The organism is Nesterenkonia sp. CL21 (assembly GCF_031705515.1).
In the GTDB taxonomy this organism is placed as follows: domain Bacteria; phylum Actinomycetota; class Actinomycetes; order Actinomycetales; family Micrococcaceae; genus Nesterenkonia; species Nesterenkonia aethiopica.
Genome location: NZ_JAUTWR010000007.1, coordinates 57,672 through 170,538 on the forward strand (window position 1 = coordinate 57,672; position 112,867 = coordinate 170,538).

The following is a 112,867-nucleotide window of genomic DNA, read 5'->3' on the forward strand; positions in this document are numbered from 1 at the left end:
AGGCAAGCCCTGAAGCGCTTGAGCATCACCGCCTCGGGTATCACCAGAAACCCCCTCCGTGACCGAAGGTGACGAACCCCGACTCCCCAGTAACCACAGGGGTCGACGCCCTGTCGAGACGGCATCTCACCGCAACCCCCGGCGCCTCACCCGGAATCGATGGACTGAAACGCGACAGCTGCCACGCCGCCATGACATCTGAGGCGACTGCGGGAAGACGCAGACCCTCTCGGCGCTCAGATGCCCGAATCGACGGGGTGGCCCACGTCGCTATTTTTATGAAAAGAGTGCTTCATAATGAGGTTCATTGCGCCGAGGAAAACATCGGAGGCCGACGAACACCCGTGGAGACCGGAGGGCCGCCGTCGCCGGCCTCCGGACGGCGCTCAGGCCCGCCGCAGGGCGCCGACCGCCTTCATCGCGTCTACCGTCGGCTCGACGTCGTGGACACGCACGGCCCAGACGCCGGCCTGGGCCGCCAGGGCGTTCAGGGCCAGCGTGGCGGCGTCCCGCCCCTGAGCCTCGCGCGGGGCGCCGGAGCGGGCCAGCAGTTCACCCAGGAAGCCCTTCCGGGAGACGCCCAGCAGAACCGGATGCCCCAGGGCCACGATGCGGTCCAGGTGGCGCAGCAGCTCCCAGCTCTGGGCGGCGGTCTTCGCGAAGCCGATGCCCGGATCCAGAATGATCCTCTCCGCCGGGACCCCGGCGTCGAGGTAGCGGTCGCGGATCTGCTGCAGCTCGGCGACCACCTCGGCGACCACGTCGTCGTACTGCGCGCGGGACTGCATGGTCTGCGCATCGCCCCGGTTGTGCGTGATGATGACCCGCACGCCGCCGTCGGCGACGACCTGCGGCATCTCCGCGGCGGTCACCATCCCCGAGACGTCGTTGATGATCAGGTGCTCCGGCCCGGGGGCCGCCGCGATCGCCGCCGCAGCGGTGGAGGGGTGGCGGGTGTCCACCGAGACCACCGCGCCACCGGTGAACAGCGCCTCCAGCACCGGGAGGATGCGGCGCTGCTCCTCCTCCGGCTCAACGGGGTCGGCGCCGGGTCGGGTGGACTCTCCGCCGACGTCGACGATGTCCGCGCCCGCATAGTGCTGCGAGAGTCCCGCGTGGACGGCGGACTCGTGGTCGACCACCGTCTCCGGCGGGGCCACGAACCGGCCGCCGTCGGAGAACGAGTCCGGGGTGACGTTCAGGATGCCCATCACCAGGGTCCTGTCGGTGGGCAGGTCTGCCACCGTCTTCTTCGCCGCCGCGCGGCGGACCACGCTCACGGGTCCGGTGTTCGGGCCTGTGCCCGGGGCTGCGCCCATGGTGTCCATCAGGGTCCTCCTTGGGTGGTGTGCCGCCGGGCCGCCCTGGTCAGGGCTCGCCGTCCGCGTCCGCACCCCATCGTCGGGGGCGGCGCGGGCGATGCTCAGCGGTGCAGGATGAGGCTCATGGCCTCCGATCGGGTCGCGGCGTCACGGAGCTGTCCGCGCACCGCTGAGGTGATGGTCTTCGCGCCGGGCTTCGAGACCCCGCGCATGGACATGCACAGGTGCTCGCATTCGACGACGACGATCGCGCCCAGCGGCTCCAGGTGCGCCATGAGCGCCTCGACCACCTCCGTGGTGAGGTTCTCTTGCACCTGGGGGCGCTTGGCGAAGATGTCCACCAGGCGCGCCAGCTTGCTCAGTCCGGTGACTTTTCCGTCGGCCGACGGGATGTAGCCGATGTGCGCGTGGCCGAAGAACGGCACCAGGTGGTGCTCGCACATGGAGTAGAACGGGATGTCGCGGACGAGGACGAGCTCCTCATGGCCGATGTCGAAGGTGGTGCCCAGCAGCTCGGCAGGGTCCTCATGCAGGCCCCGGAAGGCCTCCTGATAGGCCCGCGCCACCCTCCCCGGGGTGTCCTTCAGGCCGTCCCGCTCCGGATCCTCGCCGACGGCGACCAGGATCTCCCGCACGGCGGCCTCGATGCGCGGCAGGTCCACCGGAGCGTCCTGCGGCAGATCAGGGCTGCCAGGGGTGGTGATCGTGCTGCTCATCGGACGTCCTCCCCGGCCTCAGAGGTCTCGTCGGCCGTCTCGCGAGCCGTCTCACCGGCGGCCTCGCCGGGCTCGGTGCCGATGAACTCCCCGTCAGCAGGATCGGGCGAATCCGCGACGGTCTCGGAGGTGATGATGATGGGCCGTTCCGGGGAGGACTCCCAGACCTGCCGATGCGGTCGCTTCTTCACGTCATGGAAGATCGCCGCGACCTCGTGGGCATTGAGGGTCTCCACGCGGAGCAGCTCCTCGGCCAGTCGGTCCAGCACGTGCCGGTTCTCCGTGAGCGCCCAGTAGGCCTCGTCGTGCGCCTCCTCGATGATGGCGCGGACCTCGGCGTCGACGATCGCCGCCAGCTCCTCGGAGTACTCCTTGCCGGTGGCCATCTCCCGGCCCAGGAACGGACTGGTGTCCCCGGACCCGAGCTTCACGGACCCCACCCTGGCGCTCATGCCGTAGTCGGTGACCATCTTCCGTGCCGTGTCGGTGGCCTTCTGGATGTCGTTGGCCGCCCCCGTGGAGGGGTCGTGGAACACGATCTCCTCGGCGACCCTCCCACCCATGGCATAGGAGATCTGGTCCAGCAGCTCGTTGCGGGTGGTGGAGTACTTGTCATCCTCCGGGACCACCATGGTGTAGCCCAGGGCGCGGCCGCGCGGCAGGATGGTGATCTTGGTGACCGGGGCCGAGTAGTTCAGGGCGGCGGCGACCAGGGCGTGGCCGCCCTCGTGGTAGGCGGTGACCCGGCGCTCGTGGTCCTTCATCAGCCGGGTGCGCTTCTGCGGGCCGGCCATCACGCGGTCGATGGCCTCGTCCACGGCGCGGTCGTCGATGAGGTCAGCGTTGGACCGGGCGGTCAGCAGGGCCGCCTCGTTGAGCACGTTCGCGAGATCCGCACCCGTGTACCCCGGGGTCTTGCGAGCGATGGACTCCAGGTCCAGGTCCTCCACCATGGGCTTGCCCTTGGCGTGGACCTCGAGGATGGACCGGCGACCGGCGAAGTCGGGGGCCTCCACGGGGATCTGCCGGTCGAAGCGCCCCGGGCGCAGCAGGGCGGGGTCCAGGACGTCCGGACGGTTGGTGGCGGCGATGACGATGATGTTCGCATTCGCCTCGAAGCCGTCCATCTCCACCAGCAGCTGGTTCAGGGTCTGCTCGCGCTCGTCATTGCCGCCGCCCACGCCGGCGCCGCGCTGGCGGCCGACGGCGTCGATCTCATCCACGAAGATGATCGCCGGAGAGTTCTCCTTGGCCTGCTTGAACAGGTCACGCACCCGGGAGGCGCCGACGCCGACGAACATCTCCACGAAGTCGGAGCCGGAGATCGAGTAGAAGGCGCCGCCGGCCTCACCGGCCACGGCTTTGGCCAGCAGCGTCTTTCCGGTGCCGGGCGGACCGTAGAGCAGAACGCCCTTGGGGATCTTCGCGCCCAGGCGCTGGAACTTCTCCGGCTCGGAGAGGAACTCCTTGATCTCGTGGAGCTCCTCCACAGCTTCCTCAGCTCCGGCGACGTCGCGGAAGGTCACCTGCGGCATGTCCTTGTCGAACATCTTGGCCTTGGACTTGCCGAACTGCATGACCCGCGAGTTGCCGCCGGACATGCGGGTGATCAACCAGATGAACAGCAGGGCGATCAGCAGGAAGGGGATCATGAAGCTCAGCAGCGAAAGCAGCCAGTTCGACTGCTCCGGCTCGTCCGTGTAGCCCTCCAGGTCCGCCTCGGCGATCGCATCGACGACGGTCTCAGCCCGCGCCTGCGAGAAGTGGAAGTGGACGACGTCGCCGAGCTCCTCCCCGTCCTGCTCATAGGGCTCGGTCAGATGCAGGTCCACGCGGTGGTCGCCGTCGTCGATCCTGGCCTCCGAGACCTGGCCGTCGGCGATGAGCTCCATGCCCACATTGGTGTCCACGCGGGCGCCGGTCTGGCCCGAGGAGAACAGCATGGGCACCACGATGAGCAGCGCCGCCACCGCCAGGAGGATCCAGAACAGCGGACCGGTGAAGATCTTCTTCAAGTTCATGCAGCTCCGTCAGACACAAGGGGGTACACCTAGCGCACCAGGGTACTGCCAGTGCCTGACAACGGCACCTGGGACGTCGTCACGTTCGCGACAGGTGGAATGAGGCTCCCGACGTCGACCTTTTGTTGCACATGGTTCGCATTAGACTCAACAGGACGTCCCCACCCCGAGGTGAGCCCCATGATGATCGTCCCCGAACTGGTCCAGCTGACACGAGAGCACCCCCGCCGGTTCCGCCGGCTCACCGGTGCACTGGTGGGCGTCTCGCTGACCCACCTCCTCCAGGCGCTGGCCGTGGCCGGCACCCTGGCTGCCGTCGTCGATCAGCGACCAGGGGCCGGGGCCGCCTGCCTGGGCGTGCTGGCCGCGGCCGCGGCCGGCAGGCTCCTGCTGCGCCAGCACCAGCAGCACCTGGCCTCCGCGCTGGGCACCGCGGTGCGCCAGCAGATGCGGGCGCGGGTGCTGCGCCGGATACTCGTGCCCGAACGGCTGCATGATGTGCGCGGCCGTGCCGGCTCGGCACGGCTGACCGTGGTGGACGCCGTGGACGGCGTGGACGCCTATCTCACCCGCTACCTTCCCCATGTGGCGCAGGTGGCGCTGCTGTGCCCGCTGCTGGTGCTGGCCATGGCGGTGCTCTCCCCCGCTGTCGCCGTCGTGCTGGGGGCGTTCGTGGCGACCGCCGTCGTGGCGCCCCGGGCCTTCAACCGGTGGATGGCACGCCGGTCACAGGAGCGCTGGGAGTCCTACGACGACCTCAGCGCCGACATCCAGGAGGCGCTGCAGGGCATGCGCACCCTGCAGCTGCTCGGCGCCGTGCCGGGTCGCCGCCGGGTGCTGCGGGCCCGCTCCGCGCGGCTGCATCGGGAGACGGTGCGCACCATGCGAGCCTCCCTGTGGGAGACCGGGATCCTGGACCTGATGATCCAGGCCGGCACGGCGACGGCGGCCGCCCTGGCGATCCTCACCGCCGCGGGCGCCGAGCCGCAGGGGCTTCTGGCGACGCCCCTGGGCGCCGTCGCCGAGGACCCGTTCCGGACCTTCGCGATGCTGATGCTGGCCTCGGAGACGTTCCGCCCCATCCGCGACGTGTCCCAGCAGTGGCACGCCGGGTTCCTGGGGCTCTCCGCGGTGGGCGCCTTGGGCGAACACGGTGCCTTCGACTCCTCGGGAGACGAAGACGGTGAGGCGATGCGGACCGATGCCCCGGCAGCAGACCCGTCCGCTGCGCACTCGGCGCCACGTCGACCGGCACCGGCACCGGCACCGGCACCGGGGGCACTGCACCTGAAGGACGTCCACCATCAGTACCCGCAGACGGTGGCGCCGGTGCTGCAGGGGGTCGACATCGCCGTCGAGCCGGGGCGGATCACGGTGCTCTCCGGGGCCTCGGGAGCCGGCAAGTCCACCGTCTTCGACATCATCCTGGGGCTGCTGACGCCCACGGCCGGGACGGTGACGCTGGCCGGGCGCCGTCCGCTGCCGGAGGAGATCGCGGTGGTCTCCCAGTCGCCGTCGCTGTTCTCGGGCACGCTGCGGGAGAATCTGCGCCTGGCGGCGCCCGGGGACAGCGACAGGGACAGCGACAGGGACAGCGACAGGGACGAGCAGACGCTCCTGGACGCCTGCGACGACGCCGGACTCGCCGAGCTGCTCGGCTCGCTGCCCGAGGGCCTGGACACCCCGATCGCGGAGGGCGGGGCTTCCCTGTCCCGAGGGCAGGCTCAGCGGGTGGCCATCGCCCGGGCCTACCTCGCCGACCGGCCGGTGATCCTGATGGATGAGCCGACCAGTGCACTCGACGAGGACACCGCGGGGACCGTGCTGGCCCGCCTGCGGGCACGCGCTGCGGGGCGGATCGTGCTGATCATCAGCCACCGCGAGGACGTCATGCGGGCGGCTGATGATCACTGGAGCCTGGAGAACGGGCGAGTGCACCCCGGCGGGGCCGCGGCCCCGCCCGTCGTCGCGGCTGCCCGCGCGGCCGTCGCCGGTCCAGCCACGGCCCCACAGGAGGAGGACGCATGAGCGCCACCGCCGACGCCGCACGGACACACGAGGACCACACCCCCGGGGACCACGCCGGAGAGCCCGGCGCCCCTGCCAGACCCCTGCTGGTGCTGCTGCGCCTGCTGCGGCCGATGGTCCTGCCGATGCTCTGGACCGGCCTGGTCTCCTGGGCGGGCTGGCTGGCGCTCATGGCGATCACCGTGATGGGGGCCTGGGGTGTGGGGCATGCCGTGGTGCTCGGGGAGCTGCCGCCGTCGGGGTTCTGGTGGGGACTGGGCGCGGCGGTGGTGGTCCGAGTGCTGCTGACCTGGCACGAGATGGATGTGTCCCATGCCCTGGCCTACCGGGTCCTGGACCTGCTGCGGATGCACCTGTTCGACTCCTATGCCGCCCGTGTGGTGGAGGGCCGACAGGCCCATTCCGGGGACGCCGCCTCCACGGCGCTGACCGACCTGGAGAAGCTGGAGTTCTTCTACGCCCACACCATCGCCCAGATGGCCTCGGCCGTGCTGACCTTCGGGGCAGGTGCTGCGGCGCTGTGGCTGCTGGACGCCGCCATGGGCGCGGCGGTGCTGGCGCTCGGGGCGGTGCTGATGGCCAGCAGCCTGTTCCTGCGACGCCGTATGACCCGGGCTGGCCAGGCGCAGCAGGAGGAGACGAATCGACTCTCGCGGTTCCTCACCGATGTCCTCGGCAACGCCCGGGACGTGCTGAGCTTCTCGCTGGCCGGGAGGATCGTCGAGGAGTCCGCGCGACGCACCGCACGGATCAGCCGCCAGGAGCGCCGCGCGGCGCTGCTGGAGAGCCTCGCCTCCGGCGTCCGGGACCTGCTCACGGTCACCGCGCTGCTGCTGGTGCTCCTGCTGGGGCTGCGCCGCGCGGCCGTGCCGGAGTCAGCGGTCGCCCCGGAGATGGTGGCCGCGGCGGTCACCCTGGCGATGATGAGCCTGGCCCCGCTGATCGGTGCCGCCGACACGCTGGGCAAGCTGCATCCGCTGCAGGCCTCCGCCGCGCGGGTGGCCGCGCAGCTCGACGACGCCGGGCCGGCTGGTCCCGACACGACCGCCTCCAGCACGACGCCGCGGGGGCACGACCACGACGACGCCGCACTGCATACCCCTGGTCCCACCCTCGCTGCTCCGGCCCCCTGGGGCGTGCGGGTCAGCGGGCTGAGACACCGCCACCCCGGCCGTGGGGAGCTGCGCTACCCCGAGATCACCGTCCGACCCGGTGAGCATGTGGCCATCACCGGGCCCTCCGGCGTCGGGAAGACCACGCTGATCAATCTGGTGGCGGGGCTGTGGCGCCCCAGTGCAGGCGAGGCGGTGCTGTTCGGCGCCGACGACCCCGAGTCGGGCCGGAGCCCTGAGAAGATTCCCGAGGAGGAGCTCCGCGCACGGGTGGCGGTGGTGGACCAGGAGTCGAGGCTCTTCCGCGGCACCGTGGCGCAGAACCTGCGTCTGGGGGCGCCGGAGGGGGCACTGACGAAAGCCGACCTCCACCACGCCTTGGCCGCCGTCGAAGCCGATGAGTGGATCAGCCTGGACGATGAGCTCGGCGAGACCGGACTGCGACTCTCCGGCGGCCAGCGCGCCAGGCTCTGCCTGGCCCGCGCCCTGGCCCGGCGCCCCGCGCTGCTCATCCTCGACGAGGTCACCGCCAGCCTCGATGCCGAGTCGGAGGCCGACATCACCGCCCTGATCCGCTCCCTGGACTGCACCGTGCTGACGGTCTCGCATCGAGCCAGCACGGTGGCGAGCTCGGATCGGATCATCGCTTTGTGAGCGCCGTCGATCGGGGACCCGGCACGCCCCGGCGCACTCAGCCCCCGTACAGCCCCTCGGCCACCCGCTCGACGGCGTCGATGTTCTGCAGCGAGCCGGGGAACAGGTGGTGGTTCGGCACCGGGATCAGCCGATCCTCCTGGACCGCCTGGACCTCCGGGTGGTTCTGCGCGAAATACTCCCGGGTGGCCTCTTCATGTGCCGCGTCCTCCACGCCGAAGGTGATCGCGTCCGGGTCCCGGGAAGCCAGCTCCTCCGCGCTGATCTGGGCGAAGACGAAGGAGTCGAACTGGTCCTCATCTGGGGAGAAGACGTTCTCCCCGCCGGCCTGGGCGATGATGTCGTACTCCACACCGCCGCCCACCACGGAGAGCGTGTCTCCTTCGACGTAGACCTGCGCCACGGTCAGCGGCTCGGCGCCCTCACTCAGCTCGGCGGCGTCCTCCAGGCGCTCCCGGCCGTCCTCGATGAGTTCCTCCGCAGCCTCCTCGGCGGCGAAGATCTCTCCCAGGTTCTCGATGTCGGTGAACAGGTCCTCCACTGTGCCCTCCGAGCGGCGCTCGAAGCAGCCGCCGGTGGCGATGTAGGACGCCGCCCCGGCCTCGTCGAGCTGCTCGATGCTGGCGAAGCCCTGATCCGCACTGAACTCATAGCTGGTGGGGGCGTAGACGAAGTCCGGCTCCACCTGCAGCAGCACCTCCCGCGACGGCGGCAGGTCATCGCTGAGCTCCTCCGCCGCCCCCAGCTGCGCGCTGACGTCCTCGGGCAGCTCCGAGGAGGAGGTCTGCGCCACACCGACCACCTGGTCCCCCAGCCCCAGCCGCACCAGCAGCTCGGTCTGTGCCGGACTCATCCCGACCGCCCGCTGCGGCGCGGCCTCGAACTCCAGCTCCTGCCCGCAGTTCTCCAGGGCGACGTCGACGGCGGCCGTGCCTCCGTCGTCAGCGCCGGCGGCATCGTCGGAGGCGTCCTGCACCCCGGTCCCGCAGGCGGTCAGCAGCAGGCTCGCGCCCGCGATCGCGGCGAGGCTGAGGCGCCGGGGGCGGGCGGTCGTCGTCATCTGCATGGATGTCCTTTCGATCAGGGGTGGTCGGGCCGTGCTGCGAGGTCGCATCACGGCCGTGTCAGGGCTCAGGCCTCGAGGCGCTCGAAGGCCAGGCGCGTCTGTTCCCGGCCGGGGAGGCGCATGGTGGTGGCGTGCACCCCGAAGGCGGTGCGCACCTGCGCCGCGGTCAGCACCTGCTCCACCGGCCCGTGATCCACCAGCCGTCCGGAGGAGAGCACGGCGGCGTGGTCGCAGTAGGCCAGCGCCAGGTTGAGGTCATGCACGGCGACGATCGCCGTCCGTCCCAGCTCCCGGACGATGTGCAGCAGCTCCATCTGGAAGGCGATGTCGAGGTGATTGGTGGGTTCGTCCAGCAGCAGCGTTCCGGCTCCCTGGGCAAGCGCCCGGGCCAGCAGCACCCGCTGCTTCTCCCCGCCGGAGAGCTCCGCGAAGCCGCGGTCCGCCAGGTGCCCCGCGCGGGCGGTCTCCAGGCTGCGCACGACGACGTCCAGGTCGGCATCAGTGTCCGGGCTGAAGCCGGAATGGTGCACGGAGCGCGCCATCAGGACGATGTCCAGCACGGACTGGCCCATCCCGGCGCTGTCCACCACGGTCTGGGCCTCCTGCGCCATGACGGCGACCCGCCGGGCCACCTGCCGCCGCGGCAGCTGCCACAGGTCCTCGCCGTCGAGGCTCACGGCGCCGGCGTCGGGGCGGATGAGCCGGTAGGCGGTCTTCAGCAGGGTGGACTTCCCCGAGCCGTTGGGGCCCACCAGGGCGGTGACCTGGCCCGCCGGCGCGGTGAAGCCGACGTCGTCGACCAGCCTGCGACCGGCGCGCTCCACGGTGACGCCGTCGAAGCGGAGCCCCTCCCCCGGACCATGCTGCCGGGGGTTCACGCGTCCACCACCTGACGGCGGCGCAGCAGGCCGGCCAGACCCCCACGAGTGCGGCCGGGGCGCAGCAGCCACAGGAAGAACGGGGCCCCGACGGCGGCGGTGAAGATCCCGATGGGCACCTCCGTGGGTGCGGCGGCGGTGCGGGCCGCCAGATCCGCGGCCGCCAGGAACAGAGCGCCTCCGAGGACTGCGACCGGCAGCATCAACCGGTGGTCCGAGCCCACCAGCAGCCGGGCGGTGTGCGGGATGATCAGCCCGACGAAGCCGATGCCGCCGCAGACCGCCACCACCGAGGCGGTGAGCAGGGCGGCCAACGCCAGGGAACCGAGTCGCAGGGCATGGACGTTGACGCCCAGAGCTGTGGCGGTCTCATCCCCGGCCATCAGCGCGTTCAGACCCCGGGCGTTGAGCGCGGCGAAGACCAGCACTCCCACCAGCACGATCGTCGGCAGCACCAGCTGGCCGAAGGAGGCCGCCGAGAGGCTGCCCAGCAGGAAGAACATCACGGAGAAGACCTGGTGGGCGTCGCCGGTCAGGGTCAGGAAGCTGGTGACCGCGCTGAGCAGCGAGCCCAGCGCCACCCCGGCGAGGATGAGCCGGGTGGGGACCACCACGCCGTCCTGCCGGGCGCAGAGGAACACGGCGCCGGTGGCCGCCAGAGCACCCACGAAGGCGGCCAGGGAGATCGACAGCCCGCCCAGAGCCGCCGAGCCGAAGGAGATGACGGCGACCGCACCTAGGCCCGCCCCGGAGGAGACTCCGAGCAGGTAGGGCTCGGCCAGCGGATTGCGCACCACCGCCTGCATGAGGGCACCTGCCAGCGCGAGGCCGGCGCCGCCGATCAGGGCCAGCAGGACTCGGGGGAGCCGGAAGTGCCAGACCGCCTGATCCTCCAAGCCGGTGTAGGTGCCGTCACTCATCCACGGCATGCCGGGGATCAGATGCCCGAGGATCAGGCGCCCGGCATCACTCATGCTCAGGCTGATGGGCCCGGTGGAGACCGAGAGCAGCACGATGGCGACGATGCCGCCCAGCAGCAGGGCCACGATCAGGCGCTGGAAGCGCAGCACCCAGCGGCGAGTGGCGGCCACCCGCCGGCCGGTGCTGCTGAGTGCGTGGTTCTCCACGTACTCCCCCGTGGCGGCCGCCGGGGCGACGGCGGAGGCGGCCTCGACGGAGGGAACCTCGGCGGAGGGGGCGGGGCCGGCGTCGGCGGAGGGCGCGGGGCCCCGGCGCAGATCGGCGGAGAGCATGGGAGGGCGCTGGGTCACTCCGCCATAGTACGCTGTTGCGAATTATTCTCAACACTGCCGAGCCGGGCGCGGGCATCGAGCGAGACGCAGAACCTCAGTTCAGGAACGGGATGAGCACCGAGACCGTCAGCAGCACCAGGGCCCCGCCGATCCGCGAGCTCACCTGCAGGAAGGGCATGAGCTCGAGCCGGTTGGCCGCGGAGACGACGGCGACGTCCCCGGTGCCTCCCATGTCCGTCATGCCCATGCCGATCGCCACCGAGGTCTCGGCGAAGTACATCTTCACCAGCCAGCCGAGCGTGCCCGCTACGAGGATCGCGACGACGACGGCGAGCGCCACCAGCACCGGATAGCGCCAGTCGGAGAGCAGCGCGCCCAGCTCGTCGAACTCGAAGTAGGTGATGGAGATGCCCACCAGCAGCGCCGGGGTCAGCGTGGAGGAGACGAAGGCGAACCACGTGGAGACCGCATCCTCGAACGCCTCAGGCACCAGGCCGAAGATCTTGATCAGCGCCGCCAGCAGGATCGTCCAGGCATAGGCATGGATGCCCGGGACGAACTCGGCCACCAATGTGCCCAGCAGGAAAAGCGTGCAGGCCATGGTCAGGCCCACCAGGAGCACCGGGAAGGCCCCCATAGTCGCCTTCGGCTTGGTCGTGAACTGGTCCGTCCGGCCCTGCACGCGGACGATCTGCCCGTTGCCGTTGAAGCCGAGGAAGAACTGCTGGCCCTTATAGGTGATGCCGTTGAAGATGCCGGCGCAGAGGATGGTCAGCACGTTGGCGATGATCACCGCTGGGATCAGCTGTGCCACGTAGGAGCCGGCGTCGCCGCCCATCTGGTCCGCATAGATCCCGGACATCGGGACCACTCCGGCACCGACGCCTCCGCCGATGATCGGCGCGGCGATGAACAGCACGGACTCCCGCAGGCCGAAGCCCAGGGCCGTGCCGACCAGCCCGATCACGGTGAACACCGCGATGATCGTACCCAGCAGCGGCACCGCGATGCGCGCACCGGCCTTGAGCAGCAGCGCCCGCGGCATCCCCAGGATCGAGCCGGCGATGAGGCTGGCGATGTAGAGATCGATGAACCCGATCTGACCGCCGTCGGTGAAGACCTCCATGGTCTCGGCGAAGGAGGTCGGGAACAGGCCCAGATGCAGCAGCACCGCCGGGGTCAGGATGCACAGCACCGTGGGCAGTCCGTAGTTGCGCAGCACCGGCACGCGGCCGCCGATCCAGTTCAGCAGCGCCCCGATGAGGATGACCACCGCGAAGCCGCCGAGCATCGTCGGCGGCAGCGCCCCCAGAGCGGCACAGGCGGCCACGACAGCGAAGAGCACGGCGAACCACCCGATGGGCAGCCCCATGATGCGAGTCCAGCTCTCCGGACGGGCGAACTCGGCGGCAAGCCGGTCCGCGGCGGTGCTCGCGGCCGCACCGGCGGTCCCACTCGCGGCGGTCTCGGCCGACTCGCGGCGCTGGTCGTCGGCACCTCCGACCTGAGCTTCATCGGAGGTCGGCGGTGTCGACTGCGGCGTCGACGGCCGTGTCGACTGCGGCGTCTGGTCCATGGATGTCTCCCCATCGTCATGCGCGCTCCCGCAGCCCGGCCCCACGGATGGATGGGCGTGCTCGCGCGCTCCTGTCATGCATCTCACACACTGTGACGGCCATGACACTAGTCTGCACTTTATAAAATATCAACACAGTGCGCGGAATCACCCTCAGAACGGGCATCCGGAGGCTCGATGCGCATCCAGGAGTCACTTTCCCCTGCACCTCACGGGGCTGACGCGCGTCACCTGGAGGGAGATGTGCCGGGAAGTGACTCCTCGATGAGAGGACGTCACGTGAGGAGGAACAGGAGGGACCCACGGGAGAGCGCCACGGGAAGGAGCCCATGACACGGGCCGCCCCCGACCCCGGCGCTCAGTCCGCGTCGAGGTTCTTCAGGGCGGCCGCGCGGCCGTGATCGATGTGCAGGCGCATCGTCTCCGCGGCGTCGTCGAGCCGTCCCTCCGCCATCGCCTCCACGATGCGGTGATGCTCCTGGGAGGACTGGCTCACCCGGGACTGGGAGCCGTAGAGCCCCAACGAGGGGTAGGGCATGCCGGCCCAGAGCTGATCGATGAACCCCAGCAGCAGGGAGTCTCCGCTGAGCCGGTAGATGGCCAGGTGCAGATCCTCGTTGTTCTCCACCACCTCCAGCGGGGTGGTGGCCTCGTCGCAGGCGAGGACGAGCTCCCGCAGCCGGTCGATGTCGGCAGGCGTCGCCCGCTCTCCCGCCAGACGGACGGCCATCGGCTCCAAGACGCCGCGCAGCCGGTACACCTGCTCGATGCGTGCCGGCGTCAGTTCGGCGATGGAGGTCCCTCGGTGGGGGTCGTGGACCACGAACCCCTCGGACTCGAGCCGGCTCAGCGCTTCCCGCACCGGCGTCAGGCTCATCCCCAGATGCTCGGAGAGCCGCTTGAGGGTGACCCGCTCCCCAGGCTCCAGGTCACCGACCCGGATGCTCTTGCGCAACGAGGCATAGGCCGCGGCCGCCTTGCTGACCGGTTGCACCGAGCCTGATCCGACTCCCAGGCCGGACCCGGAGCCGGGCGACCGCGTCTCCGACGACGCCACAGCTCACCTCACCCGTTCGACAGCAGAATGCGCATCACGCCGCAGCCGGCAGCCTCCCGGAGGGACCCGTGGTGCGGCGTGATCCGCCTGCCAGTCTACGGGCTCGCAGCCCCCGGCTCAGCGCGTCACTGATAGACGTGCGGGGCCAGGATGCCCACGCAGTCCAGGTTGCGATACTTCTCTGCGAAGTCCAGGCCGTAGCCGACGACGAACTTGTTGGGAATGTCCATGCCCACGTACTTGACGTCGATGTCCACCTTCACGGCCTCCGGCTTGCGCAGCAGGGTGCAGATCTCCACCGAGGCCGGCCCGCGGGACTCCAGGTTGGACTTCAGCCAGGACAGGGTGAGTCCGGAGTCGATGATGTCCTCGGCGATGAGCACATGACGTCCCATCAGGTCGGCATCGAGGTCCTTGAGGATGCGGACGACACCGGAGGACTTGGTGCCGGACCCGTAGGAGGACACCGCCATCCAGTCCATGGTGACGTGGCTGGTCAGGGCGCGCGACAGGTCGGCCATGACCATGCACGCCCCCTTCAGCACACCCACGAGCAAGATGTCCTTGCCCTCGTAGTCCCGATCGATCTGCGCGGCGAGCTCCTTGACGCGCGCGTCGATCTCTTCCTTGGTGTAGAGGACCTCGGTCAGGTCTGCAGTGACGTCCTGGGCGTCCATGAGTGCTGATGCGCTCCTCAGTCTGGGCAGGTGCCGGGCGATGCGCCCGGACGGCAGTAGGCTTCTCCGGCGCAGTGCCGGGCCCTCAGGACTCCGGCGCGGCGGCACCCCGAGGAACGAGGACCAGTTTTCCATAGTCGGGCGAATCGTGCGTGCCCCGGTGGGCCGCGACGTGCCCCTCCAGTTGGATGGGCCCCGCCGACCCCTGCCGGGCCAGCAGCAACTCCACCGCCCTCAGCCTCTCGAAGGACGGCGCCGCCCCGCCGGCGGCCACCACGGCCAGCGCGATCACTCGCCGCCGCAGCGCCGCAGGGGCTTCCGCCAGCCGGTCCAGCGGCAGGCGCAGCCGGCCCACGTCGTCGGGGTCCTCCATCAGCTGGGAGAAGAGATCCTGGGCCTGGGCGTCCAGCAGGTCGGCGTCCTCGGCCGCGATCTGCGCCGTGCGTGCCAGAGCCTGGCGCACCCCGGGCGTCAGCCGTTCCTCCAGCAGCGGGAGGATCTCGGTGCGCACCCGGGAGCGCAGGAGCTGGGGGTCGCTGTTCGCGGGGTCCTGCCACGGGGTCAGCGAGGCCCACCGGCAGATCGCCTCGGTGTCCTCCCGACCGAGCCCCAGCAGGGGACGCCGAAAGGGGCCGCGCACCGCGGGCATGCCCGCCAACGATCGGGTGCCCGAGCCGCGGGCCAGCCCCAGCAGCACCTGCTCGGCCTGATCGTCGCGGGTGTGCGCCAGCAACACCCGTGACGCGCCGGTCTGGGCCATCGCCCGGGAGAAGGCCTCGTAGCGGGCCCGCCGGGCGGCGGCCTCCGGGCCCTGCGGAGAGTCCGGGTCGACGTCGACGGTCAGGCTCAGCACGGGCTCCAGGCCCAGCCCGCGCAGCTGGTCCACTGCGGCGGCGGTGACCGCCGCGCTGTCCGGGTGCAGCCGGTGGTCCACGACGACGGCGCCCACGGTCGCGTCCCCGCGACGGTGGGGGTGCGCCGCGGCCACCGCGAGCGCCAACGAGTCGGCCCCGCCGGAGCAGGCGACCAGGTTCGGCCGGTCGGGGTCCAGCATCTCTGCGACGGCGCGGCGGGCCGCACCGACCACCGGGGGCAGCGCGGCCATCTCAGCCCTCGGAGTCGGCGTCGAATCCCATGCGGGTGATCCAACGGTCGGGGTCGTGCAGCTCCTCCTCCGTGGGCAGGTGCTCGGCGCTGGTCCAGATCTGATTGAACCGGGCCATGCCGACAGCCTCCACCACGTGGCCGACGAAGCGCTGCCCGTCGGTGTACTGGCGGGCCTTCACCTCCAGCTGCAGCAGCCGACGCACCCAGCGCTCCAGGACGCTGCGGTGCTTGCCGCGCTCCTGGAACCGCCGACGGATGGTCTTCACCGAGGGCACGATGGAGGAGTCGACGGCGTCCATGACGTGGTTGGCGTGGCCTTCGAGCAGGCTCATCACGGCGGTGATCTGCGAGTACGCCTCGCGGGCCTCCTCGCTGCCGATGAGTTCGATGAGTCGGTTGCGCTGCGGTCCGGGGCCCTCGTCGTCGGAGTCCCCGTCAGCACCCGCACCGTCGTGTCCCGCACCGTCATCCTGCGTCCCGGCCGCGGCACGGCCGCGCTGCAGCTCCTCCTTCAGGTGGCGCAGCGCCTCGGCCAGCCGCTCGCCCATCGAGTCCGCCGCCCCCAGGGTGGAGCTGGAGAGCGTCCCGATCAGCCCGAGCAGATGCTCCGGCAGCCAGGGCGCGGCGGCGAACTGCACCCGGTGGGTCTGCTCGTGCAGGCACACCCACAGGCGGAAGTCCTCGGGCTCCAGGTTCAGCTCCTGCCGGATCATCACCACATTGGGGGCCACCAGCATGAGCCGGCCGCCGTCGGGGGCGAAGGGGTCGAACTGGCCCAGCACATTGGCGGAGAGGAAGCCCAGCACTGCCCCCAGCTCAGAGCCGGCCACACCGGAGCCGAGGACCTGGCTGGTGCTGCCGGGACGCAGCATCTCCGGCTTCGCCGCCACCGCCTCCTCCAGAGCGGGCGTGAGCAGTCGCCGGAACGAGGCGGCGTTGGCCTTGGCCCAGGTGGCGCGGTCCACGATGAACGTGTCCGAGTTGCCCGCTTCGGAGCCGGCGCCCAGGCCGGCCGCCGCCTCCAGCTCGGTGATCCGGTGGACGTGCTCCACGCTCTCCCATGCCGCTCGGCGCAGCGCGGCCACCTCGGCTGCCGCCTCACGGGCGCCCAGCCGCGGCCCAGGGGGCACCAGCCGTGCGGCGGACCGTTCGGCGACGTCCCAGGCGATGAGCAGGTCGGCGGGAGAGGACTCAGCGGCAGTGTGCTCCATGGATCCATCACACCACAGGTGGCTGGGCGTCGGCGGTGCCGCAGCTGCTCCCCCGCGCACGACGACGGCGCGCCGCCTGGGGCAGGCGACGCGCCGTCGTCGTGTGGACCGCCTCGGGAGGGCGGCGGATCAGCTCGGCTGAGCCCGGGGTCAGTGCGCCGGGGTCACTTGCCGTAGCGCTCGATGGACCGCTGCAGCTCGGCCTCGGCGGCCTCGCGGCCCTCCCAGCCCTCGATCTTGACCCACTTGCCGGGCTCGAGGTCCTTGTAGCGGGTGAAGAAGTGCTCGATCTCCTCCTTGAGGAACTCGCCGAGGTCCTCCAGCTCCTGGATGTGGTCGAAGCGCTTGTCGTCGGGGACGCAGACCAGCTTGGCGTCGCCGCCGCCGTCGTCGGTCATGTTCAGCACCCCGATCGGGCGGGCCTCCACGACCACGCCGGGGATCAGGTCGACGCCGGGGATGTAGACCAGGGCGTCCAGCGGGTCGCCGTCCTCACCGAGGGTGTCGTCGAAGTAGCCGTAGTGGGTCGGGTACTGCATCGGAGTGAACAGCACGCGGTCGAGGCGGAGACGGTGGGTCTCGTGGTCGATCTCGTACTTCACCCGGGAGCCGGCGGGGATCTCGATGGTCACATCGCGGGTCAGCGACACAGGGGGCCTCCTTGGGAAAGACGTGGATTGCTCGAAGCCAGCGTACACAGATCACCGGGGCGGGGTGCGCGCACGACGACGCCGGCACCTGCAGCCCTCGCGCCGCCCGGCCGAAACGCACCCTCTCACCAGGATGGGGTCAGGAACTGATGATCAGGGAGACGGCGAGCACCACAGCCAGGATCACGCCGCCGAGCAGGATCGTCTTCGGGTCGGCGAACATGGGGCGTCCGCCACTGCCTCCCACGTCCGGCAGGCGGCGGTCTCGGTTTCGGTCGTCCATCACACGAGACTCCGCTTTCCCCTCGACGTCGCTCAGGTCTCCTATGACCCTATCCCGTGAGACGCTCGGCTCACTCGGCGTGGACGGTCTCGAAGCTCTCTCCGCCGTCGGTGCTGTGCAGCACGGACCCCTCGACGGCCACCCACAGCTCATCCGCGTCCACGCCATAGACCGCCTCCGGGTAGCCCTCCGGCAGCTCCGCGGACCCTGGAACCTCGTCCCAGGTGGCGCCGTCGTCGTCGCTGCGGTGCAGCCCCGCGGCCGGGTCCAGGGCATAGAGGGTGCCGTCGGCGGCCCAGTCGGCGATCAGCAGCAGCGGAGCATCCTCCAGGGCCGTGACGCTCTGCCCGCCGTCGGTGCTGAGCATCGGCCCATCCGGGGTCGTGGCCAGCAGGGTGTCCGGGTCGCGGGGGTCCACGGCGACGCCGGCCATCGCGGGAACGTCCGGGGACTCCCAAGTCTCGCCGCCGTCGTCGCTGACCATCAGCTGGCCGCCGCTGGTGGAGTCCACCCCGTAGACGCGCTCCCCCACGGCGTCGAGCCCATGGAAGTCCGCCTCCCCGCCGAGGGAGACCTCCTCCCAGGTGGCGCCGCCGTCGGTGGATTCGATGAGCCCCAGGTTCGACGGCGCGTCCTGCCCCTGGCCCGGATGGCCGGAGGCCAGCAGCCGATCTTCGTCCACCACGGTGAAGCCCATGAAGTCCTGGACCTCGGAGACCCGCTCCGGGGCGCCGTCACCCATCCGGAAGAGCCCATAGTGGGTGGCGATCAGCAGCGCACCGTCTGACGGGTCGACCCCCAGGCCGTGGATGTGCTCCATCCGGGCCTCTGACGCCTCGTCGGCATCGGCGTCGTGCCCGGCCATGTCGCCGCCGGGGGCGCCGCCCTCGGGAGCGTCGTCTTCGGGAGCGTCATCGCCGCCACCCAGCACCGAGATCAGCACGACGGCGAGGATCAGAGCGATCAGGATCCCCGCTCCAGCCCATCGCAGGGCGCGGGCGGAAGATCGTGCGGGCTGAGGCTGCGCGGGCATGGGTCCTCATTCGATGGGGTGCGACGACAACGGCATGGAATTTCTACGCAGTGTAGTAGATGTGATGCGCGCTACGCTGGAGTGGTGACGCCCCCGGACCTGCCGACACTGCTGAGCACGCGACTGCGACTGCGCGCCGTGACGGAGGACGACGCCGCATTCGTCCAGGACCTGTACGCCCGCCCGGAGGTGACCGAGTTCATCGGCACCACCGACTGGGTGGAGACCACCCGGGAGCAGGCCCTGGCCCGCATCCACCGGTACCGGGCCGCAGCCGGACGAGCGGCAGGGATCTGGCTGGTCGAGACGGTGGAAGGCCGACGGCCGCTCGGGTTCGCCCTGCTCAAGCCCATCCCCTGGTCCGTCCGCCTGGCCGACACTCGCGCCCAGGCAGGCCTCGCCCAGGACACCGAGATCGGCTGGCACCTGCACCCCGACGCCTGGGGCCACGGCTACGCCACCGAGGCGGCGCGCGCCCTGCTGGCCCACGCCCGGCGCCGCGGGCTCACGGAGGTGGTCGCGGTGACCCATCCGCGGAATGTGGCCTCGCAGCGGGTCGCCGCACGGATCGGGATGGTCCACCAGGGCACCACCGACCGCTACTACGACACCACCTGCGAGCTGTTCACCCTCACGCTCTGAGCCCTCACGCTCTGAGTCCTCACGCGCGGCGCCGTATGTGCCGCCGAATGGGTCCCAGATATCCACAACTCGGCTCGATCGACTCGAGTTTCCACAACGTCCGACCAACTCGGCCAGGGCGGAGAGCCCGGAGCCCCGTCCGGAGCCCCGCCTGAAGCCTCGGCCGCATCACCCACTAGGTATCACGAGCCCGGCATCACGAGTCAGGCATCACCAGCTCCGCGCCCAGCTGCCGAGCCAGCGTCTTCCCAGCGCCGCGGACCCGCGGCAGCAGGACCCGACGCGGCACGCCGGACTCCGGGAACGCCCCGTTGATGCGCAGCTCAGCGCCCACCCGCTGGATGTCCACCCGGCCGATCATCCTCCCGCCGGAGAGCACGCCCATCACATAGTGCCCGTACACCCGCTTCGCCCGCGGGACATAGGCCTCGAAGAGGTAGTCGAAGCCGAACACCCGGCGCGCCCGGCCACGGTCACGCAGCAGCGGGTCGAAGGGGCCGATGAGCCGCGCCTCCCGCGGTACGCCCCACTGCTGACGGGCCCCGCCCACGCCGTCACCGACGTCGACGGCGGTATGCGCGGCATGCGCGGCCGGTCCAGGCAGCACGCCCTGGGCCGTGGGGTCGGGCAGCTCACCGTCGAGAAGCTCCGGCAGGCAGTACGCCTCGTGCCGGGCATCCCACCCCTCGACCTCCAGGGGTACGAGCCCAGCGAGCGCGATGCCGGCCGCAGCGTCCTCGGCGGTGAGGTGGTAGTGGTGGGCGAAGTCCGCCCGGGTCATCACCGCCAGGTTGGCTGCGGCACGGCGGGCCAGGGCGGCACGCAGCTCGTCATCGGGCAGCTCCGCGGCCTCCCGCACCTGGGCGGGCAGCGCCCGCTCGGGGAGGTCGAACAGCCGGGTGGTGCCGTCCCTGGCGGTGATCACCAGCTCCCCGGTGCGGACCATCAGCTCGGCGACGACCTTGACCTGCGTCCAGTTCCAACCGGTGGTCCGCTCACCGTCGCCCACCTGCGACTCGATGGCGCCGATCTGCACGCCGCGCCCCGCCTCGGAGACGACCTGGCGGATCTGCTCCACCATCGCGACCGGCATCTCCCGACGATGCCCGGCGGCCTGACGCTCTCTCCGCAGCCGCAGCAACGGCCAGTCCTCGATCGGAAAGACGCAGGCCACCTTGGTGAAGGACTCGAAGGCAGCCACACGTCCCTGTGGCCACAGGGAGCCGTCGACGTCGTCGGCCCGGTGCGTGCGGGGCAGTCGGGTCAGGCAGGTGAGCCGCTGGGCGGTGGAGACCCGCATCAGTGGGTCGAGTTGGATCAGGCCGATGTCCCGCAGCACGTCGGCGGCATCGGTGGCGAAGCCGCTGTCCCGCAGGCCGGCGTCGGCGCCGTCGGCAGGAGGGATCCGCTGCGCGGCCACGACGGCGCGACGCACCCAGTCCTGGGTGACGCTCACCGGGCGGCCCGACGTCGTGGGCCCCCTCGAGGGCCGCAGAGAGGGGGACGTCCGGACGGAAGAGCCAGTGGAAGTCTGCACATCCTCATCCTGCCGCATCCCTCTGCCACGGATCGTCTCCCGGTGAGAGATCGTCCCCAGATCGGGCGACGATCTCTCACTGAGAGACGATCGCCGGGGTGGTCCGGGTAGTCGGGGCGGTCCGGGTAGTCGGGGCGGTCCGGGGCGCCGCGCGTCTCGGCCGGACGTCAGCCGTCGAAGAACGCCCGCAGCCGGTCCGACCCCTGGACCTGGACCTCCCAGTCCGGGCGCACCAGATCGGCGGCCGGCAGCCGGTAGTCGTCATGCCACTGCGCCTGCTCCGCGTGGGCGTCCGGCACGCGGCTGCGTCCCACCACCTGGTAGCCGAGCCCGAGCGACACCCGCCGCGAGCGCTCGTTCCACTCATAGGCCCCGGAGGCCGCGTACTCGGCCCCGAAGTGGTCGAACGCCCAGAGCAGCATGCCGGCGCGCATCTCCCGGCCGTAGCCGTTCCCCTGCGCATCGGCGCGCAGCCAGCTGCCGGACGTGACGGTCCGCAGCACCGGCCAGTGCTCAGCGCCGCAGTCCTGCATGCCGATCAGCCGCTCCCCGTCACGCACGACGCCGGCGGCACCGTCAGCGGCAGGGGCGCCGTCAGCGCCGTCGTCAGCGGCGGCCTCGGGCTTGAGGAACACGCCCAGCATCAGCAGCCAGGACGTCGGCCCGATCTTCTCCCGACTGGACCACAGCCAGGGCAGCGACGCACGCACCAGCTCCTCGGGCGACTTCTCGTTCCAGGCATGCGCGAAGGGATTCCGTTCGGTCCGCGTCACACCGGAGGTCGCGGCGGCCACGTAGTCCGGGAAGTCGGTCTCCCGGATCACGCGCAGGGCGAGCCGCGGGGTGTCGATGCGGAGCCCGAACGGGGGCCAGATCTCCTCCAGGGACTGGGCGGAGTCATCGGAGCGGATGCTGAAGCGAGACATCCCCCCATCCTGCCTCACCGCTCAGCCTCACCGTCCAGCATCACCGCTCAGAGAGCCGGAACCTCAGCCGATAGGGGTCCAGCAGGGACGGCATCTCCTTCTCCCGCCCCAGGCTGTGCGAGAGCAGGTCCACTTCGCGGCTCTCCAGCACCCGGGCCAGCAGGCTGGAGGTCACCAGCAGCACCAGCTGCCGCCCCGGACAGATGCCCGTCCCCAGGCTGAACGGCATCAGCGGCCAGGCCTCCCCGTCGGCGTCCCGCTGCGGGTCTCCCTGCGCGTCCCGACGCAGCCCCTCCTCCCAGACCTCCGGGGCGAAGCGGTGGGCGAAGTCCAGATTCCGCTCGTCACGGTGGAAGTAGGGCGCGAAGATCAGCACCGAGACGCCGGCGGGCATGATCCCGTGCTCGAACTCCACCTCCATGGTGGTCTCGCGCAGGATCAGCGGGGTGGTGGGCCACAGGCGCAGAGCCTCCAGCACCGTGGCGCGGAGCAGCTCCAGTCGGGCCACTCCCCCGCCGGATTCGTCCTCGGCCTGCAGGCGCGCGCTGCGCAGCCGCGCCGGATGCGAGGCCAGCAGCGCCAGCGCCCGGAACGTGGCCATGCCGGCGGGGTCGAAGGCGAAGAGCCACTGCGGCACCTGGTGCTCCGGTCGGCCGCCGTCGGCATCCAGGGCCCCGTCCGCGTCCTGCTCCTGGGCCTGCGCCATGACGGCGGCCAGGCTGCCGGGCTCGGCACGGTCCAACGCGTCGCGGATCCGGTCCAGGAAGTCTTCCCGAGCCTCGTCGTCCACCGGACGCAGGAAGGCGAGGTTCCCGCGCTCACGCAGCTCGTCCAGCAGCGTGGTCAGCTCCTCGTCGTCGCGGGCGAAGTCACCGAGCACCAGCCGCCGCACGATCCGGAACCACGCGCTGCTGAACCGCTCCCAGTCGAGGGCGCCGCCGTCGTCGTCGGCCTCGGCGAGCATCTGGTCGGCCTCTTGGTGGACCACAGGAAGGAAGGACTCCGCCATCCGATGCACCGGATGCTCCGGTTCGAGGACCGCTTCGTTGAGCCGACGCCGCACCGCCCGGTCCCCGCCGTGGGAGATCAGTGAGACCCCCGGCTGGAAGTGCTGCAAGGCATGGCGCTTGAGGGTCTCCGCGGCGGCGAACGGCTCCGGGGTGCGGTCCAGGATCCGGTGCACATGCTCCGGGTCCAGCACCAGCGCCAGCGGCCGGCCGGGCAGCGGCACCAGCAGAGGTCCTCGGCCGTACTTCTCCGCCAGCGCCTGCACCCGGCGCACCGCACGGCCCTCCAGGTCGAGCCGTTCGACGGCGGCCACGACGCCGGGCCGTCGCGTGATCGGCCCCTTCGCCGCCATGGGGGTGAGCACCTCGGCGAGGATCTGCAGCGTCTCGGCCGGCGTCGCGCGCGGCAGCGGGTTCTGCACCGAGCTGGGGGTCGGCGGGGTCCCGATGGTTCGAGGCCCCGGGGTATGAGCCTCGGACGACCGCTTCTCGGGGACAAGGGGATGCTGGGTCATGTCAGGCACCTCTCACAGGGGTGTCTCGGGGTCGGTCTCCGGCATGCGGCGCCGCGCTCCAGGCGTTCGGCGCCTCCTCGCCCCAGCGGGGCCGGGGCGGCGTCCCTCCTCCTCAGCCAGGGTAGATCGAGTCAGCGCCTCAGGACAGGCCCTGCGGCCTGAGGTCACCGTGACGGGGGTCTCACGCGAGTAGCATGTCAGGCATCACTGGCATCGTGTCCCGGGGGCTCAGTGTGGAGCCTGCCCGAGAGAGAGTAGGGAGATCATGGACGGGCCCAATGCACTCATCCTGGCCGTCATCGGTGTGACGATGATGCTGGCCGGGTACTTCCTGTACTCCAGGTTCCTGGCCAAGAAGGTCTACAAGCTCAATGCGGAGTTCAAGACGCCGTCGCATGAGTTCCGCGACGGCGTGGACTTCCTCCCCACCAACAGGTATGTCCTGTGGGGCCACCACTTCACCTCCGTGGCCGGTGCGGCACCCATCGTGGGTCCGGCGGTCGCGGTGATCTGGGGCTGGCTGCCCGCCTTCCTGTGGGTGACCATCGGCACCGTGTTCATCGCCGGCATGCACGACTTCGGCGCCCTGTGGGCCTCGGCCCGCAACAAGGGCCGCTCCATGGGGGCGCTGTCCGGCACCTACATCGGCAACCGGGGGCGCAACCTGTTCCTGGTGGTCATCTTCCTGCTGCTGCTGATGGTCATCGCCGCGTTCGCCGTGGTGATCTCCGGCCTGCTGGTCTCCCAGCCCACGGCAGTGATCCCCACCTGGGGCGCGCTCATCGTCGCCCTGCTGGTGGGGCAGGCGATCTACCGGCTGCGCTGGAACCTCGTGGCGATCAGCTCGGTGGGTGTCGTCGCGCTCTACGGGCTGATCCTCGTCGGGGACCGCTACCCGGTGGAGCTGCCCGAACAGTTCATGGGCCTGGCCCCGGAGGGCCAGTGGATCGTGCTGCTGTTCGTCTACGCGGCCATCGCCTCGCTGCTGCCCGTGTGGGTGCTGCTGCAGCCGCGGGACTTCATCAACGGCATCCAGCTGTTCATCGGCCTGGGCATCATCTACGGCGCCGTGCTGCTGGCCACCCCCACGGTGGTCGCCCCGGCCTACAACCAGCATGTCCCTGAGGGGACGCCGGGCATCGTGCCGCTGCTGTTCGTCACCATCGCCTGCGGGGCGATCTCCGGGTTCCATGGGATCGTCTCCTCCGGCACCAGCGCCAAGCAGCTGGACCGCGAGACCGACGCCCGGTTCGTGGGCTACTTCGGCGCGGTCGGCGAGGGTCTGCTGGCCCTGGGGGCGATCATCGCCACCACGGCGGGCTTCCAGACCATCGCTCAGTGGGAGGAGGTCTACGAGTCCTTCGGCGCCGGCGGCGTTCCCGCCTTCGTGGAGGGTGGGGCCTCCATCATCAACTCCGGACTGGGCCTGCCGGCCGGTCTGTCCGCCACCATCCTGGCCACGATGACGGTGCTCTTCGCCGCCACCACCTTGGACACCGGGGTGCGCCTGAAGCGATTCGTGGTGCAGGAGATCGGGCAGATCGCCGGAGTGCGGATCGGCACGGGCCCGGCGACGGCGATCGTCATCGTCATCTGCGCGGCGCTGACGTTCTCCCAGGGCGCGGACGGCGCGGGCGGCCTGACCATCTGGCCGCTGTTCGGCACCACCAACCAGCTGCTCGCCGGCCTGACGCTGACCATCCTGACCGTGATCCTGATCCGGAAGGGCCGCCCGTTCCTGCCGGTGCTGGTCCCGGCGGTCTTCGTGCTGGCCATGACGATCTACGCGGCGCTGGTGCAGCTGTTCGACCTCTTCGCCGACGGCGAGTGGCTGCTGTTCACCCTGGACGTGGTGATCATCGTGGCGGCCCTGTGGGTGCTGGTCGAGGCCGTCATCGCCATGGGGCAGGCACGCCGCGGGGAGAGGGAGCCGGAGGACGACGTCGCTCTCACCCCCGAGCAGCGGCTGCCGCTGGACCGGTGACGCTCCTGGCGGGGCTGCGGGCCCGGCTGCGCGGGGTCGAAGCGGGGCTGCGGGAGTTCTACGTGGCCCCGTACCGGCGCACGTTCGCGCGCGCCCAGCGCGACGAGGAGGACCTGTTCATGATGCTGGTCCTCTCCGAGGCGCTGGGCGTGCCCAACCCTGCCTCCGGCACCACGTTGGAGCTGCTGCCGGAGATGCTGGACCGGATGCACCAGTGGCATCTGCGGATGGGGATGGACCGCTCCCCGTTCGAGGAGCAGCTGGCCTGCTGCTGATCGGACCGCGGCTCGCCCTGCACCCCTGACCGCACAGCCCTGACCGCACAGCCCTGACCACTGGAAGGACGCCTCGGATGCTGCTCGACCTCGCCCGGGATCGCCGCGTGCTGTTCATCGGCGGCAAGGGCGGGGTCGGGAAGACGGCGGTGGCCTCCGCGACGGCGCTGCACAGGGCCCAGCACAGCGCCCCGCAGGGTGCAGCGCGACAGGGCACCCAGCAGGGCGCCCGTGTCCTGGTGGTCTCCACGGACCCGGCGCATAATCTCGGGCACCTGTGGGAGCGGGAGGTCGGCGATGAGGTCGTCACGCTCTGGGAGGACCGCGGCGCCCCTCCGGGAGTCCGTCCGGCTCGCCTGGACGGCGTGGAGATCGACCCGGAGGCCACCACGGCCGCGCATCTGGCCGACGTGGGAGAGACGCTGCGGAGCATGATGCCGGCGCATCTGCACGGAGAGGTGGACAAGCATCTGCGGCTCGCCGCCCGCTCTCCGGGCACCCATGAGGCCGCCATCCTGGAGCGGATCGCGGCCCTGCTGCAGGATCACGGCGAGGACCACGACCTCATCGTCTTCGACACCGCGCCCTCCGGCCACACCGCCCGGCTGATGGCTCTGCCGGAGATCATGACCGCCTGGACCGAGGGGCTGCTGGATCGGCGCACCAGGGCTGAGCGGTTCGGCGCCGCGGTGCGCGCCCTGGACGGCGACGACGCCCCGGACGGGTCCTCACCTGCGGCGCGCGACCGCCGGATCCGTCAGGTGCTCACCCGCCGTCGGAACCGCTTCGAGGCGATGCGGCAGGTCCTGTCCGACGCCTCCCGGTGCAGCTTCGTGATCGTGCTGACCGCCGAGCGGCTGCCGGTGCTGGAGTCCGTGGAGCTGCACGCCCAGCTGACCGAGACCGGGGTCGACGTCGGGGGCTTCGTGGTGAATCGGCTCGCGCCCCGTGACGCCGGCGACTTCCTGGCCGCACGTCGGGACCAGGAGCAGCGGCACCTCGACGAGCTGGGACGTCGGGTGCCCGGCGCCGTCGTCGACACCCTGCCGCTGCTGCGCGGCGACCTGGTCGGCGTCGCGGCCCTGGAGCGCCTCGGCGAGCACCTGCGCTGACGCCCCACGGCACCCCCGTTCCACCTCGCCCGCCCCACCACATCGGCTCCGGTGCCGTGGGCGGAATACGGGCACTCACGCGAGGTTCAGCGACAAGATCTCCGAGCTCGACGCAGCAGGGAGGATCAGTCCTCCAGGATGCTGGTGAGCACGTCCACCAGGCCGTCCTCGTCCACATGGCCGGTGACCTCGTCGGCGACGGCCTTGACCTCCTCGGGGGCCTGGCCCATCGCCACCCCGCGGGCTGCCCAGGCGAGCATCTCGATGTCATTGCGGCCGTCCCCGCAGGCCACCGTGGCCTCCAGAGGTGCGTCGAGCTTGCCGCGCAGCCATTCCAGCGAAGAGGCCTTGGTGACGCCGGCGGCGGCGATGTCCAACCAGGCGGACCAGCCCACCGAATAGGTCACACCCTGCAGCCCGATCCCCTCCACCGCGGCGGCGAACTCGTCGGCGGTGGAGTCGTCGGAGTTGACCACCAGGCGCACCGCCTCGGCCCGGCGCATCTGCCGCAGGCTGGTGCCCTGGGCCTGCAGGCCGAAGGACATGTCCTGGAACCGCTCGGTGGACAGGAACGTGCCCTCCGAGGTCTCGATGGCGTACTTCGCATTGGGCAGCCGCTCCTGCAGAGCGTCCAGGGCGGGTGCGGGGTCGAAGATCCGGCGGTCGATGACCTCGTAGCCCTCGGACTGTTCCAGATCGATCCTGACCGTCACGCCCCCGTTGCTGCACACCGCATAGCCGTGCGTGACGCCGAGCATCTCGACGATCGGCAGCGTGGCCGGCAGCGACCTCCCGGTGGACACCACCACGGTGTGGCCGTCGGCGACGACGGCGCGTCCCGCCTGCCGAACGGCCTCGGACATGTGACCATCATGATTGACCAATGTGCCGTCGACGTCGAGGCAGACCATCGCCCGGCCCTGCTGGTGGACGAACGTCCCACCCAGGCCCGCCGCGGGGATGGAGAAGTCGGTGGTGTCATCGGTTCGGATGCTTGAGTTCATATCGCTGCCTGTAATGTCTCGAGTGTGGTCCGTCTCCTGGTGTGGCATGGTTCAGCTCACAGGGGAATGGTCCATTATGCCGGATCGTGCCAGGACAGGCAGAATGACGGGTGAACGGAAGAGGGACGTCGCACGACGTTCCGCCGCGGATGGCCGGGCCAGCACCGGCTGGGGACCACGGGAGGACACATGGACGAGTCGCTGAGCAGCGTGACGATCACCGGCGGCGGGTACGCCGCGGAGATCGGCCTGCGGGGTGGGCAGCTGCTGAGCCTGCGCCACGAGCAGGACGAGATAGTGGTGCCGGCAGCGCAGGCTGAGGGCTCCTTCGCCGGAGCGGTGCTGGCTCCGTGGCCGAACCGGGTCTCGGGTGCCACCTACGTCCATGACGAGACCCTCTACGAGCTGCCCGTCACCGAGGAGGAGACCGGCGCGGCGCTGCACGGCCTCCTGCTGGACGCCCCCTGCGAGGTGGTCAAGCAGGAGGAGTCCGGCGTCGAGCTGCGCACCGTCCTGGAGGCCAGCGAAGGCTACCCGTTCACGCTGGAGTTCGTGCTGTTCTACCGTGTGTCCTCCGACGTCGGCCTCGCCGCCACCCTGATGGCCCGCCAGCCGGTGGCCCCGGGTGGGGACGACGACGCCGACTCCTTCGAGGCCGCGAACGCCGCGCCCGCGCTCTACGGAGCCGGCTTCCACCCCTATCTGCGGGCAGGATCCGCCCCGCTGGACGAGTGCCGGCTGAAGCTGCCCGCCCACACGGTGGTCTCCCTGGACCCCGCGGGCAAGGTCGCCTCCCGGGAGACCGTCTCAGGTGACCTGGACCTCACCGGCGGACCGCTGCTGGTGGGCCGCTCCATCGACCACGCCTACACGGGCTTCCCGGAGGAGGGATGGACCGCGGAGCTGGTGCACGGGCCCACGGGCTTCGTGGTCCGGATGATCGCTGACACCCCCTGGGCGCAGATCTACACCGGGGAGCGGATGGACCGGGCCGGCGTCGCCGTGGAGCCCATGACCTGCCCGCCGGATGCGTTCAACTCCGGCGAGGACGTCGTGTATCTGGCGCCGGGCCAGTGGCACCGGGTGGGCTACAGCATCGAGGTCATGCACCGCGACTGAGCCGCCGGACCCCGACGACGGAGCCCCTGCCGCTCGGCGCACCAGTCCACTCCAGGGCGCGGCTGGCCCTCAGGTGGCCTGGGGCACCCAGCGGAGCGGCTCGTCCACCACGGCGCGCAGCGCACGCAGCGCCCCGCCGGTGGTGGCCGGTGAGAGGCGGATGGAGGTCTCCCGCACCCGGAACCGGCTCCATCGGGCGGCGAGCACGCGCTGGCGCAGCTCCTGCTCGATGCGCGGCCGCAGCAGGTCAGCCAGCGGCCCGAACTCTCCGCCGAGGACGATGTCGTCCACGTCCAGCAGGTTCACGGCCCCGGAGAGCGCGACGCCGAGCGCCCAGCCGGCACGGTCGATGGCCTGGCGGGCCCGTTCGCCGGGCTCGTCCTCCCATTCGGTGAGCGCCACGAGCGTCTCGGCGTCGGCATCAGGCTCCAGGCCCGCCGCCTCCAGCAGCGCGCGCTTGCCGGCGAACACCTCCAGACAGCCGGAGGATCCGCAGCCGCACTGCGGGCCGCCGGGCTCGACGGCGACGTGGCCGATCTCCCCGGCCCAGCCGCGGGGGCCGGCGTCGACGATCCCGTCGATGACCACGGCGGCGCCGATGCCCATCTGAGCGGAGACGTAGAAGAAGGTCTGCTCCTCCTGCTCGCGGGCGCTGAACTCCTGAGCCACGGCCAGCGCGGCGAGCTTGGCCTCGTTGGCGATCACGAAGAAGTCTCCGAACTCGGCGAGCCGGGGGCTGCCCTCAGGCAGCTGGGACAGCCGCTCCGGGCCGCCCAGGGACCGGCACATCAGGCGGGGGACGTCGACGTCGCGCCACCCGAGGTTCGGCGCCAGCATCAGGTGGTCCTCCTCGGCAGTCACCAGGCCGGGCAGCGCCATGACGGTGCCCACCACACGGGCACCGGCCTCGGCGGCCCGCCGGGCCACACGCAGCGCCATCTCGCCGATCTGCGGGATGACCTCCTGAGGGTCGGAGGCGGAGAAGTCGCCTTCGATGAGCTCCTCCGCCAACGCGGTGCCGGTGAGGTCCAGGACGCGGGCGGCCATGAAGTCCACGTTGATCTCCACGCCCAGGCCGGCGAGGGTGCCGCGCGCCGGGTGCAGCGGGACGGCGGGGCGCCCGCGGGTGCCCCCGACGATCGGCGAGCCCTCGCGCACGATGCCCGCGGCGAGCAGGTCGTCCACCAGGCGGGAGACCGTGGAGCGGGTCATGCCGGTGCGGATGGACAGGTCGGCGCGCGACGGCGGCTCCGCGGCGGAGAAGATCTCCTCGGTGATGAGCAGCAGGTTGGACTCGCGCAGGGTCTCCTGGCGAGCTCCGGGGCGCTGCGCACGGTGATGAGGGGGTCTCTCGCGACGGCCGGAGCCGGCGTCGAGATCCTCCTGAGGAGCGCCGTTGCCGGTGAGGCCGCGGCTGATGCCGCGCCGTCCCAGGCGGGCGACAGGGCCAGGGCCGAAGCCGCCCAGGCGGCCGGTGGGGCCCGCGCCCGAGACGTGGCCAGGCCCTGGGGGCGGGGTGGGGCTGCGTGTCGGATCCGTCACGGACTTGATCTTAGCCTCCATAGGATTTATGTTTTATCTAGATACAAAATGAGTGCCGGGTCACAAGTCTGCACCCACCCTACGTGCTCACCCACTCCCTTTCCCTCAGGAGGACCTCATGACCACCCCTCAGGACCACAAATTCTCCTTCGGCCTCTGGACCGTGGGCTGGACCGCCCAGGACCAGTTCGGCTCCGCCTCCCGCCCGGCCTTCGAGCCGTGGGAGTACCTGCCGAAGCTCAAGGAGGCCGGCGCCTCCGGCGTCACCTTCCATGACGACGACGTCGCCCCCTTCGGCACCGACGAGGCCGAGCGGGAGAAGTGGTTCACCCGCTTCAAGGACGTCGCCGACGAGGTGGGCCTGAAGGTCGAGATGGTCACCACCAACACCTTCGGCCACCCGGTGTTCAAGGACGGCGGCCTGACCTCCAACGACCGCTCCATCCGCCGCTTCGGCCTGCGCAAGCTGCTGCGCAACGTGGACCGGGCCGCCGAGTTCGGCGCCGAGACCTTCGTCATGTGGGGCGGCCGCGAGGGCTCCGAGTATGACAACGCCAAGGACCTCCACGCCGCGCACGCGCGCTACGCCGAGGGCATCGACACCATCGCCGGCTACATCAAGGAGAAGGGCTACGACCTGCGCATCGCGCTGGAGCCCAAGCCCAACGAGCCCCGCGGCGACATCTTCCTTCCCACCATCGGCCACGCCCTGGGCCTGATCGCCCAGCTGGACAACGGAGACATCGTCGGCCTGAACCCGGAGACCGGCCACGAGCAGATGGCCGGGCTGAACTTCACCCACGGCATCGCCCAGGCGCTGTGGGCCGGCAAGCTGTTCCACATCGACCTCAACGGCCAGCGCTCCATCAAGTACGACCAGGACCTGGTCTTCGGCCACGGCGACCTCATCAGCGCCTTCTTCACCGTGGACCTGCTGGTCAACGGCTTCCCCAACGGCGGGCCGCGCTACGACGGCTGGCTGCACTTCGACTACAAGCCTTCCCGCACCGACTACGTGGACGGCATCTGGGACTCCGCGAAGGCCAACGTCGAGATGGTCACCCTGCTCGCCGAGAAGGCGAAGGCCTACCGCGAGGACCCGGAGGTCCAGGAGGCCTTCCGGACCGCCGGCGTCTTCGAGCTGGGCGAGTCCACCCTGGCCGAGGGCGAGACCGTGGCCGACCTGCTGGCCGACCGGTCCACCTATGAGGACTTCGACCCGGAGGCCGCCGCGCAGCGGAACTTCGGCTTCGTGAAGCTCAACCAGCTGGCGCTGCGTCACCTCATCGGCTGACGCACCGCCCGCGTCACCCGCCTCCCGGCGGCGAGCATGAGTCCGGAGGATCCGCCCGGCGTCGCGCAGCAGCCCGACGCCAGGTGGGTCCTCCGGACTCATCTGTCCGGTGACCTGACTCACCAGCCTCATTACACTGGCCCCGACGCCATTCCGCCCCCATCACCTGACGAAGGAGACCCCGGTGCCCACTCTCGTGGCCGGAATCGATTCCTCGACCCAGTCCTGCAAGGTCATCATCCGCGACGCCGAGACCGGCGCCGAAGTCCGCAGCGGCTCCGCCAAGCACCCGGAGGGCACCGAAGTGGCCCCCTCCGCCTGGTGGGAGGCGCTGCTGGAGGCGCTCGAGCAGGCCGGCGGGCTCGCCGACGTCGCCGCCGCCGCGGTGGGCGGCCAGCAGCACGGCCTGGTGGCCCTCGACGCCGACGGGCAGGTCATCCGAGACGCGCTGCTGTGGAACGACACCCGCAGCGCCGATGCCGCAGCGACCCTGATCGAGGAGCTCGGCGGAGGGACCGACGGCGCCGCCGCCTGGACGGCGGCCACCGGCTCGGTGCCTGTGGCGTCGCTGACGGTGACCAAGCTGCGCTGGCTGGCCGACGCGGAGCCCGAGAACGCCCGGCGCGTGGCCGCCGTCGCCCTCCCCCACGACTGGCTGACCTGGCGGCTCTCCGGCTCCTCCGACATCCGCGACCTGACCACCGACCGCTCCGACGCCTCCGGCACCGGGTACTACGACCCGGCGGCCGGCCAGTACCGCTATGACCTGCTGGCCCGCGCCCTGCGGATCTCCGAGGATCAGGCCCGCAGCATCGTGCTGCCGCGGGTGGTGACGGCGAATGAGCAGGCCGCCACGGGCGACGCCTCCCGGGGATGGGGCCACCTGGTGCTCGGCCCGGGCGCCGGGGACAACGCCGCCGCCGCCCTGGGACTGGGCATGCGGCCCGGGGACGTGGCGATCAGCATCGGCACCTCCGGGGTGGTCTCCGCGATCTCGCCGGGGCCCATCCAGGACCCCACCGGGATGGTCACCGGCTTCGCCGACGCCACCGGCCAGTTCCTGCCCTTGGCGGTCACCCTCAACGGCTCCCGCGTGCTGGACGGCGCGGCCCGGATGCTGGGCGTGGACCACGCCGGGCTGGCCGAGCTGGCGCTGGCCGCGGAGCCGGGCGCGAACGGGCTGACCCTGATCCCGTACCTGGAGGGTGAGCGGACCCCGAACCTGCCCCGGGCCACCGGCTCGTTCATCGGGCTGTCCCTGGCCTCGATGAACCCGCAGGACGTGGCCCGCGCCGCCGTGGAGGGCCTGCTGTGCGGGCTGGCGGACGGACTGGAGGCCATGACGGCCCTGGGCGTCCCGGTGGAGTCGGTGAAGCTGATCGGCGGGGCTGCCCGTTCGGCGGCCGTGCAGCAGATCGCTCCGGCGGTGCTGGGCCGGCAGGTGCAGGTGCCCGAGCCCGGCGAGTATGTGGCCGACGGCGCGGCCCGCCAGGCCGCCTGGGTGCTCTCCGGGGCCCAGGAGCCGCCGTCGTGGACCACCTCGGCGGTCCACACCTTCACCGCGGAGCCGACCCCCCAGGTGCGCGAGGCCTACGCCTCGCGGCAGGGGCTCATCGCCCAGCGGGACTGAAGCCCGCCCCCGGAGGGCCGGCAAGGCTCAGGACCCGCAAGGCTCAGGAACCGGCGCGCTCCAGGTGGGAACGGATGAACCACTGGAACAGCTCCAGCTCCTTGACCTGGCCGATGAGCATGTCCTCGGTGATGGGGTCGACCTGCCCGGCCTTGGCGAGGACGTCACGGTGGTCCTCGATGACGCCGGTGTAGACGGTGTCCAGCTCCGCCAGGTGGGCCATGGAGTCGGCTTTGCCGAGCGGGTAGTCCTCCCAGTGGCGGCGGGCCACGAGCTCACCGGTGCGGCCGCTGGGACTGCCGCCCAGGGTCGCGATGCGCTCGGCGGTCTCGTCCACGAAGCCACGGACGACGTCGACCTGGGGGTCGAGCATCTCGTGGACGGCGATGAAGTGCGGCCCGGTCACGTTCCAGTGGACATGCTTGAGGGCCAGCTGCAGATCGTTCAGAGCGTGGAGCCGGACCTGGAGCAGGCCGGCGATCTCATGTCCGTTCTCGCGGGCCAGACCCGGCACGGTGTAGTCGGAGTACTGGTCTTCTGCCATCGGGAACTCCTTTCGCGGCGGGCACGGGTGCCCGCAGTCGACTGCTCGTGCCCGCATCCTAAGCCCGACGCGGGGCCACGGTCATCCGATGGGGTTCCGCAGACGCTATGACGCGAGGCGGCCCGGTCAGCTCACGCGGGCCGGGGTTGTCAGCACCCGTCCCTCGCCGACCTCGCGGATCTCACCGGTCAGCCGCACGGAGGCCTCCAGGGGCAGATCCCCGGCGGAGGGTCCGGACCACAGGTCGATGCGTCCCGGCTCCACGATCCGGCGCAGCTGCACACCGGTGAAGGAGAACCTGTCGGCATGGAGGGTGAAGGTCACCTCGCGGGTCTCCCCGGGCTGCAGGGCGGCCCGCGCATAGCCGACCAGCTGCCGGACCGGGCGGGCCACCTGGGCCACCGGGTCGCCCACGTAGAGCTGCACGACCTCATCCACCGGACGCTCCCCGGTGTTGGCGACGGTGACGGTGGCCTCCACCGTGCCGTCGACGGCGATCTCCTCCGCGGACAGGCGCAGGTCCCGGTACTCCACAGTGGAGTAGCTCAGCCCGTGGCCGAAGGGATACAGCGGTGTCGGGTCCAGGTTGGACACCCCCTGGCTGTTCTGGCCCAGCGGGGCGGCGATGTAGCCCGCCGGCTGGCCGCCCGGATGCGTGGGCACGCCGATCGGCAGGCGCCCGGTGGGCTCCACTGCGCCGGTGAGCAGCCCGGCCAGGGCGGGGGCGCCCTCCTCACCGGGGAAGAAGGCCTGCACGATCGCCGAGCACCGCTGGGCCAGGCCGCCCAGCGCGTAGGGGCGTCCGGAGACCACCACCAGCACCACAGGAGTCCCGGAGGCCTCAGCGGCGTCCAGCACGGCCTCCACCAGCTCGTGCTGGGCGCCGGGCAGCCGCAGGTCCTCCACATCGCAGCCCTCACCCGAGGTGCCCGCGCCGAACATGCCGGCGATGTCGCCCACCGTCACCACGGCCAGGTCGGACTCCGCCGCGGCCCGTGCGGCCGCGGCGATGCCGGAGGTGTCATGCTCCACGATCGGGGCGCCGGCGGCATAGGTGATCTCGGCGCCGTCGTAGGCCTCGCGCAGCGCGGCGAGGATGGTGGGCATCGGCACGCCGATCCCCTGGTGCGGGAAGGTCCCGGCGGGGTACTTGGCCAGCACATGGTTGGGGAACGAGTAGCAGCCCATCATGGTGCGCGGCTCGTCCGCGGAAGGCCCGACGACGGCGATCCGCCTGCCGGCCAGGGACTGCGGCTGAGCCGGCAGGACGCCGTCGTTGGCCAGCAGCACCAGCGAACGCTCGGCGACCTTCCGCGCCAGGGCACGGTTGGCCGGGGAGTCCAGGTCGATGCTCTCGTCCACGGCAGGCTCATAGGCCTCACCCTCGGCGGCGTCGAGCAGGCCGAGCTCGATCTTCTGGCGCAGCACCCGGCGCACGGAGCGGTCGAGGACGGCCTCGTCGAGCTTCCCGTCGCGCACCTGCTGGGCCAGAGTGCGGTAGCCGCCGGTGTGCGGCAGCTCCACGTCGAGCCCGGCGCTCACGGCCAGGCGCGCCGCCTCCGCCTGGTCTTCGGCCACACGGTGCATCTTCTCGAGGAAGGCCACGGACCAGTAGTCGGCGACCACGGTGCCCTCGAAGCCCCACCGATCGCGCAGCACCTCGGTGAGCAGCCGCGTGGAGGCGGCGGGGGCCTCTCCGTCGATGTCGGCGTAGGAGTTCATCACCGAACCGACCTGCCCCTCACGGACCGCCATCTCGAAGGGCACCAGGATCAGGTCCTCCAGCTCACGAGGGCCCAGATGCACCGGGGCGTGGTTCCGCGCCGCCCGGGAGGCGGCGTAACCGGCGAAGTGCTTCAGCGTGGCGATGATCCCTGCCCGCTGCAGCCCCTTCACATAGGCGGTGCCCAGGGTCCCGATCACATACGGGTCCTCACCGATGGTCTCCTCCACCCGGCCCCATCGGGCGTCCCGGACGACGTCGAGCACCGGCGAGAGCCCCTGGTGGACGCCGACGGCGGCCATGTCCCGCCCGATGGCGGCGGCCATCTCCTCGATGAGCTCGGGGTCGAAGGTCGCGCCCCAGGCCAGAGAGGTCGGGTAGACGGTCGCCTGGTAGGCGGTGAAACCGGTGAGGCATTCCTCATGGGCGATCGCGGGGATGCCGAAACGGTTGGCGGCCACCACGGCGGCCTGCCGTTCGCGCAGGTCCTTCGCCCCCTCGGGGACGGTCAGCGCCACGGTGCCGTAGGTGCGGGTCAGGTGGCCCTCGCCGTCGACGATCTCCTGCGCGAAGGGCAGCTTCCCGGCGGACATGGCGTCCTCCATGGGGGCGACCTCCCCCTGGGCCTCCTCGTCCTCGCGCATCTCCCAGTGGGAGCCCAGCTGAGAGACCTTCTCCTCCAGGGTCATCTGCGCCAGCAGCGCCTCGACCCGCTCCGCGACCGGCAGCGAGGGGTCGTTCCACGGGCCGGTGATCCGGTCCACGGCAGGGGCGTTCTGGGTGGTCACGTCGCTCATGGGAGCTCCTTCGGGAAGATCGTCGGGGTCGAGGGCGCGGGAGGTCAGATCACTTGCCGAAGCCGGCGGTCAGGCCGGCGACGATGTACCGGCGACCCAGGATGTAGGCCACCAGCAGCGGCACCGCCGAGAGCACGACGGCGGCCAGAGTGGCGGGCACGTCGATGGCGAACTGGCCCTGGTACTCCCACAGGGACAGCGGCAGCACGCGCACGTCACGGGACTGGGTGAGGATCAGCGGGAACAGGAACCCGTTCCACACCTGCAGCGCCTGGTAGATGCCCACGGTCATCAGCGCGGGGATCGACATCGGCACCACCAGGTTCCACAGGATCTTCCACTCCCCGGCGCCGTCCATCCGCATGGACTCGAACAGCTCCGCCGGGATGTCCCGGACGAAGTTGACGATGATCAGCACGCTCAGCGGGATCGCGAAGGCGATCTGCGGCAGGATCAGCGCCCACAGGGTGTCATACAGACCCAGCTGCCGGATCAGGTAGTACACCGGGATGATCGTGGCCTGCACCGGGATCGCGATGCCCAGCAGGATCACGCTGAACAGCCGCTGCCCGCCGGCGCTGACCGAGCGCACGATGTAGTAGGAGGCCATCAGCGAGACGGCCAGCACCACGGCGACGGTGGCCAGGGTGACGATCACCGAGTTGAGGAAGAAGTGGAAGAAGTCATTCTCGATGACCCGGACGAAGTTGCCCAGTGTCGGCTCCGTCGACGGCACCAGCGGGTTCGACTGTGCCAGGTCAGAACGGTCACGGAATGCCGTGATGACGATGAAGTAGATCGGCAGGATGATCACGGCCAGCCAGAGCCAGCCGGAGATCCCCGCCAGCACGTTGGGACGCTCGGTGGGCTTGCGCGCCTTCCGGCGGTTCGGCGTCGGGCGCCCCGCGGGGGTGACGACCTTCTCGGCGGCGCGTTCGGGGGTCTTCACGGTCTCGATGCTCATCCCATACCTGCCTTGTCACTCTCCATACGGCTGGATCCGGAGATCTTGTTCAGCGCCAGGGAGAGGGTCAGTCCGACGGCGACCAGGATCACAGCGATCACCGAGGCGCCGCCCATGTCGAAGTTGCGGAAGCCGGTGATGTACATGTCCAGCGGCAGGATCCTGGTGGCGCTGCCGGGGCCGCCCTGGGTCAGCACGAACACCAGGTCGAAGTAGGTCAGCGAGCCCACCAGCATCAGCGTGGAGGAGGTGATCGCGGTATAGCGCAGCTGGGGCAGCGTGATGGAGAAGAACTGCCGCACCCGCCCGGCGCCGTCGATGGTGGCCGCCTCGTACAGGGAGGCGGGGATCTGACGGACGCCGGCCTGGTAGAGCAGCGAGTGGAAGGGGACGAAGCACCATCCCACCACGAAGATCACCACGTAGAGGGCGATGTCCGGGTTCCCGAGCCATTGAGCCGGCAGCCAGTCGAAGGGCAGGGCCGTACTGATCCCGTAGTTCGGGCTGAACAGCGCCTGGAACGTCAGGCCGACCGCCACCGAGGAGAACAGCAGCGGCAGGAAGAACAGCACCGACAGGAAGGCTCGGTACTTCTGCGCGCCGGCCATGAAGACACCCAGCAGCAGCGCCACCGGTGCCTGGAAGATGAACGAGACGGTCACGAAGACGAAGGTCAGCCACAGAGCGTTGTGCGTGTGGTCGCGCTCCAGGATCCGGAACCAGTTGTCCAGTCCGACGAAGCTGGGAGAACCGAGGCCGTCCCAGCTCATGAAGGACAGGACCACCACGCCGGCCAGCGGGATGAGGGCGAAGACGCCGAAGAACAGGACCGCGGGCAGCGCCATGAGGAACGAAGGTCCCTTCTGGCGCCGCCCGGTGGTCCCGCCACGGCGGACGGGGGAAGCGGTCTGAGTCATGATGCTGGTGGGCTCAGTCCTGGTAGGCGTTCATGTTCTCGGCGAACTCTTCCGGAGTGATGGTCCCCAGGAGGATGTTCTCCAGGTTCTCCATCAGCGGCTGGGCCACTTCAGGCGCCACCGCCTGGTCCCAGGAGAGCTGGAAGTGGTTCGCCCCGGCGACGATCTCGTCGGCGAACTGCAGGAAGTCGGCGTCCTCGGTCTCGGCGATGACGTCGTCGATGTCGTTCAGCGGGGGCAGACCGCCGCCTTCGACCATGGTCTGGACGGTGTCCTCGTTGTAGAGGTGCTCGGTGATGTAGTCCAGGGCGACCTGCTGCTCCTCCTCGGAGGCGTCGGCGGAGACCGACCAGAAGTTGGCCGGGTTGCCCACGATGTTGCTGGGGTCCCCAGCGCCGTCCTCCAGGACGGGGAACTCGGCGAAGCCGAAGTTCCCGGACTCCGCGAAATCGGGGAAGTCCGAGTGCACGGTCGCATAGACCCACGAGCCCTGCAGCAGCATGGCGGCCTCGCCGTCGGCGAGCAGGCGCGCGTCCTCGTTCTGGCCGGCGTCGACTCCGGTGAAGGTGTCGGCGTCGAAGCCGCCCTCAGTGGCCAGCTCCTGGATGGTCTCCAGCGCGAACAGGATGGACTCGTCGCTCCAGGCCTCCGCCTCGCCGTCGACCACGGCCTGGAAGACCTCCTCGCCGCCGTGGCGGTCGGTGAGGTACTGCAGCCACATCAGCGCCGGCCAGACGGAGCCGCCGGCCAGCGAGAACGGGGTGACGTCGTGCTCGTTGAAGACCTCGATGGCCTCCTCGACCTCGGACCAGGTCTGCGGGACCTCGAGTCCGACCTCGTCGAAGAGCTCCTGGTTGTAGTACATGACCACCGGCTGGACGTCGTTCATCGGCACCGCATACTGGGCGCCGTCGACCTCGCCGTTCTGCCAGACGGACTCGTGCACGCGGGACTCGAGCTCGCCGACCTGCTCGGTGAGGTCCACCACGCGGTCCTGGGCGACGTACTCGTTCAGCGCGCCCCCGGTCCAGGACATGATCAGCGTGGGTGCCTCGCCGGAGCCGACCACGGTGCGGATGCGTTCCTTGTAGGCGTCGTTCTCGAACTCCTCCACGGAGATCTGTTCGCCGTCCTCGGCCTGCTCGTTCCAGCGGTCGAAGTCCTCGGCGATCGTGGGCCAGCCGCCGCCGGTGAGGATCCAGGCGTCGGCGCCGTCTCCGCCGCTCCCTCCGCCGCAGGCGGAGAGAGCGAGCAGAGAGGTGGCCGCGACGCCTGCGGTGGCGATGCGGAGCGGTGTTCTGCGGCTCATGAGGGGTCCTTTCCCTTCGGTGCGAGGTGGTGGACGCCGGCGCCTCCGAGCACACCGACGACGGTGCGGTCGGCGGAGTGCTCGGCGCGGCGGCGGGAGCGTCGTCGCCGGTGCCGCGACGGATGCCCCGGGGGTGCCACCGGAGTGTGATCCATATTTCGTCTTTCCGCAAGACTAAATACCGCGCACGAGGGTGTCAAGCGCCACAGGTCACAGGCGGACACGGGGGGCGGCGTCGAGGGTGATGTGCACAGCGACAGGGATGGTCACGCTCTCACAGAGTGCACGGGAGGCTCGGGCGCCCGCACAGCACGGAAGATCGTCTCTCCATGAGAGATCGCCCCTCAATACAGGGACGATCTCTCACCGGGAGACGATTTCTTGCTCAGGCGCACGCCCTCAGGCTCTCCCACCGCGGCAGCCACACACCTACCCCGCGGCGATACTCCTCGAACTCCGCCCCGAACCGGGCTGCGAGATCCTCCTCCTCGAGCGGTCGGACCAGGGTGTTCCAGATCAGCGAGCCGGCCACCACATAGTGGACCACCAGCCAGGAGCCGACCAGCAGGCTCGCCCCGAGGAGCACGACGGCGCCCACGGCGGCCACGATGCCGGCGACGGCGGCCGGCAGCTCGATCCCCACACCCCACCGGCGCTCGCACCACAGGATGACCCCGGGCAGCACCACCAGGAACACCAGCCAGAAGACGGCCAGCTGAGCGAGCGTCTGCCCCACCAGTCGGCCACGACTTGAAGCCCGGGCGGCCCGGAAACGGAAAGGCCCGCGCAGCAGCATCTCAGCGGGAAGCCGACCGAGGTGCAGCACCACCCCGGCTCCCAGCGAGCCGCCGGCGGCCGCGAGCATGATCAGCGCACCCCAGCCCGCCTGACCGGTGATCGAGGCATACCCGACCATCGCGGCGGTCACCAGCACCGTCCAGGGGACAGCCACCCAGATCAGCGGCCGCAGTCCGGCGGCCACCAGCGCTGAGGCGATCACGAACAGCGGCACGTCCAGGATCCCGACGATCACGGGGTCCAGTCCACCGAGCGTGGACCCACGCACCCCCGGGACCGTGAAGACACCCGCCCACCAGAGCGCTCCGCCGAGGGCCTGGAGCGCGAAGTACAGCCGCCCTCACCGCTCGGCGACGACGTCGTCGGCGAGGATCCGGGGCAACGCTGGCGGCATGGGCTCAGCCTACCGAGCCGTCCCACCAGGACTCACCGCACAGCACCTGCCACCCGCGACGCACCCGACCCGCGCGGGCGTCGGCCAGGATGCCGTCGACGTCGCGGGGTAGGCGCCGTCCGCTGGCGCGGTGACCGCCCGGAGTGGTCCAGGCGACCCAGCGACGGCGGCCCCCTCCGCCGCTGACATGCACCGCTCCACCGACCACCGTGAGGATCTCCTGGTCGACGGCCGCCAGCAGATCTGCGGAGCCGGAGTCGCAGGCGTCGCAGCCGCAGTCCGGCTCCCAGCCCAGAAGCACCGGTTCGGAGCCTCCGCGGGCGTCACCCATCCCGACGGCGACGACGCCCCCCGCCACGCCCTCCAGGGCGCCGGTGACCAGGACCAGCGGCTGGGCGTCCGAGCGCCGGGGCACGATGAGATGCACCTGCGGCTGCTCCGGCCGGAAGGTCCAGGACGTCGGCACTGCGGTCAGCACTGCCGTCGGAACGGTGGCCGGCGCTGTGGCCGGCACGGCGTCGCCGAGACCCAGCCGCTCCAGCGCACGCTCCCAGGCCCGGGCCCGTGCGCCCACGATCCTGTACCTCTTTGGCTCGCTGACCCGGGAATACGCGTCCTCGGGCGGCGCCCAATCTCCGCCGGGCAGGAGGCGCTGCGGATACGGGTCTTCCCAGGAGATCTCACTCAGCGGGTCGGCTCGGTATTCCGCCTCGACGGCGGCCCGGACGTCGTCGCGGGTGAGGCCGGGGCCGCTCACGCGGCGAACCGCCGATTCCGCACCTGGCGGTTGTGGCGCCTAGAGATCAGCAGGACGGGGCAGAGCATGACGATGAACAGCGCCGGAATCATCAGCGAATCCGTGGCGGAGGCGAGGCTGCTGACGCCCAGGACCAGCAGAGCGGCGCCCAGCGCGGTCAGCACCGCCACCCATGGCGGCGTGGTGGAGGGATAGCCGAACCACGGCAGACGCTCGTCAGGGTTGGCACGCGCCAGGCGCAGGATCTGGTGGATCACGAGGGTGCCGCCGCACAGCACGGCCAGGAGTCCGAACATCATGCTCCACAGCTGACCAGGGACGATCTCGCCGCGCAACCCCTGGCACACACCAAAGATCGTCTCTCCGTGAGAGATCGCCCCTCAATACAGCGACGATCTCTCACGGAGAGACGATCTTCGGCCAAGGGCGAGCGCTGTCACCCGCGCCAGGCGGCATCGCGGACGGTGACCCGCTGGTGGTACAGCCCGGTGGTGGCCGTGATGTAGAGGTCGAGCACGTCCGGGCCGCCGAAGCACAGGTTCGACACCACCTCCGGGACCGGCAGGTGCCCCAGATGCTCGCCGGACGGCGAGTACAGGTGCACCCCGTCCCCGGCGGAGCTCCAGATGCGCCCGTCCACGTCCACCCGGATGCCGTCCGGCACGCCGTCGGCGATCTCGAACACCGTCCAGCCCTCCCCGCAGCGCACCGCCCGACCGGTCCGGGCGGCCTCTCCATCACGGATCACCGGGTAGGCGCGCACATGGTGCGGGTTCCCCTCTCCCGGCTTCCGGGCGGCGAGGGTGTCGCTGACGTAGAGCATCGACTCGTCGGGGGAGAACGCCAACCCGTTGGGGTCTCCCATCTCCGTGACCATCGGCTGGGCCTCCCCGGTGTGCGGGTCCACGCGGAACACGTAGCAGCCGCCGTACTCCATCTCCCCAGGGTGGCCCTCCTCCGGGTTGACGATGCCGTACGGCGGATCGGTGAACCAGACCGCCCCGTCGGAGGCCACAACGATGTCGTTGGGCGAGTTGAACCGCCCGCCGGCCCAGCGCTCCACCACCGGAGTGACCACTGGACCCTGCTGCCCCGAGGCCTCCACCTCCACCCGGCGGAGCCCGTGGGAGCACTGCACCACCGCGCCGTCGGGGCGCAGGGTCCGCCCGTTGGTGAACTCGACCTCGTCACGATGCACGGAGGCCTTCCCCGTGGCGGGGTCGTACTGCAGGATGCGGTTCCCGGGGATGTCAGACCAGCGCACGACGCCGGCGTCCGGCACCCAGCAGGGCCCCTCCGTCCACGTGGCGCCGTCGGCGACCTTGCGCAGCGTGGATCCGGGCTCGAGCAGTTCATCCAGCGTCATGGAGCTCATCCGTCCAGCCTGCCACGATGGGCCCGCCCATGGGAGGCCCCGATCTCCAGCAGCTCCAGGTACCCGTCCAACCCCCAGGCCGAGCGGCCGACGAACAGTCCGTCCACCCCGGGGATCCCCAGCAGCTCAGCCGCATTGTCCTGGTTCACCGAGCCGCCGTAGAGCACCGCCTCCACCTGGGCGCCATAGGCACGGTCCAGGGCGGCGAAGGGTGCGGAGAGCTCCTGCACCGTGGCGGGCCTGCCGTGCTCGCCGATGGCCCAGATGGGCTCATAGGCCACCAGCACCCGCGCCAGCTGGGCGGAGTCCAGTCCGGCGAGCGCCCCGCGCACCTGGGCGAGGATGAACTCCTCGGCGTCACCGGCGTCCCGGACCGCAGCGGGCTCGCCGACGCACAGCAGGGGCCGCAGCCCGTGGCGCAGCGCGGCGCGGACCTTCAGCGCGGTGGTCTCCACCGTCTCGCCGAAGTGCTCGCGCCGCTCGGAGTGTCCGATCTCGATCAGCCGGGCCCCGGCGTCGGCGGCCTGCGGCACGGAGATCTCCCCGGTCCAGGCGCCGGCGTCCTCCCAGTGGGCATTCTGGGCACCCAGCAGCACCTGGGCCTGGACGTGCTGCAGCTGCCGGTCCACCTCGGCCAGCGCGGTGTGCGGCGGGATGACGAATGCCTGCACAGCGTCGGTCAGCTCCGGGCGGGCCTGGAGAGTCTCGGCGAGTCCGGCCGTGTAGTGGCGCGCCTCGGCGAGGGTCTTGGTCATCTTCCAGCTGGTGCCGATCCAGCACGACGACGTCGCGGCCAGTCCCATCAGCGGGCCTCGAACCAGGAGGCGACGTCGGCGGCGAGCATGCCGAAGGAGACCGCCCCGGGGTCAGGGGTGCCGCGGGACTTCTCGCCCAGCACCCGGGAGCGGCCGAGCCGGGCGGTGAGCTCTGCGGTGGCCTCCGCGGCCTGCTGGGCGGTGCGAGCGGCCTGCCGTGCGGCGGCGGCCAGATCCCCGTCGGCGTGGAACGTCGCGGCCAGGCTCCGGGCGTAGGGCGCGGCGGCGTCCATCATGGTCTTGTCCCCGGGCTGGGCCCCGCCGAGCCGAGCGACGGCGTCCACGGCGGCGCCCAGCGCGGCGGCGATGTCGGCGTCAGTGGGTGCCGCATCGTCGCTCAGCGCGCCGCCGGCGGCTGTCAGGGCGGCGCCCCACAGGGCTCCGGAGGTGCCGCCGGCGGATTCGGCCCAGGCGGAGCCGGCCCGCACCAGCAGTGTGCGCACCCCGGAGCCGCCGTCGAGGGCTTCCTGGGCGGCGGCCACCGCACCCCGGGTGCCCAGGCGCATGCCCTGACCGTGGTCGCCGTCTCCGGCGATCGCGTCGATGCGACCCAGCTCCTCCTCGTGCGCCGCGCAGGTGGCCTCGAAGCGCTCCACCAGCCGCAGCACCTGGGCGGCGCAGGCCCGGGAGGCCTCGGCGGCCTCCGGGATCGCCTCGGCGCCGGGAGCGTAGATCTCATCGCGGGCGGGGGCCTGAGCACTGGGTCCGACGACGGCGCCGCCGCGCCGGAGCGCGGGTGTGTCCACCGGGGCGAGCCAGTGGCGCTCCAGCTCCTCGTCGAGGACCACGAGGGTCAGCGAGAGACCAGCCATGTCGAGGCTGGTGACGAACTCACCGACCTCGGGACGCACCACGGTGAGCCCGGCGTCGGCAAGACGTTCCGCCACCCGCCGGTGGACCACGAAGAGCTCCTCGTACTTGACCGTGCCCAGCCCGTTGAGCAGCATCGCCACCCGGCCGGAGTGTCCGGCGGGAGCGACCGCGGCCTGCACGGCGGGGAGCTCGGCGAGCAGGCCGTCCACCAGCAGGTCCGCGACCTCGTCGGCGGTGCCGAGGGCACGGTCCTCCACTCCCGGTTCGCCGTGGATGCCCAGGCCGACCCCCATGGTGCCGGGTTCCACGTGGAACAGGGGCTCCTGGGCCCCGGGCAGGGTGCAGCCGTCGAAGGCCACGCCCAGGGAGATCGTCGCGCTGTCGGCCCGGCGGGCGATCCGCTCGGCCTCGTCCAGGTCGGCGCCCGCCTCGATGGCCGCACCGGTGATCTTGAAGACCGGCAGGTCCCCGGCGATGCCGCGCCGGGTGCGCCGCTGCTCGGCGGGCCCGGAGGCGACGTCGTCGGTGACGGCCACGATACGGGTGTCGATGCCCTCGGCGCGCAGCTTCTCGGCGGCCGCCCCGAAGTGGAGCACATCGCCGGCGTAGTTGCCGAAGCCGAGGATGACCCCTCCCCCGTTGTCGGCGTTGCGGGCCACCGCATGCACCTGGGAGGCCGAGGGGGAGGCGAAGATGTTGCCGCAGGGGGCGCCGTGGCCCATCCCTGGGCCGACCCAGCCGGCGAAGGCCGGGTAGTGGCCGGAGCCGCCCCCGATCACCAGGGCGGGCTGCCCGGGCGGGGTCTGCCGCGCCCGGACCACCCCTCCGTGGACGGCGGTCACGTGCTCAGGGTGGGCGGCGACGAAGCCGGCCACCGCCTCGGCGGCGAAGTCGGAGGCGTCGTTGATCAGGTAGGTCATCAGGTGTCCTCGGTTCTGTTCTCTCAGACGACCAGCGCGTAGGCCGCCCAGCTCAGCAGGAAGGCCATGACGCCGATCGCGGTGCCGATGACGCTCCAGGTCTTCAGCGTGGTCATGGTGTCGAAGCCGCAGAAGCGGCCCACCAGCCAGAAGCCGGAGTCGTTGAAGTGGGAGCAGGTGATGGAGCCCGCCACGATGGCCACCACCACGGTGGCCAGCGCGAAGCCGTCCAGGCCGAGCCCGGCCACAGCGGGGGCCATGATGGAGCCGGCCGTGGTGGCCGCGACGGTGGCCGAGCCCTGGGCGACGCGGATGACCACCGCCACCAGGAACCCGGCGAGGATGACCGGCAGCCCCATGGCGTCGAGGCCGTCGGCGATGGACTCCCCGATGCCGGTGGCGGTCAGCACGGCGCCGAAGGCACCGCCGGCTCCGGTGATCAGGATGATCGAGCAGACCGGGGCCAGGGCGTTGTCGGTGAGGTCGGAGAGGGCCGAGCCCACCGTGGCGCCGCGGGCCCGGCGGGGGCGGATGTACAGCAGGTACATGGCTACCAGAGAGGAGATCAGCAGCGCCACCGGGGTGGGGCCGATCAGCTGGGACAGCGCGTAGACGGGACTCTCGGTGGGCAGCGTGCCGTCGGCCTCCAGCGTGGAGGACAGCGTGTTGAAGAAGATCAGCACCAGCGGAAGCACCAGGCAGCCGATCACCGTGCCGAAAGCCGGCAGCTCGTCCTCCTCCTTGACTTCGGGTTCACCGAACAGCGTCGGCACCGGGTAGCCGGGGTATCGCCTGGCCAGCACGAGGCCGAGTCGGTAGCCGGCCAGGTACCAGGTGGGCAGACCCACCAGCAGGGCCACCAGCAGCACGGTGCCGACGTCGGCGCCCATCACGGTGGCCGCCGCCGTCGGGCCCGGATGCGGCGGGGTGAGCGCATGCATCATCAGGAACGCCCCGATGGAGGGCAGCACGTAGAGCATGAAGCTGCCGCCCAGTCGGCGGGCCACCGTGTAGATGATCGGCAGCATCACGATGAACCCGGCGTCCAGGAAGATCGGGAAGGCGTAGAACAGGGAGGCCACGGCGAGCGCCAGCGGCGCCTTGCGCTCGCCGAAGGTGCGCAGCATGCGGTCCGCCAGCACCTGGGCGCCGCCGGAGGCCTCCACGAGGCGGCCCAGCACCGCGCCGAAGCCGATGAGCAGCGCCACGTTGCCCACGGTGGTCGAGAATCCGCTCACGACGACGTCGAGGACGTCGCCGATGCCGATCCCGGCGACCAGTGCGGTGAGCAGGGAGACGATGATCAGGGCGAAGAAGGCGTGGAGCTTGACCTTGACAATGAGCACCAGCAGGGCCGCGATGGCGGCGACCGCGATGAGCATGAGCGCCCAGGTGGGGTGCTCCACGGCGAGGGTGATGCCGTCCATGGGACTCAGTCCGTCCCCTCGGGGCGGGTGCCCGTCGGCGCCGGGCCGAGCTCGCGCAGCAGGTCACCCATCCGGGCGTAGGCCTTGTTGCGGTAGGCGATGAGCTCGGCGGCGGTCTGCTCGTCGAAGTCGCCGGTCCAGCCCTTGCCGTTCTTCACCCCGTGACGGCCGGACTCCACCTGGTCGAGCAGCATCTGCGGGGTGGCCATACGCTCTCCGAAGGCCTCTTCGACGATGCGGAAGCACTTGGCGTAGACGTCCAGGCCGGCCTGGTCGGCGATGGCGAAGGGCCCGAAGAAGCCCAGCCGGAAGCCGAAGGTGGTGCGGACGATGATGTCCACCGCCTCCGGGGTGGCCACGCCCTCCTCCACGACGGTGACGGCCTCTTTGAGCAGAGCGTACTGGAGGCGGTTGAGCACCATGCCGGGCACGTCGGCGACCTCAGCGCCCTCCTTGCCGATCCGCGGCAGCAGCTCTTTGACCGCCTCGACGGCCCAGGCCTCGGTGGCCTCTCCGGAGACGAGTTCGACGCCCGGGATGAAGGGGGCGGGGTTGGAGAAGTGGACCGTGAGGAACCGCCCGGGGTTGGTCACATGCGGGGCGAGCACGTGGACGGGAATGGTGGAGGTGTTGGTCCCGATGATGGCGTCCTCACGGGCGTGCTCGGAGATGCGCCCGAGGACCTCCTGCTTGACCTCGGGGGACTCGAAGACGGCCTCCTCGATGAGATCGGCCCGGGCGACGGCGGCCTCGAAGCTGGTGCCGGCGCTCAGGTGGGTGCGGATGGTCTCCGTGGAGCCGGCCGGGTAGAGGCCCTGGTCTTCGAACTGCTGGGCCTCGGCGAGCAGGCGCTCCAGGCCGCGGGCGGTGGTCTCGGAGTCGACGTCGACGATCTGGACGTCCAGGCCGGCCAGGGCCATGGACTGGGCGATGCCGCCGCCCATGTAGCCGGCGCCGACGACGGTGACGGTGCTGATGGTGGTCATGCGGGTGTTCTCCTTGGGTCAGGGACGGGATCAGCCGGTGGGCAGCGCGGAGCGGAGCACCTGGCGAATGTAGTCACGGTTCTCGGCGCAGACGCCGATGGAGTCGGAGCCGTAGTGCTCGCAGCAGAACGGCCCGGTGAAGCCGAGCTCCAGGGCCCGGCGGATGATGCGCCGGTAGTTGATGTAGCCGTGCTTCAGCGGCAGCGGCGCGGTGGCATAGGCCCCGGTGGCGGGGTCGAAGTCCCTCGAGTAGTTCTTGATGTGCCAGAAGTTGGTGTGCGGCAGGACCTTCTCGAACATCGCGTCGGGGTCCTCCACGGGGCGGTGGAGCCGCACCAGGTTGCCGAGGTCGGGGTTGAGCCCGACGGCCGGGTGGTCGACGTCGCGGAGGAAGGCCACGGCCTCATCCGGAGTGCCGACGAACGTGTCCTCGTACATCTCCAGACTCAGTTCGACGCCGTTGGCCTGCGCGTGGTCGCCAAGCTCGCGGATGCGCTCGATCGCCAGGGGCCGCAGGGCAGGGTCGTCCACGTGGCCGTCGGCCAGCCAGAACCACAGGGCGTCGGCCTGAGCGGGGGTGAAGGCCTGCATGAATCCGGTGTTGACGATGGTGGCGCCGAACTCCGGAGCCAGGTCGAGGAGCCGGTGGGCGTCGGCGAGGTTCCGTTCCCCGTGCTGGACGTCCACCACGGAGTTCCGCGTCATGGAGATCGAGGGGATCTGCAGGCCGTGGTCGGCCAGGACCGCTTTGAACTCGGCGATCCGGGCGTCGCTGAGCCGGTGCAGCGGCAGCCAGGCGTCGGTGGGGTCGATGTGGGTGAAGCCGAGGTCGCGCATCTGGGCCAGGCAGTCGGCCCAGGCGGAGGCGGGCTCGTCCCACCAGGGGCGCCCGCTGGGGCCGGTGGGGCCGAAGGCGAGCATGTTGCCGGCGATGGGCCAGGTCTCCGCCGCGTGCGGGACAGGTCTCGGGGTCTGGACGGGCATGGGCGGGTCCTCTCTGCCGGGGCATCGGACGACCATCCCCGGAATGTGACGCAGGTCCTGTGGCTCGGACCACATGCTCGCATATCCTATAGGAAATAGGAAGATGCAGGACCGTGTCGCCGTCGACCCGCTAGGATCACCAGACGATGAACCGCTCGCTCAGCCCTCGCTCCGGCCGCCGCTCCGACCTCCGCGCCGGCGACTCCGATGCCACCGACCCCGGCGCCCGGGTGGCCCGGCGCGCGTTGCGCGATGAGGTCTACTCCGCCCTGTTCGACCGCATCCTGGACGGCTCGGCGCCTGCGGGCAGCTCGATGAGCATCGACGCCCTGGCCCGGGAGCTGGACGTCTCCCCCACTCCGGTGCGGGAGGCTCTGGTGCAGCTGGAGCACACCGGGCTGGTGACCCGGGTGGCGCTGAAGGGATACCGGGTGGCGCCCCAACTGAGCGGCCAGCAGCTGCGCGAACTGTTCGAGATGCGCATGATCGTGGAGATGGCCGCCGTGGAGCGCGCCGCCGAGCAGGCCGCCGCCCTGACCCCCGTGCTGCGTGCCGCCCACGAGCGGCACGTCCGCGCCGCCCAACGGGTGCGCGCCCTGCGGACCCAGGAGGACCACGCCGAGAGCCACACGGCAGGCGACGCCGCCCCGCAGGACTTCGAGGACCTGCGGGAGTACTTCGAGGCTGACCGTGACTTCCACCGGGTCATCCTCGAGGCGGCCGGGAACCGCTATCTGCTGCAGACCAGTGAGTCACTCAGCGCCCATGTGCAGCGCCTCCGCCAGACGGTGGACCACGGGGAGCTGGATCTGGACGAAGCCCTGGCCGAGCATGAAGCGGTGCTGGAGGCCTTCGAGTCCGGAGACCCGGAGCTGATGCGTCGTACGCTGCGCACGCACCTGCAGGCCGTGGCCTCCCGCGTGCGCAGCGACGACTGATCACTGACTCCGGCCCTCACTCCGGCTGAGTGGCATTCATGTTCTCGGCGAACTCCTCCGGGGTGATCTGCCCCAGGAAGACGCTCTCCAGGTTCTCCAGCAGCGGCTGCTCCTGGCTCGGGTCCACCGCCTGGTCCCAGGACAGCTGGAAGCTCGGGGCGTCCCGCACCATGTCATAGGCGAAGCCCAGGAACTCCTCGTCCTCCGTGTCGGCGATCTTCTCCTCGAGCCCTTCCAGCGGCGGGATGTTGCCCGTCTCCAGCATGGCGTCCACGGACTCGTCGTTGAACAGGTGCTCGCTGAGGTAGTCGATCCCCGCCTGCTGGTCCTCCTCGGAGGCGTCCGCGGACACGGACCAGAAGTTCGCCGGGTTGCCCACGATGTTGGCCGGGTCCCCCGCCCCGCCCGGGATCTCCGGGAAAGTGGTGAACGCCAGGTCCCCGGAGGCGGCGAAGTCGGGGACGTCCTCGAGCATGCGCGAGTACACCCAGGATCCCTGCAGCACCATGGCGGCCCGCCCGTCGGCGAGCATCTGGGCATCCTCGTTCTGGTCGGCCACCACGGAGGAGAAGTTCGGGTCGAAGGCCTCGGCGTCGAGCAGCTCCTGGACCCGCTCGAGCGCCTCGATGATCGCCGGATGAGACCAGGCGTCGGGCTCGCCGGCGACGACGGCATCGAAGGCCTCCGGACCGCCGATCCTGTCGGTCAGGTACGAGGCCCACATCAGCATCGGCCATCGGGAGCCGCCCGCGAGTGCGAAGGGGACGATGTCGGCGTCGTTGAAGGCCTCCACGGCCTCGAGCATCTCGTCCCAGTCGGTGGGGACGTCGACGCCGACCTCGTCGAAGACGGCCTGGTTGACGTACATGACCACCGGCTGGACGTTGTTCATCGGCACCGCGTAGGTGCTGCCGTCCACCTCCCCGTTGGCGACCACGGAGTCGATGAGCCGCTCGCGCAGGTCTTCGGTGGACTCGGTGAGGTCGACGACGTAATCGTGCTCCACATACTCCAGCAGCGTGCCGCCGGTCCAGCCGACGATCAGCGTGGGCGCCTCGCCCGAGCCGACGGCGGTGCGGATGCGCTCCTTGTAGACGTCGTTGGCGAAGGAGTCCACGGTGATCGCCTGATCCGGATTCTCCTCGTTCCAGGCCTCGAAGTCCTCCTCGACGACGGGCCAGACCCCTCCGTTGAGCACCCAGGCATTGGCCTCCCCTCCCCCGCCGCCCCCGCCGCAGGCCGTGAGGCCGAGCAGCAGAGTCGTCGTCGTGGCGCCGATGGTGGTGATCCGTGATGCCTGCATGGCGATGCCTTCCCTGGGTGATGTGACTCACAGGGATTATGGCCTCTTCGAGAGACAAAAGAAAGGGCCCCGTCTGGACGGCCCTGCGACGCGCCGATGATCAGTCCAGCAGCGCCCGCTCCCTGACGACGTCGACCGCCCGCGAAACGGCACCGCGCAGGACCACGTCACCGCCGGCAGTGGAGGCCACGAGCTCCGGGCAGCGGAAGACGACCGAGGCCTCCAAGATCTCCCGGGTGCGACTGAGCAGCGGTTCGGCCGAAGCGGCGAAGGGGCCGGCCAGCACAACGCGATCCAGGTCCAACAGGCCGGTGAGCAGCGTGACCACGGGCGCCAGGCGTCGCGCCAGACGGTCCACGATCTCCAGGGCGACGGGATCGCCCTGCGTCGCCGCCTCGAGCAACGCCTCCGCGCCCCAGTCCTCCGGCGGAAGCTCCGCCAGCTCGCCGGCCAGCAGGCCGGCGTCGGCCATCCGCTGGATCTCCCATCGCGTGCGGCGCCCCAGGCCGTGCGGCGCATCGACGCCGGAGACCATGTCCAGCACGCGCAGCTCGCCCACGCGGCCGCGCGTGCCGCGCAGCAGCGCGCCGTCGACCACGATGCCGGCGCCGAACCGCTCGGCCGCCAGCAGCACGGCGAAGGAGCGCGCCCCCACCCCCGCCCCGTCGGCGGCCTCGTAGAGCGCTCCGAGGTTGGCGTCGTTGTCCAGTCGGACCATCCAGCCCCGGTCCTGGAACATGTCGGCGTAGCCGGGGTTAGCGATGCTCCAGTAGTGGGCGTCGTCGTCGGGCGGGGGCGAGGCGCCCTGCAGGTCCACCGGTGCGGGCACACCGATGACGACGGCGGCCACGCGCTCCCCGGCCACACCCGCCGCCGCGAGCGCGGCATCGACGAGCGCCTCGAGCTCCTCCCTCCGCAGACCAGGATCCCGGAGGGCGCGCACCTCCCGGCGGACGCGCGCCAATTCCTCTCCGTGCAGATCCGCGACGACGGCGGTGAAGACGTCCTCATCGGCGTCGCAGCCGACCACATAGGCGGCCTCCGGGCAGAAGGCATGCCGCAGCGCCGGCCGCCCCTTCACATACCGGCCCGCAGCACGGGCGTCGGCCACCTTCCGCAACCATCCGGCCTCGACCAGGTCACGGCACAACGAAAGCACGGTGGCGCGCGTCAGTCCCGTGCCCTCCATGAGCTCGGTGGCCGTCATCGGCTCGCCCGACCAGGCGTACTCGAGCAGACGTCGGCCGTTGAGCACGCGCTGGGACACACCGTTCACGGCCAGTCCGCCCGTCTGCCTCGATTCCTGATCATCCACGCCGCCATCATAGACAGCCTTAAATATAGATGCTAAATTTACGCACCACAGGATGTGGCGGAGATCACCAGGGCTTCTCCCGCATGGATTCCCTGCTCGCACCACAGGTTCGATTCGCACCTCAGGAGGACAAGCATGGGCGCACCCCCACCGTCGGTGTCCCGGCGGAGTCTCATCGCCGGAGCGGCAGGCCTCGCCGCACTCTCCCTGGCCGGCTGCGGCGGCGGCCGCAGCGACGCCACGGAGCTCCGCTTCTACCAGACCAAGCGTGAGGTCATCCCCTACATCCGCGACCTCCTCGGCGACTTCCGCGAGGAGTTCCCCGGGGTCCGCCCCATCCATGACACCGCCGAAGGCACGCTCAACGGCATGTTCGTCCGCAACTCGCCGCCGGACATCGCGCTGCAGCTCTACAACTTCGAGATGGCCCGCTTCGTGGAGCGCGGCGAGCTCAGCGACCTCTCCGACCTGCCCGAGACCCAGGCCATCGCCGCACCGGTGATGGAGCAGGTCCAGCTCTATCCGCAGTACGAGGACCACGTCTCCGTGCTGCCGTATTCGATGATGGCCGCCTCGGTCATCTACAACCGCGAGATCTTCGCCGAGCACGGCGTCGAGGTCCCCACCACCTACAGCGAGTTCATCGCCGCCTGCGAGACCTTCCAGGACGCCGGCGTCACTCCCGTCTACGGCACTTACGCCGACGCCTGGACCGTGAAGCAGGGCCTGGTGGACTACGCGGTGGGCGGGATGGTCGACGTCATCGACTTCTTCCAGCAGCTCCGCGCCCAGGGCCCCGACGTCACGCCCGACTCCCCGGTCTCCTTCAGCCAGGTGCTGCACGAGCCGCTGGAGAAGATGCTGGAGATCTCCGAGTACACCCAGCATGATGCGCTGAGCCGCAACTACGGCGACGGCAACAACGCCTTCGCCAACGGCGAGGCGGCCATGTACTTCCAGGGGCCCTGGGCGCTCATCGAGATCGGACAGATCAACCCGGACCTGGAGGTCGGCACCTTCCCGCTGCCCATGACCGAGGACCCGGCGGACAACAAGGTCCGAGTCAACCTGGACCTCGCCCTGTGGATCCCCGAGGGAGCCCGGCACCCCCAGGAGGCCCGCCAGCTGCTGCAGTATCTGGCCCGCCCGGAGATCCAGGACGCCTACAACGAACACGCCCTGGGGTTCGGAGTCCGCGAGGACGCCCCGGACGTCACCGACGAACGCATCGCCGAGATGCAGCCCTACGTGGACAGCGGCGCCATCTACCAAGGCGTCTCCCAGGGCATCCCGCTGACCATCCCCTTCGAGAGCTACTGCCAGGACCTCGTCTTCGGAGCCGACCTCGAGCAGATGCTGCGCACGCTCGACGCCGACTGGGCACGCCTGGCCCAGCGCACCTGACCGGCCGCTCGACCAAGGAGCATCATGTCTCACAGCACCGCTGACACTCGGACACCCGCAGACACCCCCGCCCCGGCCTCGGGATCCTCCGGCACCCGCCGAGCGCCCCAGCCCTCCACGTCGGGGCCCCGGCGGGGCCCGGACCTCACCCATTGGCTGTTCCTTCTGCCCACGCTCATCGCCTTCACCCTGGCCATCGCCCTGCCGGCGGTGATGGGCATCTTCTTCAGCTTCACGAACTCGGTGGGCTACGGCGACTGGGACTTCGTGGGTCTGGCCAACTACCGGCTCATGCTGACCGACCCGGCCATCCTGTGGTCCTTCGGCTTCACGCTGGGCTTCGCCGCGGTGACCGTGGTGGTCACCAACATCATCGCTTTCCTCCTGGCGGTGGGGCTGACGTCCCAGATCCGCGCCCGCATCACCATGCGGACCATCTTCGTCATTCCCATGGTCGTCTCGCCGATCATCATCGCCTTCGTCTTCCAGTTCCTGTTCGCCCGCTCCCTGCCGGCGGCCGCCCAGACTGTCGGGTTCGGTCCGCTGGAGTCGAGCATCCTGGCCGACGCGGACCTGGCCTGGATCTCGATCGTGATCGTCACCGCCTGGCAGGCCATCCCCGGCACCATGCTGATCTACATCGCCGGACTCGTGGCCATCCCCGACGACGTCTACGAGGCCTCCGCCCTCGACGGCGCCAGCCCGTGGAAGCAGCTGCTGAAGATCACCGTCCCGCTGATGAGCGGGTACATCCTCATCAACGTCATCCTCACCTTCAAGAACTTCCTCAACGCCTACGACATCATCGTGGGCCTCACCGACGGAGGACCCGGCACCGCCACCCGCTCGGTCGCGATGACCATCTTCTCCGGGTTCACCGACGGCGACTACGCCTACCAGATGGCCACCGCCACCATCTTTTTCCTCATCACCCTCGCCATCGCCCTCATCCAGCTGCGCCTGATGCGCCGAAAGGAGAAGTGATCATGTCCACCCAGGAGATCACCTCGAGCAAGGCGTCACGCACCAGGCGCCGGTACAACCTCCCGCTGACCGTCGTGCTCGCACTGTGCACGCTGACGGTGCTGATTCCGCTGTTCGTGACGGTGTCCATGGCGTTCAAATCCGGGGCCCAGGCCGTCCAGGGTGAGGCGTTCACCCTGCCGAACCCGCTGAGCATCGAAGGCTTCATCGAGGCTTGGCGGCTGACGGACTTCCCGGTCAGCTTCGGCATCTCGGTTTTCGTCTCCGCGATCGCCGTGGCCGGTGCGGTGCTGATCAGCAGCATGGCCGCCTACGCGATCCACGCCAACTGGGAGCGACGGTTCTTCAAGTTCGCGTTCTTCTACATCCTGGCCGCCATGTTCCTACCCTTCCCGGTGCTCGCCCTCTCGCAGATCAAGCTCACCGGGATGGTGGGACTGGACACCCCGCTGGGTGTGGGCATCCTGCACATCATGTTCCATCTGGGATTCAACGTGCTGCTGCTGACCACCTTCCTGCGCAACATGCCCCATGAGCTGGAGGAGGCGGCCAGGATCGACGGCGCGAGCACCTGGCAGACGTTCTGGCGGGTCATCTTCCCCGTGCTGGCCCCGATGAGCGCCACGGTGGGCATCTTCGCCTTCCTGTTCTCCTGGAACGACTTCATGATGCCCTCGATGATCATCTCCGACCCCTCCCTGCAGACGCTGCCCGTGGTGAACCAGCTCTTCCAGAGCCAGTTCAGCAGCAACTACCACGTCTCCTTCGCCTCCTACCTGATGGCGCTGGCCCCCTCGATCCTGGTCTTCGTCTTCACCCAGCGCTGGGTGCTCTCCGGAGTCACCCAGGGCGCGGTGAAGTCCTGAGGACCCCCGCAGTCCGTATCGTGACCATCTGACACCCACATCTGACACCCACACCTGACACCCGCTGAGAAAGGAACCCGCCCTGTGACTTCCACCCCGCAGACCGACGTCGTCGGTTCGCCGCAGCGCCCTGCCGCCGAGGACCCCACCTGGTGGCGGCAGGCCGCTGTGTATCAGATCTACCCGCGCAGCTTCGCCGATGCCAACGGCGACGGCATCGGCGATCTGCAGGGCATCATCTCCCGCGTCCCCTACCTCTCAGGGCTGGGGATCGACGCGGTCTGGCTGAGCCCGTTCTACCCCTCCGCCCTGGCCGACGGCGGGTACGACGTCGCCGACTATCGCGACGTCGACCCCCGGATCGGCACGCTCGAGGAGTTCGACCAGATGGTGGCCGCCCTGCACGCCGAGGGCATCAAGGTGGTGGTGGACATCGTCCCCAACCACTCCTCGGACGATCACGTGTGGTTCCGCCAGGCACTGGCCGCCGGGCCGGGCAGCCCGGAGCGGGAGCGCTACATCTTCCGCGACGGCGCCGGAGACGACGGCTCGGAGCCGCCCACCGACTGGACCAGCATCTTCGGCGGCCCCGCCTGGACCCGAGTCACCGAGCCGGACGGCACGCCGGGCCAGTGGTACCTGCACCTCTTCGCCCCGGAGCAGCCCGACTTCAACTGGGCCAACCCCGAAGTCCGTGCTGACTTCCTGAAGACTCTGCGCTTCTGGTCCGACCGCGGCGTCGACGGCTTCCGCATCGACGTCGCCCACGCGCTGACCAAGGACCTCACCGACCCGCTGCCCTCAGAGGCGGAGCTGGACGCGATCCCGCGCGGCGAGGGCCAGCACCCGATCTGGGACCGCGACGAGGTCCACGAGATCTACGCGGAGTGGCGCAAGGTCTTCGACTCCTACGACCCGCCGCGCACCGCCGTGGCCGAGGCCTGGGTGGAGCGCCACCGGCGCCCGCGCTACGCCAGCGCCGAGGGCCTGGGGCAGGCCTTCGAGTTCGACCTGCTCACCCAGGAGTTCGACGCCGCCGCGTTCAAGGAGGTCGTCGTCGACAGCCTCACCCTCGCCGCGGAGTCCGGCTCCTCCTCCACCTGGGTGCTCTCCAATCACGACGTGGTCCGGCACGCCACCCGCTACGGGCTGCCCCCGCTGGCCGACCAGGTCGGCAGCACGGAGCAGGACCAGAAGCAGGGCGCCGCCTGGGTGCTCGCCGGCGGGCCGGAGGATCAGCTGGACCGGGAGCAGGGTGAGCGGCGTGCGCGTGCCGCGACGCTCTTCGAGCTCGCCCTGCCCGGGTCGGCCTACCTGTACCAGGGTGAGGAGCTGGGCCTGCACGAAGTCGGCGACATCGCCGACGACGCCCGGCAGGACCCGACGTTCTTCCGGAACCCGGGCGTGGACAAGGGCCGTGACGGCTGCCGCGTCCCGCTGCCGTGGGCCCGTACGGGCTCCTCCTTCGGCTTCGGCCCCGGCCCGGCCCACCTGCCGCAGCCGCAGTGGTTCGCCGAGTACTCCGTGGAGGCCCAGGACGGTCAGCAGGACTCTACTCTGGAGCTCTACCGGTCCGCGCTGCGGCTGCGCCGCCAGCTGCAGACCGCGGAGACTCTCGAGTGGGTCGACACCGGGCGCGACGACGTCCTCGCCTTCCGCCGTCCGGGCGGCTGGGTGACCGTCACGAACTTCGGCACCGCCGAGACTCCGCTGCCGGCAGGCGAGGTGCTGCTGGCCAGCGCCCCGCTACGGGACGGCCAGCTGCCCGGCGAGGCCACCGCCTGGATCCGCCAGTAGCTCCCTTCTACGCAGTGACACAGCGCTGACGCAGCAGACGGCGGCGGACCCTGACCGGGTCCGCCGCCGTCTGCTGTGCTGCGATGTGCTGCGGTGCGGGGCGCTCCACTGTGCGGGGCGCTCCGCCCGGTCAGCGGACCGGCTCGAGCACCTCCAGGCCGCCCAGGTAGGGACGCAGCGCCTCGGGCACGCGCACCGAGCCGTCGGCCTGCTGGTGGTTCTCCAGGATGGCGACCAGCCACCGAGTGGTGGCCAGCGTGCCGTTCAGGGTGGCCACCGGGCGGGTGGGCCCCTTGGAGCCGTCCGGGGTGACGGTGCGCTCCCGGATGTTCAGCCGCCGTGCCTGGAAGGTGGTGCAGTCCGAGGTGGAGGTCAGCTCGCGGTAGGTGCCCTGGGTGGGGACCCAGGCCTCGCAGTCGAACTTCCGGGCCGCGGAGAGGCCGAGGTCCCCGGCGGCGATGTCCACCACCCGGTAGGGCAGCTCGAGCGCGGAGAGCATCTCCTCCTCCCAGCCGAGCATGCGGCGGTGCTCGGCCGCCGCGTCCTCCTGGGAGCAGTAGATGAACATCTCCAGCTTGTTGAACTGGTGCACGCGCAGGATCCCGCGGGTGTCCTTGCCGTGCGAGCCGGCCTCCCGGCGGTAGCAGGAGGACCATCCGGCGTAGCGGATCGGGCCGCCGGTGAGGTCCATGATCTCGTCGGCGTGGTACCCGGCGATCGCCACCTCAGAGGTGCCCACCAGGTAGAGGTCGTCCCGCTCGAGCCGGTAGATCTCCTCGTCGTGCTCGACGTCGAAACCGGTGCCCTGCATGGTCTCCGGACGCACCAGGGTGGGGGTGATCATCGGAGTGAAGCCTGCGCCGAGCGCCTTGTCCAGGCCCATCTGCATGATGGCCAGCTCCAGGCGGGCTCCGAAGCCTTTGAGGAAGTAGAACCGCGCACCGGAGACCTTCGCCCCGCGCTCCATGTCGACGGCATCCAGCCCTTCTGCCAGGGCCAGGTGGTCCTTCGGCTCGAAGCCCTCGCCGGCGAAGTCCCGCGGCGTGCCTTCCTCGCGCAGGACCACGAAGTCCTCTTCCCCGCCGGCGGGGACGCCGTCGTGGATGAGGTTCGGAACCCGGCGCTGCAGGTCGCGCAGCTGATCCTCGGCCTCCCCGGAGGCCGCCTCAGCGGCCTTCACCTGGGCGGCCAGGTCCTTCACCTCGGCGAGCAGCCGCTGCTTCTCCTCGCCCTGGGCCTGAGCCACCTTCTTGCCGAAGGCCTTCTGCTCCGCGCGCAGGGACTCGAACCGGGAGATCGCCTCGTTCCGGGCCTGCTGCGCGGAGATCAGCTGATCCACTACGGACTCGTCGGCCTGCCGCGCGCGCTGGCTGGCCCTGTAGGCGTCGGGGTTCTCGATGAGGTCCTTGATGTCGATCACGGGCCCCAGCCTATCGGGTCACGCCGGTTTCAGGCGCTCCCCAGGTCAGCCTGGATAGACTGGCCCGGTGAGCCTGGAGCTGCTGACCACCCTGCTGATCGTCTCCGCCGTCGTGCACGTCATCGCGCTGGCGGTGATCGTCCGCGCCCTGGTCACCACCCGGCGCCTGCAGGGGGAGATCGCGGAGATCGGTCGCCTCCGTGATCAGCAGGAGGCCGCACCGACCGCCCCGGCCCGTGCCGGCCGCCAGGTGGCCCTGGTGGTCAACCCCACCAAGGCAGAAGCCGACGAGGTCGTCCGGCTGGTGCACTCGGCATGCTCCCGGGCCGGAATGCCCGCCCCGCTGCTGCTGGCCACCACCGCGGAGGACCCCGGCCAGCGGATGGCCGCCGAGGCCCTGGAGAAGGGCGCCGACATCGTCGTCGCCGCCGGCGGCGACGGCACCGTCCGGGCGGTGGCCAAGGAGCTGACCGGCACCGACGCCGCTCTGGGCATCATACCCATGGGCACCGGGAACCTCTTCGCCCGCAACATCGGGCTCCCCCACCATGACCTGTCCGCCTGCGTGGACGAGGCCCTGCACGGGCTCGCCCACCGTGTGGACACCCTCGACCTGGCCCTGCATCGCGAGGACGGCTCCACGGAGAAGGAGAACTCGCTGGTGATCGCCGGCGGCGGGCTCGACGCCGAAGTCATGAGCGACACCCGCGAGGCGCTGAAGGCCCGGGCGGGGTGGCTCGCCTACGGCGAGGCCGGCATGCGACACGTGATGGGGCGCCGTCGTGCCATCACCGTGGCCGTGGACGACGCCGAGCCGGAGACCCACCGGGTCCGTTCGGTGCTGCTGGCCAACTGCGGGATGCTCCAGGCCGGGATGGTGCTGGTCCCCTCGGCCCGCTTCGACGACGGCATGCTCGACGCGGTGCTGTTCACCCCGCGGCACGCCTGGGACTGGGCGAAGATCATCGCCAAGACCGTCACCCGGTTCTCCGCCGAGATCCCGGTCATGACCGTGCGTCAGGCCCGGGTGAGCACCTTGACCATGGCCGAGCCGCTGCCCTTCCAGATCGACGGCGACGCCGTCGGGGAGGTGGTCGCGGTCGAGGCCAGGGTGCGGCCGGCGTCGTTGACCGTCAACGGGGTGGCGGCGGTGCCGTGGCTGGAGTCCGGACGTTTCACCGTGGACCCCGCCGAGGACTGGGAGCCCACGCACGAGACGCGCGACTGATCACCGCGAGCGACTGATCACCGGCGGCGCAGCGCCTCGATCCAGGTGCGCGCCGCGGAGAAGGCGGCTTCGCTGACGTCGGCGGTCACCTGCTGGGGACGCTGATCCGCCCGGGGGTAGGAGCCCAGGAAGCGGATCTTCGGCGAGATCCGGTGGACCCCGGCGAGCGCGTCAGCCACCCGGGCCTCGTCGATGTGACCCTCCAGGTCGATGGAGAAGAAGTACTTCCCCAGGCCGTCTCCGGTGGGGCGGGACTCGATGCGGCACAGGTTCACCCCGCGGGTGGAGAAATGCTCCAGCAGCTCCATCAGCGCGCCGGCGCGGTCCTCCGGCAGCGGGATCATGATCGTGGTCTTGTCGGCCCCGGTGGCCTCCGGCACAGGTCCGGGCTTGGAGACCAGCACGAAGCGGGTGACCGCCCCGGCGACGTCCTCCACACCGTGGGCGACGACGTGCAGCCCGAGCTGCTCCGCCACCAAGGGAGCACAGATGGCCGCGTCGGCGGCGTGGTCCTCCTGGAGCAGGGCCCGCGCCCCCGCCGCGGTGGAGGAGGCCGGGATGAACTCGGCATGCGGCACGGACACCTCGGCCCAGCGGCGCACCTGCGCCCACGCGTGGGTGTGGGTGGTCAACGAGCGGATGCGGCTCAGTGTGGTGGGCTCGCGGGAGGCGACCACGAAGGTGATGGGCACCAGCGCCTCGGCGACGATGTGCAGCTGGTGCGCCACCGAGACGGCGTCGAGGGTGGCGGTCACCCCGCCCTCGACCGAGTTCTCGATCGGCACCATGGCGGCGTCGACGGTGCCGTCCTCCACCATGGTCAGCGCGGAGAGCACCGAGGCGGCGGGGACCCGTTCGGCCTCGTGCGCTCCGGGCATCTGCAGCAGGGCGGCCTCGGTGAAGGTCCCGGCGGGCCCCAGGTAGGAGTAGCGGGCGAAGGGCAGGTTCTCAGGCGGCTGGCTCACAGGACCCGGGGCTCCTCTCCGCCGTCGGTCTCCAAGGGCCGGCCGGCCTCCACCCAGCCGTCCATGCCGTCGGCCACGAAGACCGCCGAATACCCCTGGGCGGTGAGCCACTGGGTGATCTGCACCGACCGCCCCCCGGTGCGGCAGATGACGTGGTAGTCCTCATCCGGGTCCAGCTCCGCGTCAAAACGCGCCGGGATCTGGTCCACGGGGATGTGCAGCGCGCCCGGCGCATGGCCGGCGGCGAACTCGTAGTCCTCACGGACGTCCAGCAGGTGGGCGCCCGCGGGCACATCAGCGGCGCGCACGGTCTCGAAGTCCGACATGACTGCCTCCCTGGTGACGGGGACGGGGTCCCGGCATGTGACGATCTGCTCCGCGACGAGACTACCGGCTCCGCCTGTGCGGGCGTGGGCGCGACGCCGTCGGCCCAGCATCCGAGACGGGTGCCGCCCCTGCCGTTTCGGGGCCCGTGGTGCATAGGGTGGCGTCATGAGCCATCGCCCCGATCCGCCCGCCCCTGATCAGGCCCACACCACGGACACCTCCATGACGGACTTCCGCGCCGCGACGGCCGCCCACTGGCGGGCGGCGTTCCTGGCCGGAGACGTGACGGCGGTGGAGCTGGCGACCACCGCACTCACCGCTGCGGCGGCCGGCTCCCGGCTGGGCGCGTTCCTCCACGTGGACGCTGAGGCGGCGCTGGCCCGCGCCGCGGAGATCGATGCGGTGCGCGGCCTCGTGCTGGGCACCGGTCGGGACAGGACGGCGCGGCTGAGCGAGCTCTCCGCCCATCATCCGTTGCTGGGGCTGCCCACGGCCTTCAAGGATCTGGTGGACGTCGCCGGGATGCCCACCACGATGGGCACCACGGCGCTGCCTCCCCGGGTGCCGGGCCGGGACGACCCGCTGGCCCGCCGGGTCCACTTCGCCGGCGCGGTCTCCGTGGGCAAGACCCAGGTGCCGGAGTTCGGCCTGCCCTGCTATTCGGAGAACGCCCTGGCCGCCCCGTCTCGGAACCCGCTGGACCCAGCCCGGATCTCGGGCGGCTCCACCGGCGGTGGGGCCGCCGCAGTGGCGGCCGGAATGCTGCCGCTGGCCCCGGGCAGCGACGGCGGCGGTTCGGTGAGGATCCCTGCGGCGGCCTGCGGGCTGGTGGGGCTGAAGCCGGGGCGGGGTCGCCTCCCCGATGACGCCGCCTCCACCCGGGTGGAGGACCTGGTGGTCTCCGGACCGATCGCCGAGACCGCCGAGGACGCGGCGCTGCTCTTCGACGTCATGGCCGGGCACCGCTTCGAGGTTCCGGACCGGCCGCGCGGTCGGCGGGCCCGACGGCGCGAGGCAGAGGCCGGCGTCGTGCTGGCGCAGGGGCCGGCGATGCGCGCAGTGCGACAGGCCCTGGACTCGGGGCTGAGCCCCCTGCGGGTGGGCGTCACCACGGAGTCGCCGTTCAGCCCGGACCTGGACATCGTGCTCGACGAGGATGCGGTGCGAGCCCTGGAGGTGGGGCTCGGACGACTCGAGGCTCTCGGGCACGCACTGCAGGGTCGTTCGCGAGGGGGTCAGGCCGGCGGCCTCACGGGCGACCTCCGGGACCGCCTCTGGCCTGCCGACTATCACCGACATTTCCAGGCGCTGTGGACCTCCCGCCTGGGGCAGGCCGGGTTCACCGGAGACCAGCTGGAGCAGCTCGCTCCGCTGACCCGGCATTTCGTGGAGCTCTCCGCCGAGCGTCCGGAGGAGGAGACGGCGCAGGCCAGGGCCGCGCTGCAGCAGGCCTCCGACCACGCGGAGGATGTTCTGGGCAACTGGGATGTGCTGGTCACCCCGATGCTCGCCTTCCGGGCACCACCGGTGGGCTGGTTCGCCTCCCTCGACCCCGCCGAGGACTACATTCAGCAGTGCCGGTTCACCCCGTACTCCTCCGTGGTGAACGTGCTGGGCCTGCCCGCGGTCACCGTGCCGGTGCACACCGATGCGGACGGAATGAGCTGGTCGGTGCAGATCATCGGCCGGCACGGGCAGGAGGAGCGGCTGCTCGCCCTGGCGGCGACGATGCAGGCCGGCTGAGCGCTGCGCGGTCTGGAGCATGGCCGGTCTGGAGCATGGCCGGTCAGGAACGTGACGACGCCGGGCCGCCCGGTGGGGCGACCCGGCGTGCCGGATGGTGAGGCATCACAGATGCGGTCAGAACTGGCGGGGGAACGTGAGCACGCGCAGGGCGGCCTGCTCACGGCGCTCCTCGGCCTCCTGGCGCACCATGCGACGACGGTGGACCTCCTGCGGACTCAGCCGCGGGACGCGGCGCACCTGCTCACGCTGGGTGCGCGTCGCCCACTCCACCATGGCGGAACCCACGGAGTGGGCGGCCCGGCGCAGAAGAGACTGATGGAAAGAACTGCTGTGCACGACAGACACTGATGAACTCCAGAGAAGAAAAAGGGCATGAGTAGGCCCAGAAAAAGATGTGTGAGAAGAAAAACTGATCCGGACAGGCGGAATTCAGCTCAAAGTGAGTGAAGACGGCCTGGGCGATGAGGCGTGGAAGTCTCCGCGCACTGCTGCGGAAGAGGACCAAGGACCACGGGGATCAGACGAGCGCAGTCCGTGGAAGCACGGACTTCGCGGGACCGACCGACCGCAGAGGATCTGCGGGAGCCTCAGGCTGGCCGTCCCCGCACACGGGGCCGAACGCGGACGCCGGGGCGCCACGATTCGTGCCGGTGCTGCGGGAAGGCGGCGAGCGTCAGCTCTGCCGTCGCGCGAGAATCACGCGGTGCATCCCTGATAGATGCCGCCGAGGACTCCGCGGGGGTAGGCGATCGCTCGATCGGTCCCGACATCACGCCCGGTCATGCCGGTCGCGCCGGTGCTGTGAGCCAGCTTCTGTGTGATCTTCATGGTGATCGCCCCCTCCTCTCGTCGGACCCTGCGGCACAGGAATGATGCGCTCAACAATAACAGCCCATTCGGCGGTTGTGAACATCTTCGCCGATATTTCCTGGAAATTCTTCGGAAGATTCTTGTGGGTCGCGCGGAAACCTTCCGGACATGACGACGCCGGGACCGCATCTGCGATCCCGGCGCCGCTCAGAGTTCGAGGTTCACACCCCGAAGGACGGACTCACTTCTTGAAGTTGTCGGTGAAGCCCTTGGCGGCATCCTTGAGGTCGCCCGCCGTGTCCTTGACGTTCTCGGCGGTCTCCTTGACCTTGCCCTGGAGGTCCTGGGCCTTGCCTTCGCCTTCGGTGCGCTTGTCACCGGTGGCCTTGCCCGCCGCCTCCTTGGCCTGGCCTGACACCTGGTCCTTCGCGGCGTCGAACTTGTCTCCGAGTCCCATAGTGAACTCCTCTCCGTCGGTGACATGTGGACACGCGTCACGTTACCGGTCAGAAGTTTCGGCGTCATCAGGTGCCGGCAGATTCACAGGAAACGCGCAGACAGCTCCCGACGGCGGCGGAGCCGTGACGCACACGTTCCGGGCACAGGGCGGCCGCGACCCCTCGCCGCCCGGGTCGAGGCGTCAGTACACTCGTCGCACCGCCGCAGACCTCAGGAGCGCCATGAGCCTTCCCGCCGCCCCCGCCGCGCGCCACCGCCGCGTCGCCGAGGACTTCACACGAGTGAGTGCTGCCGTCACGGACTGGGACGCGCCCACTCCTGTGCCCGAGTGGCGAGCGCGGGACGTCCCGCGCCACCTGGTGGAGTGGTCCAGTGAGTTCCTTCGGTCCGTGGACGTCATCCTGACCGCCGGCCCCTCCCCGCTCCATGATCCGCACGGCGCCTGGCGCCACCACCGGGAGCAGATCCAGAGCCTGGTGGACGCCGAGGACGCCGACCGGGATGTCACCCACCCGCAGCTGGGCACGCTGCCGCTGCAGGACATGGTGGATCGCTTCTACACCGCCGACGTCTTCATGCACACCTGGGATCTCGCCGTCGCCACAGGCCAGGACCCGGCCCTGGACGAGGAGCACGCCGAGGCCCTGCTGCAGGGGATGCGCCCGATGGAAGAGGCGATGCGCTCCTCGGGACAGTTCGGCCCGCCGGTCCCCGTCGACGACGACGCCCCCGCCTCCGCGCAGCTCATGGGGTTCATCGGACGTGACCCCCACTGGAGGCCCTGACGACGTCCCGCGGCGCCCCCACCAGATTCTCGATCCTCACCGATCTTCGCGGGGTTCGAGAATCTCGGAGGGGCAGCACGCGACGGGGGCGCCGGGGGCGCCGGAGCATCATCAGGGCTGGAGCGACGTCGGTCGGCCCATGACGATGCGGGGCCACCTGCCCAGCCCGTGCTCCGCTTCTGCGCGCACCCGCGCGACCAGCTCGGCACCCCAGCGCTCGGGGCTCAGCTCCCGGAATCCGAGCCGCCGATAGTAGGGAGCGTTCCAGGGCACATGGACAAACGTGGTCAGCGTCAGGGCGTCCAACCCTTGCTCTGCGGCCCAGGCCGACGCACGGTCCAGCAGCGCGGCCCCGATCCGGCGCCCGGACCATGCCGGGTCCACGGAGACCTGCTCCACGTGGCCGGCGTCGTCGAGCCGTTCGGCCAGCAGATACCCGACGACGATTCCCTCGCAGACATGCACCCAGGCGGCGCCGGTCGCGACGACGGCGGCGAACTCCTCCGCGGTGACGGCCTCGTCGTCGGCGATGTCCTCCATCGGAGTGCCCACGAAGAGCAGCCCGGCACGATGCTCGATCTGCACCACGGCCGCGTGGTCACCGAGCGTGGCCTCTCTGATGCTGCTGTCCATCTCTCCTCCTCAGCGCCTCTTCCACAGGAGCCTCCGCTGTGCCATGCTCGCCCCATGATCACAGAGCACGCCATCCTTCCGGTCTCCCCCGGCCGCGAGTCCGAGTTCGAGGCGGCGTTCGCCCAGGCGCGACCGCTGATCAGCTCGATGCCGGGCTTCCTGGGCCTGGAGCTGCTGCGCTCCCAGGAGACGCCGGAGGAGTATCTGCTGCTCGTGAGGTGGGAGACGGTGGAGCACCACACCGAGGGGTTCCGCGACTCCCCCGAGTATCAGCGCTGGAAGGCGCTGCTGCACCACTTCTATGACCCGTTCCCCCGCGTCGAGCACTTCACCGAGGTGAGATCATGACCGAGCCCCTGCACGTCGTCGCGCTGCTGTTCCCCCACGTCACCCAGCTGGACTTCACCGGCCCGGCTCAGGTCTTCGCGAAGATGCCCGGGGCCGAGCTGCACGTCGCCGCCGATTCCCTGGACCCGGTGCCCACCGATGCCGGGTTCAGCATTCTGCCCACCACCACGCTGGAGGCGGCCCCGCAGGCCGATGTGCTGTTCGTCCCGGGCGGCCGCGGCACCTTCGAACTGCTGGAGGACGAGCCGACGCTGGCGTTCCTCCGCCGCCAGGCCGCCGAGGCCCAATGGGTGACCAGCGTGTGCACCGGCTCATTCCTGCTGGGCGCGGCCGGGCTGCTGCGCGGGCGGCGGGCCACCAGCCACTGGGGCTCCCTGCATCTGCTGGAGCGTCTGGGGGCGATCCCCACCGCGGAGCGGGTGGTCCGCGACGGCCCGGTGATCACGGCTGCAGGCGTCTCGGCCGGCATCGACTTCGCCCTGCGGCTGACCGCGGAGATCCACGGCGACGACGTCGCCAAGCGCCTGCAGCTGCTGCTGGAGTATGACCCCGAGCCGCCGTTCGACGCCGGCGCGCCGTCCCGTCCCGACGCCGATGACGAGCTCGCCCAGGCGCAGATCTCCGCCACCACGGAGCTGCGCGGAGACGTCGTCGAGCGGGCCGCGGCACGGCTGACGGGGGACTGAAGCCCGGAGTTCAGACGAGCGGGATCAGGCGCCTGGTCGCGGGGCTACCTCGTCGGGAACGGGCTCGTCCCGCGCCTCAGGCGGCAGTGCCGTACCGCGCATCCGGGCGACGGCGCTCATCCCATGGTGGATGGCCAGGGCGGCGAAGCTGCCCAGGGCGATGCCTTCGAAGACGATCTGGCCGAACTCCATGGTGAAGTTGGCGATGGCGATGACCAGCGGCACCCCGGCCACGGCCAGGTTGATGGGGTCGGCGAAGTCCACGCGGTTCTGCACCCAGATGCGGACACCGAGGATGCCGATCATCCCGTAGAGAACGGTGCCCGCACCGCCGAGCACCCCGGCGGGGACGGTGGCGATCACGGCCCCGACCTTGGGCAGCAGCCCCAGCGCGATGGCGAAGAGCCCGGCCACCCAGTAGGCGGCGGTCGAGTAGACGCGCGAGGAAGCCATGACGCCGATGTTCTCCGCGTAGGTGGTGGTGCCGGATCCTCCGCCGGAGCCGGCGAGCATGGTGGCCACCCCGTCGGCCATCAGGGCCCGGCCGGTGACCGGGTCCAGGTCACGGCGGGTCATCAGCGCCACGGACTTCACGTGGCCGACGTTCTCGGCCACCAGCACCAGGACCACCGGCAGGAACAGCCCGATGGTGCCCACATGGAAGCTCGGTGCGGTGAAGTCCGGCAGACCGAACCAGGCGGCGTCGCCGACGCCGGAGAAGTCGACCTCCCCGCGCAGCACCGCCACCAGGTAGCCGACGAGCACGCCCACGAGGATGGCCAGCCGGCCCAGCAGCCCACGGAACAGCACCCCGGCGAGCAGCATCGCCACGATCGTCACCGTGGCGGTCACGGGCTCGACGTTGACGTTGTTCCAGGCCGCAGGGGCCAGGTTCAGTCCGATGAGCGCGACAATCGCACCAGTGACCACCGGCGGCATGAGCAGCTGGATCCACCGGGTGCCGGCCACATGGACGATGAGGCCGACCAGGAACAGTCCGGCCCCGGCCATCACGATGCCGCCGAGCGCCCCGGACATTCCGTACTGGCCCATGGAGGCGCCCACCGGGGCCAGGAACGCGAAAGAAGACCCCAGGTAGGAGGGCACGCGTCCAGCGGTGATGATGAGGAAGAGGATGGTGCCCAGCCCGGAGAACAGCAGCGTGGTCGAGGGCGGGAAGCCGGTGATCAGCGGCACCAGGAAGGTGGCGCCGAACATGGCCACCACGTGCTGCATGCCGATGCCGGTGGTGCGGCCCCAGCTGAGCCGCTCGTCGGGGGCGACGACGTCGCCGGGGCGGACGGTGCGCCCGTCGCCGTGCAGGGTCCAGCCGAGGCCAGGGATGAGAGTCTTGGTCACAGACATGCACCTTACCGGGACGGGATGACCCGGAGATCACGGAGGCCGACCCGCCATGCAGCTCGAGATCGCCGTCCAAGACGTGGCAGGAATCCAGGTGGCCCACGACCACGGCGCTGACCGGGCCGAACTGTGCCAGGCGCTGGTCACCGGAGGGCTGACTCCGACGTCGGGCATGATCCGCCAGGCGGTCGAGCTGGGACTGCCGGCCCGCCCGTTGATCCGTCCGCGCGGCGGCGGATACCTCTACTCCTCTGCCGAGGTCGCCGTGATGCGCCAGGATGTGCGGGCGCTGCGGGAAGCTGGTGCGGCAGGAGTGATCGTCGGCGCGCTGGACGATCACGGGCTGGACCATCCCGCCCTGCGCCGGTTGGTCGAGGCGGCCGACGGGCTGCCGGTGGTGGTCCACCGGTGTGTGGATGTGCTGCTCGCCGCCGGGCTCACCACGCCGCCGCAGCTCGTCGAGGAGCTGCTGGACCTCGGCGTCAGCGGGGTGCTCACCTCCGGAGGAGCCGCGACGGCGCCCGAAGGGACCAGCGTCATCGGTCAGCTGGCGGAGGCCGGTGCGGGCCGGCTGGAGATCATCGCCGGCGGCGGGGTCCGCGCCGCGCATGTGGCGGGCCTGGCGGAGGCCGGCGCCGACGTCGTCCATCTCTCGGCCGGCTCCCCGGTCACCCACGGATCCCCGGGGCCGGGAGGAGGGGAAGGATCGTATGTCACCACCGACGCCGCGCTGGTGCAGGCGGCACGGTCCGCCGTCGACGCCGCCTGACAGTTCGATCCGGCATATCGTGCCTCTCCTCACATCCCCTTGACACGGTTTGCCGAAATTCAGATCACAGCACAATCACAGTATTTGATGAGATCTGCGATTCTTGCGTCGTCGTGGCGGATCCCACTCACCGCAAGGATGCCGCGCCACGGGGAAAGCCCGCAGGAAAAGCCAGCAGGGGGTGTTTTCACCCCGATTTCACCGGGGTCAGGGTTGATCTGTCTGTGTGGCTCACTACTGTGGAACCGATGTCGAACTCCGCAGACACCCCTGCCCAGAACGGGGAACGTGTCGAGATCCGCACCCTCGAGGTGACCGACGGCGCCGCCCTGTGGCGGCTGGCCGCCGGCACCGGCGTGCTGGATGTCAACACCCCGTACGCCTACCTCCTGTGGGCCCGCGACTTCGCCGACACCTCCGTGATCGCGCTCGTCGACGGCCAGCCCGCAGGATTCATCTCCGGCTATCACCGGCCGGGGGACCCCGAGACCCTGTTCATCTGGCAGGTCGCGGTGGACTCCGCCTTCCGCGGACGCCGCCTGGCCTCCCGGATGCTCGCCGACGTCGTGGCACGCTCCGGCGCCTCCCGACTGGAGACCACGATCACCGCGGACAACGCCGCATCGATCGCGCTGTTCACCGGGCTCGCCCGCGACCAGGGTGCCGAGATCACCCGATCCGACCTCTTCACGGAGGAGCTGTTCCCGCCGTCCTCCGAGACCGGCGAGGAGCACGCGGCCGAGGACCTCTACACGGTCTCACCGCTGAACACCTCTGACAGCTGAGCCCGGCGCCGTCGACGCGCCGACCCCCGACGTCCACCTGACCCCGAGCGGCGGAGAGACCTCCGCCGCGCCATCAAGGAGACCAGCACCATGGCCACCGACATCTTCGAAACTCGTGAATCCCAGGTCCGCAGCTACTGCAAGAACTGGCCCGCCGTGTTCGAGAAGTCCTCGGGCGCGTACCAGTTCACCGAGGACGGCTCCCGCTATCTGGACTTCTTCTCCGGCGCCGGCGCCCTGAACTACGGGCACAACCACCCGGAGCTGCGGGACCTGGTGGTGGACTACGTCGCCAACGACGGCGTCACCCACTCCCTGGACATGAAGACCCCGGCCAAGCGCCGCTTCCTGGAGACCTTCGAACGGATCATCCTGGAGCCGCGGAACCTCGACTACAAGGTCATGTTCCCCGGCCCCACGGGCACCAACACGGTGGAGGCCGCGCTGAAGCTGGCCCGCAAGGTGACCGGCCGCCAGCACATCCTGTCCTTCACCAACGCGTTCCACGGCATGACGCTGGGTTCGCTGTCGGTGACCGGCAACTCGATGAAGCGCCGCGGCGCCGGCATCCCGCTGACCAACTCCTCGAAGATCCCCTATGACGACTATTTCGACGGCGACATCCCGGACTTCATCTGGCTGGAGAAGGTCCTCGAGGACTCCGGCTCCGGCGTGGACAAGCCCGCCGCCGTCATCGTGGAGACCGTGCAGGGCGAGGGCGGCCTGAACGCCGCCCGCATGGAGTGGCTCAAGGGCCTCTCCGACCTGCTGCGCCGTCACAAGATCCTGCTGATCATCGACGACGTCCAGGCCGGCTGCGGCCGCACCGGCACCTTCTTCTCCTTCGAGAAGGCCGGCATCACCCCGGACATCGTCTGCGTGTCCAAGTCCATCTCCGGCTACGGCCTGCCGATGGCGCTGACCCTGTTCCGCCCGGAGCTCGACGTCTGGGAGGGCGGAGAGCACAACGGCACCTTCCGCGGGAACAACCTCGCCTTCGTCACCGCCGCCCGCGCCCTGGAGCTGTTCTGGGCCGACGATTCCTTCGAGAAGGAGCTGGCCGGCAAGATCGACGAGCTGCGCGAGGGTCTGGAGCAGATCGCCGGGCATGTGAAGGGCGCGACCCTGCGCGGCCGCGGCTTCCTCTCTGGCATCTGCTTCCCGGACCCGGACACCGCCGGCAAGGTGGCCGCCGAGGCCTATAAGCGCAACCTGCTGGTGGAGACCTCCGGCCCGGAGGACGAGGTCGTCAAGGTCATGCCGCCGCTGACCATCGACTCCGAGGACCTGCAGAAGGGCCTGAAGGTCATCGAGGACGCCGTCCTGGCCGCGACCGGCCAGATGGGCGAGCCTTCGCGGGTGCGCCCCCCGCACTGATCGGAGAGCCCGGAGCGGCCCCCGCGGTGCGCGTCCCCGCCGGGGCCGCTTCGGCGCGCTAGACTCCGGGCCAGCACTCGCCCCACCGACCGTCCTCAGCTGACAGGAGACCTGCATGTACACGCTGCACATCGACGACCTCAACGACACCGAGCGCGACATCCGCCACGGCAACTGGCGTTCGCGCCGGATGGTCCTGGGCAAGGAGAAGGTCGGCTTCTCCTTCCACGAGACCACCATCTTCGCCGGCACCACCAGCGAGTTCTGGTACGCCAACCACGTGGAGGCCGTCTACTGCGTCGGCGGCAAGGGCACGCTGACGAACCTGGAGACCGGCGAGAAGCACGACATCACCGACGGCTTCCTGTACCTGCTCGACGGCCACGAGAAGCACCGCGTGGAGGTCGAGGAGGAGCTGCGCATGATCTGCGTGTTCAACCCGCCGGTGACCGGCAAGGAAGTCCACGACGAGAACGGCGTGTACCCGCTGATCATCGAGGACTGACCTCCTCCTTCAGCGCTCTGACCTCGCACGTCTGAGCACCACGACGGCGCCCGTCCCGGCACTTCCGGGGCGGGCGCCGTCGTCAGTGGGGTCGCTGCCCTACCAGGGCGGCGCCGAACGCGGCGGCCAGCGAGCCGGCAGGCAGGGTCTCCACGCGGTCAGCGAGCCGCAGAGAGGCCAGGAAGTGCGAGGCCGTCGCCTCCTGCTCGAGGACCTCAGCAACTGGATCGAGAAGGCGGCCCCCCAAGGCGGCCACGCCTCCCCCCAGGACCACAGTGGAGACATCCAGGGACAGTGTGAGCACCCGCACCGCCGAAGCCACGGCCCAGGCGATCTCTCCACGCATGCGCTGCGCCCAGCGATCGCCGGCCTCTGCCGCGTCAAAGACCTCATGCACGGCCCCTGCGCCAGGACGGCCCCACCGCCTCGCCACGGCTCCACCGCCGGCGTAGGCCTCGATGCAGCCCCGCTGGCCACAGGCACACAGAGGTCCCGTGGGGTCGATGGACAGGTGGCCGATCTCGCCTGCCACGCCGGCAGATCCACGCCACAGCTCACCGTTCAGCACAGCACCCGCGGCCACGCCGGTGCCCAGGTTCAGATACCCCAAGGCCTCATCCACGCCGCCCCGGAGGGCATACGCCCCCAGAGCCGCCGCCTTGACGTCGTTCTCCACACTGACGGGCACCGCGGTCACCCGCTCAAGCAGCTCCCGGAGATCCAAGTCCTGCAGCCCCAGATTGACCGCGTGCCGTACGACTGACCCTCCAGGATCGACCTGCCCGGGCATGCCGATACCGATCGACCGAACGTCGCCGGCCGCACACTGGTCCGTCAGTCCGCGAAGAGCTGTCCGGATCGTCTCCAGCACACCTGCGGCCCCGGGCTGAGTGGGCAGCCGGATACGCGCGACGAGGGAGTCGTGAGCATCGAGCGCGACGGCGTCAGTCTTCGTCCCGCCCACATCGAGTCCGACTCGCACCGTGGAGGCTTGGTCAGTCTGCGGCACTGACAGGGGCGTCATGAGACGCCCAGCTCAGATTCCAGGACCATGACGAGCCCGCCCCGCAGAACGATGTCATCACTGTCGGCCGGCAGGCGCATCCTCACCTGCGTGTGGAATCGACCCAGGATCCGACTGCGCAGCGCCTCCTGCGCGGCGTCGAGGAACGTCCCCTCCAGGAGGCTCCGGGGGCCGGCGACGACCACATCGGAGAGGTTCAGCGCGCCGACGATGGGCGCCAGCAGGATCCCGAGCTTGGTTCCGGCGCCGCTGAGCACGTCCTCGATCGGACGGCCCGCTCGTTCCGCCTCCTGCACCAGCTCACCCAGCCGCGGCACCGAGATCCACGACTCCAAGCATCCGCGCTTGCCGCACACGCATTCCGGACCGCCGCCCTCACCCACCGGCACATGGCCGATCTCACCGGCGGCGTTGTATCGACCGACCACGAGTTCGCCACGGATCATGAGCGCCCCGCCGACACCGCGTCCCACACGGACGAGGAACATGTCAGGGTCACCGCCCCCGAGGGTCTGCTCCGCCAGCGCCGCGGCATTGGCATCATTGCGGACCACCACAGGCACGCTCAGCTCCCGGTGCAGCAGGTCCCTCAGCGGGACGCCGTCCCAGCCGATGTTGGGCGCCGTCAGCACCACGCCTTGGTCCGAGACGACTCCGGGTGTGCCGACACCGACGCCCAAGACTCGACGATCCGCCAGGGCCAGCAGGTTGCGCGCCAATGCGAGGACCGTCACCTGCGCCTGGTCGCTGGTCTCCCGCCCCCGGCGGGGCTCTTCGAGGCAGGCGAGAATCGTGCCGGTCAGGTCCATCACCGCACCGCGGTAGGCCTCGGCGCCCGAGAGATCCAGCGAGATGACCTGCAGACCTTCCCGGTCCAGGTCCACCAGGACTCCCGGCTTCCCCGGTCCGGAACGCGCCCTGGGGCCCTGCTCCACGACGACCTCTCGCGCGATCAGCTCGCCCACGAGTCCGGAGGCGGTCACGCGGGTCAGCCCTGTTGCTCGCGCAAGATCCGCACGGCTCATCGGCCCGGCGTGGAACAGCTCCCGCTGCACGAGGGCCAGGTTATGCACCCTCACGTGCTCCGGCAGAACGGGGCCTGCGGGTCGTGCGCTGCGGGACTGCGGCCCGGAAGGGCGTGCCAGAGAACTCATGTTTGTAAGTATGACTTACAAAGCGGCGCGACCACCAGGGCAGGAGCCAACTCGATTCGAGCACTGTCCCCTGAATCAGAAGGGAGAGTGCCACGTGGCGGACTTCACATGACTTCGGTCCAGCCTCTTCCATTTTGTTAGTAAAGGCTCCATACTTTTTCCTACGACGGCCTGCACCCCTCGACGAGGGGCGCAGCACCCGGCATCTCGCACCGTGAAAGGACCACTCATGCGACGGCTCCCCCACCTGGCACTCGCCTCCACTCTGACGTTGACCCTGGCCGCCTGTGGCGCAGGCGGCGGGAACATCGGCGACGACGCCGAGTCCGCCGACCTCACCATCTGGTTCATGGAGGACTCTGTTCCCGAAACCGCCCAGGAGTGGCTCGTCGACGAGTTCGAGACGAGCTATGAAGGCTCCACACTGACCGTGCAGATGCAGCCGTGGGCAGGCGTCGTGGAGCTCCTGCAGACCTCGCTGCCTGACAGTTCGCAGACCCCGGACCTCGTCGAGATCGGCAACACCCAAGCCTCCACCTTCACCTCCGTCGGGGCCTTCTCCCCGGTCGACGACCTCCTCGAGGAGCTCGGTGGAGACTCGCTGATCGAGTCTGGCCTGGAAGCCGGCACCTGGGAAGGGACGACGTACGCCCCGCCGCTCTACGCAGGCTCGCGCATCATCTTCTACAGGCAGGACCTACTCGACGCCGCCGGAATCGACGTTCCGACCACGTTGGACGAGCTCAACGAAGCGGCGATCGAACTGAACGAGGCCAATCCGGAGGACACCGACGGATTCTCCGGAATCTACCTGGCCTCCTCCGACCCCAAGACGCTGGAGGGCTGGCTGTTCACCTACGGCGGCGACTATGCGACTCAGCACGACGACGGCACCTGGGAAGGCACGCTCTCCTCCCCAGAGTCTCAGGAGGGCCTCCAGGCCGCGCAGGACCTCATGGAGCGCGGATCCGAGTATGTTTCGGATCCGAATGAAGCCGTGCCGGTGGCCTACGAGCTGTTCAACTCCGGGAAGATCGGCTTCTACTCGGGGCTCGCCCTGAAGGAGTACGACATCGACGAGGAGCTCTGGGAGAGCGGTGACGCCCAGGTGATGGCCCTGCCCGGCACCGACGCCGACACTCCCGGCACCACGTTCGCAGGAGGGTCCAATGTCGCCATCTCGGCCGCGTCGGCACACCAGGAGCTCTCCCGCGAGGTACTCAGGCTCATCTACTCCGATGACTTCCAGACGATGCTCGCCGCAGACGCGGGCTGGGTGCCCGGCAACCTGGACCACGCCTCTGCACTGGAGGGGCACAGCGCCGAGGCGTTCCAGGAGGCCGTGGCACATTCCCAGCTGACCCCCAACACACCGTCGTGGGGTGTGGCTGACAGCGCCCAGCTCCCCCTGGAGATCTGGACACGCATCGCAGACGGGGAGGACGTCGAGGACATCGCCGCCGACGTGGACGCTCAGCTCGAAGAGATCCTCAACGACTGATGGCGACCCTGACCCCCACCACCTCTCCCCCCGGGACCGTCCCCCGGGACTCGTCCCCAGGGCGGGGTGACGTCTCCAGAAGAGCGCGCCGTCGGCAGGCCTTCCTCCCTTTCCTGCTGCTCGCGCTCCCCACAGGCCTGGTCATGCTGGCCCTCGGGTACCCCATGGCGCGGCAGCTGGTGATGTCCTTCCAGGAGTTCGGCATCGCCCAACAGTTCGGGCAGCCTGCCGAATGGGTCGGGTTCGCCAACTATCAGGCGATTCTGACAGACACCTACTTCTGGGTCGTCACGGTGCGCACACTCGCGTTCACCGCCGTGGCCGCGGGGCTGACCATGGTGGTCGGCGTCGGCCTGGCCGTGCTGATGCAGCGCGTCGCCACCGGAGTGCGCGTGGCACTGCAGCTGGCGCTGCTCTTCGCCTGGGCCACGCCGGTGATCGCCGCCGTCGCCATCTGGAAGCTCATGGCAGATCACCGGCATGGTGTGGTGAATGCCGTGCTCTCCGGAGCCGGCCTGACCGGCTTCGACGGATTTCATTGGCTGCAGGCTGGAACGACGCCTTTCCTCATCGTCGCAGCGACGGTGGTCATCTGGGCGAGCACGCCGCTGGTCACACTGGCCACCTACGCCGCACTGAGTCAGGTGGACGAGTCCGCGGTGGAGGCCGCCCAGATCGACGGCGCGAGCACGCCACGGATCCTGTGGCACATCGTGCTGCCGATCATCCGCCCCGTGCTGATCCTGATGGCCATCCTCCAGGTGATCTGGGACCTGCGGGTGTTCGCACAGATCTACTCCCTGCAGCAGACGGCGGGGAACACCACGGACACCAACCTGCTGGGGACCTACATCTACCAGACAGGCATCGCCGGCGGCGACTACGGCATGGCCTCCGCTCTGGCCATGGTGATGCTCCTGCTCCTGCTGGCGCTGACCTGGCGCTATGTGAGAATCCTCGGCCGACAAGGAGATCTCCGATGACGTCGACCACACCGCTGCGTCCGCGCCGGACCGCGAGTCGGCAGGCACTGAACATCACAGCACTCGCCGTCGCCCTGCTCTGGATCTTCCCCATCTACTGGATGGTGAACGTGTCCTTGCAGCCGAATGCGCAGATGCGTCTCGAAGGCCCCACCTGGGTGCCGCTCGACTTCACTCCGGACGCCTACCTGGGAGTCTTGTCCGACAGCTCCTTCTGGACGGCGATGCGGATGAGCATGCAGGTCAGCCTGCTCGCCGTGGCTGTCGCGCTGTTCTCCGCCACGTTGGCCGCGGTCGCGCTCAGCCGATTCCGGTTCCGGAGTCGCACCGCAATCATCATCACTGTGCTGGTCGTCCAGATGATTCCCGCCGAGGCCCTGTTCATCTCCCAGTTCCGCATGCTCTCCGGCTGGGGGCTGGTGAACACGACCCTTGGGCTCTCGCTGCTCTACGTCGGCACCGTGATGCCGTTCATCGTCTGGATGCTGAAGGGCTTCGTCGACGGCGTCCCGGTGGACCTGGAGGAGGCTGCCATGATCGACGGCTGCACCAAGGTGGGGGCCTTCTTCCGCGTCACGTTTCCGCTCCTGGGCCCGGGCCTGGTGGCCACAGGAGTCTTCGGCTTCCTGGTCTCGTGGAATGAGTTCACACTGGCCCTGGTGATGCTCTCATCCGGCGGGAGGGTGACCCTGCCGGTCTGGCTGCAAGGGTTCCAGGAAGGGATGAGCGGCACGGACTGGGCCGGCATCATGGCCGGTTCAGCACTCATCGCGATCCCGGTGCTGATCCTGTTCAGCATCGTCCAACGACGCATGGCCTCCGGCATGGTCTCCGGTGCAGTCAAGGGCTGACACAGCCCAGCAGTGCGCCTCGTCTCGTCCCCCACTCACCCGTCCTCACTCGACACCCGGCCCTCGCCACCCCAACAATCCAGGAGCCCTCGTGACGCACGCTTCAGTCTTCCCCCGGCCTCGCCAGCTCACTGAGCTCTCCGGTCCGACCCCTGCCCCTCAGGCAGAGGTCCTCGTCACCCGTGACGCCGACCTACCGCCCCAGGGCTTCCGCCTGGAATACGCTGAGACGGTCCGCATCGCCTATTCCGACGCCGCCGGACTGCGCTATGCCCAACGGGCCCTCGACCAGCTGCGCGGCACCCCGGCGGACCAGCAGCAGGCCGTGCTGATCGAGGACTGGCCCGACATCCGCCGCCGCGGATTCATGCTCGACGTCAGTCGGGACCGTGTCCCGGAACGCTCGACGCTGCTGCGCCTGATCCACATCCTCTCCCTGGCCCGGTACAACCAGCTGGAGCTCTACACCGAGCACAGCTTCACGTACTCGGGACACGAGGAGGTCTGGCAGGACGCCTCACCGCTGACTCCTGAGGATCTCCGCTGGCTCGACGACCTCTGCGCCGCACACGGCATCGAGCTGGTGCCGAACCAGAACACCTTCGGGCACTGGGAGCGTTGGCTGGCCCACGAGCGCTACCTCCCGCGGGCCGAGAACCAGGAACCCCAGGAGTTCGCCGGGCGCCTGCGCCCGCCGTCCACCCTGGCGCCCACAGAGGAGAACGCGGAGTTCGTCACCGAGCTGCTGGAGGAGCTGACGCCTCACTTCAGGTCGGATCGGCTCAACATCGGCGCTGACGAGACCTGGGAACTGGGCACCGGGGTCAGCCGCGAGCAGGCCTCACAGCAGGGGCTGGGCCAGGTCTTCCTGGACTACGTCGCCAGAGTCGCGGCCCCGTGGACCTCGCGGGGCCATCAGGTGGAGTTCTGGTCCGACATCCTGGGCAGCTACCCGGAGCTGATGGACCGGGTTCCGGAGGGCACCGAGCCTGTCGTCTGGCTCTATGACTCTCCGGATCACATCGCCACCGTGATCGACCACATGAGCGAGGCGGAGAGGGGCTTCAACGAGGCGCACGGCGTCGACACGGAGCAGCTGAGGAACTTCACCGCCCGCGCGCAGGCGCTCATCGACGCGGGCGTGCCGTTCTGGGTCGCGCCGGGCACGGGCAGCTGGCTGTCATTCATCGGGCGCCTGGACAATGCAGTGGGCAACATCATCGACGCCGTCGAGACCGCAGGGCGGAACGACGCGCCCGGCTTCCTCCTCACCAGCTGGGGCGACTGCGGCCACTTCGACCCCCTGGTCGTGTCCTATGCGCCCATCCTCTTCGGCGGGGCGGCCAGCTGGCATCTGGAGAGCAACCGCGAGACCTCTGAGCTCCTGGGAGAGATTCTGGATCGGCACGTCTTCCAGGACCAGCAGGGCGTGCTGGGGCCGACCCTGGTCCGACTGGGCCGGGTCGCCGGGGAGCTCGACGCCGCCATCGCCAATTCCAGCCCGTTGTTCCGTGCCGTGCAGCAGCCAGAAGCGCTGGAGGCGCACCAGGTGCCCTCCGCGGAGAGCCTGGATGCCGCGGCAGAGACGATCCACTCGGCGTTGGCCACCCTGAGCTCCTCACGTCCGGCGAGCCTCGAAGGCCCCGTGGTCCTCGAGGAGATCGCCCAGGCAGCTCGTTGGGCGCAGTTCGGCGTCGACGTGCTGCGCAGTGATCTCTTCCGCGGCGGGGCCCTCCAGGACTCGGAGGACACCTCCGCGGCCGCTCGCGACGAAGCTCGCAGACTTCTGGATCGCCTGGAGAAGCTCCTCGCGGAGCAGCGCAGAGTCTGGCTGCTGTCGTCCCGACCGGGCGGTCTGGACGACAGCATCGACCGGTTCTCTCCCCTGCGGCGCCGGCTCGTCCGTCTCGCTCAGCTGCCGCAGCCGGCCCGTTAGGCGCGGACACTGTGACTCACGTAACGTGATACGATTCACAGCGGCGGGCTCCTCCTGGGAGTGGCCGGCCACTTCATAACACTTTTCACAACGGATCGTCGGGCACGTACCTGCCCGTGAAAGGGAAATATCACCATGGCCTCTGTGACCTATGATGCCGCGAGCCGGATCTACACCCCCGGTGCTCGCCCCGCCATCAACCAGCTCCACCTGGAGATCGCCGACGGCGAGTTCCTCGTCCTCGTGGGACCCTCCGGCTGCGGAAAGTCCACCGCACTCCGCATGCTCGCCGGCCTCGAGGAGGTCAACGAGGGCCGCATCCTGATCGGCGGTGAGGACGTCTCCCACGTCTCCCCCAAGGACCGCGACATCGCCATGGTCTTCCAGAACTACGCGCTGTACCCGCACATGTCGGTCGCAGAGAACATGGGCTTCGCCCTGAAGATCGCGGGCGTGTCCAAGGATGAGCGCGCCAAGCGCGTCAAGGATGCCGCGAAGCTGCTGGACCTCGAGCCCTACCTGGACCGCAAGCCGAAGGCCCTCTCCGGTGGTCAGCGTCAGCGTGTGGCCATGGGCCGCGCGATCGTCCGCTCCCCCAAGGTCTTCCTGATGGACGAGCCGCTGTCCAACCTGGACGCCAAGCTCCGCGTGCAGACCCGCACCCAGATCGCTGCCCTGACCCGCAAGCTCGCCGTCACCACCGTCTACGTGACTCACGACCAGGTCGAGGCCATGACCATGGGTGACCGCGTCTGCGTGCTCAAGGACGGCGTGCTCCAGCAGGTCGACTCCCCGCGCAACCTGTATGACACTCCCGCCAACGTGTTTGTCGCCGGGTTCATCGGCTCTCCGGCCATGAACCTCTTCCAGGTGGAGCACGACGGCGAAGCCCTCATCCTCGGCGGTGAGCGCTACGTGATCCCGGACGGGTCGCTGAAGAAGGCCAGCAGCAACAAGGTCACCCTGGGCGTGCGCCCCGAGGACATCCACATCGACCCCGAGCACGGCATCGAGATGGTCGTGGACCTCACCGAGGAGCTCGGCGCAGACGCCCACATCTTCGGCTCGCCGGAGGGCCTCGACACCTTCCAGCCGCTGGTGGTCCGCGTGGACGGCCGTCGTCCTCCGCTCAAGGGCGACCACGTCAAGGTGGTCCCGCAGATGGACCACATCCACCTCTTCGACGCCGAGACGGGCCTGCGCCTCAACGGCGAGATCCCGGAGAACACCCCGCACGCGCAGCTGGCGGACGTCGAGGCACTCCAGGACGAAGAGGGCGAGTGAGCCCAGGCCGCTCCTGACCTGAACCACCGCTGAGGGCGGGTCCCGGATCATCCGGGGCCCGCCCTCTGTGCAGCTCACGGCCTGGTGGCGTCATCCCCTAGGCTGAGGCCATGAAACAGCTGCTCTCCGTGATCGTGACCATCATCCTGGTCATCGTCGCCATCCGTGTGGTCCTCTGGATCCTGGGTGCGGCGATGAGTCTGGCCGCCAACCTCATCTTCATCGCACTGATCGTCGCCGCCGTGATCTGGCTGATCCAAGCGGTGACATCCAAGCGGTGACATCCGCACGCTGACAGACCCTGACCCTCAGCCCACCAGCTTCTCCAGCAGCGCCCTGGCCCCCTGTTCCCGCAGAGTGGTCAGGGCCTCTGCGTAGGGACGGGTGAAGGCCTCCCGCGCCACGAGGTCACCGAAGAGCTCCTCGTCGCGCAGGAAGGCGAGGAGGTCGTCGTCATGCTGGGCGGCGGCGGCCATGACCCGCTCCCGCAGCCGGTCCACCACGGGCCATTCCTCCCCGTTCTCGCCCACCCCTTCGGCATAGCGGGCCCAGGAGGCGACGACGGCGGCGCAGGCGGTCACGTCCCTCCCGGCGGCGAGGTTCTCCCGGATCACCGGCACCATCCAGGTGGGGATGCGGTCCGAGGATTCGGCGGCCAGCCGGGCCAGGGTGTCCCGGACATGTTCGTTGTCGAAGCGGGCGATCAGCTGGTCCTTGTACTGATCCAGGTCGATCCCGGGCACGTCGGGGACGGTCGGCGTCCCTTCGCCGTCCATGTAGTTCTCCCGCGTGAAGCGGACGAGGAGCTCATCGCGGCAGGCCTCGTGGGCGTAGGTGTGGCCCAGCAGGAGCCCGAAGTAGGCGATCACCTGGTGGCTGCAGTTCAGCAGGCGCAGCTTCATCAGCTCATAGGGTTCGACGTCGTCGACCATCTGCACCCCTGCCTCCTCGAAGGCGGGGCGTCCGGCGGGGAAGCGGTCCTCCAGCACCCACTGCAGGAAGTCCTCGCTGACCACAGGCCAGGCGTCGTCGACGCCGAAGTCTTCCGCGACCATGGCGCGGTCCGCCTCCGTGGTCACCGGGGTGATCCGGTCCACCATGCAGTTGGGGAAGGCGACGTGCGCCTCGATCCAGGCGGCCAGGTCGGCGTCGCGCAGCCGGGCGAAGGCCAGGATCATGCGCTGCGCGAGGTCGCCGTTGCCGCGGATGTTGTCACAGCTGAGCACAGTGAACGGCTCCGCTCCTGCCTCCCGACGACGGCGCAGGGCCTCGACGATGAAGCCGAAGAGCGTCTCGGGAGCATCCCCCGGGCTCCGGGCGAGATCCCGGGCCACCGCGGGCGTGTCCGCCAGGAACTCCCCGGTGCTGGGGTTGTAGTTGTAGCCGCCCTCCGTGACGGTCAGCGACACGATGCGGATGTCCCTGTCGGTCATCCGCGCCAGGACCGCCTCGGGGTCGTCGGGGGCGTAGAGGTACTCGGCGAGGGCGCCGATGACCCTGGCGTCGCGGGAGCCGTCAGGCGCGGTGGAGACCAGGGTGTAGAGCCCATCCTGGGAGGTCAGCGCATCACGCATCCGCACGTCGCCGGGCAGCAGCCCCACCCCGCAGATCGCCCAGTCGGCGGCGTGCCCGGCAGTGAAGAGCCGATCCAGGTACAGGGCCTGGTGTGCGCGATGGAATCCCCCGACGCCGAAGTGGACGATCCCGACCCGACGGTCCTGCAGCGGATATCCGGGAGTGTGGAGCACTTCCCCGGAGGGAGTCTCGCGACCCAGGTCGGCGACAGTGCGGGCGGACAGAGGCGTGGCATCGGTCATGACGTTCCTTCAGAGACGGGAGGTCGATGTGACCGCCACCATATCAAATGAGTGATACTGACTGCTCATGTGAGCGCAGGAGCGCACTCACCATGGGGGACAGCGGGCCGGCAGTTTCATGCACACCCCTTGAATGTGCCGAGGAAACAACACGACACTGAGTCTCACAGGAATGGAGAGAAGATCCATGCACAAGCGCACGGCCTTTGCAGCGAGAGTGGGCATTGCATCTCTCGTACTGACCTCCCCTGCTCACGCGACTGACGCAGATTTCGGCCCTCTTCACCAGCCCACCAGCACATGGAGCTCCGAGATCGAACAGCCCGTTCGATGAACCAGAATCCTCGTGTCGTCGCTGCCGCCCTCAACGCTGTCGGCTCGGCGCACCGCTTCTGGCATGGACCTCCTTCGGTCCCACCCAGTATCAGCTCCCCGCTATAGCCTACGGCGCGGTCTGACTGAGCATTCTCGTCATCGCCGGACTGGCTGCGTGGATCTCTCGCCGACCTGAGGATCCGATTCACCCGCCCATCACACCTCTGCCGAAGGCAGTGCGCTCCTCAGCCCCACGTGGTGATCCACGAGCCCCTGGGGCACCGGCACATGAGACATCAGGATCACGCTGCGGGAGCCGTCACTCATCCCCGATCCTGCCGCCGCCCCGAGCAGATCCCGGATGAGCTGGTCCCCCAGCTCCGGGTCCACGTGTGCGGTGGGCTCGTCCAGCACCAGCACCTCCGCCCGGGAGAGCAGCCCGCGGGCCACCGCGATGCGCTGCGCCTGACCGCCGGAGACCAGCGCTCCCTCGCGGCCCACCCGGGTGTCCAGACCGTCACGGGAGCGTGCCCACTCCCCCAGGCCGACGGCCTCCAGAACCTCCCAAAGCTGGCTGTCAGCACACCCCTCCGGCCCCTCGGGATGGGCGAAGCTCAGATTGGCCCGCACCGTCGCGTCGAACAGGTGCGCCCTCTGCTCGATCAGACACACCCGACGCCGCACCGCGGCCGGAGACAGCTCACGGATCTCCACACCGTCCAGCCGGCATGAGCCCTCATGCTCCAGCAGCCGCACCAGCGCCTGCGCGAGCGCCGACTTCCCTGACCCGCTGGGGCCGGTGACCAGCGCCCGCTCCCCGGGCGCCAGCCGCAGATCCACCGGCGCCGCCGTCGCCGCCTGCTGGCCCGGCCAGCGGACCGTCACCCCCTCGAGCTCCAGCAGGACGCCGACGGCGGGGGGCGTACCAGCCACAGCCACCGCGCCGGCGTCGTCGCCATCGTCGTCGCCGTCATCGGCCGGGATCTCCTCCGGCCGGGACTGCTCGGTGAGCTCCGCGATGCGCGCCGCCGAGGCGCGCACCCGCCGTCGGGCGGACCAGGCGGCCGGCACCGCGGCCGCGACCTCGAAGACCGCCAACGGCACCAGAGCCAGCACCGCCAGCACCGGGCCGTCCACCGTTCCGGGACTGAGCACGAACTCCGGCCCCAAAGGAGCGCTGGGCTGCAGCCCCGGGACGGCCAGCAGCAGCATCGCCAGTACGGCGGCGCCGGTCAGCCCCGTCAGCACCGCGGAGACGACGCCGGCACCGGCGGAGGCGCGCAGCTCGGCGGTCCGCAGCGTCGCGTCGGCCCGCTCCACCCGCCGGATATGCTCGTCGGCGGCACCGTAGGCCAGCAGCACCTCCACATCGGTGGCCAGGTCCGCGACCTCATCGGCCAGCTGACCCCGCAGCGCGGCGGTGCGCCGCTCCGCGGACCCGCTGATCCGGGCGTTGAGCCAGGTCCCGGCCACCAGGGCGAGCGCCAGCAGCACTGCGAGCGCCGCCGCGGCCGACGGGGAGAACCACGCCAGCCCGGCCAGGGTCGCCAGGACCACCACGGCGGAGGAGGCCAGCGGCTGGATGACGCGGGTGGGCAGGTCCAGCAGCTGGTCCACATCGCGGACCAGCCGGGAGAGCAGGTCCCCGCGTCCGCGGTCGGCCAGACCGGCCGGGGCCAGCGGCATCAGCCGTTCCACCAGGCCGACTCTCAGCGTGCTCAGCGTGCGGAAGGCGGCGTCGTGGGAGCTCAGCCGCTCCAGGTAGCGGAAGAACGCCCGGGACAGGGCGAAGGCCCGCACGCCCACCACCAGCAGACCCAGGTAGAGGATGGGCGGCTGCTCGGCGGCCCGCGTGATCAGGTACGCCGAGAGCCCCAGCAGCAGCACCGCGCTGAGTCCGGACAGCGCCCCCAGCGCCACACCGGGCGCCAGGCTGCGCCACCTGGGACGGGCCAGGGCGAGAATGCTCATCGCAGCGCCTCCTGCCGCGCGTCGGTGAGCCGATGCACGGCATCGGCGGCCTCCAGCACAGCGGGCCGGTGGCTGATCACCAGGACGATGCGTCCGGCGTCGGCCTCGGCCCGCAGCAGGTCGATCAGCCGCCGCTCCGCATCCTCGTCCAGGGCGGCGGTGGGCTCGTCCAACAGCAGCACCGGGCAGCGCCGGACCCGGGCCCGGTGGACCGCCCGGGCCACCGCCACGCGGTGCGCCTGTCCGCCCGAGAGCCCGCTGCCGTGGACTCCGAGGCGATGGTCCAGGGACAGGCCGTCCAGCCCGAGCATGTCGAGGATCTCTCGAGCCTGGTCACGGTCCGGGCCCCGCTCGCCGAGGGCGATATTCTCCCCCACGGTGCCGGCACGCAGGCCGTGCCGCTGACCGGTCCAGGCGACGTCGTCACGGCTGGGCCGCCGCTCGGCGCAGTCCGCCGCGCGCAGGGTGATCTCCCCGGTGTGGTCCACCAGCCCGACGACGGCGGCTGCCAGCGTGGACTTCCCCACCCCCGACGGTCCGGCGAGCGCGGTGATCCGGCCCGATTCGGCAGTGAGGCTCACGCGGTCGAGGCGGAGAGTCTCACCGCGCCCCACCTGGACGTCCCGGCATGCCAGCGCCGCAGCAGACGGCAGCCCCTCGCCCGAGGCTGGCTCGGCATCGACCCCCGGCTCGGCCCGCCGCTCAGCCTCCAGCAGCGCGAAGACCTCCTCGGCGGCGGCGATGCCGTCGGCGGCCGCGTGATACTGGGCCCCGACCTGCCGCAGCGGCGCGTAGGCCTCCGGGACGATCAGCAGCACGAACAGACCCACGAACAGCCCCAACTCGCCGTCGATCAGCCGCACACCCACCGAGACCGCCACCAGCGCCACCGAGAGGCTGGCGGCGAGCTCCAGCACGAACCCGGAGAGGAAGCTGACCCGCAGCACCCGCATCGTCGCACCGCGATGCTGCTCGGTGAGCCGACGCAGGTTCTGCCGCTGCCGGTGCTGCCGGTTGAAGATCTTCAGCGTGGAGAGCCCCTCCACCAGGTCCAGGTAGGCGGTGCCCAGCCGGTCCAACCGACGGCGCTGCTGCTGCTGCGCGGACTGGGTGGACCAGCCCACCAGCACCATGAACACCGGCACCAGCGGCATGGTCAGCGCCACGATCACCGCCGTGGTCAGATCCTGGGTGGCCAGCACGCCCAGCAGGATCGGCACCGCCAGGACGGTGAGCACCAGCTGCGGAAGGTACCGCGAGAAGTAGGCGTCCAGGGCGTCCAGCCCGGAGACCAGCACGGTGACCGCCTGAGCCGGGCCAGCTGAGCCGCCGCCAGCAGAGCCGCCGCCGTCGTGGCACCCGTGCACCAGCGCCTCTGCGGCCTGACGGCGCAGCTGGGACTTCACCCGTGCCGCCGCCCGTGCCGCCACCGCCTCCATCGCCCAGGAGACCCCCGCGCGAGCGAGCGTCACCACCGCCAAGCCGCCCAGCAGCGGGGCCACCGAGACCAGCAGCGCGGTCCCGGAGGGAGGCTCGGCCACCACCAGCTGCTCGGGCACCCAGTCCCCGGGCAGCACCCCGACGGCGGCGATCACCGTGGTCAGCACCCCCGCCAACAGCCCGGCGAAGGCCAGCACCAGCAGCACCTGGGTCAGCCCCAGCGCCACGGCCAGCACCAGGAACCCGCGGGCGGCGCGGGCGTGACGGAGCAAGCGAGGGTCCAGAGGCTTCATGGCACTCGTCTCCCGGCCCTCAGTGCGCCCCAGCGGGGATGTGGTCGCGCGTCAGGCGCCGGCGGAACACCCAGTAGGTCCAGATCTGATAGCCGATCACCAGCGGGGTGACCACCAGGGCCACCCAGAACATCACGGTGAGCGTGTAGTCGGTGGAGCTGGCGTTGACGATGGTCAGCCCGCCCTCCCCGGAGGTGGACGGCAGCACATGCGGGAACAGGGACAGGAACAGCGTCACCACGGCCAGCCCGACCGTGGCCGCCATCGCGCCGAAGGCCAGGCCCTCACGGCCGACGGCGTTGGCCACCAGGGCGGCCACCATCGCCAGGGCCGCACCGACGGCGGCCATCAGGGCCGGCAGCGACTGCCCCGAGAAGGTCTCCAGGTTCAGCGTCCACGCCAGGAACGCGACGGCGGCCACCGCCGCGGGCACCCCGGCGACCGCCGCGAGCCGACGCGCCCGCCCGCGGATATCGCCGTCGGTCTTCAGCGCGATGAACACTGCTCCGTGGACCAGGCACAGCAGGGTCAGGGTGACCCCGCCCAGCACGGCATACGGGGTGATCAGGTCCAGCAGGGACGCGGTGACGTTGTGGTCGGCGTCCATGGGCAGCCCGCGGACCACGTTGGCGAAGATCAGGCCCCACAGGAAGGCAGGCAGCACCGAGCCGATGATGATCATCCGGTCGAAGGCCCGCGTCCACTGCGGGTGCTTGCGCTGATGCCGGTACTCGAAGCTCACCCCGCGGGCGATCAGCGCCAGCAGGATCAGCAGCAGCGGCAGGTAGAACCCGGAGAACAGGGAGGCGTACCACTCGGGGAAGGCGGCGAAGAGCACCGCCCCGGCCACGATCACCCAGGTCTCGTTGAGGTCCCAGACCGGCCCGATGGTGTTGATCATGACCCGGCGGTCGGTGTCGTCGCGTCCCAGCAGCGGCAGGGACATGCCCACGCCGAAGTCGAAGCCGTCGAGCACGAAGTAGCCGACGAAGAAGAACGCGACCAGCACGAACCAGATCGTGGGGAGGTCGAACTGCGCGGGGTTCAGCAGGGCGAGGTCCATGGCGGGCTCCTGATCAGTACACGACGGCGAGGTCGTCGGAATCGGCGTCGACGTCGTCGTCCAGCTCGGGCGGACCCTCCTGGGCGGCCTTGAGGACGAGCTTGAACTCGACGACGGCGAGAATCCCGTAGATGAGCGTGAAGGCGGCCAGGGAGATCGCCACGTCCAGGCCGGAGACGTTCGGGGACACGGCGGCCTCGGTCTTCATCAGCCCGAAGACGATCCATGGCTGGCGGCCCATCTCGGTGAAGATCCAGCCCACCAGGGAGGCGAGCAGCGGCAGCGGGGCGGCCCAGATGAAGATCCGCCACATCAGCTGCTCCTGACGGGCCGGCAGCTGCCGGGCGTTCTTCCGGGTCAGCCACAGTCCCACCAGGGAGATCAGGGCGGAGACCGCCCCAAGCCCGATCATCCAGCGGAAGGCCCAGTAGGTGACCCAGATCAGCGGGGTGTAGTCGCCGGGGCCGAACTGGGCGACGTACTGGGCCTGCAGATCGTTGATGCCCTCGACCTCGCCGTCGAGCGTGTGGGTGGACAGCAGGGAGAGCAGGTACGGGATGCGGATGGAGAACAGCTCGGAGGCGCCGTCGGGAGTGCCGAGCGTGAAGATCGAGAAGCTCGCCGCGTTCGTGGTCTCGTAGAGCCCCTCCGCGGCGGCCATCTTCATGGGCTGGGCGTCCACCATCGCCAGGGACAGCTGATCCCCGGAGACCCCGACGCCCAGGAAGGCGAGCACATTGGCCCAGAGCCCGGTCTTCAGCGCCGGGCGCATCGTCTCTGTGTGCTGGCCGCGGCGCAGGTGCCAGGCGGCGACGGCGATCATCACCGTGGCGGCGAACATGATGGCCGCGAAGATGGTGTGCGGGAAGGCCGCCAGCACCACCGGGTTGCTGAGCACCTCCCAGAGGCTGGTGAGCTCGGCGCGTCCCCGCTCCATGTTGAAGGTGTAGCCGACCGGGTTCTGCATGAAGGCGTTGGCGGCCAGGATGAAGTAGGCCGAGAGCGTGCTGGCGATGAACACGGTCCAGATGCAGGCCAGATGCGCCAGCCGGGGGATGCGGCCCCAGCCGAAGATCCACAGGCCGATGAAGGTCGCCTCGAAGAAGAACGCGGCCAGACCCTCGATGGCCAGCGGGGCGCCGAAGACGTCTCCGACGAAGCGCGAGTACTCGGACCAGTTCATGCCGAACTGGAACTCCTGGACGATGCCGGTGACCACGCCCATGGCGAAGTTGATCAGGAAGATCTTGCCGAACAGCTTGGTCAGCTTCAGGTACTTGACGTCGTCGGTGCGGTGCCAGGCCGTCTGCATGATGGCGGCCATCAGCGCCATCCCGATGGTCAGCGGGACGAACAGGAAGTGATAGAGCGTGGTCAGTCCGAACTGCCAGCGCGCCAGGGACAGGGGGTCGAAGAGTTCTTCCACGGGGCACTCACCAGGGCTCTTGAGAAGGGCCGCGTCACGCGCAGGCAGTGCCGACGTCGGCGCTCAGCGCCGGGCCGGACCGGCCGTCGTGGCGTGGAGGGGGCCGTCCTCGCGACCCGCCTCCCTGTGAATTCTACAGCGTGTAGAAAACTTTTCTACAACTTGTAGAAGTATGACCTTGGCGGCTCAGGAGCTCAGCCCAGGGCGTCCAGCTGATCAGCCGCCAGCAGGTCCATCAGCTGATCCGCGAGCTCCGCGGAGATCACCAAGTCATCCACGAAGCCGCCGCGTGCCGCGGCCAGCACCGCCTCCGGATACCCGACCGCGGGCGCGACGGCAAGCACCCGCGTGCGGCGCAGCTGGGCCGGCGTCACCCCGATCACCCGCTCCTCCATGCCGGTGCGCGCCACCCGACCCTGGGCGTCCAACAGGATGCCCGAGCACTCGGCGATCGCCCCGGCGTCGCGCGCCCGCTGCTTCTCCTCATCGCTGACTCGGGCCCAGACCGTGGAGATCCCCGCATCCCAGGCACCGATGGCGATCACCGCGACGTCGAGCTCATCAGCCGCATCCAAGGCGGAGCGCACCTCCGAGGAGGCGCGCAGGGCTGCGGCCACTTCGGGGGACTCCACGATCAGCGGAGTCGGCAGCGGCCAGACCTGGCCACCGGCCCGCGCCCCCAGCCGGTGCACCAGGGCGGCCGAGTCCCCCGTGGTGGAGCCCGGCGCGCTGACCGGCCCCACCAGCTGGACGACGTCGACCTTGGGCAGCTCCCCGAGATGCTCGGGCAGGTGCATCAGCGTCCTGGACCAGGCCACACCCAGGCGGGCGTCGTCGTGGAGGCGACGCGGCAGCAGGTCGGCGACCTGGCGAGCCAGCGCCGAGCGCAGAGTCTCATCTGAGCGCTGCGCCACCACGGTGACGGTGGAGACCCCCAGGGCGCGGGCGAGATCGTCATGCTCGGCGCCGGCGTCGGACGGGTTGACGATCGTGATGCGCACGATCCCCTCATCCCGCGCCTGGTCCAGCAGACGGGCGATCTGGAAGCGCGAGAGCTCGTGGCGGCGAGCCATCTCCACCTTCGAGAGCCCCTCCAGGTAGTACTCCGTGGCGAGCTCGGCCAGGAGCCCCAGATGGCTCCGCTCGGACTGCGGATCGGTGGTCATCATGCCTCCCATGCTTGCTCATTCGAGCATATATGACTAGAGTCACGTATCACATGAGCGCTCGATCACACTCATATGAGCGCACCCATCGAATCTCTCGCGAGGAACAGACTCCATGACACCCCACGCGACATCCCCCACCGCCGTCCCGGCTGAACCACGGGGCGGGCCCCGCCCCAGCCGCCGCGCGCTCCTCGGAGCAGGACTCGGCGCCGGCCTCACCGCCGCCACGCTCGGCCTCAGCAGCTGCGCCACCACCCGATCCTCCGCGGGCACCCGGGAGAGCATCGTCGTCGCCATCGTCTCCAACCCGCAGATGCAGGACGCGATGGGGCTGATCGACCACTTCCGTACCGCCCACCCCGACGTCGACGTCCGCTTCGTCTCCCTGCCGGAGAACGAGGCCCGGGCCAAGATCACCGCCTCAGTGGCCTCCGGAGGCGGCGAGTTCGACGTCGTGATGATCTCCAACTACGAGACCCCCATGTGGGCCGCCAACGGCTGGCTCACCGACCTGGACCCCTACATCGCCGAGACCGACCGCTACGACGCCGACGACTTCATCCCCACCATCAAGGAGGCGCTCTCCCACGAGGGCCGCCAGTACTCGGTGCCCTTCTACGGGGAGAGCTCCTTCCTGGTCTACCGCCGAGACCTCTTCGAGCAGGCCGGACTCCAGATGCCCCGGCAGCCCACCTGGGACCAGGTCCGCGAGTTCGCCGCCGCCCTCCATGCCCCCGAGGACGGCGTCTCCGGCATCGCCCTGCGCGGGCTGGCCGGATGGGGCGAGGTCCTGGCCCCGCTGAACACCGTGATCAACACCTTCGGCGGCCGCTGGTTCGACCCGGACTGGCGCCCCATGCTCGACACCCCCGAGGTCGAGGCGGCCGTGAGCACCTACGTGGACACCGTCCGCACCTGGGGACAGCCCGGTGCCGCCACCTCCGGATTCGGCGACTGCCTCACCCGCGTCAGCCAGGGCGACGCCGCCATGTGGTACGACGCCTCCTCCATGGTCTCCGGCATCGAGAACCCGGCCTCCTCCACCGTGGTGGGCGACGTCGACTACGCCCTGGCCCCCGTGGTGGAGACCGACGACGCCGGCTGGCTCTACGCCTGGAGCCTCGCCATTCCGGAGACCAGCCGGCACAAGCAGGCCGCCTGGGACTTCATCGCCTGGATGACCCACCCCGACTACTTCCGGCTCGTGGGCGAGGAGCTCAGCTGGGAGGCCCTGCCGCCCGGTTCACGGCTGTCCACCTATGAGATCCCCGAGTACGCCGAGCTCGCCGAGAACTACGCCGAACCCACCCTGCACTCCATGGACCGCGCCACCCAGGAGAACTGCATGGTCCACGAAGTCCCCTATCCGGGGCTGCAGTTCGTCGGCATCCCCGAGTTCCAGGACCTCGGCACCCGAGTCGGCCAGCAGATCTCCGCGGCCGTGGCCGGACGGCAGAGCGTCGCCGACGCCCTGCGCCAGTCCCAGACCTTCGCCGAATCCGTCGCCCGCACCTACGGATGGGAGGGATGAGCCATGAGCGTCCCCACTGACACCCGCACCGACACCTCCAGCACGTCGCGCCCCGGAGCCTCGTCAGGCCGGGCAGGTCCGGCAGGACACGACCACCGCACCGCCCGCGCCGCCGCACGGGCCGAGGCTCGCCGGCGTCGGCTCCCTCTGCTGCCGGCCCTGCTGTTCGTCATCGTCTGCACTCAGGTGCCGTTCCTGCTGACCATCTGGTACTCGCTGCGCTCCCGGAACCTGCTGCGCCCCGAAGGCGACCAGTTCGTGGGCCTGCAGAACTTCGCCGACCTCTTCATCGACTCCACGTTCCGCACCGCGGCGCTGAACTCGGTGCTCATCACCCTGGGCTGTGTGGCCGTCTCCGTGCTGCTCGGGCTCGGCCTCGCCCTGCTGTTGGACCGCGAGTTCGCCGGACGCGGCGTGGTGCGCACCCTGCTGATCACCCCGTTCCTCATCATGCCGGTGGCCGGAGCCATGCTGTGGAGCATCTCCCTGTTCAACCCCACCTACGGCCTGGTGAACTGGCTGATCGGACTCATCGGGCTCGGTCCGGTGGACTGGACCTCCCAGCACCCGATCTTCTCCATCCTGGTGGCGCTGGTCTGGCAGTGGACCCCGTTCATGATGCTGCTCCTGCTGGCCGGGCTGCAGTCCCAGTCCAAGGACGTCCTCGAAGCCGCCTCCATCGACGGCGCCGGGCCGCTGAAGACCTTCCTGTTCGTCACCCTGCCGCACCTGCGGTTCTACCTGGAGCTCTCCGTACTGCTGGGGGCGATCTACGTGGTCAACACCTTCGACCACATCTACCTGATGACCGCAGGCGGGCCCGGCACCGCGAGCGCGAACCTGCCCTTCTACATCTACCAGCGGGCCTTCCTCGGCTTCGACATCGGCCAGTCCGCCGCCATGGGTGTGGTCACCGTGATCGCCACCATCGTCATCTCCCTGCTGGCCCTGCGGCTGATCTTCCGCAGCATCAACTCCAAGGAGCAGTCATGACCGCCGTCGCCGAGACCACGACCGCAGGCCGGACCCGGGCCGGACGGCACGCCGTCGTCGGGAAGCTGCTGACCGGGCTGGCCTGGTTCGCGGCGTTCATCTTCTTCGCCCCGGTGCTGTGGATGCTGCTGACCAGCATCAAGCAGGAGTCCGACGCCGCCTCCTCACCGCCGAGCTTCCTATTCAGCCCGACCCTGGACCAGTACCGGGCCGTCTTCACCTCCGAGGCCGGGGCGTACTTCCTGAACTCGGTGATCGCCACCGCAGTGTCCACCCTGCTGGTGCTGGCCCTGGCTGTGCCGGCCGCCTATGCGCTGAGCATCCGGCCGGTGAAGCGCACCCAGGACGTGCTGTTCTTCTTCATCTCCACCAAGATGCTGCCGGTGGTCGCGGTGATCATGCCGATCTACGTGATCGCCGGGCAGATCCGGATGCTGGACAACATCGTCACGCTGATCATCCTCTACACGGCCATGAACCTGCCGATCGCGGTGTGGATGATGCGTTCCTTCTTCCTGGAGGTGCCCGGCGAGGTGCTCGAGGCGGCCTCCATGGACGGCGCCTCCCTGATGCTGACGATGCGCCGGGTGCTGATCCCCATGGTGAGCCCCGGCATCGCCGCCACCGCCCTGATCTGCGTGATCTTCGCCTGGAACGAGTTCTTCTTCGCCCTGAACCTCACCGCCGCGAACGCCGCCACCGTGCCGATCTACCTGATGAGCACCATGACCTCGGAGGGGCAGTTCCTCGCCCAGCTCTCCGCGGCCTCGGTGCTGGCCTCGCTGCCGGTGGTGCTGGCCGGCTGGTTCGCCCAGAAGCAGCTGGTCCGCGGCCTGTCGATGGGCGCCGTGAAATGAGCCGACCGCGCTCCGCAGCCCCGACGTCCGCCCCCTCCCCCTCAGGCAGAGAGGACCCCACGATGACCCCCACCATGCGTGCCGCCGTGCTGCAGGCCCCCGGCGAGATCACCGTGGAGGAGCGGCCCGTCCCGCTCCCGAACCCCGGGGACGTGCTGGTGCGGGTCACCGCCGTGGGCATCTGCGGCTCCGACGTCCACTACTACCGGGAGGGGAGGATCGGGCCCTTCGTGGTGGAGGAGCCGCTGGTGCTCGGCCATGAGAGCGCCGGCGTCGTGGCCGCCGTCGGGGACGGCGTGGACGCCTCCCGGATCGGCGAGCGGGTCTCGGTGGAGCCGCAGCGCATCGACTGGTCCTCCACCCAGGCCCGCGCCGGGCGGTACAACCTGGACCCGCAGGTGCAGTTCTTCGCCACCCCGCCCGTGGACGGTGCGTTCGCCGAGTACGTGACGATCCCGGCGATGTTCGCCCACCGGCTGCCGGAGGGGATCTCCGACGAGGCCGGCGCCCTGCTGGAGCCGCTGTCGGTGGCGGTGGCCGCTGCGCGGAAGTCCCGCCTCGGCGTCGGGGATCACGTGCTGGTCACCGGGGCCGGTCCCATCGGGCTGATCCTCACCCAGGTGGCCCGGGCCCTCGGAGCCGCCGAAGTGACGGTGACCGATGTGTCCCCGGAGCGGCTGAGCCTGGCCGAGGCGCACGGGGCGACCGCCGCACTCGACGCCGGCACGGACCTGTCCGGGCTGGGGGCCGACGTGCTGCTGGAGGCCTCCGGGGCGCCGTCGGCGATCCACGCGGGGCTGCGCGCACTGGGCCCGGCCGGGCGCGCGGTGCTGATCGGCATGGGGGCCGATGACGTGACCATCCCGCTGTCCGCGGTGCAGAACCGGGAGCTGGAGGTCACCGGGGTGTTCCGCTACGCCAACACCTGGCCGACCGCGATCGAGCTGGTGCGCTCCGGCCGCGTGGACCTGGACCGGCTCATCACGGGACGCTTCAGCCTGGAACAGACCGCCGAGGCGCTCGAGGCCGCAGCCGACCCGCGCACGCTGAAGGCGATCGTGCACCCGTCCTGATGCGTTGCCTCTGCGGTTTGGGCCCTTTTGAGCCCGCATCACGCCTGAAAAGGGCCCAAACCGCGGAGACAACGCTCACGAGCGAGCCGGATCCGCTCCACCACTCGGACGAACCCCTCTCGGAGATCCTCGGAGTTCGCCAGGATGACGGTCCACCCAGCACGCTCGAACGCATGGTTCCGGCGCTGGTCGCGGGCCTGCTGAGCCGCGCTGAAGTGCGTACCGCCGTCGTACTGGATGACGATCTTCAGCTCTGGGTAGCCGAGGTCGCCCGGGTAGGGGCTCCCCGGCGTGGGGCGCACCTGAAGCATCGGCTCAGGCAGGCCCGTATCCTGGATCGCCAGCCGCAGCAGCGTCTCCGGCCGCGAATCCGCCCCTACTCGGACTCTCTCGACGGCCCGACGCCCCTTCACGATGCCCTTGGTCTTCCTGTGCGCCGCCACGAGATCCGCCAGGGATTCTCGAGTCTCCCACGGCTGATCGCGCCCCTCGAGTTCCGGGTACGGACTCCGGACGAGCTGATCTCCGAGGGCGACCAGTTCGCGCTCCGGGAGACGACCCATCAGGTCGAAGAAGATCCGTGCGGGACGGCTGACCCACAGGGCGCCGTGCCGAACGACTTCACCCTCTTCGGCGACCACCATGTGCGGAACGAGTCCGGCCACTCGCTCCGCCCCCGTCGAATGCCCCCGTCGGCTGAGATGGACGATGTCCGGCTCATCGGCCCAAGACGGCAGGTGAAGTCCGAAGATGCGTGCCGCTGTCGAATGACTGAACCACGTGGATCGGTATTCCTCCTGCACCGTCTTCAGCAGCCGAAACCACTCGGGGCTCCCAGCGTCAGGGATCGGAGCCGTCAGAGGCTCGATGTCGGCAGAGCCGACCCATTCATACAGTCCACGGCCCACGCGTCGCATGTCTCGGGCACGAAGCCGCTTCGGAGGGACCCCCAGCGCTTCGGCCTGACGTCTAGAGAAGACACCGTCTCGCAGCTGCGGGGGCAGAGGACGCGGCGTCTTCATGGCTCTCAGCCTGCCCGATCACGCCGCCCCGTGTCCGCCGCCGTGGGCACCCTGTGGAAAACTGCTTTCCGACCAGATTGCCTCCGCGGTTTGGGCCCTTATGAGCCCGCATGAGACCTGAAAAGGGCCCAAACCGCGGAGGCAACGCAGGCGCAGCAGGGGAGGGCTACTCCTGGGAGAGGCCCGCCGCGGGCTGGGTCCTCCCCAGAGCGCGAGCCGGCAGCGCGGAGGCGACGACGGCGGCGGCCAGCGCCGCTGCGGCGATCAGCCCCAACCGGCCCCAGGGGACCGCGAGCGCGACACCCATGACGTCCTCAGCCACCAGGGAGGTCACCCCGGCCCAGCCGAAGAAGACGCCCAGGCCCCCGCCGAGCAGCAGCGCGACCACAGCCATGAGCACCGCCTCGGTGGACACCAGACGACGCACCCCGCCGCGGCTCAGACCCAGCGCCCGCAGAAGGGCGGCCTCGCGGCGCCGCTCGAACACCGAGAGCGCCAGCGTGTTGGACACCCCGATCACTGCGACCACCACGGAGGCGGCCAGCAGGATCAGCACCACCAGCAGCACCGTGTCGATCACTCCGGAGATCGAAGCCCGGGACAGGGCCGCCTCCACCGTGACCGGCGTCTCCTCCCCCGCCACATCGGTGAGCGTGCCGCTGACCTGCATCACCTCATCCACCGTGGCGGTGTCGCTGAAGCGCATCCAGGTCTGCCCCTCGGCCTCCTGCAGATCCCAGCCGGCGGCGGAGCTGACCACCACGGTGCCGGGAGGCAGCCATCCGGCCATCTCGCCCTGGACCTGCAGCGGCTCCTCGCCGGCGGCCTTCAGCGTCACCGTCGCCGTCTCGCCCCACTGCGCCACCGGCTGCTCGCCTTCGTAGAAGGAGGCCGAGAGCAGGGCCTGTCCCGGCTCGGGCAGCAGGTCGTCGCGCCGCGCGATCTCGGCCACCGTCTCGGTGGAGGCGGCGACCACCTGGGCCGGGGCCTCCGTGCCGTCCTCAGCGGTCACCTCGGCAGGCTCCCCCGGCACCGTGGCGGAGCCGGTCACGGCGTCTTCGGCGTCCACCGCGGCGCCGACGTCCGTGGAGGCCACCGCGGCGTCCACCGGGTAGCGGTCGGCCTGCTCCTCATCCAGGGAACGCTGCGCGGTGGCGGCCCCCACCGTCATGGTGACCACCAGGGTGACACCGATCAGCAGCGCCGAGGTGGTGGTGGTCAGCCGCCCCGGCGTCTGCCGGGCGTTCTGCGCCACCAGCCGGGGCACCTCTCCGCCAGTGATCCGTGCCAGCAGCAGCCCCAGAGCGCGCACCACGGCGGGCACGATCGCCCGAGCCGCGAGCAGCACGCCCAGGAACCCGAGTGTTGCACCGGCCACCCCCAGCAGCGGGCTGGTCAGCGCCGCCGCGGCCGCCACCGATCCCAGGCCCAGCACCGCCAGCACGGCGCCGATCGTGGTCCGCACCCGCGGCACCCCACCCTCGGCGGGGGCGACGTCCGCGGGCCGCAGCGCCTGCATGGGTGAGGTCCGTCCGGCCCGCAGCGCGGGGAACAGGCTGGCCGCAGCCGTCACCACGGTGCCCAGCGCGAGACCCACGACGACGGCGACGGCGGTGAGACGCACCGACGCGAAGTCCTCCAGCCACAGCGCCTGGGCCGCGGTGCCGAGCCCATAGGCGGCCCCGTAGCCCAGCACGACGCCGACGGCGGAGCCGACGATGCCGAGCAGCGCGCCTTCGGTGAGGGTCGCCTGCTTCAGCTGTCGGGCGGTGGCGCCCACGGCGCGCAGCAGCGCCAGCGTGGACATCCGGGAGGCCACCAGGACCCCGAAGGTGTTGGTGATGACCAGACCGGCCACGAAGACGGCGATCGCACCGAAGCCCAGCCCGATGGTCACCAGGATGTCGCTGGTGCCGGAGAGGTCCTCCAGCCAGGCCTCCACGATCTCCTCATGCGTGAGCACCGAGGCCTCAGGGGCGAGCTCCAGGATCTGATCCTGGACGATCCGCTGGGCGCCGGCATCGCCATGCAGCGTGTCGGCCAGCACCACCCGGATGGACTCCGGGAAGGCCTCCTCCGGGAAGGCGTCCATGCCGGCGGACGAGACGAAGGCGGATCCGGCGCGCTGGATGCCGCTGATCAGGCCCACCACGGTGTAGGGATACCCGGCGTCGCCGGTTGCGGGATCCTCAGGTGTCACAGCATCGCCCACCGTGAGGCCATAGGCGTCGGCGAACTGCTCCGTGACGGTGATCTCATCGGCCGCCTCGGCCGCCCGTCCCTCGGTGAACTCCACCGGCAGATGCTCGGGCAGCTCGGAGACGCCCAGGAAGCCGTCCCGGCCCCCGATCTCGGCCGGGGCGAAGGCGCTGCGGATCAGCTGGGCATCCCCGACGTCGTCGAGGTCCTGGACCTGTTCGGCCAGGGACGCGGGCGCCTCCGGGTCGTCCACCAGGCCTGAGACCTCCACCATCAGGTCCGCCCCGGCGGCCTCCGCCTCCGCCTGGGACTCCATCGTGCGGCTGAAGGCGTCGACCATCAGCAGCGAGGTGACCACGAAGGCCACCGCCACGGCGATGGCGGCACCCGCCGCGAACAGCCGGGTGCCGCCGGAGCGCAGGTTCGCGCGCAGCACGGGGTTCATCGGCCCACCTCGATCATCACGGCGGCCAGCTGCTCGGCGGTGGGCGCCTCCAGGGTGTCCACCAGCCGCCCGTCAGCCAGCAGGACGGTCCGGTCGGCGCGTGCGGCGGCGCCGGCGTCGTGGGTGACCATGATGACGGTCTGGCCGAACTCGTCGACGGCGGCGCGCAGCAGGTCCAGCACCTCCGCCCCGGCGGCCTGGTCCAGGTTGCCGGTGGGCTCGTCGGCGAAGATCACGTCCGGGCGGGAGACGAGCGCGCGGGCCACGGCCACGCGCTGCTGCTGGCCGCCGGAGAGCTCGAAGGGCCGGTGGTGGAGTCGCCCGGTCAGACCCAGTCGCTCGACCACCAGCTCCACGAAGGACCGGTCCACACTGGTGCGCCCCAGGCGGGAGGGCAGCAGGATGTTCTCCTCGGCGGTCATCGAGGGAACCAGGTTGTAGGCCTGGAAGATGAATCCGATGCGCTCCCGGCGCACACGGGTCAGTCGCCGGTCGTCCAGCCCGGTGAGCTCCACGTCGCCGACGATCACACTGCCGCCGTCGGGGGCGTCGAGTCCGGCCAGCACGTGCATCAGGGTGGACTTCCCGGATCCTGACGGGCCCATCACGGCGGTGAATCGGGCGGCGGGGATCTCCAGGCTGAGGCGCTTCAGCGGCCGGACGGCGGCGTCCCCCGTGCCGTAGGTCTTGATCAGGTCGGTCGCCTTCACGGCGACGGCAGATGTGTGCGTCATGGGATCCACGGTACGGTCGCCCCAGGTCAGCCCACATCGGAGCAGAGGATGGTCTCGGCCTCATCCTGCAGGATGAGAGATCAGTGGCCCACCAGCCCGGAGTCGTAGGCGAAGACCACCGCCTGCACCCGGTCCCGGACCTCCAGCTTGGTCAGCACATGCCCCACATGGGTCTTCACGGTGGCCTCGGAGAGGAACAGGCGGCGGGCGATCTCCGCATTGGAGTCGCCGGTGGCCATCTCCTGGAGGATCTCGGCCTCCCGGGCGGTCAGCGACTCGAGCTTGGCCTGCTGGGCGGCGGTGGGCTGCCGCCGTCGGGAGCCCAGCAGGGTGGTCTCCAGCAGCCGCCGGGTGGTGGTGGGCGCGATGACCGCTCCCCCGGTGGTCACGGTGCGGATGGAGTCCAGCAGGATCTCCGGCTGGACGTCCTTGAGCAGGAACCCGGAGGCCCCGGCCCGCAGCGCCTCCACGGCGTACTCGTCGGTGTCGAAGGTGGTGAGCACGATGATCTTGGGCGCCTGCTCCCCGGCGGAGGTGAGGCGGCGGGTCGCCTCCAGGCCGTCGAGCACCGGCATGCGGATGTCCATGAGGACGACGTCGGGGGCGTGCGCGGCGACGGCGTCGAGGGCCTGCTGGCCGTCGCCGGCCTGAGCGACCACGTGCATGTCGGGCTGGGAGTCGATGACCATGGCGAACCCGGCGCGGAGCAGCGCCTGGTCGTCGGCCAGCAGGACACCGGTGGTGGACATCAGGACTCCTTCTCGGTGGTGAGCGGGATGCGGGCGACGACGTCGAACCCGCCGGCGTGTGCGCGCGTCTGGACGTCTCCGCCGTGGAGACGGGCCCGTTCGGCCATCCCCAGCAGTCCGGAGCCGGCGCCGTCGCCCTCGGCCCGGGCGCCCCGGCCGGTGTCGCCCACCTCGATGACCAGCCAGCCGTCCTCGGCGGAGAGCGTGACCTCGGCGGTGGCGCCGGGCCCGCCGTGCTTCAGGGTGTTCGTCAGGGCCTCCTGGACGATCCGGTGCACCGCCAGCGCGGCCCCCTCGGCGAGCGGGGGCCCGCCGGGCAGGGCCTCGGCCACGCGGTCGGTGAACGTCACCTCCAGGCCGGCGGCGCGGACGTCAGCGATCATCCGCTCCAGGTCCTCCAGCCCCGGGGCCGGCTGCACCAGCAGGGATTCGCGCTCCTCGCGCAGCACTCCCAGCATGCGGCGCATCTCGGTCAGCGCCTCCCGGCCGGTGCGCCCGATGGTCTCGAAGGCGCCGGCGGCGGCCTGCGGGTCCTGGGCCACCACGTAGCGTCCGCCGTCGGCCTGGGCGATCATCACGGACATCGAGTGGCTGACGACGTCGTGCATCTCCCGGGCGATGCGCATCCGTTCGGCGTCCGCGGCCAGCCGGGTCTCGTGGTCGCGTTCGCGCTCCAGCAGCTCGTTGCGCTCGGTGATGGCGGCGATCTCCCGACGACGGCGCCCCGCCAGGTCGCCCAGCAGCCAGGCCACCATGGCGACGGCGGCGGCGAAGCCGGTCATCAGCAGCACCACGAAGAGGGTCTCCAGGCGGATCGCGTAGGCCGGGAGCACCAGGAGCTGCTGGACGAGCGCGTAGAACCCCAGCAGGACCGCCCCGGCCAGCGCCACTCCCAGGTAGAGCCGTGAGGCCCGGCGGCTGCCGAACTTGGCCACCGAGTACAGCACGAACGGCACGGTGAAGGCGCTGAAGCCGGGGCCCACCAGGGTGAGGATCTGCCCCAGCGCCCCGAGGGCGATCAGCCCGGCGGCCCAGGCAGGCCTCATCCGGCGCACCGTCAGCGGCAGGATGGTCAGCAGGTCCAGCGCGAAGACCAGCCCCCAAGGGGCGGGGCCGCCGAAGAACGTGTACCCCTGGTTCTGGGCCGCCGAGAGCACGGACAGCAGCGTCAGCGGCAGCGCGATGAGGCCGCCGTCGATGATCCACGGGCGCTGGGTCAGCCCCTGACCGAGACGGACGTGCCAGGGGTCGGGCAGCGTGTCGTCACGGGCCGCCGACATCTCCGGCCTCCCCCGCGTCCTCCGCAGCATCCTCAGCGTCCTCCGCGGCGTCCTCTGGCGTCTCCGCCCCGCGCTGGGGCCAGAGCGACCGTTCCCGCATGACGGCGGCCAGCGCCTCGGCGTCGTCAGTCATCAGACCGTCCACGCCCATGTCGAGGAGTCGGCGCATCTCCACCGGGTCGTCCACCACCCACACGTGCACCTGCAGCCCGGCCCGATGGCAGCGACGCAGGAAGCCGGGGGTGACCACGCGGACGGGTCCCTGCTTCACGGGCACCTGGAGGCAGTCGACGTCGGCGGCGCGGCCGGCGAGCGCCCGGGTGAGCCCCAGCGGACCGAGGAAGACGAACAGTGCGGTGGAGGCCCACCCGGCGGAGGAGGCCACCGGGCGGGTGAACCGCTGGACGGTGCGCCGTCGTCGGGCGTCGTGGAAGCTGGCCACCAACACCCGGTCGTGGGCCTGGTGCTCCTCCACGATCCGCACGAACTCGGCGACCGACTCCGCGTCCTTCAGGTCTACGTTGAGGTGGACGTCGTCCCATGCGGTGAGCAGGTCCTCGAAACGGACCAGCCGGGCGTCGGCGTCTCCGGCGCGGCCGGCGGGTCCCACGCGCAGGCGGGAGAGCTCGTCCCAGGTCTTCTCGCGGAGCTTCCCGGTGCCGTCCGTGACGCGGTCGAGGGACTCGTCGTGGAAGACCACCAGGGTGCCGCAGGCGGCGGTGCGGACGTCGATCTCCAGATAGCGGTAGCCGAGCGCCACGGCCCGCCGGAAGGCGCCCATGGTGTTCTCCCGCGTCGGGTCGGCTCCGCGGTGTGCGAAGGCGAGGACGCGTCCCTGCAGGGGGCCGGGTTCGGTGTTCAGGAGGTACCGCACAGGACACCGTCTCCGCCGTCGATCAGGTCCTCCAGCACCTGCGCGACGCCGTCCTCGTCGCAGTCGGCGGTCAGGTGCTGGGCCGCTGAGCGCGCCATGGGGTGGCCCGAGCCGACCGCCCAGGAGGTGCCGGCCCACTGCAGCATCTCGATGTCATTGGGCATGTCCCCGAAGGCGATGACCTGGTCTCGAGTGATGCCTTCGGCGGCGGCGAAGCGCCGCAGCGCGGCCGCCTTGTCCACGCCCTTCGCGGAGAGCTCCAGCAGGCTGACCCCGGGGGCCGAATGGGTGACCGTGACCAGCGCGCCGGCCTTCGCCCGGACCGCCTCCAGGAAGGCGTCGGCGTCCATGACGGTGGTCTTGGCCAGCAGCTTCACCACGCCGGAGCCTTCTCCGGCTTCGGGCCTGTCCGCGGAGAGGGTCTCCTCCAGAGGCCCGAGGCTGAGCATGTCGTCGGTGACGCCGGCGGCCCGCCGACGGTCCTCCTCGAAGAACAGGGAGTCCACCAGGAAGGGCGGTTCGGCGTGGACCTTCTGCAGGGTCTCCGCGGCGAAGCTGGCCTCCGGGTCGATCTGCCGGATCTGCTCCTGCACGGTGAACACGATGTCCTGATCGATGGGGTCCTGGCGCAGCAGCCGGTCCTCGGCGAGGTCATAGACCACCGCCCCGTTCGAGCAGATCACCGGGCCGATGCCGCCGAGCGCGTCGGCCACGGGCTTGAGCCAGCGCACGGGACGGCCGGTCACCAGCACTACACGCACCCCGGCGGCCCGGGCGGCGCGGAAGGCCGCCACGGTGCGTTCGGTGACCACTCCGGTCTGCGCGGAGGCGTAGCTGAGGATGGTGCCGTCGATGTCGCTGGCGATCAGCCGGGTCCGCTCCAGCGTGGTCACCGGCGCGCTACGCAGTCCCGGCACCCTCTTCGAGCGCGGCGGCCAGCTCCACCGCCGTCGGGGGCTGGGCGCCGAACCGCGAGGAGGTGATGGACGCCGCGCGCGCGGCGGTGGACAGCACACGGGTGAGCTGCTCCTGGCTGATGTCCTGCAGGGCGGACCGGCGGGAGGCGCCGAGCAGGCCCAGTCCGCGCAGCGTGGACAGCGTGGCGGCCATGAAGGAGTCCCCGGCGCCGACCGTGTCGGCCACCTCGATGGAGAACGCCGGCTGGTCCACGAACCCGGAGCGGGCCAGGCCCATGGCCCCGGAGGCTCCCCGGGTGATGACGACGACGCCGGGGCCCAGGTCCAGCCAGGCCTGCATCGTCTCCTCGTAGGGGCGCTCCGGATAGAGCAGATCGATGTCATCGGTGGAGGCCTGGACGACGTCGGCCAGGGAGATGAACTCCTCGGCCTGGTCCCGGGCCTCCTCCCGGTTGGGGATGATGGAGGGCCGATAGTTGGGGTCGTAGCTGATGGTGGCGACGTCGCGGGCGCGATGCAGCAGGCCCTTGACGGTCTCCGCACCGGGCTGCATCATCGCGCCGATGGAGCCGGTGTGCAGCAGGTCCAGGGCGGGCTCGGCGTCCGGCTCGGCCTCCCGGGCCAGGGCGCAGAACGCCTCCTCCAGCTGCGCGGCCGAGGGCAGCGTCCAGTCCAGGGTGAATTCGTAGCTGGCCTGCCCGGTGGGGTCCAGGGTGGCCTTCGCCACCGAAGTGGGGCTGGCGTCCGGCTCCAGCAGGGCAGTGATGCCCTGCGCGCGGAGGCTGCGGGCGATCATGCGCCCGTATTCGTCCTCTCCGTGCCGCCCGGCGAACACGACGTCGTGCTCGAGCCGGGCCAGGCCGACGGCGACGTTGAAGGGGCTGCCGCCGACATGGGCCTTCGGTTCCGAGGTCTCCGAATGGACCACATCCACCAAGCACTCGCCGATGACCGCCAGGTATGCACTCATGGACCCTAAACTACCGCAGTTGGGCTGACTTGCGGAGGTCGCCCCCGGCGGGCGGCGGGTACTGCCGGTAGGTGCGGAAGGCCTTGGCCTGGACTGCCCGCTGGTAGAGGATCCGGCGGAGGTCGCCGTCGGCCTCATGGAGGAACGGGTTGACGATGCGTCCCTGCTCCGCCAGCTCCGCGATCCGGCGGCGCTGCTCGGCGTTGGCGTGCTTCTTCACCAGCGGCAGCGGCAGGGTGGTGTGCAGGGCCGGCTGCTTGGCCACCTGGTGGTCGGGGCCGCCCAGCCCGCCGTGGAGATGCTCCTCCACGTAGAGCCGCGCCGGATTCACCCCGGAGGCGGTCAGGTAGTGGTGATTGCGGCCCAGCCGAGGGTTGAGCTCGAAGAACTTCGCGACGCCGTCGCGGGGGTCCACCTTGATGTCGAACATGGCGAAGCCGCGCCAGCCGATGGCACGCAGCAGCGCCGCGCCCTGCTTCTCCACGGCCTCGTCCCGGGAGGTGAGCACCGCCGGGGAGTTGCCTTCGAGCCCGGGAGCGTGGTCCTCGACGACGACCTCCCCGTAGGCGGTGAGCCGCACCCGGCCGTTCTGGTCGCAGAAGTAGGTGGCCAGCCGCAGCTGAGAGTCGGCGCCGGGGATGTGCTCCTGGGCGATGAGCGACCCGGTGTAGCCGGCCTCGGAGGCCCGGACCAGCAGGCTGGTGAGCTCCTCGGCGTCGTCCACGTAGTGGACCTTGCGGCGGCCGGTGAAGCTGATGTCCGCCCAGGCGCCGCCGTCGCCGGCCTTGAGCACCAACGGGTAGGCCACACCGGCGCCCGCCAGCTCCTCGGCGACGAACGCCTCCGCGCGCTCGTCGGTGTGGGCGGCACAGTCGTAGACGGCGGTCTTCGGGTAGGGGACGCCGAGCTCCCGGCACAGGGCGTAGAAGTTCTCCTTCAGCGCCACCCGGTCCAGCAGCTGCGCCGAGGGGTAGGGGATCGTGTAGCCGACCTCTTCCAGCTCGTCCCGGTGGTCGACGGCGAAGCGGACCAGGTGGTCGTAGTTGGCCAGCAGCAGCAGCGGACGCCGATGGGCGCCGTCGTCGGTGAGGAGGGCGGCGACCTCCTTGAGCGTGGCGATGACCGGCTCCGGCGTGGTCATCGGGCCCGCGGGGAAGGCCTCCAGGATGCGGGAGTGCTTGAGGTTGCGGTTGACCGCGGTGGGGATCACCGCCGAGATCGCGCCGTAGGCCTCGTGGAACTCGCGCGCCAGGGAGTAGGTGCCCACGTCGCCGCCGGTGATGACCGGGACGAAGGGCTGCTCCTGAGGAATCCGCATGGCCATGACGCTAGCAAAGAACGGTGGATGGAGCCTGAATACCGGGCACCGGCTCGCTGAGCGCCGCTGTTAGGGTCGAAGCATGGAGGAGACCCTGCCCGATGCCGCCCGGGATGCCCTGCTGGAGGCCTACCGAGGCTATGCGGCGGCGCCGGTCCGATCGGCCGAGCAGAAGCGGCAGGCGGCGTCCCTGGCCCAGCTGGCGGCCGCGGCGAAGGGCGCAGGGTGGCCGATGCGTCTGCTGGCCGAGCCGTGCGGGGTCAGCGCCGAGCGGATGCGGCAGTTCGCCGCCCGCCATGAGGGCGACGTCGACGCCAACGTCGCCGCCCTGTTCCCGGCCTACGCCCGTCCCGCCCCGGCCCGACGGCGGCCGGTGGAGCACCCGCATCTGAGCGCCGGTGAGGCCGCCGAGCTGCGGGACCTGGCGGTGCTGGCCCGGCGACGCACCGGCTCGCACGCCGCGGACTCGGCCGAGGCGCAGGCCAGTGGGCGCTTCACCGCGCTGGTGCGCGAGCATCACGAACGTGGCGTGATCTGGGCGGAGCTCTCGGCGGCGACCACACACTGGACCTCATGGCCGCTGCAGGGAGCCGAGCGTGAGCTGGAGCCGGTGGTACGGGTCAGCGGACTGCGCCAGCGGATCGGCCGCGCGCGGGGATGACCGGCGCGAGCGATCTCAGATCAGCTCCAGCACCGGCCCCTGATGCACTGCCGTGTAGATCGTGTTGCGGATGACATTGGCCTCGTCCGAGGTGAGTGTGCGGTCGAGGGGTCGCAGCACGATCCGCAGCAGGAGATTGACCTGCCCTTCCTGCGTGCCCAGCCGCGAACGCGCAACCTCGGGCAGGTCCTCATGCGCGGTCCGACTGAGCACCTCGAGGGACTCGACGACGCCGGCGTCGTCACCCAGAGCGGTGCGGACGGTGTCGCCGAGCGTCTCCTCGTCCTCGTCGGCCGACAGAACCACGGAGATGTCGCGCCGGACCGCCGGCAGCGGTGAGACATGCCGCCATGGCTCCAGCGTGAGCATCTGCGCGGCGATGCGTGGGTCCTCGGCGCGCAGACAGCGGATGTCGGGGATGCCCTTACGCAGCATCAGCGCCCGCTCCAGACCCATGCCGAGCGCGACGCCTGACCACCGCTCCGGGTCGAGCCCAGACCCTCGCAGCACGTCGGGATGGATGCGCCCACACTCGGCAAGCTCGAGCCACTCCCCCTCGTGGAGCACGTCGATCTGTCGGCCGCCCACCGTGTAGGGGTGCGTGACATCGGTCATCGTCCACTCCGCGCCCGGAAGCACCGTCTCGACCAGGCAGCTGATCATCGTGAGCATGTCCTCGTCGCCGGTCTCCGGAGTGCTGCGGATGCGCCAGAGGTCCACCTGATGCGGCTCGCCCACATGGCTCCGATCGACGGCGTCGCGCCGGTACACGAGGCCGGGGGCGACGATCAGCTCGTCGACGTCGTCTCGCCCCACATAGCGTTCGAGGGCGCTCGGCAGCTCAGCGCTGGTATGGCTGCGGAGCATCACCGTCGGACTGATGTAGCGCGTGTACCGGCGCGCGCGGGTGACGTCGTCGGAGTCATAGCCGAGGCGGTCGTAGTTCTCGCGCACTGCGACGATCGGAGAGTGGCGTACGGTGCGGACGGTACAGTGCCATGCGGAACGCAATCGCCCCACGACGGCATCCAGAAGGACCTGGATGGCGTGTCCGCCCTGGGTGGGATCGGTGAGGTCGCGCAGGTTCAGGGCACGGCAGAGCTGGTCAGAAGTCAGATGGTCGGCAGGCGACATGAGGGGTCTCCAGAGTGTGTGCAGGGTGGTGAGGGATAAGAGACTTCCCCCGGCCGTACCTGCGGAGACCTTCAGCGTGCCAAGCGCGCATCGACTGCCCCGCGGCCATCAACCGGCCGGGGGCTCCGAAATCGCTGCTGCCTGAGCATGGCACCAGGATACCCACCCCACTGCACGGAGGCCCATGATGGACAACGACACTGCACCGCTCATCATCAGCTCGACTGCGGGCGCGCTGTTGAGCGTCTCCGCAGTGCTGAATTTCATGGACGGTGCCGCCGTCATCGTGCCCTCTGGGAGGATGGACTGATGCCTTCGCGAAATGGACCTGCCGTGCCCGTTGTGAGCATTCGGCCCTCGATCGGAGCTGCAGAGTATCCGACGCTCGCTGCGATCTGGCGGGGCGCTGTGGACGCGACCCACGACTTCCTTGCCGAAGCGGATCGGGATGAGATCGAGACCAGACTGCAGTCCGACTACTTTCCGGCAGTCGTGCTCTCAGTCGCAGAACGCGATGGTCGACCGGTGGGATTCTCAGGCGTACTCGACGGAACGCTGGAGATGCTGTTCGTCGATGCGACCCACCGTGACAGTGGAATCGGCACCGCGCTGCTCGCCCATGCGATCAAGGATCACGCCGTCACCACGGTTGATGTGAACGAGCAGAACGCCTCGGCCGCGGGCTTCTATGCTCACCGTGGATTCGAGGTCGTCGGTCGCAGCGAGACCGACGAAGCCGGTCGGCCGTACCCGTTGCTCCACCTGAGGCTCAGCAGGCCTGCCTGATCCCTGATCCTCCAGCCCACGGAACCGCCGCGCCGATCACGGCCACACCTCATACGAGATCACATCACACGACACGATCTGAGCCCGACCAGCGGGTCACCCGCGCAGCACCGCGTCGAGGAGCCCGGGGAAGCGAGCGTCCAGATCTTCACGGCGCAGGGAGCTGCGGATGGCGGTGCCGGCGTAGCGCTGTCGGATGATCCCGGCATCGCGCAGCACCCGGAAGTGATGCGTGGAGGTGGACTTGGACACCGGCAGATCGAAGGCGATGCACGCCTGGTCCTCGTGGCCGACGTCAAGCTGAGCGACGATGGTGCGCCGGACCGGATCGGCCAGCGCGGAGAGGACGGCGTCGAGGGTCAGCTCCTCGACTCCGGGATGTTCCAGCGTGCGCATGGGTGCCCTCCCTCACGTTGATGACGTCATGGTTCCCTCAGCGGCCCTGCAGTTGTATGGTACCTGTCGTAGTACGAGGACTCTCGTACAAATCTGGCTTTGCAGGAAGGACCGCCATGACGCGCGCACTCTTCGACCCCCTCACGCTGCGCGGACTCGAGATCCGCAACCGCATCTGGATTCCGCCGATGTGCCAGTACGCGGTGGACGCCCAGGACGGCGTCCCCACCGACTGGCATCTGATGCACCTGGGCTCCCTGGCCCGCGGCGGCGCCGGCCTGGTCACCGTGGAAGCCACCGGCGTGTCCCCGGAGGGGCGCATCAGCCCGGAGGACCTGGGGCTGTGGAACGACGAGCAGGCCCAGGCCTTCCGGCGTCTGACCGCGATGATCCACTCACAGGGCGCGGCTGCGGCCATCCAGTTGGCCCACGCCGGCCGCAAGGCCTCCACCTGGCGGGCCTGGGGCGACCACCCCGAGGGCAATGTGCCGGCCGAGCGCGGCGGCTGGCAGCCGGTCGGTCCCTCGCCGAGGGCCTATGACGGCCTGGCGGTGCCCACCGAGCTGACGGCGGAGGGGATCGCCGACGTCGTCGTCGCCTTCACCGCGGCCGCCCGCCGCGCCGTGGACGCCGGCTTCGACGTCCTGGAGATCCACGGGGCGCACGGCTACCTGCTCCATGAGTTCCTCTCCCCGCTGTCCAATGAGCGCACCGACGCCTACGGCGGTTCCCTGGAGAACCGGGCGCGGCTGCTGCTGGAGGTGGTGGACGCCGTCCGCGCCGAGGTGGGCGAGCAGGTGCCGATGATCGTGCGGCTCTCTGCCACCGACTGGGTCCAGGGCGGCTGGGACCTCCCGCAGACGGAGGCCGTGTCCTCCTGGCTGGGCGAGCACGGGGTGGACATGATCTCGGTGTCCTCCGGCGGGAACGTCCCGGCCGAGATCCCCGTGGGCCCGGGCTATCAGCTGCCGTTCGCGACGTCGATCAAGGAGGCCACGGGGCTTCCGGTGGCGGCGGTCGGGATGATCGATGACCCGTTCCAGGCCGAGCAGATCGTGGCACTGGGCCAGTCCGACGTGGTGCTGGTGGGCCGCGAGTCCCTGCGCGACCCCAACTTCCCCATCCGGGCGGCCGAGGCGCTGCGCTACGACATGCCGTACAAGCCGGCGCCCTACGAGCGCGCCTACCGCTGAGCGGTGGGCGCCTCGGTGTGCGCGACGATCTCCGGGACGATCCGATGCCACTGGTGGCGCGGGACGATCTCATGACCCATGCCCGGCACTTCGATGAGTCGGGCTCCCGGGATCTCCGCGGCGAGCGCGCGGCCGTGCCCGAGTGGCAGCAGCGGGTCCTCCTCCCCGTGGAGGACCAGAGTGGGCGCGGTGATCTCCGCCAGGCGGTGTCGCCAGGGCTCTCCGACTGAGACGAGGAACGGGTTCGTCATCATGGCCTCGAGGTCGACGGCACGGTCCACGGTCTTCTCGGCGATCTGCCGCGCCTGCGCCTCGTCGAAGGGGCGGGAGGCCGCGGCGAACGGCCGCTCCTCCTCTATCAGGCGGTCGACGGCGGCTTCGCGGTCGGACCAGTCCGGCGGCGGGGCGTCACCGGCGGCGGAGAACCACGCGCGCAGCTCCTCGGTCATCGGGGGCAGATCGGCGGCCTCATGACCCGGGCCGCCGGGGGTCCCCGCCATGAGCGTCAGCGTGGCGACCTGCCCCGGGTGGACCAGGGCCATCAGCTGGGCCACCGCAGCCCCGCCGGAGACTCCGACGAGGTGCGCCCGCGGCGTCTCGAGGGCATCGAGCAGCGCACTGACGTCCTCCACGGCATCGGCCATTCCATAGCCAGGCTCCCCGGCTGGGCTCGTGGTGGACAGGCCGGCGTCGCGGCTGTCCACGCGGACCACGCAGCGGCCCGCGTCGACGAAGCGCCAGACCAGGTCGTCGTGCCACGCCACGAGGCACTGTCCCGCACCGTGCATCAGCAGCAGCGTGGGGTCGTCGGGATCCCCGTGGATCTCGCAGGCGAGCGTCACGCCGTTGGCGACGATCCGCTCCTCACGCATGTCAGGCCGCGCGGACGGAGACGATCTCCCCGGTGTCCACGTCCATCGTGACGATCGTGGGGGAGCCGGAGTTCAGCAGCTCCCGCTCCTGGGCGCTCAGGGTCCCGGGAGCACCGGCGACCTCCGGGACGGTGACGTCGGTGATCTGGCTGGAGGCGAGGTCCACCGTGACGAAGAGATCGTCGTCGGTGTCCAGCAACGCCTGCTTCTCCGGGCTCAGCGAGGCCGTCACGGCATCGGGGCCCTCCTGCTGGGAGACGACGGCGGCAGACCCGCCGAACACGGCGGTCAGGCCCAGGGCGGCGGCGATCGCGGCGAAGCGGCGCGGCATCACGTTCTCAGCATCAGCACTCATCAGTTCCCCCTTCGAACTGACTGTACCGGATCACAGCGGCGTCACATAGGCCCCTGAGATCCCTCCGTCGACGAGGAATTCGCTGGCGGTGATGAAGGAGGCGTCGTCGGAGGCCAGGAAGGCGACGGCGGCCGCCAGCTCCTCCGGCTCGGCGAAGCGCCCCACGGGCACATGCACCAGCCGGCGGGCCGCCCGCTCCGGGTCCTCGGCGAAGAGCTTCTGCAGCAGCGGGGTGTTCACCGGGCCGGGGCACAGCGCGTTGACGCGGATACCCTGCCGGGCGAACTCCACGCCCAGCTCCCGGCTCATGGAGAGCACCCCGCCTTTGGAGGCCGAGTAGCTGATCTGACTGGTGGCCGCCCCCATCACCGCCACGAAGGAGGCGGTGTTGATGATCGATCCCCTCCCCTGGGCCTGCATATGGGGGATCACCTGCTTGCAGCAGTGGAAGATGCTGGTCAGGTTGACCTCCTGGACCTTGCGCCAGGCGTCGATGCCGGTCTCTAGGATGGAGCCGTCCTCCGGCGGTGAGATGCCCACATTGTTGAAGGCGATGTCCACAGCCCCGAAGCGTTCCTGCGCCGTCGCGAACAGCGCGGCGACCTGCTGTTCGTCGGTGACGTCGGTGGGCAGGAACAGCCCGCCCACCTCGTCGGCGATCTGCTCGCCCTGAGCCGGATCGCAGACGTCGGCGATGACGACGGTCGCCCCTTCATGGGCCAGGCGCCGCACCGTGGCGAGCCCGATGCCGGAGGCCCCGCCGGTGACGGTGGCGACCCGGCCCGCGAGCCTGTTGGTGACCAGCCCACCGTAGGGGGCCTGCTTCTGCGTCTGTGTCATGACTGCTCCTCTGTCGCGATGAAGACGTTCTTCACCTCAGTGAAGGACTCCAGGGCGTCCGGGCCGAGCTCACGGCCGATCCCGGAGGCCTTGAACCCTCCGAAGGGGGTGGAGTACCGCACCGAGGCATGGGAGTTCACCGAGAGGTTTCCGGCCTCCACCGCCCGGGACACCCGCAGGGCGCTGCCGACGTCGCGGGTCCAGATGGAGCCGGAGAGTCCGTAGTCGGAGTCGTTGGCGATGCGGATCGCATCGGCCTCGTCCTCGAAAGGCACGACGGCGACCACCGGGCCGAAGACCTCCTCGGTGAGCAGACGGTCGTGTGGGTCCCGGGGCATCACCACCGTGGGCGGGAACCAGTGGCCCGGGCCGGTCGGCGCCTCGCCCTGGACGAGGAGGTCAGCACGGGCAGAGCCGTCGGGGTTCTGCAGGAACCCGGCCACCCGGTCCCGGTGCGCCGCCGAGATGAGCGGGCCCATCACCGTGTCCTCGCGGCGGGGATCCCCCACCCGGACCTCGCGGACCGCAGGCTCCAGCAGCTCCAGGAACCGGTCCAGCACGCGGCGCTGCACCAGGATCCTGGAGCGGGCGCAGCAGTCCTGGCCTGCATTGTCGAAGACCCCGCCCGGTGCGCGGGCGGCCGCCTCCGCGACGTCGGCGTCGGCGAAGACGATGTTCGCGCTCTTGCCGCCCAGCTCCAGGGTCACCCGGGTCAGCTGTTCGGCGCAGCCGGCCATGATCCGCTTCCCCACCGTGGTGGAGCCGGTGAACACCACCTTCTTCACCTGCGGGTGGGTCACGAAGCGCTCCCCGACGACGGCGCCCCGACCCGGCAGCACGGTGAGCACCCCCTCCGGGATGCCCGCCTCCAGGGCGAGCTCGCCGAGCCGGATCGCGGTCAGCGGCGTCAGCTCGGCGGGCTTGAGGACCACGGTGTTCCCGGCCGCCAGGGCGGGGGCGAGACCCCAGCCGGCGATCGGCATGGGGAAGTTCCAGGGCACGATGACCCCCACCACGCCCAGCGGCTCCCGGAAGGTGATGTCCACCCCGCCGGCGACGGGGATCTGGCGTCCGAAGTTCCGCTCCGGGGCGGCCGCGTAGTACTCCAGCACGTCCCGGACGTTGCCGGCCTCCCACCGGGCGTTGGTGAGGGTGTGCCCGCTGTTGGCGACCTCCAGGGCGGCCAGGTTCTCGAGGTCGTCGTCGACGAGCCGCGCGAAGCGGCGCAGCAGCCGAGCCCGGTCCGCCGGGGCGACGTCCCGCCAGGCGGGGTAGGCCGCGGCCGCGGCGGCGATGGCGGCGTCGGTCTGCTCCTGCTCGGCGAGCTCGATCTCGGTCACCACCTCACCGGTGGCGGGATTGATCACAGCATGGACGGTCATACGGCGGCCTCCTGGCGCACGGCGTCGATGAATCCTTCGAAGAGTCGGAGGTCCTGCGGGTTCTCCTCCGGGTGGAACTGGACGCCGAGCACCCAGCCGGGGGCCTGTGGCATCTCCACGATCTCCACGGTCCCGTCGGCGGCCCGGCCGGTGACCCGCAGGCCCCCGCCGAGCTGGTCGACGCTCTGGTGGTGATAGCACGGCGAGCTCGCGGCCCCTCCGAGCAGTTCGGCGGCCAGGGAGCCGGGCTCCACTTGGAACTCGACCTCTCCGTACTGGCCCGGCGCCGGCTGGTACTGCGGCCCGGCCTCCGGAACGAGGTCCGGCAGGTGCTGGTGCAGGGTGCCGCCGAGGGCCACATTGAGCACCTGCAGTCCCCGGCAGATCGCGAACAGCGGCAGCCCTCGCTCCAGGGCGGCCCGGGTGAGGGTGAGGTCGTGCTCGTCGCGGTCCGGTTGGGCGACCGTGGTCGGATGGGGCGGACGCCCGTAGT

General features: G+C 70.4%; 105 protein-coding genes (1 of these 105 running past the window's edge). 37 read left to right on the forward strand and 68 right to left on the reverse strand.

The window, feature by feature from the left end:
* Positions 1-386 precede the first annotated feature (386 nt).
* From folP to ftsH, 3 genes are all read right to left on the reverse strand, one after another.
* On the reverse strand, positions 387-1,328 hold the full coding sequence (gene folP / locus Q7C18_RS11250; RefSeq protein ID WP_311025478.1) for a dihydropteroate synthase: 942 nt from the start codon (positions 1,326-1,328) through the stop codon (positions 387-389).
* Between the two features lie 95 nt (positions 1,329-1,423).
* A complete protein-coding gene (folE, locus tag Q7C18_RS11255) occupies positions 1,424-2,038 on the reverse strand; it encodes a GTP cyclohydrolase I FolE (protein WP_311025479.1) in 615 nt (204 codons plus the stop codon).
* Positions 2,035-4,059, reverse strand: coding sequence for an ATP-dependent zinc metalloprotease FtsH (gene ftsH, locus Q7C18_RS11260; RefSeq protein ID WP_070159122.1), 2,025 nt, complete (start codon positions 4,057-4,059; stop codon positions 2,035-2,037). Before ftsH ends, folE begins: the two co-directional genes overlap by 4 nt.
* Before the next feature lie 180 nt (positions 4,060-4,239).
* Here ftsH and Q7C18_RS11265 point away from each other — a divergent pair, with 180 nt between their 5' ends.
* Both Q7C18_RS11265 and Q7C18_RS11270 read left to right on the forward strand, forming a co-directional pair.
* Positions 4,240-6,087, forward strand: coding sequence for an ATP-binding cassette domain-containing protein (locus Q7C18_RS11265; RefSeq protein WP_311025480.1), 1,848 nt, complete (start codon positions 4,240-4,242; stop codon positions 6,085-6,087).
* Positions 6,084-7,853: an ABC transporter ATP-binding protein gene (locus Q7C18_RS11270; RefSeq protein ID WP_311025481.1), complete on the forward strand. Its 1,770-nt coding sequence runs from the start codon at positions 6,084-6,086 to the stop codon at positions 7,851-7,853. The genes Q7C18_RS11265 and Q7C18_RS11270 overlap by 4 nt, the downstream gene beginning before the upstream one ends.
* 37 nt (positions 7,854-7,890) lie before the next feature.
* Here the strand turns inward: Q7C18_RS11270 and Q7C18_RS11275 are convergent, their stop codons facing one another.
* From Q7C18_RS11275 to Q7C18_RS11325, 11 genes are all read right to left on the reverse strand, one after another.
* Positions 7,891-8,913 carry an ABC transporter substrate-binding protein gene (locus Q7C18_RS11275; RefSeq protein WP_311025482.1) on the reverse strand — a complete coding sequence of 341 codons (1,023 nt, stop codon included), beginning with the start codon at positions 8,911-8,913 and terminating at the stop codon, positions 7,891-7,893.
* Positions 8,914-8,984: 71 nt separating this feature from the next.
* Entirely contained in the window at positions 8,985-9,797 is an 813-nt protein-coding gene (locus Q7C18_RS11280; protein WP_070158895.1) for an ABC transporter ATP-binding protein, read from the reverse strand.
* A complete protein-coding gene (locus Q7C18_RS11285) occupies positions 9,794-11,068 on the reverse strand; it encodes an iron ABC transporter permease (protein ID WP_311025483.1) in 1,275 nt (424 codons plus the stop codon). Before Q7C18_RS11285 ends, Q7C18_RS11280 begins: the two co-directional genes overlap by 4 nt.
* Before the next feature lie 76 nt (positions 11,069-11,144).
* Entirely contained in the window at positions 11,145-12,626 is a 1,482-nt protein-coding gene (locus Q7C18_RS11290; RefSeq protein ID WP_311025484.1) for a 2-hydroxycarboxylate transporter family protein, read from the reverse strand.
* A 358-nt stretch (positions 12,627-12,984) separates the two neighbouring features.
* The gene (locus Q7C18_RS11295) at positions 12,985-13,620 is read right to left on the reverse strand and encodes a GntR family transcriptional regulator (RefSeq protein ID WP_311025485.1); all 636 of its coding nucleotides are present in this window, start codon (positions 13,618-13,620) and stop codon (positions 12,985-12,987) included.
* Positions 13,621-13,808: 188 nt separating this feature from the next.
* A complete protein-coding gene (gene hpt, locus Q7C18_RS11300) occupies positions 13,809-14,360 on the reverse strand; it encodes a hypoxanthine phosphoribosyltransferase (RefSeq protein ID WP_070159109.1) in 552 nt (183 codons plus the stop codon).
* 85 nt (positions 14,361-14,445) lie between these two features.
* On the reverse strand, positions 14,446-15,465 hold the full coding sequence (gene tilS / locus Q7C18_RS11305) for a tRNA lysidine(34) synthetase TilS (protein WP_311025486.1): 1,020 nt from the start codon (positions 15,463-15,465) through the stop codon (positions 14,446-14,448).
* 1 nt (position 15,466) lies between these two features.
* Complete coding sequence (locus Q7C18_RS11310) at positions 15,467-16,678, reverse strand: zinc-dependent metalloprotease (protein WP_311025487.1); 1,212 nt, start codon at positions 16,676-16,678, stop codon at positions 15,467-15,469.
* A 164-nt stretch (positions 16,679-16,842) separates the two neighbouring features.
* Positions 16,843-17,322, reverse strand: coding sequence for an inorganic diphosphatase (gene ppa, locus Q7C18_RS11315; protein WP_070162589.1), 480 nt, complete (start codon positions 17,320-17,322; stop codon positions 16,843-16,845).
* Between the two features lie 145 nt (positions 17,323-17,467).
* Positions 17,468-17,611 (reverse strand): hypothetical protein, encoded by a 144-nt coding sequence (locus Q7C18_RS11320; RefSeq protein WP_311025488.1) that lies wholly within the window; start codon positions 17,609-17,611, stop codon positions 17,468-17,470.
* Between the two features lie 70 nt (positions 17,612-17,681).
* Positions 17,682-18,644, reverse strand: coding sequence for a F510_1955 family glycosylhydrolase (locus Q7C18_RS11325; RefSeq protein WP_311025489.1), 963 nt, complete (start codon positions 18,642-18,644; stop codon positions 17,682-17,684).
* Positions 18,645-18,728: 84 nt separating this feature from the next.
* Between Q7C18_RS11325 and Q7C18_RS11330 the strand changes: the two genes are divergently transcribed.
* On the forward strand, positions 18,729-19,286 hold the full coding sequence (locus Q7C18_RS11330; RefSeq protein WP_311025490.1) for a GNAT family N-acetyltransferase: 558 nt from the start codon (positions 18,729-18,731) through the stop codon (positions 19,284-19,286).
* A gap of 196 nt (positions 19,287-19,482) precedes the next feature.
* Here the strand turns inward: Q7C18_RS11330 and Q7C18_RS11335 are convergent, their stop codons facing one another.
* The 3 genes from Q7C18_RS11335 to Q7C18_RS11345 form a co-directional block, all read right to left on the reverse strand.
* Positions 19,483-20,742, reverse strand: coding sequence for a DNA glycosylase AlkZ-like family protein (locus Q7C18_RS11335; protein WP_311025491.1), 1,260 nt, complete (start codon positions 20,740-20,742; stop codon positions 19,483-19,485).
* A gap of 248 nt (positions 20,743-20,990) precedes the next feature.
* Complete coding sequence (locus Q7C18_RS11340) at positions 20,991-21,749, reverse strand: GNAT family N-acetyltransferase (RefSeq protein ID WP_070162572.1); 759 nt, start codon at positions 21,747-21,749, stop codon at positions 20,991-20,993.
* Positions 21,750-21,789: 40 nt separating this feature from the next.
* Positions 21,790-23,271 carry a cytochrome P450 gene (locus Q7C18_RS11345; RefSeq protein WP_311025492.1) on the reverse strand — a complete coding sequence of 494 codons (1,482 nt, stop codon included), beginning with the start codon at positions 23,269-23,271 and terminating at the stop codon, positions 21,790-21,792.
* A 265-nt stretch (positions 23,272-23,536) separates the two neighbouring features.
* On the opposite strand from Q7C18_RS11345, the gene Q7C18_RS11350 reads away from it, so the two are divergent.
* The 3 genes from Q7C18_RS11350 (at position 23,537) to Q7C18_RS11360 (ending at position 26,642) form a co-directional block, all read left to right on the forward strand.
* Positions 23,537-25,255 (forward strand): carbon starvation protein A, encoded by a 1,719-nt coding sequence (locus tag Q7C18_RS11350; protein ID WP_070162570.1) that lies wholly within the window; start codon positions 23,537-23,539, stop codon positions 25,253-25,255.
* Positions 25,252-25,530: a cory-CC-star protein gene (locus Q7C18_RS11355; protein WP_237090110.1), complete on the forward strand. Its 279-nt coding sequence runs from the start codon at positions 25,252-25,254 to the stop codon at positions 25,528-25,530. The genes Q7C18_RS11350 and Q7C18_RS11355 overlap by 4 nt, the downstream gene beginning before the upstream one ends.
* Before the next feature lie 77 nt (positions 25,531-25,607).
* Positions 25,608-26,642: an ArsA family ATPase gene (locus Q7C18_RS11360; RefSeq protein ID WP_311025493.1), complete on the forward strand. Its 1,035-nt coding sequence runs from the start codon at positions 25,608-25,610 to the stop codon at positions 26,640-26,642.
* A gap of 125 nt (positions 26,643-26,767) precedes the next feature.
* Here Q7C18_RS11360 and Q7C18_RS11365 read toward each other — a convergent pair whose 3' ends face one another.
* On the reverse strand, positions 26,768-27,646 hold the full coding sequence (locus tag Q7C18_RS11365) for an HAD family hydrolase (protein WP_083277802.1): 879 nt from the start codon (positions 27,644-27,646) through the stop codon (positions 26,768-26,770).
* A 189-nt stretch (positions 27,647-27,835) separates the two neighbouring features.
* On the opposite strand from Q7C18_RS11365, the gene Q7C18_RS11370 reads away from it, so the two are divergent.
* The gene (locus tag Q7C18_RS11370; RefSeq protein ID WP_311025494.1) at positions 27,836-28,765 is read left to right on the forward strand and encodes a hypothetical protein; all 930 of its coding nucleotides are present in this window, start codon (positions 27,836-27,838) and stop codon (positions 28,763-28,765) included.
* A gap of 69 nt (positions 28,766-28,834) precedes the next feature.
* Here Q7C18_RS11370 and Q7C18_RS11375 read toward each other — a convergent pair whose 3' ends face one another.
* A complete protein-coding gene (locus Q7C18_RS11375) occupies positions 28,835-30,328 on the reverse strand; it encodes an ROK family transcriptional regulator (protein ID WP_311025495.1) in 1,494 nt (497 codons plus the stop codon).
* 97 nt (positions 30,329-30,425) lie between these two features.
* Between Q7C18_RS11375 and xylA the strand changes: the two genes are divergently transcribed.
* A complete protein-coding gene (xylA, locus tag Q7C18_RS11380) occupies positions 30,426-31,601 on the forward strand; it encodes a xylose isomerase (protein ID WP_311025496.1) in 1,176 nt (391 codons plus the stop codon).
* A gap of 184 nt (positions 31,602-31,785) precedes the next feature.
* Positions 31,786-33,231, forward strand: a complete 1,446-nt coding sequence (gene xylB / locus Q7C18_RS11385) for a xylulokinase (RefSeq protein ID WP_311025497.1) — start codon at positions 31,786-31,788, stop codon at positions 33,229-33,231.
* Positions 33,232-33,274: 43 nt separating this feature from the next.
* Here the strand turns inward: xylB and Q7C18_RS11390 are convergent, their stop codons facing one another.
* The 15 genes from Q7C18_RS11390 to Q7C18_RS11460 all read right to left on the reverse strand — a co-directional run bounded on the left by Q7C18_RS11390 (position 33,275) and on the right by Q7C18_RS11460 (position 48,754).
* The gene (locus tag Q7C18_RS11390) at positions 33,275-33,775 is read right to left on the reverse strand and encodes a Dps family protein (RefSeq protein WP_083277216.1); all 501 of its coding nucleotides are present in this window, start codon (positions 33,773-33,775) and stop codon (positions 33,275-33,277) included.
* A 126-nt stretch (positions 33,776-33,901) separates the two neighbouring features.
* Positions 33,902-36,295, reverse strand: coding sequence for a glycoside hydrolase family 3 N-terminal domain-containing protein (locus Q7C18_RS11395; RefSeq protein WP_311025498.1), 2,394 nt, complete (start codon positions 36,293-36,295; stop codon positions 33,902-33,904).
* A 49-nt stretch (positions 36,296-36,344) separates the two neighbouring features.
* On the reverse strand, positions 36,345-37,259 hold the full coding sequence (locus tag Q7C18_RS11400; protein ID WP_311025499.1) for a carbohydrate ABC transporter permease: 915 nt from the start codon (positions 37,257-37,259) through the stop codon (positions 36,345-36,347).
* Complete coding sequence (locus tag Q7C18_RS11405; protein WP_070158495.1) at positions 37,256-38,176, reverse strand: carbohydrate ABC transporter permease; 921 nt, start codon at positions 38,174-38,176, stop codon at positions 37,256-37,258. Before Q7C18_RS11405 ends, Q7C18_RS11400 begins: the two co-directional genes overlap by 4 nt.
* Before the next feature lie 13 nt (positions 38,177-38,189).
* Positions 38,190-39,485: an extracellular solute-binding protein gene (locus tag Q7C18_RS11410; protein ID WP_311025500.1), complete on the reverse strand. Its 1,296-nt coding sequence runs from the start codon at positions 39,483-39,485 to the stop codon at positions 38,190-38,192.
* On the reverse strand, positions 39,482-39,640 hold the full coding sequence (locus tag Q7C18_RS11415) for a hypothetical protein (protein WP_311025501.1): 159 nt from the start codon (positions 39,638-39,640) through the stop codon (positions 39,482-39,484). The genes Q7C18_RS11410 and Q7C18_RS11415 overlap by 4 nt, the downstream gene beginning before the upstream one ends.
* A 230-nt stretch (positions 39,641-39,870) precedes the next feature.
* Entirely contained in the window at positions 39,871-40,551 is a 681-nt protein-coding gene (locus tag Q7C18_RS11420; protein ID WP_311025502.1) for an isoprenylcysteine carboxylmethyltransferase family protein, read from the reverse strand.
* A gap of 130 nt (positions 40,552-40,681) precedes the next feature.
* Positions 40,682-41,434 carry a DUF6226 family protein gene (locus Q7C18_RS11425; protein WP_311025503.1) on the reverse strand — a complete coding sequence of 251 codons (753 nt, stop codon included), beginning with the start codon at positions 41,432-41,434 and terminating at the stop codon, positions 40,682-40,684.
* Entirely contained in the window at positions 41,431-41,733 is a 303-nt protein-coding gene (locus Q7C18_RS11430; RefSeq protein WP_311025504.1) for a hypothetical protein, read from the reverse strand. The genes Q7C18_RS11425 and Q7C18_RS11430 overlap by 4 nt, the downstream gene beginning before the upstream one ends.
* 137 nt (positions 41,734-41,870) lie before the next feature.
* Positions 41,871-42,800, reverse strand: a complete 930-nt coding sequence (locus Q7C18_RS11435) for an SMP-30/gluconolactonase/LRE family protein (protein ID WP_311025505.1) — start codon at positions 42,798-42,800, stop codon at positions 41,871-41,873.
* Between the two features lie 5 nt (positions 42,801-42,805).
* Positions 42,806-43,612, reverse strand: a complete 807-nt coding sequence (locus Q7C18_RS11440; protein WP_311025506.1) for a triose-phosphate isomerase — start codon at positions 43,610-43,612, stop codon at positions 42,806-42,808.
* The gene (locus Q7C18_RS11445) at positions 43,612-45,357 is read right to left on the reverse strand and encodes a dihydroxyacetone kinase family protein (protein ID WP_311025507.1); all 1,746 of its coding nucleotides are present in this window, start codon (positions 45,355-45,357) and stop codon (positions 43,612-43,614) included. Before Q7C18_RS11445 ends, Q7C18_RS11440 begins: the two co-directional genes overlap by 1 nt.
* Positions 45,358-45,380: 23 nt before the next feature.
* The gene (locus Q7C18_RS11450; RefSeq protein WP_070158800.1) at positions 45,381-46,784 is read right to left on the reverse strand and encodes a GntP family permease; all 1,404 of its coding nucleotides are present in this window, start codon (positions 46,782-46,784) and stop codon (positions 45,381-45,383) included.
* 5 nt (positions 46,785-46,789) lie between these two features.
* On the reverse strand, positions 46,790-47,770 hold the full coding sequence (locus Q7C18_RS11455; RefSeq protein WP_070158801.1) for a 3-hydroxyacyl-CoA dehydrogenase family protein: 981 nt from the start codon (positions 47,768-47,770) through the stop codon (positions 46,790-46,792).
* Positions 47,771-47,800: 30 nt separating this feature from the next.
* Positions 47,801-48,754, reverse strand: a complete 954-nt coding sequence (locus Q7C18_RS11460; RefSeq protein ID WP_070158802.1) for a sugar phosphate isomerase/epimerase — start codon at positions 48,752-48,754, stop codon at positions 47,801-47,803.
* 146 nt (positions 48,755-48,900) lie between these two features.
* Between Q7C18_RS11460 and Q7C18_RS11465 the strand changes: the two genes are divergently transcribed.
* A complete protein-coding gene (locus Q7C18_RS11465) occupies positions 48,901-49,692 on the forward strand; it encodes a GntR family transcriptional regulator (RefSeq protein WP_311025508.1) in 792 nt (263 codons plus the stop codon).
* Positions 49,693-49,708: 16 nt separating this feature from the next.
* Here the strand turns inward: Q7C18_RS11465 and Q7C18_RS11470 are convergent, their stop codons facing one another.
* Positions 49,709-50,995, reverse strand: coding sequence for an extracellular solute-binding protein (locus Q7C18_RS11470; RefSeq protein WP_311025509.1), 1,287 nt, complete (start codon positions 50,993-50,995; stop codon positions 49,709-49,711).
* A 100-nt stretch (positions 50,996-51,095) separates the two neighbouring features.
* Positions 51,096-52,310: an ROK family transcriptional regulator gene (locus tag Q7C18_RS11475; RefSeq protein WP_311025510.1), complete on the reverse strand. Its 1,215-nt coding sequence runs from the start codon at positions 52,308-52,310 to the stop codon at positions 51,096-51,098.
* Positions 52,311-52,445: 135 nt separating this feature from the next.
* Here Q7C18_RS11475 and Q7C18_RS11480 point away from each other — a divergent pair, with 135 nt between their 5' ends.
* The 4 genes from Q7C18_RS11480 to Q7C18_RS11495 all read left to right on the forward strand — a co-directional run bounded on the left by Q7C18_RS11480 (position 52,446) and on the right by Q7C18_RS11495 (position 57,361).
* Positions 52,446-53,714: an extracellular solute-binding protein gene (locus Q7C18_RS11480; RefSeq protein WP_311025511.1), complete on the forward strand. Its 1,269-nt coding sequence runs from the start codon at positions 52,446-52,448 to the stop codon at positions 53,712-53,714.
* A gap of 24 nt (positions 53,715-53,738) precedes the next feature.
* Positions 53,739-54,698, forward strand: coding sequence for a sugar ABC transporter permease (locus Q7C18_RS11485; protein ID WP_311025512.1), 960 nt, complete (start codon positions 53,739-53,741; stop codon positions 54,696-54,698).
* Between the two features lie 2 nt (positions 54,699-54,700).
* Positions 54,701-55,564 carry a carbohydrate ABC transporter permease gene (locus Q7C18_RS11490; protein WP_311025513.1) on the forward strand — a complete coding sequence of 288 codons (864 nt, stop codon included), beginning with the start codon at positions 54,701-54,703 and terminating at the stop codon, positions 55,562-55,564.
* A gap of 84 nt (positions 55,565-55,648) precedes the next feature.
* Positions 55,649-57,361 carry a glycoside hydrolase family 13 protein gene (locus tag Q7C18_RS11495; protein ID WP_311025514.1) on the forward strand — a complete coding sequence of 571 codons (1,713 nt, stop codon included), beginning with the start codon at positions 55,649-55,651 and terminating at the stop codon, positions 57,359-57,361.
* A 130-nt stretch (positions 57,362-57,491) separates the two neighbouring features.
* Here Q7C18_RS11495 and serS read toward each other — a convergent pair whose 3' ends face one another.
* A complete protein-coding gene (gene serS / locus Q7C18_RS11500) occupies positions 57,492-58,781 on the reverse strand; it encodes a serine--tRNA ligase (RefSeq protein ID WP_311025515.1) in 1,290 nt (429 codons plus the stop codon).
* Between the two features lie 67 nt (positions 58,782-58,848).
* Here serS and Q7C18_RS11505 point away from each other — a divergent pair, with 67 nt between their 5' ends.
* A complete protein-coding gene (locus Q7C18_RS11505; protein ID WP_311025516.1) occupies positions 58,849-60,009 on the forward strand; it encodes a diacylglycerol kinase family protein in 1,161 nt (386 codons plus the stop codon).
* 17 nt (positions 60,010-60,026) lie between these two features.
* On the opposite strand, the gene pheA is transcribed toward Q7C18_RS11505, so the two are convergent.
* Both pheA and Q7C18_RS11515 read right to left on the reverse strand, forming a co-directional pair.
* Complete coding sequence (gene pheA, locus Q7C18_RS11510; RefSeq protein WP_272896834.1) at positions 60,027-60,974, reverse strand: prephenate dehydratase; 948 nt, start codon at positions 60,972-60,974, stop codon at positions 60,027-60,029.
* Positions 60,971-61,300 carry a rhodanese-like domain-containing protein gene (locus tag Q7C18_RS11515; protein WP_070159728.1) on the reverse strand — a complete coding sequence of 110 codons (330 nt, stop codon included), beginning with the start codon at positions 61,298-61,300 and terminating at the stop codon, positions 60,971-60,973. The genes pheA and Q7C18_RS11515 overlap by 4 nt, the downstream gene beginning before the upstream one ends.
* 166 nt (positions 61,301-61,466) lie before the next feature.
* Between Q7C18_RS11515 and Q7C18_RS11520 the strand changes: the two genes are divergently transcribed.
* On the forward strand, positions 61,467-63,044 hold the full coding sequence (locus Q7C18_RS11520) for an amidase (protein ID WP_311025517.1): 1,578 nt from the start codon (positions 61,467-61,469) through the stop codon (positions 63,042-63,044).
* A gap of 117 nt (positions 63,045-63,161) precedes the next feature.
* Here Q7C18_RS11520 and Q7C18_RS11525 read toward each other — a convergent pair whose 3' ends face one another.
* From Q7C18_RS11525 to Q7C18_RS11535, 3 genes are all read right to left on the reverse strand, one after another.
* A complete protein-coding gene (locus Q7C18_RS11525; protein ID WP_170922657.1) occupies positions 63,162-63,383 on the reverse strand; it encodes a hypothetical protein in 222 nt (73 codons plus the stop codon).
* Positions 63,384-63,743: 360 nt separating this feature from the next.
* Positions 63,744-63,875 (reverse strand): hypothetical protein, encoded by a 132-nt coding sequence (locus tag Q7C18_RS11530; RefSeq protein ID WP_311025518.1) that lies wholly within the window; start codon positions 63,873-63,875, stop codon positions 63,744-63,746.
* A 223-nt stretch (positions 63,876-64,098) separates the two neighbouring features.
* Positions 64,099-64,314, reverse strand: coding sequence for a CsbD family protein (locus Q7C18_RS11535; RefSeq protein WP_070159724.1), 216 nt, complete (start codon positions 64,312-64,314; stop codon positions 64,099-64,101).
* A gap of 223 nt (positions 64,315-64,537) precedes the next feature.
* Here Q7C18_RS11535 and Q7C18_RS11540 point away from each other — a divergent pair, with 223 nt between their 5' ends.
* The gene (locus Q7C18_RS11540) at positions 64,538-65,101 is read left to right on the forward strand and encodes a TIGR03086 family metal-binding protein (protein ID WP_070159722.1); all 564 of its coding nucleotides are present in this window, start codon (positions 64,538-64,540) and stop codon (positions 65,099-65,101) included.
* Between the two features lie 111 nt (positions 65,102-65,212).
* On the opposite strand, the gene Q7C18_RS11545 is transcribed toward Q7C18_RS11540, so the two are convergent.
* Complete coding sequence (locus tag Q7C18_RS11545; RefSeq protein ID WP_311025519.1) at positions 65,213-65,734, reverse strand: GNAT family N-acetyltransferase; 522 nt, start codon at positions 65,732-65,734, stop codon at positions 65,213-65,215.
* A 54-nt stretch (positions 65,735-65,788) separates the two neighbouring features.
* Between Q7C18_RS11545 and Q7C18_RS11550 the strand changes: the two genes are divergently transcribed.
* Together Q7C18_RS11550 and Q7C18_RS11555 are read left to right on the forward strand one after the other, a co-directional pair.
* Positions 65,789-66,082 (forward strand): antibiotic biosynthesis monooxygenase, encoded by a 294-nt coding sequence (locus tag Q7C18_RS11550; RefSeq protein WP_070159718.1) that lies wholly within the window; start codon positions 65,789-65,791, stop codon positions 66,080-66,082.
* On the forward strand, positions 66,079-66,768 hold the full coding sequence (locus tag Q7C18_RS11555; protein WP_070159717.1) for a DJ-1/PfpI family protein: 690 nt from the start codon (positions 66,079-66,081) through the stop codon (positions 66,766-66,768). The genes Q7C18_RS11550 and Q7C18_RS11555 overlap by 4 nt, the downstream gene beginning before the upstream one ends.
* Before the next feature lie 24 nt (positions 66,769-66,792).
* Here the strand turns inward: Q7C18_RS11555 and Q7C18_RS11560 are convergent, their stop codons facing one another.
* Positions 66,793-68,133 (reverse strand): uracil-xanthine permease family protein, encoded by a 1,341-nt coding sequence (locus Q7C18_RS11560; protein ID WP_070159715.1) that lies wholly within the window; start codon positions 68,131-68,133, stop codon positions 66,793-66,795.
* A 49-nt stretch (positions 68,134-68,182) separates the two neighbouring features.
* On the opposite strand from Q7C18_RS11560, the gene Q7C18_RS11565 reads away from it, so the two are divergent.
* From Q7C18_RS11565 to Q7C18_RS11580, 4 genes are all read left to right on the forward strand, one after another.
* Positions 68,183-68,899, forward strand: a complete 717-nt coding sequence (locus tag Q7C18_RS11565) for a copper homeostasis protein CutC (protein ID WP_311025520.1) — start codon at positions 68,183-68,185, stop codon at positions 68,897-68,899.
* Positions 68,900-69,147: 248 nt separating this feature from the next.
* The gene (gene ectA / locus Q7C18_RS11570; protein WP_070159711.1) at positions 69,148-69,684 is read left to right on the forward strand and encodes a diaminobutyrate acetyltransferase; all 537 of its coding nucleotides are present in this window, start codon (positions 69,148-69,150) and stop codon (positions 69,682-69,684) included.
* Positions 69,685-69,774: 90 nt separating this feature from the next.
* Positions 69,775-71,061: a diaminobutyrate--2-oxoglutarate transaminase gene (gene ectB / locus Q7C18_RS11575; protein WP_070159709.1), complete on the forward strand. Its 1,287-nt coding sequence runs from the start codon at positions 69,775-69,777 to the stop codon at positions 71,059-71,061.
* Positions 71,062-71,176: 115 nt separating this feature from the next.
* Positions 71,177-71,566: an ectoine synthase gene (locus Q7C18_RS11580; protein ID WP_070159707.1), complete on the forward strand. Its 390-nt coding sequence runs from the start codon at positions 71,177-71,179 to the stop codon at positions 71,564-71,566.
* Positions 71,567-71,648: 82 nt separating this feature from the next.
* Here the strand turns inward: Q7C18_RS11580 and Q7C18_RS11585 are convergent, their stop codons facing one another.
* Together Q7C18_RS11585 and Q7C18_RS11590 are read right to left on the reverse strand one after the other, a co-directional pair.
* Positions 71,649-72,590, reverse strand: coding sequence for an ROK family protein (locus tag Q7C18_RS11585; protein ID WP_311025521.1), 942 nt, complete (start codon positions 72,588-72,590; stop codon positions 71,649-71,651).
* Positions 72,587-73,744 (reverse strand): ROK family transcriptional regulator, encoded by a 1,158-nt coding sequence (locus Q7C18_RS11590; protein ID WP_311025522.1) that lies wholly within the window; start codon positions 73,742-73,744, stop codon positions 72,587-72,589. The genes Q7C18_RS11585 and Q7C18_RS11590 overlap by 4 nt, the downstream gene beginning before the upstream one ends.
* Before the next feature lie 229 nt (positions 73,745-73,973).
* On the opposite strand from Q7C18_RS11590, the gene Q7C18_RS11595 reads away from it, so the two are divergent.
* The 6 genes from Q7C18_RS11595 (at position 73,974) to Q7C18_RS11620 (ending at position 80,580) form a co-directional block, all read left to right on the forward strand.
* Entirely contained in the window at positions 73,974-75,245 is a 1,272-nt protein-coding gene (locus tag Q7C18_RS11595; protein ID WP_311025523.1) for an extracellular solute-binding protein, read from the forward strand.
* Complete coding sequence (locus Q7C18_RS11600) at positions 75,245-76,228, forward strand: carbohydrate ABC transporter permease (RefSeq protein ID WP_083277448.1); 984 nt, start codon at positions 75,245-75,247, stop codon at positions 76,226-76,228. The genes Q7C18_RS11595 and Q7C18_RS11600 overlap by 1 nt, the downstream gene beginning before the upstream one ends.
* Positions 76,225-77,079, forward strand: a complete 855-nt coding sequence (locus Q7C18_RS11605) for a carbohydrate ABC transporter permease (RefSeq protein WP_070159704.1) — start codon at positions 76,225-76,227, stop codon at positions 77,077-77,079. Before Q7C18_RS11600 ends, Q7C18_RS11605 begins: the two co-directional genes overlap by 4 nt.
* A 91-nt stretch (positions 77,080-77,170) precedes the next feature.
* Entirely contained in the window at positions 77,171-79,015 is a 1,845-nt protein-coding gene (locus tag Q7C18_RS11610; RefSeq protein WP_311025524.1) for a beta-N-acetylhexosaminidase, read from the forward strand.
* Between the two features lie 135 nt (positions 79,016-79,150).
* Complete coding sequence (locus Q7C18_RS11615; RefSeq protein WP_311025525.1) at positions 79,151-80,299, forward strand: sn-glycerol-3-phosphate ABC transporter ATP-binding protein UgpC; 1,149 nt, start codon at positions 79,151-79,153, stop codon at positions 80,297-80,299.
* A 110-nt stretch (positions 80,300-80,409) separates the two neighbouring features.
* Positions 80,410-80,580: a hypothetical protein gene (locus Q7C18_RS11620; RefSeq protein WP_170922658.1), complete on the forward strand. Its 171-nt coding sequence runs from the start codon at positions 80,410-80,412 to the stop codon at positions 80,578-80,580.
* Positions 80,581-80,607: 27 nt separating this feature from the next.
* On the opposite strand, the gene Q7C18_RS11625 is transcribed toward Q7C18_RS11620, so the two are convergent.
* The 6 genes from Q7C18_RS11625 to Q7C18_RS11650 form a co-directional block, all read right to left on the reverse strand.
* Complete coding sequence (locus Q7C18_RS11625; RefSeq protein ID WP_311025526.1) at positions 80,608-82,116, reverse strand: mannitol dehydrogenase family protein; 1,509 nt, start codon at positions 82,114-82,116, stop codon at positions 80,608-80,610.
* Positions 82,117-82,647: 531 nt separating this feature from the next.
* Positions 82,648-84,402 carry a thiol reductant ABC exporter subunit CydC gene (cydC, locus tag Q7C18_RS11630; RefSeq protein WP_311025527.1) on the reverse strand — a complete coding sequence of 585 codons (1,755 nt, stop codon included), beginning with the start codon at positions 84,400-84,402 and terminating at the stop codon, positions 82,648-82,650.
* The gene (gene cydD / locus Q7C18_RS11635; RefSeq protein ID WP_311025528.1) at positions 84,399-86,114 is read right to left on the reverse strand and encodes a thiol reductant ABC exporter subunit CydD; all 1,716 of its coding nucleotides are present in this window, start codon (positions 86,112-86,114) and stop codon (positions 84,399-84,401) included. Before cydD ends, cydC begins: the two co-directional genes overlap by 4 nt.
* 40 nt (positions 86,115-86,154) lie before the next feature.
* Positions 86,155-87,198, reverse strand: a complete 1,044-nt coding sequence (gene cydB / locus Q7C18_RS11640; RefSeq protein ID WP_311025529.1) for a cytochrome d ubiquinol oxidase subunit II — start codon at positions 87,196-87,198, stop codon at positions 86,155-86,157.
* A gap of 13 nt (positions 87,199-87,211) precedes the next feature.
* A complete protein-coding gene (locus Q7C18_RS11645; RefSeq protein ID WP_311025530.1) occupies positions 87,212-88,624 on the reverse strand; it encodes a cytochrome ubiquinol oxidase subunit I in 1,413 nt (470 codons plus the stop codon).
* 194 nt (positions 88,625-88,818) lie between these two features.
* Positions 88,819-89,793 carry a sugar-binding domain-containing protein gene (locus tag Q7C18_RS11650; RefSeq protein ID WP_311025531.1) on the reverse strand — a complete coding sequence of 325 codons (975 nt, stop codon included), beginning with the start codon at positions 89,791-89,793 and terminating at the stop codon, positions 88,819-88,821.
* 112 nt (positions 89,794-89,905) lie between these two features.
* Here Q7C18_RS11650 and Q7C18_RS11655 point away from each other — a divergent pair, with 112 nt between their 5' ends.
* The 4 genes from Q7C18_RS11655 (at position 89,906) to Q7C18_RS11670 (ending at position 94,247) form a co-directional block, all read left to right on the forward strand.
* Positions 89,906-91,324 carry a sugar ABC transporter substrate-binding protein gene (locus tag Q7C18_RS11655; protein ID WP_311025532.1) on the forward strand — a complete coding sequence of 473 codons (1,419 nt, stop codon included), beginning with the start codon at positions 89,906-89,908 and terminating at the stop codon, positions 91,322-91,324.
* Between the two features lie 3 nt (positions 91,325-91,327).
* Positions 91,328-92,317: a carbohydrate ABC transporter permease gene (locus tag Q7C18_RS11660; protein WP_070161821.1), complete on the forward strand. Its 990-nt coding sequence runs from the start codon at positions 91,328-91,330 to the stop codon at positions 92,315-92,317.
* The gene (locus Q7C18_RS11665) at positions 92,314-93,174 is read left to right on the forward strand and encodes a carbohydrate ABC transporter permease (RefSeq protein ID WP_070161818.1); all 861 of its coding nucleotides are present in this window, start codon (positions 92,314-92,316) and stop codon (positions 93,172-93,174) included. The genes Q7C18_RS11660 and Q7C18_RS11665 overlap by 4 nt, the downstream gene beginning before the upstream one ends.
* 62 nt (positions 93,175-93,236) lie before the next feature.
* Positions 93,237-94,247, forward strand: a complete 1,011-nt coding sequence (locus Q7C18_RS11670) for an NAD(P)-dependent alcohol dehydrogenase (RefSeq protein WP_311025533.1) — start codon at positions 93,237-93,239, stop codon at positions 94,245-94,247.
* Between the two features lie 38 nt (positions 94,248-94,285).
* Here Q7C18_RS11670 and Q7C18_RS11675 read toward each other — a convergent pair whose 3' ends face one another.
* From Q7C18_RS11675 to Q7C18_RS11715, 9 genes are all read right to left on the reverse strand, one after another.
* Positions 94,286-94,912: an endonuclease domain-containing protein gene (locus tag Q7C18_RS11675; protein WP_139827833.1), complete on the reverse strand. Its 627-nt coding sequence runs from the start codon at positions 94,910-94,912 to the stop codon at positions 94,286-94,288.
* Positions 94,913-95,435: 523 nt separating this feature from the next.
* On the reverse strand, positions 95,436-97,913 hold the full coding sequence (locus tag Q7C18_RS11680) for an FtsX-like permease family protein (RefSeq protein ID WP_311025534.1): 2,478 nt from the start codon (positions 97,911-97,913) through the stop codon (positions 95,436-95,438).
* Positions 97,910-98,647 (reverse strand): ABC transporter ATP-binding protein, encoded by a 738-nt coding sequence (locus Q7C18_RS11685; RefSeq protein WP_311025535.1) that lies wholly within the window; start codon positions 98,645-98,647, stop codon positions 97,910-97,912. Before Q7C18_RS11685 ends, Q7C18_RS11680 begins: the two co-directional genes overlap by 4 nt.
* A gap of 80 nt (positions 98,648-98,727) precedes the next feature.
* Positions 98,728-99,396, reverse strand: a complete 669-nt coding sequence (locus Q7C18_RS11690) for a response regulator transcription factor (protein ID WP_311025536.1) — start codon at positions 99,394-99,396, stop codon at positions 98,728-98,730.
* Positions 99,396-100,676: a histidine kinase gene (locus Q7C18_RS11695; protein WP_311025537.1), complete on the reverse strand. Its 1,281-nt coding sequence runs from the start codon at positions 100,674-100,676 to the stop codon at positions 99,396-99,398. The genes Q7C18_RS11690 and Q7C18_RS11695 overlap by 1 nt, the downstream gene beginning before the upstream one ends.
* Positions 100,660-101,550, reverse strand: a complete 891-nt coding sequence (locus Q7C18_RS11700) for a glycerophosphodiester phosphodiesterase (RefSeq protein ID WP_311025538.1) — start codon at positions 101,548-101,550, stop codon at positions 100,660-100,662. Before Q7C18_RS11700 ends, Q7C18_RS11695 begins: the two co-directional genes overlap by 17 nt.
* Complete coding sequence (locus tag Q7C18_RS11705; RefSeq protein WP_311025539.1) at positions 101,535-102,467, reverse strand: Cof-type HAD-IIB family hydrolase; 933 nt, start codon at positions 102,465-102,467, stop codon at positions 101,535-101,537. The genes Q7C18_RS11700 and Q7C18_RS11705 overlap by 16 nt, the downstream gene beginning before the upstream one ends.
* Positions 102,451-103,437 carry a carbohydrate kinase gene (locus Q7C18_RS11710; protein WP_311025540.1) on the reverse strand — a complete coding sequence of 329 codons (987 nt, stop codon included), beginning with the start codon at positions 103,435-103,437 and terminating at the stop codon, positions 102,451-102,453. The genes Q7C18_RS11705 and Q7C18_RS11710 overlap by 17 nt, the downstream gene beginning before the upstream one ends.
* Positions 103,438-103,447: 10 nt before the next feature.
* Positions 103,448-104,755: a carbamoyl-phosphate synthase gene (locus tag Q7C18_RS11715; RefSeq protein WP_311025541.1), complete on the reverse strand. Its 1,308-nt coding sequence runs from the start codon at positions 104,753-104,755 to the stop codon at positions 103,448-103,450.
* 82 nt (positions 104,756-104,837) lie between these two features.
* On the opposite strand from Q7C18_RS11715, the gene Q7C18_RS11720 reads away from it, so the two are divergent.
* The gene (locus Q7C18_RS11720; RefSeq protein ID WP_311025542.1) at positions 104,838-105,416 is read left to right on the forward strand and encodes a hypothetical protein; all 579 of its coding nucleotides are present in this window, start codon (positions 104,838-104,840) and stop codon (positions 105,414-105,416) included.
* Between the two features lie 15 nt (positions 105,417-105,431).
* On the opposite strand, the gene Q7C18_RS11725 is transcribed toward Q7C18_RS11720, so the two are convergent.
* Positions 105,432-106,550 carry a hypothetical protein gene (locus tag Q7C18_RS11725; protein ID WP_311025543.1) on the reverse strand — a complete coding sequence of 373 codons (1,119 nt, stop codon included), beginning with the start codon at positions 106,548-106,550 and terminating at the stop codon, positions 105,432-105,434.
* A gap of 184 nt (positions 106,551-106,734) precedes the next feature.
* On the opposite strand from Q7C18_RS11725, the gene Q7C18_RS11730 reads away from it, so the two are divergent.
* Together Q7C18_RS11730 and Q7C18_RS11735 are read left to right on the forward strand one after the other, a co-directional pair.
* Positions 106,735-106,860 carry a hypothetical protein gene (locus tag Q7C18_RS11730; protein ID WP_272896863.1) on the forward strand — a complete coding sequence of 42 codons (126 nt, stop codon included), beginning with the start codon at positions 106,735-106,737 and terminating at the stop codon, positions 106,858-106,860.
* A 23-nt stretch (positions 106,861-106,883) separates the two neighbouring features.
* On the forward strand, positions 106,884-107,336 hold the full coding sequence (locus tag Q7C18_RS11735) for an acetyltransferase (protein WP_396954364.1): 453 nt from the start codon (positions 106,884-106,886) through the stop codon (positions 107,334-107,336).
* Positions 107,337-107,432: 96 nt separating this feature from the next.
* Here the strand turns inward: Q7C18_RS11735 and Q7C18_RS11740 are convergent, their stop codons facing one another.
* Positions 107,433-107,732 carry a helix-turn-helix transcriptional regulator gene (locus Q7C18_RS11740; RefSeq protein ID WP_070161941.1) on the reverse strand — a complete coding sequence of 100 codons (300 nt, stop codon included), beginning with the start codon at positions 107,730-107,732 and terminating at the stop codon, positions 107,433-107,435.
* Positions 107,733-107,848: 116 nt separating this feature from the next.
* Here Q7C18_RS11740 and Q7C18_RS11745 point away from each other — a divergent pair, with 116 nt between their 5' ends.
* A complete protein-coding gene (locus Q7C18_RS11745; protein WP_070161943.1) occupies positions 107,849-108,925 on the forward strand; it encodes an NADH:flavin oxidoreductase/NADH oxidase in 1,077 nt (358 codons plus the stop codon).
* Here Q7C18_RS11745 and Q7C18_RS11750 read toward each other — a convergent pair.
* The 5 genes in view from Q7C18_RS11750 to Q7C18_RS11770 are tightly spaced (at most 30 nt apart) and all read right to left on the reverse strand, a layout consistent with a single transcriptional unit that may run on beyond the window.
* Positions 108,916-109,797: an alpha/beta hydrolase gene (locus Q7C18_RS11750; protein WP_311025544.1), complete on the reverse strand. Its 882-nt coding sequence runs from the start codon at positions 109,795-109,797 to the stop codon at positions 108,916-108,918. The two genes, Q7C18_RS11745 and Q7C18_RS11750, sit on opposite strands and share 10 nt — an antisense overlap.
* 1 nt (position 109,798) lies before the next feature.
* Positions 109,799-110,152: a hypothetical protein gene (locus Q7C18_RS11755; RefSeq protein ID WP_139827835.1), complete on the reverse strand. Its 354-nt coding sequence runs from the start codon at positions 110,150-110,152 to the stop codon at positions 109,799-109,801.
* A gap of 30 nt (positions 110,153-110,182) precedes the next feature.
* The gene (locus Q7C18_RS11760) at positions 110,183-110,992 is read right to left on the reverse strand and encodes a 3-oxoacyl-ACP reductase (RefSeq protein WP_311025545.1); all 810 of its coding nucleotides are present in this window, start codon (positions 110,990-110,992) and stop codon (positions 110,183-110,185) included.
* Complete coding sequence (locus Q7C18_RS11765; protein WP_311025546.1) at positions 110,989-112,374, reverse strand: aldehyde dehydrogenase family protein; 1,386 nt, start codon at positions 112,372-112,374, stop codon at positions 110,989-110,991. The genes Q7C18_RS11760 and Q7C18_RS11765 overlap by 4 nt, the downstream gene beginning before the upstream one ends.
* Positions 112,371-112,867, reverse strand: the 3' portion of a protein-coding gene (locus tag Q7C18_RS11770) for a gamma-glutamyl-gamma-aminobutyrate hydrolase family protein (protein ID WP_311025547.1). 262 nt of this gene lie beyond the right edge of the window; only the last 497 of its 759 coding nucleotides appear in the window; its start codon lies off the right edge, out of view; the stop codon is at positions 112,371-112,373. Before Q7C18_RS11770 ends, Q7C18_RS11765 begins: the two co-directional genes overlap by 4 nt.

Excerpts from the sequence above, each read along its gene's own strand:
- Q7C18_RS11405 (WP_070158495.1), bottom strand. The coding sequence starts at position 38,176 with ATGACTCAGACCGCTTCCCCCGTCCGCCGTGGCGGGACCACCGGGCGG.
- Q7C18_RS11590 (WP_311025522.1), bottom strand. The coding sequence starts at position 73,744 with ATGAGTTCTCTGGCACGCCCTTCCGGGCCGCAGTCCCGCAGCGCACGA.
- Q7C18_RS11320 (WP_311025488.1), bottom strand. The coding sequence starts at position 17,611 with ATGGACGACCGAAACCGAGACCGCCGCCTGCCGGACGTGGGAGGCAGT.
- Q7C18_RS11760 (WP_311025545.1), bottom strand. The coding sequence starts at position 110,992 with ATGACACAGACGCAGAAGCAGGCCCCCTACGGTGGGCTGGTCACCAAC.
- tilS (WP_311025486.1), bottom strand. The coding sequence starts at position 15,465 with ATGGCCGCGCTGCCCCCGGTGGTCGGTGCGGCCCGCCGCGCCGTCGCA.
- ectA (WP_070159711.1), top strand. The coding sequence starts at position 69,148 with ATGTCGAACTCCGCAGACACCCCTGCCCAGAACGGGGAACGTGTCGAG.
- Q7C18_RS11540 (WP_070159722.1), top strand. The coding sequence starts at position 64,538 with ATGAGCCTTCCCGCCGCCCCCGCCGCGCGCCACCGCCGCGTCGCCGAG.
- Q7C18_RS11470 (WP_311025509.1), bottom strand. The coding sequence starts at position 50,995 with ATGCAGGCATCACGGATCACCACCATCGGCGCCACGACGACGACTCTG.
- Q7C18_RS11625 (WP_311025526.1), bottom strand. The coding sequence starts at position 82,116 with ATGACCGATGCCACGCCTCTGTCCGCCCGCACTGTCGCCGACCTGGGT.
- Q7C18_RS11660 (WP_070161821.1), top strand. The coding sequence starts at position 91,328 with ATGAGCGTCCCCACTGACACCCGCACCGACACCTCCAGCACGTCGCGC.
- Q7C18_RS11555 (WP_070159717.1), top strand. The coding sequence starts at position 66,079 with ATGACCGAGCCCCTGCACGTCGTCGCGCTGCTGTTCCCCCACGTCACC.
- Q7C18_RS11755 (WP_139827835.1), bottom strand. The coding sequence starts at position 110,152 with ATGAGTGCTGATGCTGAGAACGTGATGCCGCGCCGCTTCGCCGCGATC.
- Q7C18_RS11695 (WP_311025537.1), bottom strand. The coding sequence starts at position 100,676 with ATGTCGGCGGCCCGTGACGACACGCTGCCCGACCCCTGGCACGTCCGT.
- Q7C18_RS11430 (WP_311025504.1), bottom strand. The coding sequence starts at position 41,733 with ATGATGTTCGGACTCCTGGCCGTGCTGTGCGGCGGCACCCTCGTGATC.
- Q7C18_RS11340 (WP_070162572.1), bottom strand. The coding sequence starts at position 21,749 with ATGTCTCGCTTCAGCATCCGCTCCGATGACTCCGCCCAGTCCCTGGAG.
- Q7C18_RS11620 (WP_170922658.1), top strand. The coding sequence starts at position 80,410 with ATGAAACAGCTGCTCTCCGTGATCGTGACCATCATCCTGGTCATCGTC.
- Q7C18_RS11605 (WP_070159704.1), top strand. The coding sequence starts at position 76,225 with ATGACGTCGACCACACCGCTGCGTCCGCGCCGGACCGCGAGTCGGCAG.
- Q7C18_RS11265 (WP_311025480.1), top strand. The coding sequence starts at position 4,240 with ATGATGATCGTCCCCGAACTGGTCCAGCTGACACGAGAGCACCCCCGC.
- Q7C18_RS11325 (WP_311025489.1), bottom strand. The coding sequence starts at position 18,644 with ATGCCCGCGCAGCCTCAGCCCGCACGATCTTCCGCCCGCGCCCTGCGA.
- Q7C18_RS11375 (WP_311025495.1), bottom strand. The coding sequence starts at position 30,328 with ATGGAGGCTAAGATCAAGTCCGTGACGGATCCGACACGCAGCCCCACC.
- Q7C18_RS11275 (WP_311025482.1), bottom strand. The coding sequence starts at position 8,913 with ATGACGACGACCGCCCGCCCCCGGCGCCTCAGCCTCGCCGCGATCGCG.
- Q7C18_RS11710 (WP_311025540.1), bottom strand. The coding sequence starts at position 103,437 with ATGAGTGCATACCTGGCGGTCATCGGCGAGTGCTTGGTGGATGTGGTC.
- xylA (WP_311025496.1), top strand. The coding sequence starts at position 30,426 with ATGACCACCCCTCAGGACCACAAATTCTCCTTCGGCCTCTGGACCGTG.
- Q7C18_RS11745 (WP_070161943.1), top strand. The coding sequence starts at position 107,849 with ATGACGCGCGCACTCTTCGACCCCCTCACGCTGCGCGGACTCGAGATC.
- Q7C18_RS11515 (WP_070159728.1), bottom strand. The coding sequence starts at position 61,300 with ATGTCGGACTTCGAGACCGTGCGCGCCGCTGATGTGCCCGCGGGCGCC.
- folP (WP_311025478.1), bottom strand. The coding sequence starts at position 1,328 with ATGGACACCATGGGCGCAGCCCCGGGCACAGGCCCGAACACCGGACCC.
- cydB (WP_311025529.1), bottom strand. The coding sequence starts at position 87,198 with ATGGACCTCGCCCTGCTGAACCCCGCGCAGTTCGACCTCCCCACGATC.
- Q7C18_RS11390 (WP_083277216.1), bottom strand. The coding sequence starts at position 33,775 with ATGGCAGAAGACCAGTACTCCGACTACACCGTGCCGGGTCTGGCCCGC.
- Q7C18_RS11270 (WP_311025481.1), top strand. The coding sequence starts at position 6,084 with ATGAGCGCCACCGCCGACGCCGCACGGACACACGAGGACCACACCCCC.
- Q7C18_RS11530 (WP_311025518.1), bottom strand. The coding sequence starts at position 63,875 with ATGAAGATCACACAGAAGCTGGCTCACAGCACCGGCGCGACCGGCATG.
- Q7C18_RS11615 (WP_311025525.1), top strand. The coding sequence starts at position 79,151 with ATGGCCTCTGTGACCTATGATGCCGCGAGCCGGATCTACACCCCCGGT.
- Q7C18_RS11665 (WP_070161818.1), top strand. The coding sequence starts at position 92,314 with ATGACCGCCGTCGCCGAGACCACGACCGCAGGCCGGACCCGGGCCGGA.
- Q7C18_RS11560 (WP_070159715.1), bottom strand. The coding sequence starts at position 68,133 with ATGTCTGTGACCAAGACTCTCATCCCTGGCCTCGGCTGGACCCTGCAC.
- ectB (WP_070159709.1), top strand. The coding sequence starts at position 69,775 with ATGGCCACCGACATCTTCGAAACTCGTGAATCCCAGGTCCGCAGCTAC.
- Q7C18_RS11450 (WP_070158800.1), bottom strand. The coding sequence starts at position 46,784 with ATGGACGGCATCACCCTCGCCGTGGAGCACCCCACCTGGGCGCTCATG.
- Q7C18_RS11465 (WP_311025508.1), top strand. The coding sequence starts at position 48,901 with ATGAACCGCTCGCTCAGCCCTCGCTCCGGCCGCCGCTCCGACCTCCGC.
- Q7C18_RS11690 (WP_311025536.1), bottom strand. The coding sequence starts at position 99,396 with ATGTCCACCACCGGTGTCCTGCTGGCCGACGACCAGGCGCTGCTCCGC.
- Q7C18_RS11600 (WP_083277448.1), top strand. The coding sequence starts at position 75,245 with ATGGCGACCCTGACCCCCACCACCTCTCCCCCCGGGACCGTCCCCCGG.
- Q7C18_RS11650 (WP_311025531.1), bottom strand. The coding sequence starts at position 89,793 with ATGATGACCACCGATCCGCAGTCCGAGCGGAGCCATCTGGGGCTCCTG.
- Q7C18_RS11485 (WP_311025512.1), top strand. The coding sequence starts at position 53,739 with ATGTCTCACAGCACCGCTGACACTCGGACACCCGCAGACACCCCCGCC.
- Q7C18_RS11585 (WP_311025521.1), bottom strand. The coding sequence starts at position 72,590 with ATGACGCCCCTGTCAGTGCCGCAGACTGACCAAGCCTCCACGGTGCGA.
- Q7C18_RS11490 (WP_311025513.1), top strand. The coding sequence starts at position 54,701 with ATGTCCACCCAGGAGATCACCTCGAGCAAGGCGTCACGCACCAGGCGC.
- Q7C18_RS11415 (WP_311025501.1), bottom strand. The coding sequence starts at position 39,640 with ATGGATCACACTCCGGTGGCACCCCCGGGGCATCCGTCGCGGCACCGG.
- Q7C18_RS11480 (WP_311025511.1), top strand. The coding sequence starts at position 52,446 with ATGGGCGCACCCCCACCGTCGGTGTCCCGGCGGAGTCTCATCGCCGGA.
- Q7C18_RS11350 (WP_070162570.1), top strand. The coding sequence starts at position 23,537 with ATGGACGGGCCCAATGCACTCATCCTGGCCGTCATCGGTGTGACGATG.
- Q7C18_RS11400 (WP_311025499.1), bottom strand. The coding sequence starts at position 37,259 with ATGAGCATCGAGACCGTGAAGACCCCCGAACGCGCCGCCGAGAAGGTC.
- hpt (WP_070159109.1), bottom strand. The coding sequence starts at position 14,360 with ATGGACGCCCAGGACGTCACTGCAGACCTGACCGAGGTCCTCTACACC.
- Q7C18_RS11550 (WP_070159718.1), top strand. The coding sequence starts at position 65,789 with ATGATCACAGAGCACGCCATCCTTCCGGTCTCCCCCGGCCGCGAGTCC.
- Q7C18_RS11460 (WP_070158802.1), bottom strand. The coding sequence starts at position 48,754 with ATGCCCGTCCAGACCCCGAGACCTGTCCCGCACGCGGCGGAGACCTGG.
- Q7C18_RS11750 (WP_311025544.1), bottom strand. The coding sequence starts at position 109,797 with ATGCGTGAGGAGCGGATCGTCGCCAACGGCGTGACGCTCGCCTGCGAG.
- Q7C18_RS11440 (WP_311025506.1), bottom strand. The coding sequence starts at position 43,612 with ATGGGACTGGCCGCGACGTCGTCGTGCTGGATCGGCACCAGCTGGAAG.
- Q7C18_RS11595 (WP_311025523.1), top strand. The coding sequence starts at position 73,974 with ATGCGACGGCTCCCCCACCTGGCACTCGCCTCCACTCTGACGTTGACC.
- Q7C18_RS11730 (WP_272896863.1), top strand. The coding sequence starts at position 106,735 with ATGATGGACAACGACACTGCACCGCTCATCATCAGCTCGACTGCGGGC.
- Q7C18_RS11310 (WP_311025487.1), bottom strand. The coding sequence starts at position 16,678 with ATGGAGCACACTGCCGCTGAGTCCTCTCCCGCCGACCTGCTCATCGCC.
- Q7C18_RS11370 (WP_311025494.1), top strand. The coding sequence starts at position 27,836 with ATGGACGAGTCGCTGAGCAGCGTGACGATCACCGGCGGCGGGTACGCC.
- Q7C18_RS11685 (WP_311025535.1), bottom strand. The coding sequence starts at position 98,647 with ATGACGCACACATCTGCCGTCGCCGTGAAGGCGACCGACCTGATCAAG.
- Q7C18_RS11410 (WP_311025500.1), bottom strand. The coding sequence starts at position 39,485 with ATGAGCCGCAGAACACCGCTCCGCATCGCCACCGCAGGCGTCGCGGCC.
- Q7C18_RS11290 (WP_311025484.1), bottom strand. The coding sequence starts at position 12,626 with ATGGACCAGACGCCGCAGTCGACACGGCCGTCGACGCCGCAGTCGACA.
- Q7C18_RS11535 (WP_070159724.1), bottom strand. The coding sequence starts at position 64,314 with ATGGGACTCGGAGACAAGTTCGACGCCGCGAAGGACCAGGTGTCAGGC.
- Q7C18_RS11360 (WP_311025493.1), top strand. The coding sequence starts at position 25,608 with ATGCTGCTCGACCTCGCCCGGGATCGCCGCGTGCTGTTCATCGGCGGC.
- Q7C18_RS11565 (WP_311025520.1), top strand. The coding sequence starts at position 68,183 with ATGCAGCTCGAGATCGCCGTCCAAGACGTGGCAGGAATCCAGGTGGCC.
- Q7C18_RS11670 (WP_311025533.1), top strand. The coding sequence starts at position 93,237 with ATGACCCCCACCATGCGTGCCGCCGTGCTGCAGGCCCCCGGCGAGATC.
- Q7C18_RS11365 (WP_083277802.1), bottom strand. The coding sequence starts at position 27,646 with ATGAACTCAAGCATCCGAACCGATGACACCACCGACTTCTCCATCCCC.
- Q7C18_RS11455 (WP_070158801.1), bottom strand. The coding sequence starts at position 47,770 with ATGACCACCATCAGCACCGTCACCGTCGTCGGCGCCGGCTACATGGGC.
- Q7C18_RS11680 (WP_311025534.1), bottom strand. The coding sequence starts at position 97,913 with ATGAACCCCGTGCTGCGCGCGAACCTGCGCTCCGGCGGCACCCGGCTG.
- Q7C18_RS11740 (WP_070161941.1), bottom strand. The coding sequence starts at position 107,732 with ATGCGCACGCTGGAACATCCCGGAGTCGAGGAGCTGACCCTCGACGCC.
- Q7C18_RS11395 (WP_311025498.1), bottom strand. The coding sequence starts at position 36,295 with ATGAGCGACGTGACCACCCAGAACGCCCCTGCCGTGGACCGGATCACC.
- cydC (WP_311025527.1), bottom strand. The coding sequence starts at position 84,402 with ATGAGCATTCTCGCCCTGGCCCGTCCCAGGTGGCGCAGCCTGGCGCCC.
- Q7C18_RS11345 (WP_311025492.1), bottom strand. The coding sequence starts at position 23,271 with ATGACCCAGCATCCCCTTGTCCCCGAGAAGCGGTCGTCCGAGGCTCAT.
- ftsH (WP_070159122.1), bottom strand. The coding sequence starts at position 4,059 with ATGAACTTGAAGAAGATCTTCACCGGTCCGCTGTTCTGGATCCTCCTG.
- Q7C18_RS11435 (WP_311025505.1), bottom strand. The coding sequence starts at position 42,800 with ATGACGCTGGATGAACTGCTCGAGCCCGGATCCACGCTGCGCAAGGTC.
- Q7C18_RS11715 (WP_311025541.1), bottom strand. The coding sequence starts at position 104,755 with ATGCGGATTCCTCAGGAGCAGCCCTTCGTCCCGGTCATCACCGGCGGC.
- Q7C18_RS11655 (WP_311025532.1), top strand. The coding sequence starts at position 89,906 with ATGACACCCCACGCGACATCCCCCACCGCCGTCCCGGCTGAACCACGG.
- Q7C18_RS11765 (WP_311025546.1), bottom strand. The coding sequence starts at position 112,374 with ATGACCGTCCATGCTGTGATCAATCCCGCCACCGGTGAGGTGGTGACC.
- Q7C18_RS11445 (WP_311025507.1), bottom strand. The coding sequence starts at position 45,357 with ATGACCTACCTGATCAACGACGCCTCCGACTTCGCCGCCGAGGCGGTG.
- Q7C18_RS11720 (WP_311025542.1), top strand. The coding sequence starts at position 104,838 with ATGGAGGAGACCCTGCCCGATGCCGCCCGGGATGCCCTGCTGGAGGCC.
- Q7C18_RS11725 (WP_311025543.1), bottom strand. The coding sequence starts at position 106,550 with ATGTCGCCTGCCGACCATCTGACTTCTGACCAGCTCTGCCGTGCCCTG.
- folE (WP_311025479.1), bottom strand. The coding sequence starts at position 2,038 with ATGAGCAGCACGATCACCACCCCTGGCAGCCCTGATCTGCCGCAGGAC.
- Q7C18_RS11520 (WP_311025517.1), top strand. The coding sequence starts at position 61,467 with ATGAGCCATCGCCCCGATCCGCCCGCCCCTGATCAGGCCCACACCACG.
- Q7C18_RS11545 (WP_311025519.1), bottom strand. The coding sequence starts at position 65,734 with ATGGACAGCAGCATCAGAGAGGCCACGCTCGGTGACCACGCGGCCGTG.
- Q7C18_RS11580 (WP_070159707.1), top strand. The coding sequence starts at position 71,177 with ATGTACACGCTGCACATCGACGACCTCAACGACACCGAGCGCGACATC.